We start from the raw sequence: 113,946 nt of genomic DNA on the forward strand, positions 1-113,946 counted from the left end.
CAAAATGGATCAATTGAAAGCCGACACCATGGTTGCTATCCGCATCGCCCAGGGTGCTAGCCTGCGGCAAGCGATTAAACGCGGCGGCGGTTGCAGCCGCTGCAATCTCGTCCGAGAACGCGCGGTCATCTGCCAGAATGGCGTATCGCTTCAACTGCCATCCTGCGGAGTGTTCGAGGTCCAATGGCAACACAGTCCGCGCACGAAACGGATCAAGATGATGCACGATCAGTGCCCGTGTCGGGGTCGATGCACATGCGCGCTTTGTGCCAGACCGAAGGCCAACATGAGAACCAGCATGGCCGATCCGCCATAGCTGACAAGCGGCAGCGGCACACCCACGACCGGGGCCAAGCCCATGACCATCGACATGTTGACGGCAAAGAACAGGAAAAAGTTCAGCGCGATTCCCAGGGTCAACAACGACGAAAACCGGTCCTTGTTTGCGAGGGCCGAGGCCACGCAGAACAGGATGATCAGGGCGTAAAGGACCAGCAGCGAAAACGCCCCGATGAACCCAAACTCTTCGGCCAGAGTGGTAAAGATGAAGTCGGTGTGCTTTTCCGGCAGGAAGTTCAGCCGCGACTGCGTGCCCTGCATGAAACCCCGGCCTGTCCAACCGCCCGATCCCAGCGCGATCTTGGACTGTGTGATGTGGTAACCTGCCCCTAGCGGGTCCGAGGCTGGATCAAGGAACGTATCGATCCGCCTGTACTGATAGTCCTTCAGCAACTGCCATTCGGTGCCACGGAACTGGAAGACGGCTGTAATCAGACCTACGCCCGCGCCGATCACGGCTGCGAAATAGGCCCAGTGAACACCGGCGACAAACATCATCCCGCCCCCGGCGGCCAGCAGCAGGATCGACGTGCCCAGATCAGGTTGACGCAGCACCATCGCCACAGGCAGCAGGATCAGCACAACAGGGATGAGCACCCAGAACGGACGCGATTTCTTGTGGCTGGGCAACCAGTCGTAATAGGCAGCCAGGATCATCACCAGCGTGACCTTGGCCAATTCCGAGGGCTGCAACCGCATGAAACCCAGATCAATCCATCGCTGCGCGCCCTTACCCACGGACCCGAACAATTCAACGCCCAAAAGCAACAGCAATGTCCCGGCAAACGCGACACCAGCCATGTTGCGCCAGAACCAGATCGGCACCATCGCCACGATCAGCATCAGCACAAAGCCCATGGCAAAGCGTTTCATTTGCGGCTCGGCCCATGGGCTGAATGATCCGCCGGCAACCGAATACAGCATGAGGAACCCAACGCCCGCCACAGCGGCCAGCAGCAGGGCGAGGGGCCAGTTCAGGAACAGGATCTTGCGTGGCCCCGTGGGGACATGTTTGACCGTGTATTCAAGATAACTCATGCCTGATCGCTTCCCGCGATGTTGGCGACTGGTTGCATACCGCGCAGCATCTGCTGCTGCGTTTCGATGCGGCCACGATCCTTGGTCGGGTAGGCCTCGAGCGGGGGCTCACCTTCGTAGAGCGCTTGTAATGTTATGTCCCGGGCAATTGGGGCCGCGACCTTGGCCCCGCCACCACCATGTTCAACCACGACAGCAACGGCAATTGTTGGATTGTCGTAGGGCGCAAAGTTCACGAACAACGCATGATCCCGCCGTTCCCATGGCAGGTCTTCGTTCCTGATAACCCCTGCGCGTCTTTCAGCGGCGCTGATGTTGCGCACCTGAGTGGTTCCGGTCTTGCCCGCCATGCGCATCGCGTCTTCGATGATGCGGCTGCCATACGCTGTCCCGCGCCGATCATTGACCACGGCGTACATGGCGCGGCGCATCTTGCGCAGGTTGTTTTCGTTCATCCCCATGTCTGTACCCGCATCAGAGGGCTGCTCAATCCCGTCAATTGTCTTAATTAGACGTGGCTTGACGGCTTTACCTGATGCCAAACGCGCCGTCATCACCGCCAGTTGCAGGGGGGATGCAAGTAGGAAGCCCTGGCCGATCGAGGCATTCACGGTGTCGCCCACGACCCAGCTTTGATCATGTACACGTCGCTTCCAGTCCTTGGTCGGCGTTAGACCTTTGGCCACCGCTGACATTGGGATGTCGTGGCGTTCGCCTAGTCCAAAACGATTGGCCATGGCGGTGATCTTTTCAATCCCTACTTTGACCGCAAGATCATAGTAGTAAACGTCGCAGGATCGTTTGAGCGATGTTTCCAGATCAACCCATCCATGCCCCGCACTTTTCCAACAGTGAAAGCGGCGACCGGCCACTTCCATATGGCCGGGGCAATAGACGGTCTCATCCGGGCCAATCAGCCCATCCTCAAGCGCGGCCATGGCCGTGATCATCTTGAAGGTCGAACCGGGCGGATAGGTACCCTGCACGGATTTCGAGGCGAGAGGGCGATACTTGTTTTCCGTCAGTGCCTTGTAATCCCGGCTGGAAATTCCGCGCACAAAAAGGTTCGGGTCAAAAGTGGGGGCCGAGGCGATGGCCAGCAGGTCGCCTGACTGCACATCCATCACGATGGCGCTGGCGCTTTCCCCGTTCAACCGGGCCTGCACGTAGCTTTGCAGCTTGGCATCAATGGTCAGCTGCATATCCGAACCGGGGATGCCATTTTGCCGATCGAGTTCCCGCATGACGCGGCCTGCCGCGTTAACCTCGACCCGGCGCGCGCCTGCCTTGCCCCGCAAGGTTTCCTCAATCTTGGCTTCGACACCGACCTTGCCGATCTGGAACCGGGGGATGCGCAGCAGCTGGTCCGGATCCTCGATCCGCTCGAGATCGTAGTCGCTGACCGGCCCGACATAACCCAATACGTGGGCATAGTCCGACCCCAGCGGATACACGCGGCTTAGGCCCACTTCCGGCGTCACGCCGGGCAGGGCCGGGGCGTTCACGCTGACGCGGCTCAGGTCTTCCCAGCTGACTTCCTCTGCAAAGGTGATGGGCAGGAAAGGTGCCGAGCGTTTCATCTCTGCCATTGCCCGTTCGACCTCGTCAGGGTCGAGTGAAACGAGTTTGCTGAGGTTCTGCACCACATCCTCGACCTCGCCGGCGTCTTCGCGGACGATGACAATGCGGTAGCTGGGGACGTTGCGCGCCAACGGCACGCCATTGCGATCAAAGATTTCGCCACGTGACGGAGGGATAAGCCGAATGTTGATCCGGTTTTCCTCGGCCAAGAGGCGGAATTGATCGGCCTGATCGACCTGCAGAAATTGCATTCGGGCACCGAGTGCACCGACAAAAGCCAATTGCACACCGCCAAGGATTGCGGCCCGCCGAGTGACCAGGCGGTGGTTTGCCTCAGTATCAACGCGAGGTCGCTTCATGACCGCACTCCCTTGCCATCAATGTCACCGGGTGTTGGTTTGCGCACGCCCATCAGCAGATGGGTCACGGCTACGACCGCAGGGTATGCAACCGCTGTCATCACGATCTGGATCAGGGCAGGACCGAGCTGAGGGACTTCGACCAGGAAAATGGCCAGCGCCAGACGGTACGCAATGCCGATGCCCACGATCCATAGCACGGCTGAGACCAGTTCGGTGGCAAGACTGGCATCGCGCAAGGACCGCGATTGCAACTTCATCTGTTCACAGGCGATCAGGGCAAGCAAAGCCCACAAGCCTGGCGGCCTTTGCAGCAGAAGATCGGCCATCAGAAAGGTCAGGGCCAGCAGCGTGGCTGGAACGTATTCCGGGCGGCGCACGGACCATGCCAGCGCGAAGGCCAACAGAAAGTCTGGCCAGATCAACCCATCGGTCGCCGTTTGCAGGGGCAGCAGGTGGAAGAACAGGATTGTGGTGACCAGAACCATGAACCAAACCCGCATGGCCCAAAGATGAGACGTGGCACTTTCGGTCATTCTGTCACCTCGGTTTCCAGCAGCGCAGCACCGCCAGGGGCTAGCACATTGCTGTCGTCGTTGACCGGTTCCGTGCCGTAGTGGCGCAGCACACGCAGGAATTCGAGCCGCTCGTAGTCGGCGGCCAGCCGGACTCGCAACCGTCCGCCAGGATCAGCGGCAACCTGTCCGATCAGCAGGCCTGCGGGGAACACGCCGCCATCACCGCTGCTGATCACCCGATCTCCTGGGCGGACCAGGTCCGGGTTTTCGAGGAAGTCGATTGGAGGCGCTGCAGAGTTGTCGCCCGCCACAATCGCCTGTTGTCCCGAGGGTTGAATGATCGCGGGCACGCGGCTTGAGGCGTCGGTGACCATGATCACCCGCGCCGTATTCTGTGCGACGCCGGAGATGCGGCCCACAAGACCGATGCCGTCCATGGTCGCCCAACCTTCGACGATGCCATCACGCGCACCCACATTCAGCAGGACGGACTGGCGGAAGGGTGAACCCGAGTCTGCCAATACAACACCGGTGATGTAGGTCAGGCGGGGGTCGAGCCGGACGTTGTTGAGGTCCAGAAGCCGCGCGTTTTCCTGTTCGAGCTGGAGCGCCGCCTCTTTCCACGCCTGCATCTGGCGCAACTCGCGGCGCAGTTCGGTGTTCTGTTCGGCAATGCGGCGGTAGCTTTGGAAATCGCGGAACAGGTTGATCGTTCCCGTGACCGGCGCCATGGCCCAATCCATGTTGGGCACAACCCGGTCCGTCACCTGCGCCCGGAACCGTTCGACGCGCGGGCTGTCAATACGCCAGAGCAGGAACGTGCCCGCCAGAACCAGCACCAGCACAGCCAGAACCAGCCGCCGCAGCGGGCCGCCGTAGTCTACCTGTGCGCGGTCCTTGGCCAAGGCGGTATCACCTCAAGATCTGGTCCGTTCCCCGAATGGTCCGACATTTACCACAACGTGGCAAGCGGCCAAAATCTGTCCCCGCGGGGACACTTCACTTTTCCCGAACCTTATCAGAGACTTAGGTTTGAGTAAAAGTTAATTTGCGTTAACTGTCATAGTCGATGGCGTGACGCAGTTGTTTTTCATATTCCAGCGCCTTGCCCGTGCCAAGCGCCACGCAGTTCAAGCTTTCGTCAGCGATGGACACGGCGAGGCCGGTCTGTTCGCGCAGCGCGAGGTCCAGATCACCCAGCAGCGCGCCGCCGCCGGTCAGCATCACACCCCGATCCACAATGTCGGCGGCAAGGTCTGGCGGCGTGGTTTCGAGCGCGGTCATCACCGCTTCGCAGATTTGCTGGACGGGTTCGGCCAGCGCCTCGGCAATCTGGGCCTGTGTGACTTCGATTTCCTTCGGCACACCGTTCAGAAGGTCGCGGCCCCGGATTTGCATCGACGTGCCGCGCCCGTCATCGGGCATACGGGCGGTGCCGATGCTGGTCTTGATCCGTTCGGCGGTCGTTTCACCCACCAGAAGGTTCTGCTGGCGACGCAGGTAGGAGATGATCGCCTCATCCATACGGTCACCACCGACGCGGACCGAGCGGGCGTAGACGATGTCGCCAAGCGACAGAACAGCCACTTCAGTCGTACCACCGCCGATGTCGACGACCATGTTGCCGGTTGGGTCGGTGATGGGCATGCCTGCACCGATGGCGGCGGCGATGGGTTCTGCAATCAGGCCCGCGCGGCGGGCGCCAGCGGACAGCACCGATTGACGGATTGCGCGCTTTTCAACAGGGGTTGCGCCGTGAGGGACGCAAACAATGATTTTTGGCTTCGAGAAGGTTGAGCGTTTGTGCACCTTACGAATGAAGTGCTTGATCATCTCTTCGGCGGTGTCGAAGTCGGCGATCACACCCTCGCGCATCGGCCGAATGGCTTCGATACTGCCGGGTGTCCGGCCCAGCATCAGCTTGGCGTCTTCGCCCACGGCCAGCACTTTTTTCACACCGTCCTTGACGTGGTAGGCCACCACCGAGGGCTCGGACAGGATCACGCCGCGCCCTTTGACATAGACCAATGTGTTGGCGGTGCCGAGGTCAATCGCCATGTCGGACGAAAACAGCCCACCCAGATTTCCGAATACTGACATGCCCCGTGCCCCTTGCCTTTGCGTGGCCCCAATGATGTTGGGTCCGCGACTCAGGACGAGGCGCGGACCGACCGCTTTATACGGGCGCGGGCATTGGGACGAAAGGGCCGAAAACAAGGGGCAATCGGCAAGGTCCTGCCAAGCCGTCGCCGTGCCATGAAAATTTTTTCCCGGACGCAGTGAATAATCATGGTGTGTGCGGTGTTGTTGTATGAACCGGGCGCATCTGCCTGGATCATTATTCAATTCGGGAGGACAACATGTTTTCACTTCGCACGGCCGCGCTGGGCCTTGGATTGGCACTGGCCGCGACCACGGTGCACGCCGACAGCTGGACGCTGGACGGTGGCGCATCGAAGCTGGCATTCGGGTCGATCAAGTTCAACGACACGGGCGAGGTGCACAGCTTTTCGTCGATCGACGGCACGGTTGCCGAAGATGGCAGCGTGACGCTTGGTATCGACTTGTCCTCGGTTGAAACGAATATCGACATTCGGAATGAGCGGATGGTCGAGCACGTCTTCAAGAACGCACCCCGCGCGTCGATTTCGGCCCAGATCGATATGGCTGCGATGGAAGCGGTCGCCGTGGGCGACAGCACCGTGATGGAGGTTGAGGGCAACCTTGATCTGCTGGGTGTCGAGGTGCCGATGTATGGCGACATGTTCGTGATGCGCCTGACGGAAAACAAGGTGATGGTCACGACGGACAGCATGATGTTCCTGTCCACCGCCGATGCCGAAATTGATCCTGCTGTAGACAAGCTGATGGAGCTGGCCAGTCTGCCGAACATCGTTCGTGCGGTGCCGGTAACCCTGCGCCTGATGTTCGATGCCGATGGGGCAAGCGGCTAAGCGCTGCCGACGATTTGGCTTAACCATGTAACGAGTGCGTCCTGCTGCCCCGGTGGCAAGACATGTGACACGTACTGATCGGGGCGCACGAGAACGAGCGCCCCGATTTCACGGTCTATCGCGCGCATGTCGAAGATGTTGGAACCGGGGTCCGGGCAGAAGAGTTTTTCCCTGTCTTGCAGGTGAAATTGTCCCTTTGCGGGCATGTGCGCCGCAGTTGCCTGAGCCTCGCGGTGCGGGGTTTGTACGATGGTGCGCAAGTCGATGATGGCGTCAGGTTCTGCGCCTTTGGGCGCGTGTTGCGCGATGATGCTGGCCAGCGTTTCTGTGTGGTCCGTATTGCCCGCAAAGTGGAAGAGCCGCCAGCGGCCATCGGCGAGGATCGTGTGGCCCAACTGCATCTTATGGGCGTCGGCCCAGCGGATCACAGGGGCGGAGTGGAACCGCTTGCCAATGGGGTAGCCTGTGGCGAGGTGTTGGTGTGTGTCGGCGGCTGTAAGTGGTCCGGGTTTGTAGTGCGTTTCGATCCCCGCAGTATAGCGGGCGTGCTTCTGAAAGTGGTTTTGGAAGGTTTGCGGATCCTGTCCCCGCGCGGCAAAGGCACGGGCAAATTCACGGTCGAAGTCGATCAGCTCCTGTGCGATAGCCCGCCGTTCGGCGGAGTATGTGTGCAAGAGGTCGTGCGAAGCCCGCCCATCAAGTACTGATTGCAGTTTCCAACCGAGGTTGAACGCGTCCTGCATCGATACGTTCATGCCTTGCCCTGCCTTGGGGCTGTGGGTGTGGCATGCGTCGCCCGCGATGAAGACCCTTGGAGGTATGTCGTCATTGGGGCCTGTGTCGGCGAACTGGTCGGTCACCCGCTGCCCGATTTCGTAGACGGACCACCAGACGATGTCTTTGACGTAGAGCGTGTAGGGCGCGAGGATGAGTTTTGCGGCTGCGATCAGGTCGTCGGGTGTCAGGTCACGGTCTGCCACCCGTTCATTGGGGTTGAGTTTGGCCAGTTCGATATAGAAGCGGACCATATACCCGCCTTCGCGCGGGATGATCAGGAGGCTGCCCTGGTTCTTTGACTGGATGGCTGTCTTGAGCCGGATGTCGGGGAAGTCGGTGGTGGCGAGGATATCCATGACCCCCCATGCGGCGTTTTCGGCCTCACCCTTGAGCGGGATGTCGAGTGCTCGGCGCACCGCACTGCGGGCGCCGTCGCAGCCGACGACGTAGTGTGCCTGGATCGTGCCGTGGTTCGTTTCGACCGAAACAGGGCCTTCGTCAGGGATGGTCAGGCCCGTGACCTGGGTGCCGTACTCGGGTTCGAGGCGCGTCGGGGCGTTGCGCATCAGGTCGAGGTAGAAGTCGTGCACCCGCGCTTGGCTTAGGATCACGTGCGGCATCTCTGACAGCCCGGCTTCGACGTCATCGATGCGGCCTGTGCGGGTGATCGTGCCCGTGTTGTCGGGGTTCCAGAAGGTGGTTTCGTTCACGTGGTAGGCTTCGCGGTCGACGAGGTGGGCAAAGCCGAATGCCTCGAACATCTCCATCGTGCGGCAGGCGATGCCGTCGGCTTGCCCCATGACCAGCGGGCCGTCGCGTTGCTCGACGATCCGGGTGCGGATGTGGGAGAATTGCGCGAGGTAGGCGGCGAGGGTGAGCCCTGCGGGCCCAGTGCCGACGATCAGGACGTCGGTGTCTGTTTTGGTGTTCTGGGTGGCTGGCTGGCGTTTGGGATCGCCCGGGCGGAAGCCGTTGAGGTGGTATTGCATGCGACCAATATAGAAGAAAGAAAGGCGGACGACACGTCCGCCTTACAGGGTGTGGGCAGCGAAGGAGTTGTAAGGCGGGCGTGTCGCCCGCCCAAGCGTTAGCTGACGTCCTTATAGCTGATCTCGGCCTTGTCCTTGCCGCCCTTTTCGCGCCGCACCAGCAAGCGGTTGAGGGCGTGGACGTAGGCTTTGGCGCTGGCGACGACCGTATCGGTGTCGGCGGACTGGCCGGTGACGATGCGGCCGGCTTCTTCCATGCGGACCGAGACCGTGGCTTGCGCATCTGTGCCCTCGGTCACGGCGTGGACTTGGTAGAGCTGCAGCTTTGCCTCATGCGGGAACAGCGCCTTGACCGCGTTGAACGTCGCATCGACCGGGCCGTCGCCGGTTTGGGTCGTCATGTGCCGCTCGCCGTCGATCTCCATCACCAGGTCGGCCACTTGCGGGCCTTCGGTGCCGCAGCGGACAGCCAGTTTCTCGATCTTGAGCCGTTCGTCTTCGGGGTCAGAGGACGTGCGCATGAGTGCGATCAGGTCGTCATCGAAGATTTCCTTTTTCCGGTCGGCAAGTGCCTTGAACCGGACGAAGACGTCCTTGAGCTGGTTGTCACCCACTTCAAAGCCCAGTTGTTCAAGCTTGTCGCGCAGGGCTGCTCTCCCTGAGTGCTTGCCCATGACAAGGTTGGTTTCGCTGAGGCCCACGTCCTCGGGGCGCATGATCTCGAACGTTTCGGCGTTTTTCAGCATTCCGTCCTGGTGGATGCCGGATTCGTGGGCGAAGGCGTTCTTGCCGACGATGGCCTTATTGAACTGGACAGGGAAGCCCGAGACGGCGGCCACGCGGCGGGAGATGTTCATGATCTTGGTCGAGTCGATGCCCGTCTGGAAGGGCATGATGTCGTTGCGGACCTTGAGGGCCATCACGACCTCCTCCAGTGCGGTGTTGCCCGCCCGTTCGCCCAGACCGTTGATTGTGCATTCGATCTGGCGGGCGCCCGCCTCGACGGCAGCGAGGCTGTTGGCCGTCGCCATGCCAAGGTCGTTGTGGCAGTGGGTGGCGAAGATGATCTCGTCCGCACCGGGCACGTTTTCGATCAGTTTGCGGATCAGGTCGGCGCTTTCGCGCGGGGCGGTGTAGCCGACCGTGTCGGGGATGTTGATCGTGGTCGCCCCCGCTTTGATCGCAATCTCAACCACGCGGTAGAGGTAGTCGAGTTCGGTCCGCGTGGCGTCCATGGGCGACCACTGCACGTTGTCGCAGAGGTTGCGGGCATGGGTCACGGTCTGTTCGATCCGTTCGGCCATTTCGTCCCGTGTCAGGTTTGGAATGGCCCGGTGCAGCGGCGAGGTGCCGATGAACGTGTGGATGCGGGGTTGCTTGGCGTGTTTCACGGCCTCCCAGCACCGATCGATGTCGCCGATCTGGGCGCGGGCGAGGCCGCAGATCACTGAAGTTTCGGCGTTCTTGGCGATCTCGGAGACGGCGTTGAAATCGCCCTCGGAGGCGATCGGGAAGCCCGCTTCGATGATGTCGACGCCCATGTCGTCCAGCAGGCCTGCAATCTCCAGCTTTTCGGCGTGTGTCATGGTGGCGCCGGGGGATTGTTCGCCGTCGCGGAGGGTTGTGTCAAAGATGACAACCCGATCCTGAGTTTTCGTGTCTTGGGTCATTTGAATTCTCTTTTTCTGTCCTAAAGCCTTGGCGCGAGAGGCATCCTCTGAGCGGTCGCGCCGATGGGCACGCTCAGAGGCGGATTAGGAGCAGGAGGCCACGCAGAGACGCGCCAGGATGGCGAGCAGTCGGGATATGCGTGGCGTGTGTCATGGTCGTATTTATACCGCGCTTTTGGTGAATGGGAAGTGGGGAATTCCGGATGTTGTGCCTGTTGCGGATCGGCCCTTCGGGGAGAGTTTATTTTGCAAGATGAAGTTGATAGATCGAGTTGGGCGGCTAGCTCTGCGTCCATGGATAAGGTTTTGATATTGGGTGCGTCTGGCGGGATCGGGTCTGCACTGGCTGACGGGTTTGCAGCACGCGGGGCCATGGTGGATCGGTTGTCGCGGTCGGTGGATGGTTTCGATGTGACAGACGCAGCATCCGTGGAGCGGCATCTGGCGGGGCGGGGTTCCTATGATCGGATCGTTGTAGCGACGGGCGCGTTGGAGATTGATGGGGCGGAGCCCGAAAAAACCATCAAGGGTCTGGATGCAGCTGCGATGCTGGATCAGTTTGCGCTGAATGCCGTTGGCCCGGCCCTTGTTCTGAGCCACGCGCACCGGCTTATGGTGCGCGACGCGCCATCGGTCTTGGCCGTCTTGTCGGCCCGGGTCGGGTCGATTGGCGACAACAGGATTGGTGGCTGGATTTCCTATCGGGCGGCGAAGGCGGCGGTGAACCAGATTGTGCGGACGGCATCGATTGAGTTGGCGCGGACGCACAAGCGAGCTGCTTTGGTGGCGTTGCATCCGGGGACTGTGGCGACAGCGTTTACACAAAAGTATGTCGGGCGGCATCCGTCTGTGCTGCCTGCGCAGGCGGCAGCTGAGTTAATTGCCGTCATGGACGGGTTGGGGCCAGAGCAGACGGGCAAGTTCTTTGACTATTCGGGGACAGAGGTGCCGTGGTGAGCCGGTTGGTTTTGGTGTTGGGAGATCAGTTGACCGAGAGCGTCGCGGCGTTGCGGGAGGCGGACAAGTCGCGCGATGTGGTCGTGATGGCCGAGGTGGCGGAGGAGGGGTCTTATGTGCCCCACCACCCCAAGAAGATAGCGCTGATTCTGGCTGCCATGCGCAAGTTTGCGGCGCGGTTGCGGGAAGATGGGTGGACCGTTGCCTATTCCGAGCTGGATGACACCGAGAACAGCCAGTCCATCCCGGGTGAGCTGTTGCGGCGGGCCGAGCAGCATGGCGTGTCCGACGTAATCGCCACGCGGCCCGGGGAGCATCGATTGATCGCCGCGCTTGAGGATTGTCCGCTGAAGATCACGCTGCTGGAGGATGATCGTTTCATCGCCTCGCACAAGGAATTCGAGGAGTGGGCCGAAGGGCGCAAGGCGTTGCGGATGGAGTACTTCTATCGCGAGATGCGGCGCAAGACGGGCTTGTTGATGGAGGGGGATAAACCTGCAGGGGGCAAGTGGAATTACGACCACGAGAACCGCAAGCCCGCGCCAGAGGATGTCGCGTTCAGCGGGCCGCTTCAGTTCACACCCGATGCTGTGGTTGAGGAGGTGCTGGACCTGGTGGAGCGCCGCTTTGGCAATCATTTCGGTAATCTGCGCCTGTTTTGGTTTGCCACTGACCCTGAACAGGCGCAGCGGGCGCTGACCCACTTCGTCACCTATGCCTTGCCCCGCTTTGGGGACTTTCAGGATGCGATGCTGGCGGACAACCGGTTTCTCTATCACGCACTGGTGGCGCCCTACATCAACATCGGGCTGTTGGACCCGTTGGAGGTTTGTCGGGCGGTTGAACAGGCATGGAAGGAGCGGCACGCGCCCATCAACGCGGCCGAGGGTTTCATTCGTCAGATCATCGGGTGGCGGGAATATGTGCGCGGCATCTATTTCCTAGAAGGGCCGGATTATCCACGCCGCAATGGGCTAAACCATCAGCGTAAGCTGCCTGATTTCTATTGGGGTGCGGAGACGCGGATGCGCTGTGTGTCCAAGGCCGTTGAGCAGACCAAGGCCGAAGCCTATGCCCATCATATCCAGCGGTTGATGGTGACCGGGAACTTTGCGCTTTTGGCGGGGTTGGACCCGGCCGAGGTGTCGGAGTGGTATCTGGCTGTTTATGCCGATGCGTTTGAATGGGTCGAGGCACCGAATGTGGTGGGCATGTCGTTGTTTGCCGATGGCGGTGTGATCGCGTCAAAGCCCTACGTGTCGTCGGGGGCCTACATCAATCGGATGTCGGATTACTGCAAAGGGTGTCATTACAAGGTGAGCGTCAAGACTGGCGACGGGGCGTGTCCGTTCAACCTGCTGTACTGGCATTTTCTGGATCGGCACCGGGATCGTTTTTCAAACAATGCGCGGATGGGCAACATGTACAGGACTTGGGACCGTATGGATGCGACGCGGCGCGAAACCGTGCTGCGCGAGGCAGACGCTTTTCTGGATCGGATGTCAGCGGGTGAGGTTGTTTGATTGCCGGACGTGTTTGGCAAACCGTTTGCGGATGGATAGATGGCCGGACACTGTACGCTTCCCCCCAATACAATACACAGGTGGGTTCCGGCCATTTCGGGCCACCTGGGAAAAACGGTGGCCCGAAACTGGGTTTAATGAATTTCACGACCGTTTCTGGGACGCCTTTGGGGCTTGGTCGTGGAAGAATGACTTGCTAAAATTGGGGTGTCGCGCAGCCGCTGCAAACGCGTAAATTGCGTTGCGGCATGTGGCTGCGCCACGTTACTTGAGGTCTTCCTGATGCACGCGATCTGACAGCTCAATGAGCCAGTAGAGTGCTTCGGCCTGATCCTGGGACAGGTCGAGAAGCCCATGAATCGACTTGGCTACAGGACGGAATTCGTCCCAGCGCAGGTGGAAATCGATGACGTCGCGCGCCGTCAATGGTCCTTGCGGCGCCTCCACTTCCGGTATGAACTTGGGTTTGATCGTCATCGCGTTTCTCCCATACGTTGAAAGCCACGGGTGCGGCCCTGTGTTCTGACACAAATATGGCAGGTTCCGAGCCGTGCCGCGCGTGAATAAAGCGTGAAGTCGCTTTTTCGCGTTACGGAGTTCCGCTAGGGTTGGTGTGTGGTGCTGGGGGCGTATCCGTGGACGGAAAAGTGCTGGAGATCAATCTGTTCGGGCCTTGTGTCGTCCGCAAAGCGGGCGCCGACGGTTATGAGATCACAGGAACCAAACACAAGGCATTGTTTGCTTTGCTTGCGACGGCTCCGTTTGGGCGCCGCACGCGTAGCTTCCTACAAGACACTTTGTGGGGCAGGTCAACTTTTGACAGCGGACGGCAGAGTTTGAGGCGCGCTGTCTCGGATATCAAATCGCACTTGGGCGACGATTTTGACCAGTTCCTAACCACAACGCATTCCGAACTGGCCCTGAACCTGCAGCATGTCCGTTTCCTGGGTCGACCCGGTGGCGCCACCTTTCTTGAAGGTTTGGACATTCGGGAACAGGGGTTCGAAGAATGGCTGGAGAATATTCGGCAGAACCCAAGTCAGATCTATGGCCTCTTCAGCACGTCTCACCAGCCCCCGCCGCCGTCGATTTTGCCCACGGTTGCCGTGGTCCCTTTTCGGCTTGTGTCTGGCGACCCCAGCCTGAGTGCAATGGGCGACTTCGTTGCCGAAGAGGTTTGCAGGTCACTCTCCAAGTCGAGCTTGATGTCGGTGATCTCGCACATGTCGGCGCGCCAGCTGAGCCAGCAACAGATCGATATGCAGACAGTTCACGACACGCTTGGTGCGCACTACTGTCTGACCGGATCACTGCGTGCGCAGGATATGAATGTGTCGCTGAACGCAGACTTCATCGATACCTCAACAGGCCGTATTCTTTGGACGCGATCTTTCACGGCTCCCGTCGGAGAGTTCTTGTCGTCTGAAAGCGACGCCATTGCAGAACTGACAACCGCAGTAGGCCGCATGATTGCGTCCGACACGGTGCGCTATGCGCGCGGGCGGCACATTGCTGATCTGGATGATCATCGTCTGCTATTGGCTGGCGTGGGCATGATGCACGAATTGAAGCTGGCCAATTTCGCGCGCGCGCGCCAATTGATCGAGGAATCTGTGGCCCGCGCCCCTTATGCACCCGAGCCTTTGGCCTGGCTGGGCGACTGGTACATCATGTCCATTTGGAATGGCTGGAGCTCGGACCCGAAGTCTGACGCACTACAGGCGTCTGAGCTAACGCAGCGTGCGCTCGACATCGATCCTGACAATTCACTGTGTCTTGCTGTGGATGGTGTTGTGCACTCGGCGCTCAACAACAGGCAAGGTGTGGCTGAGAAACGGTTCGCAAAAGCACTTGAAGTTAACCCCAATGACTCAATGTCGTGGTTGTTCAGCGGTGTCATGCATGCCTTCAGAGACAGCTCGGAGAAAGCGGTTGAATATGTCGAGAAAGCGCACCGCCTGTCACCCATAGACCCGTTGGGGTATCTGTTTCATTCATTTGCGGCCTTCGCACATGTGTCGGCTGGAGATTATCAAAGGGCCGTTGAGTTGGCCGACCTGTCGCTGGATTTGAACGCTCGCCATGTGTCGACCCTGAGAACAAAGCTATGTGCCCACTATCATCTGGGACAGGACGAGCTTGTTGCGCAGACTGGTGAACGTCTGCGCCGCCAGCTTCCCTATTTTGATTTGGAAGAGTATCGCCGATCGCATCCAGCTGCGGAATTCGACGTAGGCGGCCGCATGGTTACTGCATTGAAGGCGGCCGGTTTCTAGTTTTTACAAAGTTATTTGGAACACAAAGGGAGAGGTAAATGTCGTTATTTGGACCATTCCACGCTGGGCATGCGGGTCACGCCGGGCACGCGGGTCACGCCGGGCATGCGGGTCACGCTGGGCACGCGGGTCATGCCGGGCATGCGGGTCATGCCGGGCATGCGGGTCACGCCGGACATGCGGGCCACGCCGGATATGCCGGTCACGCTGGGCATGCCGGCGCATCTGGCGTCTATGCCGCGGGTGGGGCGGTACAATCCAGCACAATGGCGGTTGTTCACCTTGCAGGCACTGATGACTTCCCGGTGTTTGGCGGTGGGACACTGACCCCAAACGCCACCGATCACATGGATCGTTATGGGCAGGACGTCCGGTCAATGTTGTTGACCATGGAGTTTCTCGAAAGCTTCAAAGCTGCATATACCCCGGATCCCGATGCTGGCCGCGCAGCCTTGTCCTGGGCCGGCACCGATTTTGCCACTTTTGTACCAGCGTCCGCCGAAACGCTGGCCACCCAGGTCAACCTTGTGCGCTATTACATGGATCAGCGAGGCGACCGCGCCGCTGAAATCGTAGCCCAGACAGGTGGCGTGACCGAGTTTTTTGCGCCTATCATTGCCTTGCCCGCCGCCCGGTCGAAGCATCTCATTGAATTGCTGCAGTTTGTTCAGCATCTGGCGGGCCTGTGTTCGATGCCGGTCAAGCATGCCCTTGCCTGTCGTCGCCCGGACGAGCTGGACAGCCGTTTGGTTCCGCTGATCCCGACACCGTCCCACGGCAGTCTGCCAAGCGGTCATGCAACGCAGGCTGCGGCCCTTTCCACCGTGCTGGTGGCACTCCTTGAGGCGGCGGACACGGGTATCAGTCATGTGGCTGAGCGCCGTGACATGATCCATGCTACAGGGCATCGTATTGCCGTGAACCGGACCGTTGCGGGTGTGCACTATCCCATCGACAGTGCCGCGGGTTTCACAATTGGCATCAATGTGGGTCGCATTGTCGCCGCCTTGGGTCAGAACGCTGATGCAGAGCTGCTGAAGTTTTCTTTTGATCCAAACGACACGGCTGCGCAGGGTTCCGACTTTCTCCTGCGCGATGCGAAGGCTTTGTTTGATCCGACATCAGCCACGCCAATTGCGGGTGTCAGCATGGAACGGGCGACGGTCGCGGCACCATCGGCGGACAGCAAGTTCGCCTGGCTTTGGAGCCGCGCGCTGGACGACATCAACCACTTGCGCGCGACGGCATGACCCCCGCTGCAGCGCATGTGGAATGCGCAGATGGCCCTTACGAGGCGTGGGTGTACGGCACGGGCAAAGGGTACAAACACCCGGGCCTGGACCGCGCCTCGGATGCGTTGACTTGTGTCTTTGAGGCGTCCGAGCCGGTTGAGATGTCTGACATTCCCAGCCGTTGGAGCACCGACACGGGCGAGGTTCTGATCCCCGCCCTTTGGACGGCGCGGGGGTTCAAGTCGCGCTTTGCACCCGCTCTGTTTTATCAAAACGAGGACGCGCGCGAAGGCACAACCGCTGCCCGTTTGCAGGGCTTTCAAGCGTGTGTGGGTCAGACCGCCATTTCGACCCTCACAAGCCTGGCGCCCGGGCCGCGGATTTTCAGCCATGTGAACTACCCCGTGCGGGAGCAAACCGTGTTCCGCGATTGGGCAGACAGTGCTGAGCCGGACCCGGCCACTGATCCTGAAAGCATTGTCATTGTAGCGATTGTCGATGATGGGATTCCCTTCTGCCATCGCAACTTTGTCGATGCAGCGGGGCAGGGAACCCGCATCGACTATTGCTGGTCCCAATCTGCAACGCAGGCCGGACACCCGATGTTGTTTGGCCGGGAATATGACAAGGCCACCATTGATGCGCTTTATCACCAATGCGCGGGTGATGAGGGGGCGATTTATCGTGCCGCCGGTTTGGCCGGTGGGGGGGATCCGGATGTCCGCAATCCGCTGGATCAAGCGTTCTCGCACGGGGCCCATGTTCTGGACAGCCTTGCGGGGCAGACACCCGGCAACGGTGACTCCAAGCAGGACCGTGTCCATATCATAGCGGTGGACCTGCCCGCGATGGCGAGTGCTGAGACGTCCGGCTTTGGCAAGGACATGTTCGTGCTGTCGGCCATGCACTACATTTTTGACCGGGCCGAGCGTATTGCGGCGGCACATGCCAAACCGGGTGCACGGGTCCCGTTGATCGTGAACCTCAGCTACGGTCATTCATCGGGACCACATGATGGCAACGGCGTGATCGAAGCGGCCTTTGACGAGATGATTGCCGCCCGCCGTGCGCATCATCCGACGGCTGTTATTCTGCCTTCGGGCAACATGTTCATGCAAAGCATCCATGCGGTGATGACCGAAGAACACTTTGCAGAGGCTGATGGCGTGGCGACATTGGACTGGTTTCTACCGCCTGATGATCGCACGTCGAGCTTTCTTGAGATCTGGTTCCCGGATGGCCTGACCCCGGATGATCTGAGGGTGGAGTTGGTGCCGCCAGCGCACGGGCGGCTTGATGCAGGGGACTATGGTTTTCCCAGTGCAGATACGGTGGCACATTCCCCTATCACGAAAGGGGCGCAGCCCGTTGGGCAGCTTTCAACTCAGCACTATCGTGATGGCCGATGGCGGCATGTGATTGCCTTGGCGCCGACAGATGTCTTGTCGGATCAGGTGCCCGCGCCTGCGGGACGCTGGACCGTTCGGGTGACCAAGACCATGGCCGGTCCTGTTCCGGGATACACCGAAGACCCTGACGGGCAATCCGTGGCCGGCGGGCTGCAACTCTGGGTTCAACGAGATGAGGATTTTGGCGGTGCGCGGACCGGAGCGCGCCAGAGCTATTTCATTGATCCGAGGAACGCGCTGTATGCCGACGACGGACGGCTGGCAGAGACTGACAGCCAAAGCGCAATGGTGCGCCGGTTTGGCACCATGAGCGGCATGGCGACCGGGCAGCACGTGTTGCGCGTTGGCGGATATGACGAATCCACGCTGCGCGCCGCGCGCTACAGCTGTGCAGGCGCACTTCGGACCAAAGGTGATGATATGCTCCCGGCAGGTGCGCAGGTACAGCTTTCGGCTGCATCTGAGCGGTCCTTTACGCAGCCCGGCATCGTTAGTGCAGGCACGCGAAGTGGCACATACATCGCACAAAGCGGGACGTCTTCGGCGGCCCCGCAGGTTGCGCGTGCCCTTGCAGACGCCTTTCTGGACACACCCGACGGCGAGATGAAGACGGTTGCCGACTATCTGGAGAAGCTGGACCTGAAGACCGGCACAGGTGATCCCAAAGGGCCTGATCGGCTGGGTCTGTTTGTGTTGCGCGACCCGCGGATGTCCGGTGCCGATGATGAGCGCGCGCGGATTGCGCAGTTGGTGCAGGCGCGATCAGAACCGCATCAAGCAGAGGTCTAGAGGTCGCGGACTAGTCTTCGGCTGCAACGCAGCTGTCGAAGCCGTCAATGTCGCGGTCTTTGCTGATTTTGTCCGAGCAGGCTGTGACCTTCTGCACGCAGGTCACATCCAGTTTCGGGAACTGGCATGTGGTCATTGCGGCCAGCAGTGCCTGGGCAGCTGCATCGTCCCATTCATCCCCGGCCGAGGCGCCTTCGATGGTGATGCCTATGGCTTGGGCAATGGGCGTGCCGGAGGCGGCCATGGACCATGTTGCCGCATGCTCACCGCCGTCCTTCAGTGTGAAGGTTGCACTGATGCTGGGCGCTTCGATCATGTCGTGCAGGGTGCCGAACGCGGGGGCTGTTCCTTCGCCATGCCACAGGCGGTTGCGCAAAGCGCGACCCGTGCTGGCCGCAAACTCGACCACGCGGCCCTGTTCTGTGCGCGCTTCGATCACCTTGGTATCGAAGCCTTCGGGTGTGAGTGTCGCCACTTGTCCTTCATCGGCGATGTCACCTTTGTCCTCGGGCAGGGTGAAAAGCGCGTAAACCCGTCCGGCCGGGTTCCGATACAGATGCAGGGTGGTGCCGTCGTCTGCAGTTGAGACAGCCGCCTTGGTGTCAAATCCGTTGATGGGGTCGGTCCACGTCTCAACGAAAGTCCAGTCTGCCGCGGCGGGCGCGCCCAGCAGGCAAAGGGTGATGCAGCCAGCCTTAGCTGTCTTCATTCAGTGCACCACTTTCCCAATCGCCCGTTGCTTCTTCACCAGTGGCGTAGCGCATGGTGCCGGTGCCTTGCCGCTTGCCATCCTTGAACGTGCCTTCGTACACGTCACCGCTGGCGTAGGTGGCAACGCCCTGACCGTTGATTTCGCCCTGTTGCCATTCGCCTTCATAGGTAAAACCCGAGGCCATCACGATCTTGCCCGTGCCGTGGCGTTGGCCATCCAGAAACTGGCCGGTATAGACCGTGCCATCGGGATAGGTGGCCGTGCCTGTGCCCTGACGCTTGCCGTCGACCCACGCGCCTTCATAGCGGTAACCATCGGCATAGGTCATCACGCCCGCGCCATGGTTGCGCGCATTCTTGAAGCCGCCTTCATAGGTGATGCCATTGGCATAGGTGATCTTGCCCTGACCTTCGATCACTCCGGCGATCCAGTCGCCTTCGAACACCGAGCCGTCGGTGTAACTGATCTTGCCTTTGCCCTGCGGGAGATCATCTACGAATTGTCCTTCGTAGACGGAGCCATCCGGGTAAGTGACCCGCCCTTTGCCTTCAATCTGCCCCTCGGCCCATTGGCCGATATAGGTATAGCCATCGTTGCCAATGAACGTGCCCTGACCGTGGCGGCGGTCATCGCTGAACTGGCCTTCATAGACATCGCCATTGGCATATGTCACGCGGCCCTTGCCAGCGCGTTTGCCCGACACAAGGTCCCCTTCGTAGACATCGCCATTGGGTTGGGTCAGCGTTCCGGCGCCATCAATTTGCCCCTCGGCCCAAAGGCCAACATAGACCAGGCCATCTGGCGTCGTCAGTTTGCCCTCGCCCTGGCGTTTGCCCGCTTCAATCTGACCATCATAGACCGATCCATCGGGGTAGGTAATCACGCCCATCCCTTGCTTGATCCCGTCGATCCAGTCGCCTTTGTATTCATAGCCACCGGGTGATTGCATGACGCCCTTGCCGTGGTGTTTGGCGTTGCGGAACTGGCCCTCGTACCGGACGCCATTGGCGTAGAGGGCCACGCCGTCGCCAACAATTGCGCCAGTTTGCCATTCACCCTCATAGGTGCCGCCATCAGCAAAAGTAATTTTGCCGAAGCCTTCAGGTTTGCCCTTGGCAAATGTGCCTTCGTAGATCGAGCCATTGGGGAAACGTGCGGTACCTTCGCCCTTGATCTCTCCATCCACCCATTCACCGGAATACTCATATCCGTTGGGCAGCCTGTAGGTGCCTTGGCCATGCTGGAGGCCGCCGCGGAATGTACCCTCGTACACGCCGCCGTCGTCATATTGCTTGGTCAGTACCGTGCCTGATTGGGCCAGCACGGTGCCGGGCAAAAGACATAAGCAGAAGATCAGACCGCGTACGGGCGTGGACATGGCTCACCTCTCAGATTCGTTGGCCTGCCTCGTGAGCAGCAAGCGCCGTGAGGGTAAGACAGGGGCGCGCAAGGGGCAATGGGCTTAAGGCTCTGCGTCGCGTGCTTCGCGCGCAGAGAGAAAATTCTGCGAATTTTCTTGGCCGTCTCGTCGCGATGTCGCGGGTGGGTTCCTTCGGTCATGCTTTCTGATACATCAGCCAAGACGTTGAAGGAGCGCCAAGATGGCCGAGACATTCCGTATCACCCTGGGGCAGTTAAATCCGATTGTCGGGGACATTCCGGGCAATGCAGCCAAGGCCCGCGCCGTATGGGAAGCAGGCCGTGATGCCGGTGCCGATTTGGTTGCCCTGCCCGAGATGTTCATCACCGGTTACAACGCGCAGGATCTTGTAATGAAGCCCGTCTTTCACACGGCGGCAATGGCGGCGGTCGAAGCACTGGCCGTGGATTGCGCTGATGGGCCGACCCTCGCTATTGGGTGCCCTTGGACAGAAGGGACAGAGCTGTACAACGCCTATCTCATCTGTCGAGGCGGCAAGATCGTCAGCCGTTTGCTCAAGCACAACCTGCCGAATGAAACCGTCTTTGACGAGGTGCGTATTTTCGATGCCGGGCCTTTGGGTGGCCCCTATTCCGTCGGAAACACTCGTGTCGGCAGCCCGATCTGCGAGGATGCCTGGCACCCGGAAGTATCCGAAACATTGCAGGAGACGGGTGCCGAGTTTCTACTGGTGCCGAATGGATCGCCTTACTATCGCGGCAAGTACGAGACCCGGCTGAACCACATGGTGTCGCGTGTGGTCGAAACGGGCTTGCCGCTGATCTACCTCAACATGGTGGGGGGGCAGGATGATCAGGTGTTCGATGGCGGCAGCTTTGCTTTGAACCCTGGCGGTGCGCTGGCCGTGCAGCTTCCTGTATATGACGAGATGGTTGCGCATGTTGACCTTGAGCGCGGCCCAGAAGGCTGGCGTGTTCAGACAGGTGAAATTGCCGCCCACCCGGATGAGTGGGAGCAGGATTACCGGGTCATGGTCACATCTCTGCGGGACTATTGCGGCAAGACCGGGTTCAAGAAGGTGTTGCTGGGCCTGTCGGGTGGCGTGGATTCGGCGTTGGTGGCCACCATTGCCGCGGATGCTTTGGGGCCAGAGAATGTGCGGTGTGTGATGCTGCCGTCGGAATACACGTCGTCGCATAGTCTTGAGGATGCGGAAGCCTGCGCCAAGGCCTTGGGATGCCACTATGACTACGTACCGATCACGGAGACCCGTGCTGCCGTGACGTCTACCGTTGCCCCCTTGTTTGAAGGGCTTGAGGAGGGATTGACGGAGGAAAACATCCAGAGCCGCATTCGGGGTCTGCTGCTCATGGCCCTGTCGAACAAATTTGGCGAAATGCTGTTGACCACCGGCAACAAATCCGAGGTGGCCGTGGGTTATGCCACGATCTATGGCGACATGGCGGGCGGCTACAATCCGATCAAGGATCTGTATAAAACCCGCGTGTTCGAGACGTGCCGCTGGCGCAATGCCAACCACCGGGACTGGATGATGGGGAACGCTGGTGAGGTGATCCCAGGTCGTATCATCACGAAACCACCAAGCGCCGAATTGCGCGAGGATCAAAAGGACAGCGACAGCCTGCCGGACTATCCGGATCTGGATCGGCTGTTGGACATTCTGGTGGATCAGGACGGATCGATTGCGGATTGCGTGGCGGCGGGTTTCAACGCGGATGTTGCGCGCAAGGTCGAGCGGTTGATTTACCTGAGCGAATACAAACGCTTCCAATCCGCGCCCGGCGCGCGCCTGACAAAGCGGGCGTTTTGGCTGGATCGCCGTTACCCGATTGTGAACGGCTGGCGCGATCCCAGCTGATTTTGCGCAAATTGTTGGCGGATTTCGCTTTGAAAGGTTGCTGGGTTTAACGTGACCGAAGCACCACATGCGCTTTGGTGCGCGCGAAAGGATCGCGCGCGATGTCGTTTACGTTTTATGCCGAAGACAATGAATTTGCGGCTTCAACCGGCAGCAATGTCAATGCTGGCACAACCACAAGCACGTTTGATCACCCGCCGTCATCGACCACAAATCTTGTGGTTACGTCGCATGCGGATGACGAGGATCCGCGCCTTTTCGAAGTGGGTGAAACATATTCACTGAGCTTTGATGGCAATGGCGGTACAACACTTGAAGACGCAACCGTTATCCGCAGTGACACGTTATACAGCAACAAGGGTGCTGTTGTATTCGAAGGGACAAATTCTGATGGCGAATTGGTCCAGATTGTCTGGTCCCCCAATTTCGATCTTGGCCAATGGTACGACAACGCGTCTTCGTCCGGTGGATCACCGGGCTTTTACACCTATGACCGCGCTGACGGCGACTACAGCTTTGCCTGCTTTGCCAGCGGGACGCTGATCGACACCACAACAGGCCCAAAACCTGTGGAACAGGTTGTCCCCGGTGACTTGGTGCCAACCAGGGATGGTGACGCACAACCGGTCTTGTGGACAGCCCGGTCGACGGTGCCGGGATTGGGCCGCGCCGCGCCAGTAACCCTGGATGAGGGTGTTTTGGGCGCGCGGTCACCGGTCGTGGTGTCGCCGCAGCACCGCATACTGATCAGTGATCCACGCTGCGAGGCGCATTTTGGCGTGCCCGAGGTCTTTGTCGCGGCCGGTCATCTTGTGGATGGACAGCGTGTGCGCAGGCAAAGCCGCAAGTTGGTGACCTATCACCATCTGCTGTTCGAAGCGCACGAGGTGATCTGTTCAGATGGTCTGCACAGTGAAAGCCTGCTGTTGGGGGACGATATGCGCGGTGTGATGTCCGATTCTGCGCACAGGCAGTTTCAAGCCGACTTCGGTGGTCGCTTCCCCAGACGTCGGGCGCAAGTCATGGCACGGCTCGTGCTGCGGAAGCGTGATGCGCCTTTGATACGGCAGTGGCTTGGCCTGCAACCAAGTGACTCAACGGCCCAACCGCCCAGTTTTTTCTATGCAGCCTGAACTTGCCGACACGCGCATGTGAATTGTGCAATCGGTCTGGCTTGCCATTGTGGCGATGACAGTTCACCGCCTGGAGTATTTGCAGTGTTTTATCGGCTTTCGGTCTTGTTTCTCGCGTTGCTGGGCGTATCCCCGGCATTGGCCTGTGGTCCTGATACGGATTGCCTTTTGGGCGACCGGTATTACCGCATCGCGATGCCCGAGGATCATGATGGCGCGACACAAGTGGGCGCCATCATCTTTGCCCATGGGTATCGCGGGTCTGCGCAAGGTGTCATGCGCAATATGAACCTGCGCCGCATGGTGTCTGACATGGGTCTCGCTCTGATCGCGGTGAAGTCGGCTGGACCGGATTGGGACATCCCCGGCGTCCCCAGTGCCATGGACAGCACGGGCGAGGCCGAGATGGCCTATTTCGACGATGTGGTGGCAGATGTGACTGCGCGTTTTGCCATTGATGGGCAGCGCATCATGATGTCCGGATTCTCTGCCGGCGGCATGGTGACGTGGGAACTGGCCTGCAACCGTCCTGATTTGTTTGCTGGCTTCGCCCCGGTGTCAGGGACGTTCTGGCAGGGGCCGCCTGAAAGCTGCGCAGCACCCGCAAGCGTGATCCACATCCACGGGACTGAAGACCGAACCGTGCCCTTGTCCGGGCGTGAGATTGCCGAGACAAAGCAGGGGGACGTGGCTGAAGTCCTGTCAATGTATCGCGCCGAAGGCGCGTTTGGCACCATCGAGACTGGGCGCGCGATGGACGATCTGAGCTGTGAACGCCAGTCCAACACCGGTGGCGACGTGTTGGAGTTCTGTACCTTTCCCGGAGGGCATTCGTTTCGCCGGAGTTTTCTGAGCTATGCGTGGAATCGCCTGAGCGCTGCCGGAAAAGTGTAAGGCGGACCTGCCGGTCCGCCTCTAACTGGCAAAACCGTAAGGCGGAGGTGTCCTCCGCCTGGCTGGTCAGAGCATCAGCTGGTAGCTGTGTGCCTCGTAGCGGTAGCCACCTTCGCCATTGCGGACCACATAGCCGATGCCGGGCCACGGCATATGATAGCCGATGAACGCTGTGCGGTCCGTCGCCATCATGTCCAGAAGCTGCTTGCGTGTGGCTGCTGCTGCTTCCTTGTCCATGTCGAACCGGACTTCCCAATCGGGATGTGCCAGTGACCAGACATAGTGGTTGGCAAAGTCAGCACCGATGACCAGCTGCGTGCCGCCATCTTCGACCATGTAGACCATGTGACCGGGCGTATGCCCAAAGGCGGCCATTGCCGTGATGCCGGATGCAGCCGATCCACCATCATCCAGCATGGTAATCTGCTCGGCCAGCGGTGCGACCTTGCCATCAAAATTTTCGTTTCCGGTGCCTGACCAGGCGTCGAATTCTGTCGCCCCAGTCATATAGGCTGCATTGGCAAAGGTTGGTGTGCCGTCCGTCGAAAGACCACCGATATGGTCGCCGTGCATGTGTGTGATGACCACCTTGTCGACCTGGTCGGCGGTGTAACCTGCCGCCTCAATCGCAGCGACCGTGCCCGCGCCGGAAAGGCCCGTGTCGAACAAGACCAATTCAGATCCGTTGTTGACGAGTGTTGGTGTGAAAAAGAACTGCGCGGCATCGGTCGATAGTCCTGCTTCGGCGGAGACACCGTTGAATGTTTCCTCATCAACGTTCAGGCCAAAAATCTGGTGCGGGCCTTCAACCGAACGGGTGCCGGCAAGAAGTGTAGTAACCTCGAAACTGCCGACTTTCACGCGGCGAAACGGGGCTTGACCAACGCCCAGCATGGGGGCTGCAGCGCGCACTTGCGTTGCGGTCGCTGCGGCCAAAGGCACGGCTGCTGCGCCCATCAAGGCAGTACGGCGGTTGAATTTGGGGGATTGGGACATGGGTGCTATCCTTCCTGTCAGATACATCTAACATAGAGCGTGTCCCGCATAGTCACGCGTCACAACGCAGAATGGTCTGTTCATTTTTGCGAGAGGTGCCATGGCCGAAGCAAAAACCAAGCTTCTGAATGTCGATTTTCCCAATTGGGTGACAGAGGTTGAACCCGAGGTCCGACAGGCCGAGGCCCTGCAGTTGGACGACCTGTTTCGCCGCGTCACGGGTTTTGAGCCGCAAATTTGGACCGGTGGGATCGTCGGCTACGGGGCCTATGACTACACCTATGCATCGGGCCGGTCAGGGACGTGGATGGCCACGGGATTTGCACCACGCAAGGCCAAGCTCAGCATATACATCATGCCGGGTTATGCGGACTTTGGACCAATCCTTGAACGCCTTGGCCCGCACTCCAAAGGCAAGTCCTGTTTGTACATCACGCGATTGGAACGTGTTGACATGGATGTGTTGGGGGAGCTGATCGCAGCGGGGCTGCGTGATCTTGCAACCCATTGGCCAGTGCGGGCAAGGGCGGAACTGGACAACGCGCGGCCCCTGTGACAAGGCAAGCGTCAAGAGTCCGGAGAGCACCATGACCACCACCCGTTTTGCCCCGTCCCCCACCGGTTACCTGCATATTGGCAACTTGCGGACGGCCCTGATGAACTACCTGATTGCCCGCAAGGCGGGTGGAAAGTTCATCCTGCGTATCGACGACACCGACCCGGAGCGGTCGAAAGAAGAATATGTCGATGGCATTAAGCAGGACATGGAATGGTTGGGTCTGCATTGGGACCGGATTGAACGCCAGTCCGACCGTCTGGATCGCTATGCCGCTGCCGCTGACAAGCTGCGCGAGATTGGTCGCTTCTACGAGGCGTTCGAGACGCCGACCGAGTTGGACCTGAAGCGCAAGAAACAACTGAACATGGGTAAGCCGCCAGTCTATGACCGTGCAGCTCTGGCCTTGAGTGACGATGAAAAGGCCGCCTTGCGTGCCGAGCGTGGTCAGGGCGTATGGCGCTTCAAGCTGGATCACGAGCGCATCGAATGGACCGACGGGATCATTGGCGACGTCAGCATTGATGCAGCCAGTGTCTCTGACCCGGTTCTGATCCGTGGTGACGGGCAGGTCTTGTACACCATCGCCTCGGTTGTGGATGACACGGAAATGGGCGTGACCGACGTGGTGCGCGGATCGGATCACGTGACCAACACGGCCACGCAAATCCAGATCATCGAAGCGCTGGGCGGCACTGCACCGCGCTTCGCCCACCATTCGCTGTTGACGGGGCCGCAAGGCGAGGCGCTGTCGAAGCGTTTGGGCACGTTGGCCTTACGCGATCTGCGCAGCACTGGTGTCGAACCGATGGCAGTGCTGAGCCTTTTGGCCCGTCTCGGGTCCTCTGATCCGGTCGAGTTGCGCACGGAAATGGAAAGCCTGGTTGAAGGGTTTGATGTCAGCCGCTTTGGCACCGCGCCGACAAAGTTCGACGTTGCCGATATTGACCCGCTGACCAGCCGTTACTTGCAGACCCTTTCCGTTGAAGCCGTGCAAGGTGATTTAGATGCCGCGGGCGTGCCCGCCGATCAGCAGGATGCCTTCTGGTCCGTGATCTGTGAAAACATTGCCACGCGCGCTGATATCGCCACGTGGTGGGCGTTGTGCCGCGATGGGGCCAACCCGGTGATCGAAGACGAAGACAAGGATTTCGTGGCCGAGGCGATGACCCTGCTGCCCGACGGCCCGTTTGACGGTGACACTTGGGGCGCGTGGACTGGTGCAGTCAAGGCTGCCACGGGCCGGAAAGGGCGCGGCCTGTTCATGCCATTGCGTCTGGCCCTGACCGGGCAGCGGCACGGGCCCGAGATGGGATCGCTTATGCCGCTTTTGCAGGTTGTGAAGGCCCGCGCATGATCCTGGCGGAGGGCGCTTTTAGGCAGCGGCCCTCCGGGGGGAGTTTACCTGGCAAGATGAAGCGAGTGGCCAGTGGCTGAGGCGCAGGCAAAGTTCCTGTCCGGGTCGCTTCTGCGCCACGTGACGGTGATGTCGCTGACCGCGACCATCGGGTTGATGGCGGTGTTTCTGGTCGACTTCATCGACATGGTTTTCATCTCGATGCTGGGCAAGGCCGAGTTGGCGGCAGCCGTAGGCTATGCCGGATCGATCCTGTTCTTTACCACCTCGTTTTCAATTGGCATGGCGATTGCAGTGGGTGCGCTTGTCGCCCGCGATCTCGGGGCGGGAGACGAAGCCCGTGCGCGCGCTCGCAGTGCCCATGGACTGGCCTATGGTATTGGCTTTGGTGTTCTTTTTTCGGCCTTTGTCTGGTGGAACATACCGACATTCGTGTCGTGGATCGGGGCCGAGGGTGAGACGGCGGAGCTGGCTCAGGGCTACCTCCAGATCATTGTTCCGTCGCTGCCCTTTCTTGTGGTGGGCATGATGGGCAGCGGTATTCTGCGTGCGCATGGGGATGCGCGCCGCGCCATGATGGCAACTATCTGGGGTGGCGGTGTGAATGCAGTTCTGGACCCAATCCTGATTTTCGGGCTGGGGCTGGACCTGACCGGAGCTGCACTGGCATCAGTTGCCGCACGCATCGCGATTGGCACAGCGGCCCTGCTGCCGATCTTGCGCTATCATGGTGGTCTGCCGCGCCCCGATCTGCGCGGGATGCTCGGCGATCTGCGCCCCTTGGTCACCATTGGGTTCCCGGCGATCCTGACACAATTTGCAACGCCCGTCGGTCAGGCCATCGTGACGCGATCCATGGCGCAGTACGGGTTGGAGGCTGTGGCCGGCATGGCCATCGTGGGCCGGTTGATGCCGCTTTCCTTCGCCGTGATTTTTGCCTTGTCGGGGGCCGTTGGTCCCATTCTTGGCCAGAACTTTGGCGCAGGACGACATGATCGGGTGCGATCTGGTTTCAACGCAGCGCTGATCTTTGCTGGGGTCGTGATCTTTGTGATTGCTGGCGCACTGTTTGTGTTGCGTGGGCCGATCGCCAATCTTTTTGCCGCGACTGGTGTAACCCGCGATCTGGTGTTCCTGTTTTGCGGCCCGCTTGCACTGCTGTTCTTTTTCAACGGGGTGCTGTTCGTCGCCAATGCTGCGTTCAACAATCTGGGCCACCCGTTCTATTCCACATGGATGAACTGGGGGCGCAACACGGTTGCCATGATCCCGCTGGTCTGGATTGGCGCGTACTTTTTCGGAGCGCCCGGCGTGTTGATCGGGCAGGCGCTGGCGGGCGTCGTCTTTGGCAGCATCGCATGGGTCCTGGCACTGCGCGTGATTGCGGCGGACGGTGGTGCAGTGACGCGCGACAGCTTTGCACGCGAGGGGCGGCTTCTGTCCCTATTGAACCTGCGCAAGTAGCCGGTCTGTTAGGGCGCGTTCCGCTTTCGTAAGCTGTTGCGCGCGCGGATAGAGCGGTGTCGCCCGGTCATCATACACCGGCGTGTTCCAGCCATCGGTCGTGGCAAAGAAATGCTCTGCCCCAGCTTCTCCGAATTCGCGGTGGAAACCTTGCACCACGACGTCCAGGTAGCTGAGCAGGATGTGATGCTCTCCGTCTTCGCGTTGGCTGTCGGCTGGCACCTGGTACACGGCAATGTCGCTTGCCCCCGCATGATGCTGAACGGAATGGGTCGCGTCGACCCGGTCATACCCGCTTTCACGCAGATCCAGCGCCGCCCAGTCTGCGCCCGGAACGGAAGCGATCAGCCCGTTGATGCTGTGGCCCTCTGCCGGGCGCACGGACAGAAAGACAACGTCGCGCAGCGCCGTCCGCACCCAGACACGGCGCCAGCCGTTGAGTGTCGCGTGCTGGGCTTGCGGGTAGTCGTGCGTGGCGCGATTGACGAGGCTGCCGTACCCAAAGAACCACGGCGTCATGTGTCAGACATCAGGTCGGCAATATGTGCAGCCACAGCGCTCCACACTTCCGGTGATGATGCGGCCAGCAAGTATCCCGACTTGACGGTTGCGCTGTAGTCCGATCCGTCCAGCATGGCCGCTTTGCCGCCTGCTTGCTGGCAGATCAAAACGCCTGCGGCATGGTCCCAGCTATTAAGGTGGCCCGACAAGACAAAATCGACGGCGCCCGTTGCCAAAAGACGGTATTCGTGGGCGGAACAGCGCAAGCTGCCGACAAAGGCCAGCGCGCCCACCTTGGTCCACATCAGCGCGCGATCTGCCGGCGGCATCAGGCGAATATGCGCATAGCCTGCAAGTTGATCCAATGGTTTGGTCTTGGACGTATGGATTGCCCGCAGGCGACCGGTTTGTGTCTGCCATTGCGCGGGGGTGGTATTGTCCGCCATCACCAGATCGTCGCCTACCGGATCATAGATCAGGCCAAAGACGGGTTGGCCGAACCGACACACGGACACCATCGTCCCAAACAGCGGCATCCCTTTGGCAAAATTCCAGGTGCCGTCGACCGGGTCGATGATAAAGCACAACTCGGCCTCGCCCACACCGTCCAGCAATTCGGGCTTGGTCGACACCGCCTCTTCCCCGATGACAAGCGCATGTGGAAACGCCATTTGCAGGCCCCGTGTGATCATGGCCTCTGCCGCCGTGTCGGCTTGGGTCACAAGATCGGTCTCGTCCCGTTTGGTCTCGATCTCGCCCGCGTCAAGGCGGCGGAAGCGCGGCATGATCTCGGCCCGGGCGGCGCGTCGGATCAGATTGATGATCTGTGTTTTCTGAGCCTGTGACAGGGGGGCGGTCACGGGCATTGGCAATTGGTCGGTCATGACAACTTCCTTGATTCCAATATTTGACCCGGGTGTGCCACGCTTCGCCGCAGCGCCGCAACGCGACTTATTCCCGGCCCCTGAGCACCTGTGCAGGGCGCGCGGCCAAAGGCCCCCAGGCAAAGGCAAGACCTGCAAGCAGCGTGGCAGAAACCCCGCCGATCACGATTGCAAAGGCCGAGGGCCAGATCACGGTGAAATCCGTTTCCATCACATAGGTGCTGACCGCCCATCCCCCTGCGATCCCTGCGGCCAACGCCACTGCGCCTGCGCCCAGCCCCAAAAGCGCTGCCCGAGTGGCAAAGCTGACCAGGATGCGTTGGCGTGTCGCGCCCAATGTCTTCAGCACAGCTGCTTCATAGGTACGCGCCTGCGTGCCTGCCGCCGCCGCACCGATCAAGACCAGAAAGCCGGTCAGAAGCGTCGCTGCCGCACCGTAGGACGTTGCTGCAGCGAGGCCCGAGAGCACCTCGCTCACCCGGTCGATGGCGTCGCGGACGCGGATGGCGGTCACGTTGGGGTAGGCGTTCGCGATGTCGCGCAGGATCTGGGTTTCCGCCTGATCCTCGGCATAGACGGTCGAGATGAATGTGTGGGGTGCGCCCTGTAAGGCCGCCGGATTCATCGACAGGATGAAGCCAATGCCCGCGGTGGAAAAGTCGACCTCGCGGAACGATGTGACGGTGCCCGTGATATCGCGGCCCAGAATGTTGATTGTCATGCTGTCACCAATGGACAGCCCCATTTCCTCTGCTTCTTCGGCGGCAAAGCTGATCTGGGGTGTGCCCGTGTATCCCTCGGGCCACCATTCACCGTCGGTGATCCGCGTGTTTTCCGCAGGTGTTTCGGAGTAGGTGATGCCCCGGTCCCCCGAGAGAACCCAGTGGTCGCCTGCGACGTCTGCCGCGCGCTGACCGTTGATCTGAGTGATGATCCCCCGCAGCATCGGAGCGCTTTCGATGCGGCTGACGGCAGGGTCATTCTCCAGCCGTTCGGTGTAGCCCGGCATCTGGTCGCGCTGGATGTCGACAAAGAAGTAGCTGGGTGCGATGTCTGGCAGGTTACCGGTAATGGCGTTGCGCAGATTGCCGTCGATCTGCCCCACGGCGGCAAGGACCGAAAGGCCAAGGCCAAGGGACAACACAACCGATGCGGCCCCTTCGCGCGTCCCCGAGATGGCGCCGAGCGCCCACCGCAACGCTGGGCGTCCTTTGGCCCGCGGCGCGATCTTACGCGACAGCCAGCGGATCAATGTCGCGGCCAGCGCCAGCAGGCCAAGCGCAAATGCGATCCCGCCTGCGGTCCACAAGGTCAGCCACCATGTGCCGGAAAAGACGCCGGCGATGCCGAGCAGCGCGCCAAGCCCAAGACCGATCCACAGCAGATAGCTTGGGCGGGGAAGCATGCGCGCCTTGTCCAACGCGTCGCGAAACAGGGTGGCGGCCCGCACGTCTTCGGCCCGGGCCAGCGGCCACAAGGTAAAGACAAAGGCGGTCAGCAACCCGTAAATTGCCGCTTCGAACAATGGAGCGGGATAGATCGTGAAACTGGCCGGGATCGGCAAGCGCGCTTCAATGATTGGGGCGAGGGCGATAGGGACTATGGCACCCAGGGCAAGGCCAATGACGATGCCCAGCAGGGACAACACACCAATTTGTAGGAAATAGGTTTGAAAAATTACCCGACGCTCGGCCCCAAGCGTGCGCAGGGTCGCGATGACTGATGTCTTGCCCGCGAGATAGGCGCGCACTGCGGCTGACACACCGACCCCGCCCACGGCGAGGCCGGACAGGCCGACCAGCACAAGGAAAGCGCCCAAGCGATCTACGAATTCGGCGACACCGGGCGCGCCATTGCGCGCGTCGGTCCATCGCATGCCGGTGGCTTCGAACTGATCCCGTGACAGCGCCTCCAATGCTGCAAGGTCGGTGCCATCCGGCAGGTCCAGCCGGTATTTGGAATTGAACAACGTACCCGGTGCCAGCAGTTGCGCGTTCTCAAGCGCGCTGCGCAGGACGATGGTGCGCGGGCCAAGGCCAAAACCACCCGCCGCGCTGTCGGGTTCACGCGCCAGTGTCGCCATCAGCACGAAGTCCTGCGTACCTAGGCGGAATGTGTCGCCGACGCCCAACCCCAGCCGGTCAATCAGTGCGCGTTCCATCACCGCACCGGGCAGGCCATCCGCACCCGCAAGCGCGTCGGGTAGAGGCATTTCGGGGGAGAGCTCCACAAAACCGACAAGCGGATAGGCGGCATCGACGGCCTTGATCTGAGTCAGCCCACGCTCGGTCTCTCCGTTTCGGTCAACCACCGCCATGGAGCGGAAATCGGCAATCTCGGACACCGTGTCCGCGACCTCATCCATCCATGCGCGCTCGGTCTCGGTGGCAAAACGGTAGGTGAAATCCAGCTCTGCATCGCCGCCCAGCAATGCGGCACCCTCGCGCTCCAACCCGGCCTCGATGGCCGAGCGCACCGAACCGACGGCAGCGATGGCGGCCACGCCAAGGGCCAGACAGGCCAGAAAGATGCGAAACCCGCGCAAGCCGCCGCGCAGTTCTCGGCGGGCAAAGCGGGCAGAGGTTGCGATGCTCATTCGGCTGCGTCCTTCACCGGCCCCGCAATCCAACCGTCGGCAAGCTCAATCACACGGTCACAACGCGCGGCCAGATCGGGCGCATGTGTCACAAGCACAAGTGTTGCGCCGTGCCGGTCGCGCAGGGCAAAGAGCAGGTCCATGATCGCTTGCCCGTTGGCGCCGTCCAGGTTGCCTGTCGGTTCATCCGCCAGCAAAATCTCGGGCCGTGTGACAAGCGCGCGGGCCAATGCAACCCGTTGTTGCTCGCCCCCGGACATCTGGCTTGGGTAGTGGCCGCTGCGGTGGGCAAGGCCCACGGCGTCCAACTCTGCCTCGGCCCGGTCGAATGCGTCGCGCGCGCCCGCCAATTCCAAAGGCGTTGCCACGTTTTCAAGGGCGGTCATCGTTGGGATCAGGTGAAAGCTCTGGAACACGACGCCCATGTGACCACGGCGAAAGCGGGCGAGCGCGTCTTCGTTCATGTTGGTCAGATCCTGGCCAAGCGCGGTGATGCTGCCGCCTGTTGCACGTTCCAACCCGCCCATCACCATAAGCAAGGACGACTTGCCAGATCCCGAAGGCCCCACCAATCCAACCGTTTCGCCCTTAGCAACATCCAGGGTGATCCCATGCAGGATATCCACCCGTCCGGCATTGCCATCCAGACTAAGTGCTGCATTTTTGAGTGATAGGGCTGGATCGGGCATGCTCGGTGGCCTTTATATCGTCTACGGGGTCATATGGAGATCGGATCAACATGAGCAAGGTGGCAGGTGCAATTGTCATTGGTCTTTGGGCGGGGACAGCTTGGGCCGAAACAGTAACAATTGCAGCGTTGGGCGACAGTCTGACTCACGGCTACGGCCTTCCCGTCGAACAGGGGTTCGTACCCCAGCTTGAGGCGTGGTTGGAAGACGCCGGTCATGATGTCGACATCATCAATGCGGGTGTGTCCGGGGACACGACGCAAGGCGGCTTGAGCCGGGTGGACTGGACCCTGACACCCGAGGTGGACGCGATGATCGTGACGCTGGGCGGCAATGACCTTTTACGTGGAATTGATCCGGATGTGAGCCGTCAGAACCTTGAAGGCATTGTACAGGCGGGCCTGGACGCGGATGTCGAGGTGCTTTTGGTCGGGATGCGCGCACCGCTGAACTACGGACCTGATTACAAACAGGCATTTGACGCGATGTTTCCCGCAATTGCGTCCAGCTACGGCACGCTTCACTTCGAGGATTTCTTCATAGGCCTGGGTGGATCGGAAAGCGATCCCGCCGATGTGCAGGCGTTCATGCAACCGGATGGCATTCACCCGAATGCACTTGGTATTGAACGGATCGTTGAAAAGGTGGGCCCCAGCGTTGAGGCGCTGATTGCCCAAATCGAGTAACGATGCCGGGGCGGTTTTTCTTTACCGACCCTCTGTCGGAATTGACCGATGCCCTCGGTGTCCCCGCGGGGACAGTCGGCAATGAGCCTGCGCGATACAACATTTCGCCAGGCCAGGAGATCGTCGTGTTTGACGGCGCATTGAAACGCATGCGGTGGGGCATCGTGCCGGTCGGGCGCGTAAATTCGCGGGGCCGCCCGGTGATGGAGCAGATCATCAATGCCCGGTCCGAAACCGTGTTCGACAAGTCGGCTTTTGATGGTGTGGGTCGCGCCGTGATCCCGGTCAACGGTTGGTACGAATGGACCGGTGAAAAACGGAAGAAGACGGCGTGGCGGATTGCGCCTGAAGGGGGCGGGTTCTTGTACTTCGCGGCCATCACGGATGTCTGGACCGCTCCGGGTGGTTTGCAGGTGCCACAGGCCGCGGCCGTGACCTGCGCGCCAAATGCGGATGTTGCCCCTATTCATCACCGCATGGGTGTGTTGCTGGCGCGCGATGATATCCAGGTATGGATCGGGGATGATCTTGAGGCCGCCAAGGCCTTGATGGTGCCCTGGCCGGACGGTCGGCTTTTCATTGAAGAAGCGGCGGATGTCGATTGGACCGGCCCGTGATCCGATAGACGCTGCGCGACGCCATTATTTTGGGGGCTCTGCCCTGTCGCTGCCGCGACTCCCCGTGGTATTTTCAGTCAGAAGAAAGAGACTGATGCGCAGATTTGATGCAAGGCGCCGTGATCTGTTCTCATCAAAAGAAAAGGCGGCGCACATCAATGTGCACCGCCTGAAAATCTTGTGAAGCCTCAGGCCAATCAGGCCAGAGCGATATTCACAGCGCTTTCGCGACCATCACGGCCGGATTCCAGGTCGAAAGTGACCTTCTGGTTGTCGGCCAGGCCGGTGAGGCCCGAACGCTCGACAGCCGAAATGTGTACAAAGATATCTTTGCCGCCATCTTCGGGTGCAATAAAGCCGTAGCCTTTGGTTGTGTTGAACCATTTGACGGTGCCGTTGGCCATCGTCGTTACTCCTGTGTGGTGCTGCCCGCAACATGCGGCAGCCTTGGCGTCGTCAATAGATCGAATGACTGAGCCGTAAGGAGCAGTGGGTCGATAGATGAGGTAGCACGGCGACATATGGCACCGTTTGGCGGCATTGCAAGGCTTTCCGCTGTGCTTTTCGCAATCCGGCAAGGTGCCGCTTATTTGTGCACCTACCGCAAATCCATTGGGGCTTCACTTTTTTACCAGTTGATAAAATTTTGAACCTGTGAGACCGTTTCAAGCGAACGAATGTTGCGATGGAGCGGACATGACGCAATCTCCTTTCTCACCTGGTGTGGCGGCGGGCCGTCTGGATGATGCGGCCTATTCCGAGAATTTTTCTGACCTACATCCGGCTCTGGACCCGCATGAAGCGCTTGTCGCGGCGGACAGGTGTTACTTCTGCCACGATGCCCCCTGCATCACGGCGTGCCCAACGGATATCGACATCCCACTGTTCATTCGCCAGATCGCGACCGGTACCCCGGACGCAGCAGCAAAGACGATTCTGAGCCAGAACATCATGGGCGGTATGTGCGCCCGTGTGTGCCCGACCGAGACGCTCTGCGAAGAAGCCTGTGTACGCGAGATGGCAGAGGGCAAGCCGGTCAAGATCGGGCAGCTACAGCGTTATGCCACGGATCATTTGCAGGAGCAGGGTATTCATCCGTTCTCCCGTGCTGCGGTCACCGGCAAGACGGTGGCCGTGGTGGGGGCGGGACCTGCGGGTCTGTCCTGTGCCCATCGGTTGGCGATGCTGGGTCACGATGTGACTGCTTATGATGCGCGGGCCAAGGCCGGCGGGCTGAACGAATATGGCATCGCCGCCTACAAGACGCCCGAAGGGTTTGCGCAGGCCGAGGTGGATTGGTTGCTTCAGATTGGGGGCATCACGCTTGAGCATGGCAAAGCGCTGGGTGCGGATGTCAGCCTTGATCAGTTGAAATCCGAGTTCGACGCCGTCTTTCTCGGGATGGGCCTTGGCGGTGTGAATGCCTTGAACGTAGAGGGCGGCGACAAGGCTGGAGTGTCGGATGCCGTTGATTTTATCGCCGACCTGCGACAGGCATCTGATCTGGGTGCGCTGCCTGTTGGTCGTGATGTCGTCGTGATTGGCGGTGGTATGACAGCCGTGGATGCTGCTGTACAATCCAAGCTGTTGGGCGCCTTGAACGTGACACTGGCCTATAGACGCGGGCGGGACCGCATGAACGCAAGCGTGTTTGAACAGGATCTTGCCGCCTCAAAAGGGGTGCGCATCATGACGAATGTGGTGCCCAAGGCGCTGCACGGAAACGGTGCGGTACAGGAGATCGAGTTTGAGTACGTCACCGACGATATGACCGGTACAGGTGAAACTGTCCGGATCCCTGCGGATCAGGTTTTGCGCGCGATTGGTCAGACGTTGAAAGGCGATGGGTTGCCCGACCTGGAAGGCGGCAAGATCGCCGTAGCCGGCGCTGGTCGTACATCAGTGACCGGGGTCTGGGCCGGGGGCGACTGTGCCTCGGGTGGCGATGACCTGACCGTAACGGCCGTGGCCGAGGGGCGCGATGCGGCGATGGATATTCATGCAAGCCTGATGGGCTGAGCGGAGGAGAGACAGATGGCAAACCTTCAAAGCAACTTCATCGGGATCAAGTCACCCAACCCGTTCTGGCTGGCGTCGGCCCCGCCCACGGATAAGGAATACAACGTGCGTCGTGCGTTCGAGGCCGGATGGGGCGGTGTTGTCTGGAAGACACTGGGCGAAGCAGGCCCTCCCGTCGTTAACGTCAATGGCCCGCGTTATGGCGCGATCTATGGTGCCGACCGACGCCTGTTGGGCCTGAACAACATCGAGTTGATCACGGACCGACCTCTTGAGGTGAACCTGCAAGAGATCAAGGCGGTCAAGCGGGACTACCCTGATCGTGCGATGGTCGTGTCTTTAATGGTGCCTTGCGAGGAAGATCCATGGGCCCGTATTCTGCCTTTAGTCGAGGAGACAGGTGCCGATGGGGTTGAGCTGAATTTCGGCTGCCCGCACGGGATGTCCGAGCGCGGTATGGGGTCCGCTGTTGGGCAGGTGCCTGAGTACATTGAGATGGTCACGCGTTGGGTCAAAAAGCACACGCGCATGCCTGTGATCGTAAAGCTGACACCAAATATTACCGACGTTCGCAAACCGGCCGCTGCCGCCAAAGCGGGTGGCGCTGATGCGGTGTCGCTGATCAACACGATCAACTCGATCACGTCGGTGGATCTGGACCTGTTCTCGCCGGAACCGACGATTGACGGGAAGGGTGCGCATGGCGGCTATTGTGGCCCGGCGGTCAAACCCATTGCCCTTAATATGGTGGCTGAGATTGCGCGAGATCCGTCTCTGCGCGATGTACCCATCAGCGGCATTGGCGGGGTGACCACCTGGAAGGATGCGGCGGAGTTCCTCGCCCTCGGGGCTGGCAATGTCCAGGTCTGCACAGCGGCCATGACCTATGGTTTCAAAATTGTGCAAGAGATGATTTCGGGCCTGTCCGACTACATGGATGACAAGGGCCTCGCGTCGGTGGATGAGCTTGTGGGTCGCGCTGTGCCAAACGTGACGGACTGGCAGTATCTGAACCTGAACTACGTGAGCAAGGCGAAGATCAATCAGGATCTCTGCATCTCTTGCGGTCGTTGCTATGCGGCGTGCGAGGACACGTCACACCAGGCCATCTCGATGTCCGATGATCGTGTGTTCGAAGTCATCGACGATGAATGCGTGGCGTGCAACCTGTGCGTTAACGTCTGCCCAGTGGAAAACTGCATCACGATGGAGGCGATGGAGCCTGGCCTGATCGACCCGCGAACAGGAAAGGTCGTCGAGCCCGACTATGCCAATTGGACCACGCATCCGAACAACCCATCGGCGACGGCAGCGGAATAGATTTTTCGAACGAAAAATCTTGGGCATGAGAAAATTCTGCGAATTTTCTCAGAACAGAAGACGGATCGGTCCGTTGTGGCAAACAACGACCAGTTGATCTGCGGTTTCAATCAAATGGTAGCCGCGCCTGCGGACCTCCATTTCGAATTGCGTGCGACCAACTTCGCGGTGGACCCAGGCAATGGAACGTCGAACAACGGCACCTTTGCGCGCGGCTTTCGACGAAAAAAGTTGTTCTACCCAAGTCTCATTCGGGGGTGCGGTTCGGCTGCTATACATGGCAGAACCGTCACAGAAACGGGTTAACAAGTCCTCAAGGGGCGAGCAGGCTGCGGTACATCTGATCGAGAAACCGGGCTGCGCTGTCATGTGGATCATCGTCCAAAAGCGTGCGCACTTGCGTGTCGAAATCAGCGTAGTGTTGGGTTGTGGCCCAGATTGAAAAAACAAGGTGGCGCGGATCGACTTGCGCCAGCTTTCCCTCATTCATCCACGCCTGGATAATCGCACATTTCTCGTCGAACAGCGGTTTCAGATCGGCGCGCAAATGCGGAAGCATGCGTGGGGCGCCCTGCAGGATTTCGCCGGCGAACAAGCGGCTTTCGCGGGGCAGATCGCGGGACATGTCGAGCTTGCGTTGCACATAGTCCAGCAATTCTGTCATCGGATCGCCCGAAGCATCCATTTCGACCAGCGGGTCCAGCCACGTCTCCATCAACTGGTTCAGCAATGTGACGTGTATTTCTTCTTTGCCGGCAAAATAGTAGAGAATGTTGGGCTTCGACAGTCCGGCTGCTTCTGCAATCTGATCAAGTGTCGCGCCGCGATAGCCATGGGCCGAGAAGACATCAAGAGCCGCATCCAGGATCAGGCTGCGATTGCGCATCTGAATGCGGCTGGGTTTTTTCGATGTACCGTCGGCCATAGACGATCCTCATGTCCGGGTCTGCTGCAAGTCTAGGCAGATGAGGGTTGCTTGGGCAATTCTCTTCAAAGCAGTTCTTGACAGAAATGCATCGGCTGGCAATCGTAGCTTTACCAATTGGTCAAAAAGTGAACGACCATCGGCAAAAGGGGACATCACATGGCGGCACCGGGCGAAAATCTTCGGATCAACGGAGAGCGGCTGTGGGATAGCCTGATGGAAATGGCCAAGATCGGTCCCGGCGTGGCCGGTGGCAACAATCGCCAAACCCTGACCGACGAAGATGCCGAAGGGCGCGCACTGTTTCAAAGCTGGTGCGAGGCGGCGGGCTGCACGATGGGTGTGGACCAGATGGGTAACATGTTCGCGCGGCGTGAGGGTACGGACCCCGATGCGCTGCCGGTCTATGTGGGTAGCCACCTTGATACACAGCCGACTGGCGGCAAATATGACGGCGTGCTGGGCGTGCTGGGTGGCCTGGAGATCATCCGCACACTCAACGATCTGGATGTGAAAACGAAGCACCCGATCGTCGTGACGAACTTCACCAACGAGGAAGGCACGCGCTACGCCCCCGCAATGCTGTCGTCCGGCGTGTTCGCTGGCATCCATACGCAAGACTGGGCCTATGACCGCGAGGACGCGGAAGGCAAAAAATTTGGCGACGAGTTGAAGCGCATCGGCTGGCGTGGAGACGAAGAGGTTGGCGCCCGCAAGATGCACGCGTTTTTCGAGCTGCACATCGAACAAGGGCCCATTCTGGAGTCGGAAAACAAGGACATTGGCGTTGTCACCCATGGCCAGGGGCTGAGCTGGACCGAGGTCACGATCACCGGCAAGGACAGCCACACCGGCTCAACGCCAATGCCGATGCGTAGGAATGCGGGGCTCGGCATGGCGCGCGTGCTGGAGAAGGTTGATGAGATCGCTTGGTCGCACAAACCCCATGCGGTTGGCGCCGCGGGGCATATCGACGTCTACCCGAACTCGCGCAACGTGATCCCAGGCAAGGTTGTGTTCACCGTCGATTTCCGTTCTCCCGAGCTTGAGGTGATCGAGGATATGGAGACGCGGCTGCGCCTCGAAGGCAAGAGGATTGCGGCCGAGATGGGACTCGAGATTACCTTTGAGAAGGTCGGTGGCTTCGATCCCGTGGCCTTTGACGATGGCTGTGTGACTGCCGTGCGGTCTGCCGCGGAACGGTTGGGTTACTCTCATCAGAACATCATTTCGGGGGCCGGGCATGATGCGTGCTGGATCAATCAGGTGGCACCCACGGCCATGGTGATGTGCCCTTGCGTGGATGGGCTCAGCCACAATGAAGCTGAAGAAATTTCAAAAGAGTGGGCCTCGGCCGGTGCGGATGTTCTGATGCATGCGGTTGTGGAAACGGCGGAGATCGTCGGGTGATTGACCCGGACCTCAGCCTGGCCGACCGCATCGCCGACCTGGTGGCTGCAGAAGCACTGGATGCGCCGCGCGGATCAGAGGCGGAGCGAACGCTTGTCCAGGCCTTTGAAGACGCTTTGGTGCAGCCTTTTGAGACAAGTGTGAATTTCAGTGGGGGCATCACGCAGCGGTGCTGGACCGTGACACGCAGCGATGGCGCCTATCGCGTGGTATTCTTGCCCCGCGCAGGGTACTTTTCGCTGTGTGTGGAGAGTGATTTCGGGCCTTTGGACATCGGTGTGCATGGGCCAGCGTTGGGGTGTTTTGCATCCGTTTGACTGGGGCTCTGCCCCAGACCCCGTGGTATTTTTCGTCAGAAGAAACAGCTGACAGAGGAGAGATGACATGACCAAGGTGATCAAGGGCGGGCTGGTTTGCACCGCCGACCGGACGTGGAAGGCCGATGTCCTGATTGAGGGCGAGACCATCAAGCAGATTGGTGAGGACTTGGTCGGTGATGAGTATATCGACGCCGAAGGTGCCTACGTCATTCCCGGCGGGATCGACCCGCACACCCACCTGGAAATGCCCTTCATGGGCACCACCGCGGCCGAGACGTTTGAGTCCGGCACATGGGCTGCGGCTGTCGGTGGGACGACTATGATCGTGGACTTCTGCCTGCCCGGTGCGGATGGGTCGATCAAGAACGCCATAAACGAATGGCATCGCAAGTCCGCGCCGCAGATTTGCTCGGACGTTGGCTATCACATGGCCATCACCGGCTGGGACGAGAGCATCTTCAACGAGATGAAAGATGCCGTCGATATGGGCGTCAATTCCTTCAAGCATTTCATGGCCTACAAAGGCGCGCTGATGATCGAGGATGACGAGATGTTCGCATCCTTCAAGCGTTGCGCCGAGTTGGGCGCGCTGCCCATGGTTCATGCCGAAAACGGCGACCTGGTTGCCGAGATGCAGCAGAAATACTTCGAGCAAGGAATCACTGGGCCCGAAGGTCATGCCTATTCCCGCCCGCCAGAGTTCGAGGGCGAAGCGGCGAACCGGGCCATTACAATTGCCGATGCGGCGGGTGTTCCGCTCTATATCGTGCATGTGTCCTGCGAGCAGGCGCACGAGGCCATCCGACGCGCGCGTCAGAAAGGGATGCGGGTCTATGGCGAGCCGCTCATCCAGTTTCTGACACTGGATGAGAGTGAATATTTCAACACCGATTGGGACCATGCGGCACGGCGGGTGATGTCGCCACCTTTCCGGTCGAAGGACCATCAGGATTCGCTCTGGGCAGGTCTGCAGGCCGGGTCGTTGCAGGTGGTGGCGACGGACCATGCGGCCTTCAACACAGAACAGAAGCGTGCGGGTCGTGATGACTTCCGGATCATTCCCAACGGGTCGAACGGGCTAGAGGAGCGTCTGGCCGTGCTGTGGACCGAAGGGGTTGAGACGGGGCGCCTGACACCCAACGAGTTTGTGGCGACGACGTCCACCAATGTGGCGAAGATCCTGAACATTTATCCCAAGAAGGGTGCGATTGTTGAGGGCTCTGATGCGGACATCGTGGTGTGGGATCCGAAGATCACCAAAACGATTTCGCCCACTAATCACCACTCCGTACTCGACTACAACGTGTTCGAAGGGTTCGAGGTGAAGGCACAGTCGCGCTATACGCTCAGCCGGGGTGAGGTGATCTGGGCGTGGGGGCAGAACTCGCAACCGCAGCCGGGGCGGGGCAAGTTCGTGCCGCGTCCGGCGTTCCCGAGCGCATCGGTGGCACTGTCGAAGTGGAAGGCGCTCACGGCGCCCAAGATGATCGAACGCGATCCGTTGAATATTCCGGCAGGGATTTGATGAGCGCAAACTGGACCACTCATATCGCGGATGCACGCGGGCGGCTCAAACCGTGGCGCGGTTCGATCGAGGCGGCGATTGCGCGCACGCATCAGCGGGTGAACGACCGTGTGGCCATCGAACAGTTGGACATCGTCGTGCAGGATAGCGCGCGGGTCATTCCTGAACGTGGGCACGTGGGTTTTGCTCCTAATGGTTGGATCGTCTACCTGTCGTTCGATCCGGATGCAGAGGCGTTTGAGAGCAATCTGGGCGCGCCGCTGGAACGGACACTTGCACATGAGATCAACCACATCCTGCGCTGGCGGGGGCCTGGATACGGCGCGACCTTGGGCGAAGCATTGATCAGTGAGGGATTGGCTGGTGTCTTTGTGCGTGATCTTTATGCTTCTCCGCCCGAACCTTGGGAGCAGGCTGTGGATGACACAGGCGATTTCGCCGATCAGGTGATGGCGGGGTGGGACCAAGCCTATGATCACGCGGAGTGGTTTTTCGGGACTGGGCAATATCCGGTTTGGGCGGGTTACACGCTTGGCTACCAGATTGTGGCCCACCACGTGGACCATGCGACAGAGGATATCGTTGGGCTGACCACGCGCCCCGCATCGGATTTTAAGACATCGGCAAGACTGGCCCTGCAGTGACGACACAGAACGTAATTCAAGCCAAATCGCTAGATTTGACGTTTCAAACCAACGATGGCCCTGTGCACGCGCTCAAGGGCGTGTCGCTGGATATCGCAAAGGGTGACTTCGTGTCCTTCATTGGTCCATCGGGTTGTGGCAAGACCACATTCCTGCGCTGCATGGCCGATCTGGAGCAGCCGACAGGAGGGACCATCACTGTCAATGGCACGACGCCGGAAGAGGCGCGCAAGGCGCGGGCCTATGGCTATGTGTTCCAGGCGGCGGGGCTGTACCCATGGCGAACGATCGGGCGGAATATCTCGCTGCCGCTGGAGATCATGGGTTATTCCAAGTCTGAGCAGGCCGAACGCGTCGCACGAACGTTGGAACTGGTCGAACTGTCGGGGTTCGAGAAGAAGTTTCCGTGGCAACTGTCCGGCGGTATGCAGCAGCGCGCGTCGATCGCGCGGGCGCTGGCTTTTGACGCTGACATCTTGCTGATGGATGAACCCTTTGGCGCGCTGGATGAGATTGTACGGGATCACCTGAACGAGCAGCTCTTGCAGCTTTGGGCCCGGACGGAGAAGACCATCGCCTTTGTCACCCACTCGATCCCGGAGGCGGTGTATCTGTCGACCAAAATCGTGGTGATGTCGCCCCGACCGGGTCGGATCACGGATGTGATCGAAAGCACGCTGCCAAAGGAACGGCCGCTCGACATTCGCGAAACGCCGGAGTTTTTGGAGATTGCGCACCGGGTGAGGGATGGGCTGCGGGCGGGTCATGCCTATGACTGATCTGGGATCCTTGGCAAAACGACCCTCCCCTTACGGCGGCAAAGCCGCCTATCGGGCAATGGGGCGCGGTTTATCTGGCGAAATGAAGCAGGGGATGGCTTGATGCGGTCCGTGCTCCCTGTCCTGACCGTTTTGGCCGTCATCGTGGGCATTTGGTATCTGGCCGTGGCGCCCATGAACGTCCGCGTGGCCTTGGATCAGGCCGAGCGGGCGGGCGAAGTGATTGTACCCGAGGGGTCCGTGCCAAGGCGCGAGGTATCCGTCTGGCGGCTGATGCTGAGCAATTCCGACCATGTCGGGTTAGGTTACGCGCTTGAACGTCCGCGCCTTCCGACACCTGCGCAGGTGGGACAGGAATTGTGGAAGACCACCGGTGCTATGGTTGCCAAAGGTCGGCCATGGTCCAAGCGTGGCTTGATCTATCATGGCTGGATCACCCTGCAGTCAACGCTTTGGGGGTTTGCCCTCGGGACGCTTCTGGGCATCGTGGGGGCGGTGGCCATTGTCTATTCCCGCACGGCACAGCTGAGCCTGATGCCATGGGCCATCATCAGCCAGACCATTCCCATCGTGGCGCTGGCGCCCATGATCATCGTGCTGTCGAGCCAGGTGGGGATTGAGGGGCGTGGTGTGCCCAAGGCCATCATCTCGGCATACTTGTGTTTCTTCCCGGTGCTTGTGGGCATGGTGAAGGGGCTGCGCGCGCCGGAAACGTCTCAGCTGGACCTGCTTCGGACCTACAACGCCAGCGGCTTGCAGAGTTTTCTATGTCTGCGCTTACCCGCGTCGGTGCCTTACCTGTTCACTTCGCTCAAGGTTGGTATTGCGGCTGCGTTGGTCGGCACCATTGTGGGTGAGCTACCGACCGGGGCGATCAGTGGCCTGGGTGCGCGCATCCTGATCGGTGACCAATTCGGTACGCCGCTCGCCATCTGGTCAGCGCTGTTTGCCGCTGCAGTTCTGGCTGGGGCGCTGGTGACGCTGCTTGACCTGATCCAGCGCATCACGCTGAAACGCATGGGGATGGCGACATGAGTTGGCTGATCCTGGCACTGCTGATCTGGCTGGGTGGCTGGGCGCTGAACAGCTGGCTGGCCCATCGTAGCAACAGCCGAGCGGTTCGGATCGTGATCCCTGTGATCTTTGGTTTGACGCTGCTGGTTGTATGGGAGGCGCTGGTGCGCGGCTTCGGCATCTCGCCCGTGATCTTGCCAGCACCCTCGACCGTGGCACAGACCTTTGCCGCCTCTACCGATATCCTTTGGGTCGACTTCCATCAAACTGTGGTCAAGGGTGCGCTGCGCGGTTTTGCGATCGGGGCCATCGCGGCTTTTGTCGCCGCAATTCTGATCGACCGTTCCGCGTTTTTGACGCGGGGCCTGCTGCCCATCGGCAACTTCGTGGCGGCGCTGCCCATTGTTGGCATCGCGCCCATCATGGTGAACTGGTTCGGCTTCGACTGGCAGTCCAAGGCGGCGGTTGTGGTGGTCATGGTGTTCTTCCCCATTCTTGTGAATACCGTGCAGGGATTGAACGAAGCCTCGGCCATGCAACGCGACCTGATGCGGACCTATGCCGCCGGATATTGGCAAACGCTGGTCCGTCTGCGTCTGCCCGCCGCCATGCCGTTCATCTTCAACGGCCTCAAGATCGCCACCACTCTGGCGCTTATCGGAGCCATCGTTGCCGAATATTTCGGCTCTCCCACGCGCGGCATGGGTTTCCGCATCTCGACCGGCGTGGGAAGCTTGAGCATCGACCTTGTCTGGGCTGAAATTGCGGTCGCTGCCTTGGCGGGCACGGCATTCTACGGCATCGTGGCCTGGATCGAAAAGCGGGTGACCTTCTGGCACCCGTCACAACGCGGATAAAAAACTGCAATCACCTTGGAGGGTATCATGAAGATCAAAGCAACATTCGGAGCCGCAGCACTCTCGCTCGTCGCCGGTGCAGCCATGGCGGCGGATGACGTCACGCTGCAACTGAAATGGGTCACGCAAGCCCAGTTCGCAGGCTACTACGTGGCGCTGGAAAAAGGGTTCTACGGTGAGGAAGACCTGAACGTCACGATCAAGCCCGGCGGCCCGGACATCGCGCCGACACAGGTGTTGGCCGGTGGTGGCGCCGACGTGACGGTCGAATGGATGCCTGCCGCTCTGGCTGCCCGGGAAAAGGGCCTGCCGATGGTCAACATCGCGCAACCCTTCAAGTCATCCGGCATGATGCTGACCTGCCGCAAGGACGCAGGGGTCGAGACCACTGAAGACTTCCCCGGCAAGACACTGGGTGTCTGGTTCTTTGGCAACGAATTCCCGTTCCTGTCCTGGATGAGCCAGCTTGAGATTCCGACCGATGGATCGGATGCGGGTGTCGAAGTGCTGAAACAGGGCTTTAACGTCGACCCGATCCTGAACGGGCAGGCGGCGTGCGTGTCTACCATGACGTACAATGAATACTGGCAGGTGATCGACGCGGGTCTGTCACCTGACGATCTGACCGTGTTCAAGTACGAGGACAACGGCGTCGCAACGCTCGAAGACGGGCTCTATGTGCTGGAAGAGAACCTCACTGACCCGGCGTTCGAGGACAAGATGGTCCGCTTTGTCCGTGCCTCGATGAAAGGCTGGAAATACGCCGAAGAGAACCCGGACGAGGCTGCCGAGATCGTGCTGGAATTCGACGAGACCGGCGCACAGACCGAAAAGCACCAAAAGCGGATGATGGGTGAGGTTGCCAAGCTGACAGCTGGCTCCAACGGTGCACTGGCACCAGCGGATTACGAGCGCACGGTGCAATCACTGCTGTCCGGCGGGTCGGACCCTGTGATCTCCAAGGCGCCGGAGGGGGCCTGGACTCACCAGATTACGGACAAAGCGCTGAACTAAGCTGCGTTCCCATCTTGTGACCAAAGGCCAGCCTTCGGGCTGGCCTTTTTTGTCGCACAATGTGGACTTGTTTTGTGTGCGTTCCATCTCGTGTCTCGACCAAGGGAGTACGCAGAACATGACGCACAAGGAAAACTGGCAGTCAGGCCAAAGTGAACAAGACCGTCAAGACGCCCGGTTCAACGCGGCAATGGCGTCGATCAACCGGACCAAGATGGACCGGGAACGCCAAGGATATGTCGTGATGGCTGCGGCGATGACCTATGGCGAAGGTGCATTTGGCAACGGTCGGTTTGCCAAGATCCATCACGCGGCCAAGCTGTTCATGATTGCCTTCACCTGCGCTTTGCCAGTGATCTTTGTGTGGGCATATTTGCTGTAATCAACGGTGCCGAAGGGTTGGGTGTTCGCCGTTCTCTTGATGACCCGCACATCACCAAAATGGGTTCAAGGATGAAAAAACCCCGGCGCTTACGCACCGGGGCAGTCACATAACCGAGGGAGGTTGGTTAATTCTTACCAGTCTGCCGGGCCCTTTTCGGCAAAGGCATGAACCAGGAAATCGATGAAGGCGCGGACCTTGGGCTGCGTGAAGCGACCGGGCGGGTAAACCGCATAAATGCCTTGCGTTTCCATCGGTAATTCAGGGATCGCATCCATGACCAGACCCTGTTCCAGCGCGTCGGCATAGAGGAAGCTGGGCAGATACGCGATGCCAAGGCCTGAAATGGCGGCGTTCAGCAGCGATTGACCATCATTCACGCTCAGCCAGCCTGCGGTGCGTACCTGACGCTTTTCACCTGACGGGGCGGTCAGCTTCCACACGTTGCCGGAGGATTGGTTGGAATAGTGCAGCAGCTTGTGTTCGTTCAGATCGTCGATCTTTTCCGGGCGGCCATACTGTTCGAAATACTTGGGGCTTGCGATCATACGCTTGGTTGTTTCGGTCAGCTTGCGGGCCCGCAGGGTGCTGTCTTCCAGCTCTCCAATACGGATGGCCATATCGAACCCTTCGGAAATCAGTTCAACATAGCGGTTGTTAAGAACCATGTTCACCGTAATGTCCGGGAAATCCGCCAGGAATTCGGACAGGCGCGGCGACAGGTGATTGACCCCAAAATCTGTCGCGACCGAGATACGCAGCAGACCAGAGGGGGCGGATTGCATGGATGTAACAAGGGAATCCGCCTCACCGGCATCATTCAGAACGCGGCGGGCACGGTCATAATAGGCCAGACCAATCTCGGTCGGGCTGACGCGCCGTGTGGTGCGGTTCAACAGTCGGGCGCCAAGCCGAGCCTCCAGCGACGACACGTGCTTTGAGACGGCGGATTTCGAAATCCCCATCTTCTTTGCCGCGTCGGTAAAGCCGCCCTGGTCCACGACCGTGGCGAATGCTTCCATCTCTGTAAGGCGATCCATGCCTGCTGCCTCTCAATCCATGCGTTGTTGAGGTTCAGGTATGGTTGCGAATAAAGGCACGATCTTGGCGAGGGTTGGATAATATCAGGGAGATTGCAGGGATCGTTTATGGCATGGAAACGATCTGTTAACCCTCAGGTGGCGATATCCGCGCTCCAGTTTTGGAAGGTTTCCGCCTCTTGCTGCAGCGGGGCATTGTCCGTTCCACCGATCAGAAGAAAGCCATAGCCGGGCGTGTTCCAGCGGGCCAGTTCCAGACCCTCGGCCTGCCCCATGTTCACTGGTTTCGCATCTGGACCGGCCGGAATGATGCATAGGGCGACCGGCGTGCCGTCATCGCGGGTAAAGGCAATCTGGATCAAAGGTTTATCATTGAAACCAAGAACTTGTGCGCGTTTGAAGGTCAGGCCCTTGGCCTGTGGCAAACCGCTCAGGTCCACGCCCAACGCGTCCGATACACTCGCCAATTGCAAGGATGCGTCGGATGCCGAAGGATCGGCAAGGGCCAGCGTGTCTTCCGTATACAGCGCTTGATAAGAAGCAACAAAACTCACCCAGCCCTTGGGCGTGGGTTCCGGGGTGCCAAATCCGGTAAACATGGCCACGGCCAGTCCGGCGGCCAACCCCGTCGCGAAGGTGCCCATACCCCATGCCCAACGTCCCCGCGGGGCGGGCGCCGGTGCGACGACAGGTTCAGGCAGGGCAGGCATTGGGGGTGCGTCCTGCAACAGCGCTTCGTAGGCTTCGGCAATCGGTGCCAGCGGCACATCAAGTGCGGCAAGCTGCTCGCCCAAAGCCGCGTCGTGCTCAAGTGCTGCTTCGATCTCGGCGTGCAGGGCATCATCCGCTTCCCCATCCAGGAAAGCGGTCAACTCCTCGTCCGAAAAGGCTCGCACGTCCGTCATTGCACCTTCGCCTTGTCTTCGGCCATCTCGGAATTCAGCCGCTTGCGCGCGGCTGCCAACCGGCTCATCACTGTGCCGATCGGAATCTCCATTATTTCAGCCGCTTCCTTGTAGGCGTACCCTTCAACATAAACCAGAACCACCGCCTGGCGCTGTGCCTCGGGCAGTCCGTTCACCCTATTCAACACGTCACGCGCCAGAATATTCGTTTCTGCTTCAGGTTTTTTATCAGGAAGATCGATTTCTTCCACCGGGACCAATCCGCCCCCGGTCCTGACTTTGCGCGAGCGCAGCTCGTTCAGCCACACACGCTGCGCCATCCGGAACATCCAGCGATCCAGATGCGTGCCCGGTTCGAATTGATCCGCCTTGTCGAGCGCGCGCAGGCAGGTGGTCTGCACCAGATCATCCGCCCAATCCCGCCGGCCGGTCAGTGCAACGGCATAACGCCACAGCCGCGGATAGACAGCTGGAATACCGTTCCGAACGATGCTGACAGAATTTTCAGACGAGGTGTGAATGGAAATTGTCCCGACGTGCTACACTTGATGTCTACCCACCATGCCTCGGAGGAGAATAGAAATGAACTCATTTGTCAAAGTCGTGACATTTGCAACACTGCTTGCCGCGCCTGTCTTCGCACAGGACACGCCTGCACCCGCAGATGCCAAAGTCTATTTCGTCAACATATCCGATGGTGACACGCTATCGTCTCCGGTCACTGTGATCTTTGGACTGGAAGGTATGGGCGTGGCTCCGGCCGGGACGGAAAAGGAAAACACAGGCCATCACCACTTGCTACTGAACCGTCCACCGCTGGGCGAAGGACCGGAAGGCGCTGATGAGCTGACCTATGGCCTGCCAGCCGATGACAATCACATTCACTTTGGCGGCGGCCAAACGCAGGTGACGCTTGATTTGCCCGCAGGTCAGCACACGATGCAGCTGGTGATGGGCGATCTGAACCATGTGCCGCATACCACGCCTGTCGCAAGCGACGTGATCACGATCACGGTCGAATAACACCGTGCCGACCGGCGGACGACACGTCCGCCTTACCCCGTAAGGCGCGGGTGTCCCGCGCCTTTTCCAAAGCTGCTTTGGACCTAGAACGACGTCGACACTGCCGGACCCACAAGTTTTAAGACCTCTGGCTGAAACACGACGACATGCGAAAGCTCAGGGCGCGACCGCGACGAATACAGCATGGCTTGCGCCCCCACGTTTCGAGCCTTGTCAGAGTATACCCATGTCGGAGACGGCGCCCCCTTGGCGCGTATGTCTTGCCAAACAATCGATGCATCGCGATTGTTACGCTCGTCCGCGACCCGCGCTGCGTTCATCCACATTGGCACAAGCATTCGGACAACGCCGTCCTCGACATACCGCCTGATCGCAACGTGGGCGCCTTCGGCGCTTAGTGATGCATAGGCCGCCACCTGCCCCGAATGATGAAAGCGGCCTTCCGGTGCTTGCGCTGGTGTCGCCGGTGTCGTGACCAGTGCCTCAGGCAACAGCCGCCAGACCGGACCATCGAAGGATTTCAGTTGCATCTTTCAGACATCAGTCAAGACCTTGCACCACCATCACCATGATGGCGGGAATGCCGTGTGCAAGCCACGACAAAATCGCAGGTCACACAGTTTCGGCTCAGCATGTGCGCGCCAGCACGTAAGGCGGATCTTGATCCGCCTTACAGCGTTGCGGCCAGCCTTGTGCCTTGATCAATCGCGCGCTTGGCGTCCAGTTCGGCTGCTACATCGGCACCGCCGATCACGTGGCAGGTGATGCCCTCGGCCTCCAGCGCATCGGCCAGTGAGCGTTCAGGAACCTGGCCCGCGCACAGGATGATGTCGTCAGCCTCGATCAGCGTGGGGTTCTCGCGCGCGTCGCCAAAGGAGACGTGCAGGCCCTGATCGTCGATGCGTTCGTAGTTCACGCCGCCGACAAACTCGACATCCTTCATCTTGAGTGCCGCGCGATGAATCCATCCGGTTGTCTTACCCAGCCGCTTGCCGTGCTTTTCCGCCTTGCGTTGCAGCAGTGTGACCGCGCGGGCCGGGGCGTGGGGCTGTGGTCCCTGCGGGGACAATCCGCTGCGGTGTTCTTCGGTGTCTGCAACACCCCATTCTTTCATCCACTCGGGCAGGTTCTCGGTCGGGCTTTCGCCTTCGTTAACGAGGTATTCGGACACGTCGAAGCCGATGCCACCGGCCCCGATGACAGCAACCTTTTTGCCCGTGTCTACCTTGTGACGCAGCAGGTCGATATAGGAGTGCACGTTGTCACCATCCTGCCCGGAGATTTCCGGATCGCGCGGCAGAACGCCGGTGGCAATGATGACCTCGTCATAGCCTTTCAGAGTGTCGACGGTCGCCTCGGTGTTCAGGTGCACGGTGATCCCGGCCTCGGCCACCATGGTGCGGTACCAGTCGACAAAGCCCCAGAATTCTTCCTTGCCCGGCACCTGCTTGGCCATGTTGAGCTGGCCGCCGATCTCGCTCGCGCGGTCAAAGATCGTCACCTCATGTCCGCGCTCGACGGCGGTTAGGGCGGTCGACAGGCCCGCCGGGCCAGAACCGACGATCGCGATGGATTTCTTTGTCTCTGCCGGGGCCACGACCAGTTCGGTTTCATAGCAGGCGCGCGGGTTCACGAGGCAAGAACTGATCTTGCCCGAGAAGGTGTGGTCTAGGCATGCCTGGTTGCACGCGATGCAGGGGGCGATCTGTGCGGCCTTGTCCTGCATCGCCTTCTTCACGAAGTGCGGGTCGGCGAGCATGGGGCGGGCCATCGACACCATGTCGGCACAGCCGGTGCTCAGCACCTCTTCGGCCACTTCGGGGGTGTTGATGCGGTTGGAGGTGATGACGGGGATGCTCACCTTGCCCATAAGCTTCTTCGTCACCCATGCGAATGCCGCGCGGGGGACGGAGGTTGCGATGGTTGGAATGCGCGCCTCGTGCCAGCCGATGCCGGTGTTGATGATCGTGGCGCCCGCTTTTTCGATTTCCTGAGCGAGCTGCACCACCTCGTCATAGGTCGAGCCGTTGGGCACAAGGTCGATCATCGACAGGCGGTAGATGATGATGAAGTCGGTACCCACGGCTTCGCGTGTGCGGCGCACAACCTCGACCGGCAGGCGCATCCGGTTTTCGTAGGACCCACCCCATCGGTCCTCGCGTTTGTTGGTGTGGGTGACGAGGAACTGGTTGAGGAAATAACCCTCGGAGCCCATGATCTCGACCCCGTCATATCCAGCTTCCTTGGCGCGGGCCGCGGTGGCAACGATGTCGCTGATCTGCTTTTCGATGCCGTCCTCGTCCAGTTCCGCAGGGGGAAAGGGAGAGATCGGGGATTTCAAAGGGGATGGGGCGACACACATGGGTCCATAGGCGTACCGGCCTGCGTGCAGGATCTGCATCGCGATCTTGCCGCCATTTTCGTGCACCCGGTCGGTGACGATCTTGTGGTTGGCGACCTCTTCTTCGGTGGACAGCATCGCGGCACCCGGCAGCACGGACCCTTCGAGGTTGGGGCCGATGCCACCCGTGACCATGAGGCCCACTTCGCCCCGCGCGCGTTCGGCGTAGAACTCGGCGACACGGTTCCAGTCCTTGGTCTCTTCCAGCCCGGTGTGCATGGAGCCCATGAGCACGCGGTTTTTCAGGGTTGTGAACCCGAGGTCCAGCGGTGCGAGCATGTGTGGATAGGCTGTCATGGTGTCCTCCCGAGCGTGTGTCCTCTTGGTTTCAGACATAGTTCGTGTGATGTCACGCGCAACGCGGCGTCAAGACGGGCGCGCATCTGTCCCCGCGGGGACAGGTTTGTGCGGATTTTTGCCATTGCCACAGCCTGTTGGCGTTTGGCGCAGATGTGGGACGCGAAGGGGTCCTGTGTCTTGCCATGGGCATAACGGAACGGACGGTGACAGGGTGGACGAGGCAACGGATATGCACCTGCGCGGGATGATTGCGGGTGAGGCGGATGCGCTGGGGCGTGTGATGTTTCGGGCGGTGCGCGAGGGGCCAAGCGCCTACACCGAGGCGCAGAGGAATGCGTGGTGCGCCACGCCGCCCGCAGGCGACGGCTGGGCCGCGAAACTGGCGGCGCAAGAGGTTCGTGTGGTCGAAGCGCTGGGCGCGCCCGTGGGATTCATCACCCGAGACGGTGCCTATGTCGATCTGGCATTTGTCCTGCCTGGGTGGCAGGGGCGGGGCGTGTTTGCGATGCTGTATGACAGAACAGAAGCGGACGCCCGTGCGGCGGGGCTGCGTCGTTTGTGGGTACACGCGTCGCTGATGGCCCAGCCTGCATTTGCAGCGAAGGGGTTTGCCGTTGTCCGGCACGAAACGGTTGCGCGCCGCGGGGAAACATTGGACCGGGCGGAGATGGAGAAAGTGTTGGTTTAGCCGACTTGGAGCTGAAGGAGGGCGATCAGCGTCGCCCGCATCAGTAGGCTTGCTAGAACCAAGTACGAGATGACTTCAATCTTTGTCTCAAACGCTGACTGCAAAGTGAATGACCGCTCGTCTCTTGGACGCGGCGGTCGTCTGTTTCGACTCCAACCCAACCATTTAGGAAAATTGCCACTATCGGACTTTCTGTTGATGCACCCCGCCCATTGCCCCATAGAGACAGGGCGCAGAGTGCTTGTCGGGCCTCGCGCCCAGAGGGCAGGCGGCAAAAGCGCCACGAAGAACTCTCGTGAACATCCCCCGGCAGACAGCACATGCGACGGGGAGCCATGTCACTTCAACCTTCGAACGGGCGGGCCGCACCAACGGCCACGGATCCCGCTGGCCTGCGCGTCATGAAACGCGCTGTGCTGTTTCTGCTGGGCCCCTTTTATTTCCTCTATATCGCCTTTGTGCCCCTGCTTTGTGGTAGGCGGCAGGGTTTTCGTGGCTGGTACTGGCCACTGGTCAAACGTGCCTGTTCGCGGCTTTTGTGGCTGCTGAGCATCCGGACAGAGATGACAGAGGCTGATAGGGCTGCGCTGGCCGCTGATACTGATAGCATCATCGTAATCAACCATCGCAGCCATCTGGATGGGTTCGCCTTGATGGACGTGATGCCTGATGCCAAGTGGATCACTTTTGCTGCCAAAAAGGAATTGTGCGACGCGGCCCTTCTGCGCAACGGCTTCAGGGGCGCAGGGTTGGTAGAGATTGATCGCAAGAGCGGCGCGGTTGCACTTGAGACGCTCAACTCTGCTGTCCACGCAATGCCCGCCCGCCGTTCTGTTGTGCTTTTCCCCGAGGGCACGCGCACCGGGTCCGAAAGTGTTGGCGCGTTCAAGGCAGGCGCAGTCCTTGTCGCCCGCGCCACGGGCAGGACAATACGGCCCATCGTCATTCATGCCTCCGACCGCCTATTGCCACGCGGCAAACACCTGCCCAAAAGTGGAACGATCCGCATCGAGGTATTGCCGTCATTCGAATGCGATCTGTCCGCATCAGTGGACGACGACGTTGCGCGCCTGAGAGGTGCCATGATGGCCGTTTTCGATGATGGGGTGGATCGGTGAGTCCCCGGGACAGATATCGCGCCACGCATGGAGATGGACTGGATCGATGCCCCTTTTTGTCCGCACACCCGACTATGTTGCAGTCGTGGAAGCGAAACACCTTCTTCACATCGCGCGGAGAATAGTATTTTCCGAATTCGGAACTACCGGAGACGCCCAAGATGACCCCTGAAGAGATCGAGAAGCTGCCCTATCGCAAGAATGTGGGCGTCATGGTGGTGAATGCCGATGGCCTGGTGTGGGTTGGGCAGCGCCGCGACCGATACCAGGATGCGTGGCAGATGCCCCAAGGCGGTGTCGACAAGGGCGAGGATGCGCGGACGGCGGCCTTGCGGGAGTTGGAGGAGGAAACCTCGATCTCAGCCGCTTTGGTCGATGTGGTGGCCGAGACTGCCGATTGGCTGCCCTATGAACTGCCCCATGACCTTATCCCGCAGCTGTGGAAGGGCAAGTACCGGGGGCAGAAGCAGAAGTGGTTTTTGCTGCGCTTCAACGGCTCGGATGACCAGATTGACCTTGAGACCGCGCATCCGGAGTTTTCAACGTGGAAGTGGATGACCCCGGCAGAGCTGCCGGAGGCCATCGTGCCGTTCAAGCGCGATGTCTATGTGCGGGTTCTGGCGGAATTTGCGCAGCATTTGTGAGTGCTATTGCATAACAGGCGGCGGCGTCCCCATGATCGACATCATGGTTTCGATGAAAGGTCTGCCCATGCTGCGTGTTCTGAGTGTTGTTCTGGCTTGTGCCCCGCTGCCAGCCCTTGCCCTGTCTTGCATGCCGCATGGTGTGACCAATGCCTATCAGGAGGCGGCAGCCGCTGAAGAAGGGTATGTGCCTGTGCTGGGCACGCTCGAATTCGACACCGAGCTGTTGCCCGAGATGGACCTGTCTGGCCAGAGCGACGTACCACCGCTGACCCTGATCCCTGCGACCTTCAAGGGCGATGCCCTGACTGTACGGGGGGTGAACCAGCCCTTTAAGGCGGAGGTGGTGCTGGAGGTGCAGTGTTTTGGTCCGTGGTGTCCGCGGCCGCAGCCAGGTGAGATGCTTGGGTTCCTGCGTCAGACCAGCCACAGCTATGTGCTGCACACCGATGCCTGTGGTGGGTTCCTGTTTGGTCGTCCGACCAAGGAGCAGGTCGAGCAGGTTAAGGATTGCCTTGCCGGGCGGTCCTGCGACGCGCGCAAGCTGCCCTAGGGGTCGATGATCGGAATGTGAGGGGCTAGATCGCGGTCGTAGCCGTGGGCCACGCGTGGATCGTCCGCGATTTCGATCCTGCGCCCGATGGGCGTGAATCCTGAGCGCTGGTAGAACCCAAGTGCTTGTGGGCTGTCGAGCGTGCAGGTGTGCAGGTGGAACCGCTTGATGCCCCGCTCAAAGGCCTTTTCGATGGCTCTGTCCATCAAGAATGCACCGGCGCCCGTGCCGATCAGTGCGGGTGTCAGCCCGAAATAGTCAAGCTCGCACTGGCCTTCCACGCTGAAGTCGAGTTCCAGCAGCGCTTCGGGCTTTCCGTCCTTTTCAAGTGTGAAGAGGCCGGTGTCTTTGTCCTTCAGAATGTCCGCCAGCTCTTGTTCGGGCATGATCGTGCGCCCGAACCAAAGCCACGGCGCGCCCACCCGCCGAAAGAGTTCAAGATAGGCTGTCGTGTCAGGTGACCACCTAATGAAGCTCAATCCTTCAGGGCAGTGCACGCCGCGGTATTGCGGTGTGGTCATCTCGAGATCGGTGACGACCATGGCCACCTTGCCCCTTGGCACGTCATGGCAGCCATTCGCCAGCATCAGAGCAGGCCGGCAGACGCAAACTGCTGCTTCATGTCGATCTGCGGGCGGGGGCCGATATGGCTGATCACTTCGGCGGCGCAGAGGTTGCCCATGCGTCCGCAGACATGCAGGTCCTTGCCCGTCGCCATGCCATAGATGAACCCGGCGGCGAATTGGTCGCCTGCGCCTGTGGCGTCCACGGGGGTGATCTTTTCGACCGGGATGTCGTGTCGCTCGCCGCCCCCGATGATCGTGACACCGTCGCCCGAGCGTGTGCAAACCATCAGGTCGATCATGTTGGCCGTTTTGTTCAGCGCTGCTTCAAGGTCGTCTGTTTCGTAGAGCGATTTGATTTCGTGTTCGTTGCCGATGACGAAGTCCAGCTCGTTCCCGATCATGTCGAGGAAGTCCGGGCGGTGGCGGTCGACGCAGAAGGGATCGGAGATGGCGATGCCGGCCTTGCCGCCTGCTGCGCGGGTCAGGCGGGAGGCTTGGCGGAACGCTTCTTTGCCCTTGTCCTTGTCGAAAAGGTAGCCTTCGAGGAACATGATTTCGGCTGCGGATGCGACGTTTTCGGGCACATCATCGGGGCCAAGCTCCGTTGAGATACCGAGATAGGTGTTCAGCGAACGCTCTCCGTCTGGGGTGACAAATATCATGCAGCGGGATGTGGGCAACTCGCCATCAGGGACAGGTGCGTTGACGAAATCGGTGCCGCTTTCGGCCATCGATTGCGCATAGAAACGCCCAAGTGCGTCGTCGTGTACCCGACCGATAAAGGCGGTGGGCAGGCCAAGCGCGCCGACGCCTGCGATTGTGTTCGCGACCGCCCCACCCGGCGTTTGCAGCCGTTCGGTCATGGAGGCGTAGAGCACCTCGCCCCGGTCCTGTTCGATCAACTGCATGATTCCCTTCTCGATCCCCATCAGGTCGAGAAAGCTGTCATCGGCATGGGTGATCACATCGACAACGGCGTTGCCGATGCCAGCGAGTGTGTATTTGGTCATTCGGTTTTGTCCTCAAACGGGCAGAGATCTTTGATGATACAGGTTGGGCATTGCGGCTTGCGCGCTTTGCAATGGTAACGCCCATGCAGGATCATCCAGTGGTGGGCGTGGAGTTGAAAATCAGCCGGGATGTTGTCTTCGATGGCGCGTTCGACCGCGTCGACCGTTTTGCCGGGTGCGATGCCAGTGCGGTTGCCAAGGCGGAAGATGTGGGTGTCGACAGCTTGGGCCGGGTGGCTCCACCACATGTTCAGGACCACGTTGGCTGTCTTACGCCCGACGCCAGGCAGCGATTGCAGGGCGGCGCGAGAATTGGGGATCTCACCGCCGTAGTCATCGACTAGGATCTGCGACAGTTTCATCACGTTCTTGGCCTTCTGGCGGAAGAGACCGATGGTCTTGATGTGGTCCGTGAGGCCGTCGATCCCGAGGTCCAGCATCTTTTGCGGAGTGTCTGCGATCTGGAAAAGCGCCTTGGTCGCCTTGTTCACGCCTGCATCGGTGGCCTGCGCCGACAGCGCCACGGCCACGACGAGTGTATAGACGTTGACGTGCTCCAGCTCGCCCTTGGGTTCGGGGTCCGCTTCCTGGAAGCGGGTGAAGATCTGCCGGATCGTATGGTAGTCGAGCTGCTTTGCCATGGCGCGGGGTTATGGGGGAGATTCGAGGAGTGGGCAAGCCGTGGTTGTCAGGGCCGCATCGTCTTGCCGGTGCGGCCGCTGTTTCGTTGTCTTGCTGCTTGCTCCCGCGACGTGTGCAGCCAGATCAGCCGACGATCAGTTGCTTGAGTTGCAACGCTTCGTGCTCCAGTTCGTTCAGGCGGAAGTTGATCACGTCACCAATGGTGATCATGCCCATCAGCTTGCCGCCCTTGACCACAGGCATGTGCCGGAAGTGCCCTTCGGACATTTGCCGCAGCACCTTGATCAACGTGTCATCGGGTTCGCATGTGACGACGTCGCGCGTCATGTTCTCGGCCACGGTCTGTGGCAGCGTCTGACCCGGTGTCTCGGCGAGTTTCCGCACAATGTCGCGTTCCGACAGGATGCCGGCAAGGGCTTGATTGGAGTCCACGACAATCAGCGCCCCGATGCGCTTGTCACGCAGAATGCCGACGGCGGTGGCAATCGTGTCGGTTTCGACGATGGCGATGGCATCCCGCCCTTTGTTTTGCAGTAGATGGTCGACCCGAGCCGTTTCTGTCGTCATGTTGGATGACACGGACTGGCTTGCATGTTTGTCCTTGGCTTTGTCGCCAACCATAGGGGCCTGATATGATGCGGGCATGTCTGAACGTCCTCCTTACTGACAGTGGAACTCGAGCTTGTTTTTGTACGGTAACAAAAATGCGAGGCGGGGCCGAATGAAATTCGCGCTTTGGTAGATCATTGCCGGAAGTGGCGTGCCGATTGCAGGATTTGCTACTTGTTTGAGATGGACACGCGCCACCACGACGGGCGACCGGTCCGGTAGGAATGCGCGGTGGGCGCCAGATCCTTGCGACCGGTGTCGTCGAATGTGCCAACCAACAAAGCGATCACCGGGTCGTCGTCGATCGCACCCAGCGTGCTGCCGCAGGTGGGGCAGAATGCACGGCTGGAATAGTCGGATGAGCGGTAGGTGGACGGTGCACCACCCGGGCCGGTCCACGACACGTTGTCCGCAGAAAACTCTACCCAGACTGTTGTGAGCGCGCCGCTGTGCCGCTGGCAAATCTTGCACGAACAGGTGTGGGGTTTGAGGGCTGGGCCTGTCGCCTCGAACCGGATGGCACCGCAGAGGCATCCGCCCGTGTGAACGGTTTTGTCTGACATGATCTACCCCTTGAGCTGCGTACCGTTGGTGCATGGATCATATTTGGGAGCGGAGCGGCACAGGTCCAAGGCAAGAACGTTGTTTTCATTGTGCAGACATGTCCAAGCTGGCCTGATTTGCACAGGAAACGGGTCGCATACGATGTGCCCATCGCCTAGATTTCCGATATGGAACAGACACAGCATACTGAGGCCGAATCCGGCTACCACTTCAATGTCATGCGGCGCGCCATCGAGCTGATCGACAGCGCCGACGGGCCGCTGAGCCTGGATGCGCTGGCGGCCGAGATGGGCATGAGCCCTGCGCATTTCCAGCGCATCTTTTCGCGCTGGGTTGGCGTGTCGCCCAAGCGGTTTCAGCAATATCTGGCGCTGGGCCACGCCAAGGCGCTGTTGAATGAACGTTTCACCACGCTGGAGACGGCCCATGCCACGGGTCTGAGCGGGTCGGGTCGTCTGCATGACCTGTTCCTGCGGTGGGAGGCGATGAGCCCGGGCGACTATGCCAAGGGTGGCAAAGGGCTGACCATCTATTGGGGGTGGTTCGACAGCCCCTTTGGCCTTGCGTTGGTTATGGGGACAGACAAGGGGATTTGCGGTCTGGGGTTCGCTGCCGAGATGGGCGAGGACTGGGCGATGGAGGACCTTGTGCGCCGCTGGCCCAAGGCGGCCTTTGTCGAGGATCCGATGCGTTTGCGCCCTTGGGTTCTGGCCGCGTTCGGGGCCGAGGATGCAGAGTTGAAGGAGGCACCGTTGTACCTGATTGGCGCGCCGTTCCAGATCAAGGTGTGGGAGGCGTTGCTTCAGATCCCGTCGGGACATGTCACCACCTATTCCGAAATTGCCGAGAGCATTGGCAATCCGCGCGCGGTGCGGGCCGTGGGAACGGCGGTGGGCCGCAACCCGGTCAGCTGGCTGATCCCCTGTCACAGGGCGCTTCGCAAGTCCGGAGGGCTTGGGGGCTATCATTGGGGATTGCCGGTCAAACGGGCTTTGCTGGCCTATGAATCTGCACGGGTTGAGGCCTGATGTTCCGGTAACCCGTTGATCACAATGATGGGCAGGATGCTGCTCACTGCATTTTCCCCCTATTTATAGCGGCCATACGCACCTATCTTGCTGTCCCATAAAGGGTCATGCCCGAACATGACCTTGTTTTGGAAGGCAGTAGGACAAGAGATATGCTTAAATTCCCCACCGTCATCGCCATGAGCGCCGTCGTCGCGCTGGGCGCGTGTACTGATCCCGGTGCATTGGGCACCGTTGGACCCAGTGGCGAACCGATCAATCAGAAACGCAACACTGGTGCCGCGATTGGTGCCGCGTCCGGCGCTGTGCTGGGTGCTGTGCTGGGCGACCGCAAGACCGCTGTGGCCGGAGCCGTTGCTGGCGGCTTGATCGGCGGCGCCATCGGCTATGACCTTGATCAGCAAGAGGCCGAACTGCGCCGTGAGTTGGCCAGTGGTGTGACCATCACGAACACGGGCGACCGTTTGATCGTGTCGTTCCCCGAAGCGATCCTGTTTGCGACAGACAGCTTTACCGTGCGTCCGGGTCTGAACTCCGACATGGCGGCGTTGGCGCGCAGCCTTGATCGGTATCCGGCGTCCACGGTTCAGATTGTCGGTCACACCGACAGCGATGGCGACGCTGCCTATAACCAGCAACTGTCCGAGCGCCGCGCCAATGCCGTCGCCGATGTGCTGTTGAACCAGGGCGTGCCCTTCAACCGCATCCAGACCTTTGGCCGGGGTGAAAGCCAGCCTATCGCGACGAACCTGACGCCCGAGGGCAAGCAGCAGAACCGCCGCGTTGAGATCGTGATCCTGCCCACAGCGCAGTAGTCACACCGCACAGATTGTAGGCAGGGGCCTCGGCAAATTGCCGGGGCCCCTTGCGTTGTGGGGCAATCGGGTCATGTTACCGGCAACAAAGACATGAGGGACGGATTATGACGACGCCAACACTGCTCGGCATTTCGGGATCGATGCGCAAGGCATCCACCAACACCAAGCTGGTGCGCGAAGCGGCGCGATTGTTTGGCGATTGCACCTATGTTGAGGCGGATTTGCAGATGCCGCTATACGACGGTGATCTGGAAACGGCCGAAGGTGTGCCGGAAGCAGCGCAGGTGCTGGCCCGTCAGATTGCCGAGGCGGATGCGGTCGTGATCTCGACCCCGGAATACAACAAGGCGCCCCCCGGTGTTCTGAAGAACGCGCTGGATTGGGCCAGCCGGGTTGAGGGGAAGCCCTGGGCCGACAAACCGGTTGCGGTGATGTCTGCGGCCGCCGGCCGGGCCGGGGGCGAGCGCGCGCAGATGGTGTTGCGCGGATACATGGTGCCGTTTCGTCCGCGTATCTTGCAGGGGCCGGAGATTCATCTGGCGGCATCGTCCAGCCAGTTTGATGACGATGGCCGTCTGACGGGTGAGATTTACGTGCGGGAACTGACCCAACTTATGCAATCCCTGAGGTCCGAGATTGGTCGCTAGGCCGGTGTGCTGACCTCGATCAGGTTGCCATCCGGATCGCGGATGTAGAGCGACAGGATAGGGAATTGCGCGCCGGAGCGTGGAACAGGGCCGTCTTCGATGGGCGTGCCAGTGGCTTTGAAATGAGCCTGCCAGTGGTCGATTGGTGTGTCCGTGAGAAAGCAGAGGTCAGCGCTTCCCATGGTTGGATGCGTAGCCTTGGGATCAAAGGTGTTGTCGGCCTGATGCAGGTTGATCTTTTGAGCGCCAAAGGCCAGCGCGTGCCGTGTTGATCCGTCTGCCACTTCGAACGGCATATGCGTCATACCAAGGATCGTGGTGTAGAAAGCGACGGTTGTGTCGATGTCCTTGACCGTCAGGACGAGGTGATCGAGCGCCTTAAGTTTCGGTTGTTCCATTTTCCCGCTCCCTGTCCCATGGTCCCGACATGGAGCATGACCCCGACAGAACCGTTCGTCAAAGCGATGTGATGGACCCCGCCCGCGCCCGTGCCATGCAGGTGGCCTTGGGGCAGATGCCGAACCTTGTGGCGGGTGTGCCGCTGCCGCCATTCTTTCATCAGCTGTACTTTTGGTCGCCTGAGCCGCCGGATCGTCTGGGTCGGGATGGGCACCCCAAGGTGGGAGGTGTTATCCCCGACATGGGGTTGCCCCGCCGCATGTGGGCCGGGGGGCGGTTGCAGTTTCATGCGCCGCTGCTGCTTGGCGTGAGCGCGGAGAAGGCAACGGTGTGCGAAAGTGCGACGCGCAAGGAGGGACGCACTGGACCTTTGGCCTTTGTCACTTTGCGGCACGAGATTTGGCAGGAGAGCGCATTGTGTGTGACCGAGTGGCAGGACCTTGTGTATCGTCACGACCCCGATCCGAGCGCGCCGCGTCCCGTGCCACCAGTTGCCGCGACAGATGAGGATGTCACGCACGAGCACAGTTTTGATGCGACGCTGCTGTTTCGATATTCCGCGCTGACCTTCAATGGTCATCGCATCCACTATGATCAGCCCTATGCCCGCGATGTTGAGGGGTATGACGGGTTGGTTGTGCATGGTCCGCTGCTCGCACAGCATTTGATGCTATTGGCCGAGGCAGGCTTGGGGCCGCTTGAGCAGTTCCGATTTCGGGCGACCTCGCCTCTGATGCATCACGAGGTGGGGACGTTTTGCCGGAAGGGGCGAACGCTATGGGTGCGCGGCCCGGACGGGCGGCAGTGCATGGAGGCGGAGGCCTAGAGATACGCCGATGCGGTGATAAACGCGTTTCGTTCCAAGCACCCGCCTGACGGGCACCGTCAGGCCGCGCCGACCCGCCCCATGGGGCGGCGCGATTGCGCCACACCTCGGTTCGGCGCGTGAACTTCCGTCGAGCGTAAGCATATGGTTCGATTGCTAAAACGAAGCTGCCACCTCAAACCCCTGCGGAATCGTGTCGATCCCATCAAGGATCAGGTCGGCCATGGTGTGCGCGACCTTGGGCGCCATGCCGAAGCCGATTTTGAACCCTCCGTTCGCGATGAAGTGCCCGGGTATGTCGGGCCACGGGCCGAGCATCGGGGCACGGCTGCGGCTGCGGGGGCGCAGGCCTGCCCAGCGCGCGAGCACCTTTGCATTCTGGAGCGCCGGGATGGCGGCGCGGGCACGGGTCAGGATGTCATCCAATTGCGTGTCTGTGTCGATGGGGCTGTTGTAGTCCCGTTCCGTTGTCGACCCGATGGCGGTTGTTCCGTCGGCATGGGGGATGATGTGCAGCGTGTCGGCGAAGAGTTGGGGGGCGTCCGGGGCGGCGAAGTCCAGAAGGGCCGCTTGCCCCTTGATCCCGGCGCCGACCATGCGAGTGTGCCCCGCGTTCAACTCCTCCAGCCCTGCGACGCCGGTGGCGTGGACGGTGATGTCGGTCTCGGGTGCGTCTCCCTTGATGTGAACACCATGGGTTTCGAGGGCTGCAGCAAGGGCTGCACACGCCTGCCGCGGGTGCATGCGGGCACTAAGCGTGTCGAAGATTTCCATGCCGGTCGGGCTGTGCGCCGCCCAGTTGGGGTTCGCGATGGGCCGGACGGTCCAGGTGGCGGCGTCGCCCCAGAGGGTTTTGGCTGTTTCGCCGCGCTGATGGGCGAGCGCCAGCGCTGCATCATCAGCGATGGGTTGGCAACGACCTGTGCGGGCGTAGCCGGGGGACATGCCGCTGGTTGCCTCAACCTCAGCCCAGAAACTTTCGGCCATCAGTAGGCTTTCCAGTTGGAACTGTTTTTTCGGGTTCCAGTTTTCCGGCACATGTGGGGCCAGGGCACCCACGATCCCGCCTGATGCGCCTGCGCCGAGGCCGTTTGGATCAACCACCTGCACCCGCGCGCCGCGCTGGGCGAGGACCCATGCAATCGACAGGCCAAAGATGCCCGCACCGCGCACGGTGATGTCTGCCGTTGCCATTCGTCATGCCTTTCGCCAAGGTCGCCGCGATACCTTCTACAGGGGCGGATGATGCAGGACCAGCGGGCAGAGCTTGAGTGGCGCGACGGGGCGGTGCCGGTGTCCACGCGCTTTGACGATCCGTATTTTTCGCTCGACAACGGGCTGGCCGAGACGCGGCATGTGTTTCTGGATGGGAACGACCTGCCGGCCCGGTTTCGGAATGGGTTTCACATTGCAGAACTGGGGTTTGGCACCGGGCTGAACTTTCTGACCGCTTGGGCTGCATGGCGGGCGGCGGGCATTGAAGGGCGCTTGTACTTCACCAGTTTCGAGGCGTTTCCGATGGCGCAGGCTGCGATGGAGAAGGCCTTGGCTGCCTTTCCCGAAGTGGCGGATTTGGCCGCGCGGCTTGTGGCGGTAGGTGGTGGGTCGGCTGAATTCGAGGATGCAACGCTGACCGTGATCCAAGGGGACGCGCGTGAGACGCTGCCCAAGTGGGATGGCAAGGCGGATGCGTGGTTTCTGGACGGGTTTTCGCCCGCCAAGAACCCCGAGCTGTGGGGCGCGAACCTGATGGAGGAGGTGGGGCGTCACACTGTCCCCGCGGGGACAGCGGCCACCTACACGGCCGCGGGTTTCGTGCGCCGCGGGTTGGAGGCGGCGGGATTTGCCGTCACCCGAACACCCGGCTTTGGCCGTAAGCGACATATGACGCGGGGCGTTTTGGAGTGAGCCAAGGCAACAACACGCGGTTGGGCATTGCGCTGATGATCGCGGTGTCGGTGGTGTTTGCCAGCCAGGATGGCATCTCTCGCCACCTGGCGGGCGAATACAACGTCTTCATGGTGGTGATGATCCGGTATTGGTTCTTTGCTGCCTTTGTCATCACGATTGCGGCGCGTAAAGCGGGCGGTGTGCGGGCGGCAGCACAGACGCGCCAGCCTGTGGTTCAGGGGCTGCGCGGCCTGCTCTTGGCTGCCGAGATTTGCGTGATGGTCACCGCCTTTACCGTGTTGGGGTTGGTGGAAAGCCATGCGGTCTTTGCCGCCTATCCGCTGTTGGTTGCTGCCCTGTCGGGGCCGATCTTGGGCGAGCATGTGGGTTGGCGGCGCTGGGCGGCCATCGGGGTTGGGTTCATTGGTGTGCTGTTCATCCTGAAGCCGGGCCTGGGTGTCTTTGATCCTGCAGCGGTGATCCCGTTGGCCTCGGCCATCATGTTTGCCGTCTATGGCCTGTTGACCCGCTATGTTGCGCGGGATGACAGCACCGCGACCAGCTTTTTCTGGACCGGGACCACGGGGGCTGTTGCCATGACCTGTGTCGGTGTCTGGTTCTGGGAACCGATGACCGGCGCGGATTGGGGTTGGATGGGCGCGTTGTGTCTGACGGGGGCCTTGGGCCACTGGCTGCTGATCCGCACTTATGAGGTGGCGGAGGCCAGCGCGGTACAGCCCTTTGCCTATTTCCAGATGGTCTTTGCCGCCCTGGTGGGCATCACCGTCTTTGGCGAGGTGCTGGAGATCAACGTTATCGTGGGGGCTGCCATCATCGTGGCGGCGGGCCTATTCACCCTTTGGCGCGAACGACAGCAGGGTTGAGCCGACAAGTTCCTCGCTGAACGGGATCGGTAGGGGTTCTTTGCCCAGCCGTGCGCGGTAGATCGGCAGGCTTTCGGTCACGCGCATGACGTAGTTGCGGGTTTCGCGGAAGGGGATGTGTTCAATCCAGTCGATGACGTCGAAATCGTCACGTGCCGCGCGCGGATTGCCATAGCGCAGCATCCATTGGTTGGGGCGTGAGGGACCCGCATTGTAGGCGGCGGACATCAGAACAACGTTGCCGTCAAAGCGCCGTGCCAGTTGGCTGAGATATGTGGCCCCCAGCTTTGCGTTATAGGCGGGGTCCGAGATCATGCGGCCTGTCGAGTGATCGTCAGACAAGCCAAGGCTGGCCGCCACCTCTCGCCCTGTGCCGGGCATGACTTGCATTAGCCCGCGCGCACCGACGCTGGATTGCACAACCGGGTCGAATTCGGATTCGCGTCGTGCGATGGCAAGCGACATTTCGGGGGCCATAGGCAGGTTTGCATCCGCGAGGGGGTGCAGCGGGTAGTAGGGCGCGTGGATCGTGATGCCGCGCCGTGCAACGCGTTTGCCGATCATCACAGCGAGATGGGGCTGGCCTGCGGCGATTGCGACATGGCCGAGGTATCCTGCCGCATCACGGTCGAGGCGTTCGGCGAAGTGGGTCCAAAAGCGCTCAGCCAGGCTGAGCTCGCCCGAGGCTTGCAGCAGCAGGCCCGCTTCGTAGAGGTCATTTTCGGTGAGAGGGGTGTCCTGCCCCGGGGAGAAGGCTTCTGATCCGTCAAGACCGGGGTCGATGGGGAGACCGCCCCTTTCGGCGGCGAGCAGTCCATAGAATGAGGTCTGGTATCGCGCGCCTTCGGTATAGGCGCCTTTGGCTTCTTCGGTGTTGCCCATCGCTTCGTGCGCCCGACCGATCCAATAGCCTGCGCGCCCGCGCGAGATGGGGGAACGGGTGGCGTTACGGTGGTTCTGGAAATGGCCAAGTGCGACCTCGGGATCCTTGAGCAAGCGCAGGGCGATGTAGCCGGACAGCCACTCCAGATCGGCGAAAGCGGACCCTTCGGTCAGGAAGTGGCGGGAGGCAAGCTGGTAGGCACGGGCGGCGTCGCCGTCCCGCATCTCGTCCCGGGCAAGGGCGCGGCGGCGGTTGGACCATTCGTCGGGCCGCCCGAGGGCTTCGATAGAGCGGGAGCGATCCATAAGCAGCGCCTTGGCATCGTCCCAGCGCCCCTTGCGCAGCCGCCATTCAAAGCGGGCGTGGGCGAGGCCGGGATCATCCTGCAAGGTGTCTGGAACGGCTTCGATCAGGGCGTCTACATTGTCTGCCAGTGCGCGCAGACCGATGCGGGCCTGGGCGAGGGCGCTTTGGCCCTTGTCCACGAGGGCGAACATGCGACGGGCGCTGGTGAAGTCCCCGGACCAGAGCAGGGCGTCGAGGCGCGCGGCATGGTGGGGTTTGAGAAGATCGGAGTGCGCAGCGAGGTAGCGTGATTGGGTAGTATCCGCCATCGGCATCGTGCGCCATGCCAGCACGAGGCTCGCCTCTGCCTCGCCCGTGCGGTCGGCGCGGATCAGGGCGGTGGCGTGGGCAAGGACACCCTCGGGCGTTTGAGGGCCGACATTTTCGAAGAACGACAGGATGTCGGCGTCGGGTTGATCGGCTACAACCTCTTCGGACCGTTCGCGCAGCAGGGGTTCACCGGGCCAATCGGGGCGCCGCTCAAGGAAGGCCACGATGTCGGCATAGGTGCCCCGTGCGGCACGCAGGCGTTGCCATTCGATGACATCTGCGGCGACGGCACCATCGCGGGCGGCCAGTGCTGCCGCGCTGTCCCAATTGCCTGCACGCAGCGCCTCCATCGCCCAGCCGAGGGGGCGGGGTCGTTCGGCCAAAGCCGCCACAGACAGTGTAAAAAACAGGGTCAAGGCAAGGGCAATCCGGGTCATGTCTTGCAATTCCTGTCTTCGCGTGGCTAGAGCCTAGAGCATATGTTCTGGGCGTGCCGTTTCAACTCACGTTTCCGGACATATGCGAAAATCATCCCAGGCCCTCTGCCTGCCACACGTAAAAAAAGGAGCGTGAGAATGTTTAAAGGTTCTATGCCTGCCCTCGTCACGCCGTTTCGTAACGGCGCTTTGGATCTGGAAACCCTCAAGAAGCTGGTCGAGTGGCATGTCGGCGAAGGATCGCACGGGCTGGTGCCTGTTGGCACCACCGGCGAAAGCCCGACCCTGACCCATGAAGAGCATGAGCTGGTCATCGAAACCGTGGTCAAAGCCTCGGCCGGGCGCATTCCTGTCATCGCAGGTGCCGGGTCGAACAACACGGTCGAGGCGATGCGCTTTGTCGAGTGCGCAGCCAAGGTCGGCGCAGATGCGGCGCTGGTTGTGACGCCTTATTACAACAAGCCGACCCAGCGGGGCCTGATCGCTCATTTCACAGCACTTCATGATTGTGCTGATGTTCCGATCATCATCTACAACATCCCCGGTCGGTCGGTGATCGACATGACGCCCGAGACGATGGGTGAGTTGGCCAAACTCCCCCGTATTGTCGGCGTCAAGGATGCGACCGGCGATCTGGCCCGTGTCTGTGATCAGCGTATGACCTGTGGTCCCGACTTTATCCAGTTGTCTGGTGAGGATGCGACAGCGCATGGGTTTAACGCCCAAGGCGGAGTTGGTTGTATTTCCGTTACCGCGAATGCGGCGCCCAAGTTGCTGAGCCAGATGCAGGAAGCCTGCCTGGCCGGTGACTATGCGAAAGCGCTGGAGATTCAGGACAAGGTGATGCCGCTGCACAAGGCGATCTTTACCGAGCCTGGGCTGGTTGGCGCGAAGTACGCCATGTCGAAGCTGGGCCTGTGTTCGGACGAGGTGCGGTTGCCGTTGACCGGTCTGTCGGATGAGACCAAGGCCAAGGTTGATGCGGCCCTCGTGCACGCCGGGCTTCTCTGAAAATGAAAAGGCGGGCCTGAGTGCCCGCCTTGTTTTTACCGTTTGCCGTAGTAGAGGCCAACCACGTGTTCGGCCTCTGCGAAGAACAGCCATCGTGAGGCGAGCGCGCCAGCGACGTGGCTGATGACTGCGAGCAGGGCGACCCAGTGCGAGAACGGGGCCGCCAGCAGCAGGACCGGAAGCCCCACCATCAGGATCAGGGAAATCACACGCAGCTTGAAGCTATGCTTGCGCCCGACGACATAGGCGAATTCCTTGAGCAGGTAATTGGTGCCGGTGTGGGGCGGTTCGAACGCGCGGACGCTGCCGTTTGTCCCAAGCCCTGTTGCCGTGGCAAGGTTGGTGCCGGATCCGGCCAATGCACCGTCACCCTGCATCCATAGCACGACCTGAATGACCCCTGCGATCAGCAGCAGCGCCATCGCCCATGTCACCTGTCCGGCCAGCAATGCGCCGCCCGCAAGACTGTAGCTAAGGAACATTACCGGGGTCAGCGGTGAGTTCCAGCGTGGGATGGTTTTGAGTTGGGTGTAGATCATCGACGTGGTGAAGACCGTCAGCAGTGAGAAGATCGCACCGATCAGGCCCAGCAGGCTCCAGCGTTGACCGAAGAACACCAGCCCGGCGCCGTAGAGGCCCATGACCACCAGCGCCACTACGGCGCAGACGCCTTCGCGGCTGAGCCATGAGCTGCGCCATTGTGTGAACGCTTTCATGGCCCGTTCGGGGTGACCGAGGTGGAAGGTGGACGAAATCAGGCCGCCCACCGCGCAGAGATAGGCGATGACGAAGAAGGCAAAGGCGCTCCACCCCGTGACCGCCGGGTAGCCGAGGCCAAGGAATATCAGGAGGCCGAAACCGATGCCGGAGAAGACCGTGAAAAAGATGACGGATGGTGCTGGATGCATCAGAGTTTCTCCAACGTCTTGTCGAGCCAGCCGAGGAAGCCGGTGGCTTCCTGCGCGACGGGTTCGAGGTAGGGGGCGAGGATGTCGATGTCGCCTGCGCCTTCGGACAGCGTGTCTTTGGGGCGGGGTGGCAGGTATTTGTTGACCGGCTTGGTGCCCTGTTCCGGCATCAGGTCCATGCCGCCGCGTTCAGCGGTCAGTTTGGACACGTTACTTTCGGGGTCAGCGAAGTCCCCGAAGTGCCGTGCGCCTGCCGGGCATGTGCGCACGCAGGCCGGTTCCCGGTCTTCCTCGGGCAGGTTTTCGTTGTAGATCCGGTCAACGCAGAGGGTGCATTTCTTCATCACCCTCTCGACCTGGTCCATTTCACGGGCGCCGTAGGGGCAGGCCCAGGCGCACAAGCCGCAGCCGATGCAGTCGCTTTCGTTGACCAGCACGATGCCGTCCTCGACTCGCTTATAGCTGGCCCCGGTGGGGCAGACTGTGACGCAGGGCGCGTCCTCGCAATGCAGGCAGGATTTGGGGAAGTGGATGAGTTGCGCTTCGCCTTGTTCCGGCTGCACCTCGAAGCTGTGCACGCGGTTGAGGAAGGTGCCCGATGGGTCGGCGCCATATGCATCCGTGTCCGAGAGGGGCGCACCGTAGTTTTCGGTGTTCCAGCCTTTGCACGAGATCACGCAGGCGTGGCAGCCGACGCAGGTGTCGAGGTCAATGACGAGGCCGAGTTTGCGGTCAGTGGATTGGGGTAGGGTGGTCATGCGGTTGTCCTCACTGAGAGGGCAGGACTGGGGCTCTGCCCCAGACCCCGGAGTTTATTTGGCAAGATGAAGGGGGATCTTTCTCTCAGCACGCCGATGGGCTCGGCCTTGGAGGCGTCCCAATTGGCGATGAAGTAGATGAAGGTGCCGACAGCGACTGCGATGAACGCGGCGATGGCGAGGAGGGTGCGTTGGATCGGTGTCATTTGCCCACCTTCCATGCCAGTTGCTTTGGCCCTTTGCCCACGGGTGATTTGATCGGACCCATTGCTGGTTGGGATTCCGCAGGTACTGGCGCTTTTTCAATGCGCACCTTGAGGTCGAACCACGCGGCCTGCCCTGTGATTGGGTCGGAGTTGGCCCAACGAAGGCCGTCGCCCTTGGGTGGCAGCAGCTCGTGGATCAGATGGTTCAGCAGGAAGCCTTTTGTTGCTTCGGGGGCGTTTTCATCGAGTGCCCATGCGCCTTTACGTTTGCCAATGGCGTTCCACGTCCAGACGGTGTTTTCGTTGAGCGCAGCCATTTCGAGCACGGGCACAGTGATTTCGCCGTGTGGCGAGGTTACTTTGGCCCAATCGCCATCGCTTAGGCCGTTTTCGCGCATCAGCTTGGTCGGCAGGTAGAGCGGGTTGTGGCCATGCAACTGCCGCAGCCATGCGTTCTGGCTGCCCCAGGAGTGGTACATGGCCATGGGGCGCTGGGTCAGCGCAGTGATCGGGTATTGATCGCCGTGGTTGTCGGGCGACGGGTCGTACCAGATCGGCAGTGGATCCATCGTGGCCTTGATCCGCTCGCGCAGATGATCCGGGGGCTGGCGGTCGCCATGCCCTTCGGCTGCGAGTTGGAAACGTCGCATCGGTTCCACGTAGAGCGTGAACAGGTAGGGTTGCGGGCTGTCGAAGAGGCCCATGCCCACGGCCCAATCCTGGTAGGCGCTGTTCCATGGTTTGTAGTAGAGCGCTTCGTCGGGGATGTGTTCGACGAAAAATCCGCCGTTCTCGATGTAGCGGTCGAGCTGGTCCGGGTTCACGTCGCCCCGTCCCGTGTCGTTGCCATCCCCGCGGAAACCTGCAAGCGGGCCGATGCCGGGCTTGCGTTCGTGGTTGACGATGTAGTCGCCGTAGTCGGCGTATTTCTGGCTGCCGTCCTCGTTGGTGAAGCCTGGCAGGCCCAGTTTCGCGCCCAGTTCGCACAATACCGACTGGAACCCGCGCACGTCGCGGTCGGGTTCTATGACCGGCCAGCGGATTGCGTCGGCTGCTGCGTCCGCTTCGCAAATGGGGCGGTCGAGCAGCGAGATGCAGTCGTGCCGTTCGAGATAGGTCGTGTCGGGTAAAACGAGGTCGGCATAGGCGACCATTTCCGAGCTATACGCATCCGAATAGATGAGACGCGGGATCACGTAGTCGCCGTTTTCATCCTTGTCCGTCAGCATGTCGATCACGCCACGCGTGTTCATGGACGAGTTCCACGACATGTTCGCCATGTACATGAACAGCGTGTCGATCTTGTAGGGATCGCCTGCGTAAGCGTTCGAGATCACCATATGCATCAGCCCATGCGCAGACATCGGGTTTTCCCACGAGAACGCCTTGTCGATGCGGGCGGGAGTGCCGTCTTCTTTCAACGCCAGATCATCGGGGCCGTGCACGAAGCCCAAATGGGGGCCGTCGAGTGGTTTGTCGGGCGTGGTGCCGCTATGCGGTTTGGGGTGGGCCGTGGCTGGTTTCGGGTAGGGCGGTTTGAAGCGGAAACCGCCTGGCACTTCGACCGTGCCCAAGAGGATTTGCAGGACGTGCAGGGCACGGCAGGTCTGGAACCCGTTGGCGTGGGCCGAGATGCCGCGCATGGAGTGGAAGGAGACCGGGCGACCCTGCATCGTTTTGTGCGTCTCGCCCCGGAAGTCGGTCCATTCCTGGTCCAGCTCGAATGCCTCTTCAAAGGCGACACGGGCAATCTCGGCGGCCAGTGTGCGGATGCGCTTGGCCGAAATGCCGACGCGGTCGGCCACAGCCTCTGGCGCGTATTCGTTGCTCAGATAGCGTTCGGCCATGTGCTGCATGACCGTGCGGTGGCTGATGCCCGCGTGACGGTGGGTCGCGGTGAGGTCGGGTTTGACGCCTTTCTGGTCGAAGGGTGTCAGCTTGCCCGTCGCGCGGTCGATGACCAGTTCCTTGCCATCATCGTCGCGCAGCAGCAGGCCGTGTTCCGGCGATTTTTCATCGCCGTTGATCAGGCAGGGCGCATTGGTGAATTGGGCGAGGTAGTTCACGTCGATCTTGCCAGCCTTCATCAAGCAGTGGACAAGCGACAGAATGAACAGGCCATCGGTGCCGGGGGTGATACCGACCCAATCGTCGGCAACGGCGTTGTAGCCCGTGCGGATCGGGTTCACGCCGATGACGCGTGCGCCGCGGGCTTTGATCTTGCCGATGCCCATCTTGATCGGGTTGCTGTCATGGTCTTCGGCCACGCCGAACAGCATGAACAGCTTGGTGTGATCCCAGTCGGGTTGACCGAACTCCCAGAACGCGCCGCCCATCGTGTAGATGCCTGCCGCCGCCATGTTGACCGAACAGAAGCCACCATGGGCCGCGTAGTTGGGCGTGCCGAAGTTCTGGGCAAAGAAGCTGGTGAAGCTTTGCGACTGGTCTCTGCCGGTGAAGAAGGCGAGCTTCGAGGGATCGTCCTTGCGAATCGGGGCCAGCCAATCTGTGGCGATTTGCAGGGCCTCGTCCCATTCGATTTCCTGGAATTCGCCGGAGCCGCGTTCACCCACGCGTTTGAGCGGCTTGCGCAGGCGCGACGGGGCGTTGACCTGCATGATGCCGGCCGAGCCTTTGGCGCAGAGCACACCCTGGTTCACCGGGTGGTCGCGGTTGCCTTCGATATAGGCGACTTTGCCGTCCTTCATGTGCACGTTGATGCCGCACCGGCAGGCGCACATATAGCACGTCGTCTTGCGCACCTCGTCCGAAACATGCGGCGACGTGTTGATCTTAGGTTGCTGGAACGTCATCTGGCCTCCCCTTCGCCTGATGCTCAGGCTAAATAGTAAATCCCCGCAAGTATCAGCGCTGCGATAAACAGGGTTTCGGTGACAAGCAGGGCAATGGCGGCTCCTCCGACCGCCAGTACCCGCTTGAGGTTTGTTTTCATGCCGACCGCGGCGATGGCGACCAGGAGCATCCAGCGCGAGGCCTGGCTCATCAGGTCGGTGACGGGGGTCGGGATAAGGTGGAATGAATTGAGTGTGGCCAGCGCCAAAAAGCCGATCACGAAGAAGGGCAGGAGCGGTGGGCGTGTGCCGTCTTCGGGCGCTTCGGCAAAGGACCGGATCAAAAGAGCGGCGATCAGCACTACAGGGGCCAGCATCGACACGCGGATCAGCTTGACCAGCGTTGCGGTATCGCCCGCCTCTTCCGAGATGGAGAAACCTGCGCCGACCACCTGTGCCACATCGTGGATGGTGGCACCCAAGAAGATGCCCCCGGCGGTGTCGTCCATGCCCAACTGCGTCACGAGGATCGGATAGGCGATCATGGCGACCGTCGACAGGACGGTCACACCCAGCACGGTAAAGATCAGGCGCTGCTCCGATCGTTCGTCTTTGGGCAGGATCGCACTGATCGCGAGGGCAGCAGATGCGCCGCAAATGGCGACGGAGCCCGCTGTCAGGAAGGCAAAGCGCCAGCCGTGGCCGAAAAAGCGTGCGATCATCAGGCCGAAACCGATGGTGGCTGCGACCCCGCCGATGACGAGCGCGACGAGTTCAAGGCCAAGCCCGGTCATCAGTTCGAAAGATATACGGACACCAAGGAATGCGATGCCCAAGCGTAGGATCGTCCGGGCGGCAAAGGCGATCCCTTCAACTGTTTTGCCCTCGTCCCCGAGGAAGGCCACCGCGATGCCGAGAAGCAGTGCCATCAGCATGGCGGGCGTGTCGTAGTGTTCAGCGAGGAATTGTGCTGTCACGGCGACAAGGATCGCCACCAGAACGCCGGGAAACAGGACGCGCACCCGGTCGGGGAGGTCATGCAGGAAGGAGTTTCCGGTTGCAGTCATGTTGTGAAGTGCTCCTGTTCCGTGCCCTGGCGGAAGACTGGAGCGTTGATCATTTGGTGTGTGCTTGTGCGGTTCACGGCTGCGCCCCTGTCATCAGGGCGCGTGCGTCGGTGGCGATCTGGCGTTCTTCGTCGGCTTTGACGACATGGACCGGCACATCGCCGAACAGCTTGAGGTGGTCCATGATGCGTGTGCGGATGGGTTCTGCGTTTTCACCGATGCCGCCAGTGAAGGCGACGGCGTCGAGACCGCCCATCGCGACGATGGCGGACCCTGCATGACGGGCCGCCCAGTAGCAGAAATGCTCGACGGCCAGTTTCGCGCGCTCCGTGTCGGCACCCAGCAGCAAGCGCATGTCGTTGCTGCCACCTAGACCTTTGAGCCCGCTTTCGTGGTTCAACATATGGGCCGCTTCGTCCGCGCCATAGATCTCGGCCAGCCGCAGAACAGCCATGCCGTCTATGGCACCCGATCGCGTACACATCGTCAGCCCGTCCAGTGGCGAGTAGCCCATGGATGTTGCGACTGAGGTGCCATTGTGGATCGCACAAAGCGACGCGCCGGAGCCGAGATGGAAGGCGAGCAGCCGCTCGGGCAGGGCATCGCCGAATTGCGTGACAATCCAGGCGTAGCTGAGGCCGTGAAAGCCGTAGCGGCGGATGCCCATGGAACGGGGTTCCTTGGGCAAGGCGTAGGTGGTTGCGACCTCGGGCTGGTGCGCATGGAACGCGGTACCGAAGCTGGCATATTGGGGCAGGTTGGGCGCGAGGGTTTGCAGCGCGCGGATGCCCGCGAGGTTCTTAGGGTTGTGCAAGGGCGCGAGCGGAGTTGCCGCTTCAATCCCGGCGATCACGGTGTCATCGATGGCGCAAGGGTCGACCAGTGATGTGCCGCCATGAACCACGCGGTGGGCGGCCGCTGTCAGTTGATCCGGAGTGATCCCCTGTCTGGTTAGGCTGTCGAGGATCGTTGTCAGTGCCGCGTCATGATCGGGTGCGGTGACGTTCTGGTCTTCGTTCCCGAGTGTCAGATGAGCCAATGCGCCGCCAATGCCGCTCACCTGTCCTGCCATCACTTCTGTCAGGTCCGGCTGGAACAGCGCGACCTTGATGGAGGAGGAGCCTGCATTGACGACAAGGATCATGCGGCGGCCATGATGGCCCCAAGGGCCACGGAAGAAAGCCGTGCTGCGGGCGGATCCGCGCGCGACGTCAGCAGGATTGGCACCTTGGCGCCCATGACGATACCGCCCGCACAGCCGCCTGCGAGGTAGACAAAGGATTTGAACAGGCCGTTGCCCGAGACGATGTCGGGCACGATGATTGCGTCGGCTTTGCCAGCAACCGGATCTTCGGTCATCTTCTTGGTCGCTACGGATTTGGGCGACATGATCAGGTCGAAAGCAAGTGGACCGGAGAAATCGGCGTCCGCGATATTCTCGCGCGCCCAATCGCGCAGGGCGCGGCCCTCCATCGAGGACGGTACACTTTCGATGGCGGATTCGGTGGCTGACAGGAAGGCAACCTTGGGTCGGGCATTGCCCAGCTTGTGCAACAGTTTGACCACCTCGCCTGTCGCGTCCTGGCGTGTCGCCAAGTCGGGGCTCACGTTGACGGCGGCGTCGGAGATCGTGATCGACCCGGTGCCGTCGGCGGTGGTGATGTGGAAGATATGGACGAAGCGGCGGCCCGTACGCAGGCCTGCATCGCGCGAAACGGCGGCGCGCATGAACGCATCCGTGTGAAGCTGGCCTTTCATCAGAACATCCGCACGGCCTTCGCCGCAGGCCAGTGCAGCGGCGGCACCGGAGGCCGCTTCGCCCTCGGCTTCGATCAGCTCGAAACCTGAGATGTCCCAATTCAGCTTCTCAGCTTCGGCTTCGATCATGTGACGTTCACCGGTGAAGACCGGGATCATCATGTTGGCTTCGGTTGCTTCCTTGGCTGCCAGCATCGGCAGGGGCGCACCGGCGCGGGCGATGGCCACACGGGGGCTCGCTGCCTTTTGCGCCATTTCGATGATGTGCGCAGGGGCGATTGCGTTGGCGTCGGACAGGAAGGATTGGGGCACGAAACCGCCTTTCAGAAATGAAAAAGAGGGGACGGGCGCCTGCCCATCCCCTCGGGTCTTAGCAGATTACGCAGAGACTTGCGGAACCATATCGTCTTTGGAGATGCCAGCCACTTCGACAGGCTTCTTCATCGCGTCGCGGCGGAACGGGTCGCCCAGTTCTTGGTTGATCATGGCTTCGATCAGCGTGGTGATGCCGTTTTCCATCTGATCTTTGATCGCCTGGTTCAGGGCTGCTGTCAGCTCTTCCTGCGTGCGGGCGACAACACCCTTCAGGCCACAGGCATTTGCGATGCCTGCATAGGACACCTGCTCGTCCAGCTCGGTCCCGACGAAGTTGTCGTCGAACCACAGGGTCGAGTTCCGCTTTTCCGCACCCCACTGGTAGTTGCGGAAGACGATCTGCGTGATGGCAGGCCATTCGCCGCGGCCAATCGCTGTCAGTTCGTTCACTGCGATGCCGAAGGCGCCGTCACCAGCAAAGCCTACAACTGGAACCTCGGGCTGGCCGATTTTCGCGCCCACGATGGCGGGCAGGCCGTAGCCGCAGGGACCGAACAGGCCAGGTGCGAGATACTTCCGACCTTCCTCGAAGGAGGGATAGGCGTTGCCGATGGCGCAGTTGTTACCGATGTCGGAGGAGATGATCGCCTCGACCGGCAGCGCCGATTGGATTGCACGCCACGCCATACGAGGGCTCATCCAATCTGGCTTGGCTGCACGCGCGCGCTCGTTCCAGTTGGTGCCGGGATCGTCCTGCTCTTCGTTCATGGACGTCAGTTCCTGGGCCCATGCCGATTTGGTTTGCGCGATCTTGTCTTTGCGTGCTTCGCGGCCTGCGTCGCCCGCATCATCCGCCAGTTGCGACAGGATGCCGTTGGCCACCTTGGCAGCGTCACCCACGATGCCCACGGTGACTTTCTTGGTCAGGCCGATGCGGTCAGGGTTGATGTCGACCTGGATGATTTTCGCATCCGTGGGCCAGTAGTCGATGCCGTAGCCGGGCAGGGTCGAGAATGGGTTGAGGCGGGTGCCGAGGCACAGAACCACGTCCGCTTCGGAAATCAGCTGCATGCCAGCTTTGGAGCCGTTGTAGCCAAGCGGGCCAGCAAACAGCGGGTGGTTGCCGGGGAAGGCGTCGTTGTGTTGGTAGCCCACGCAAACAGGCGCAGTCAGACGCTCGGCCAGTTCTTGCGACGCGGCTAGGCCACCTTTGGACAGAACAACACCGGCACCGTTCAGGATGACAGGGTTCTTGGCTTCGGACAGGATCGCGGCTGCTTCGGCAACCGAGTTCTGGCCGCCTGGGGACGCTTCGAATTCGATCGGGTCAGGGATTTCGATGTCGATAACCTGAGTCCAGAAGTCACGCGGGATGTTCAGCTGGGCCGGACCGGACAAGCGCTTGGCCTGGCTGATGACACGGGTCAGAACTTCGGCCACGCGGGACGGATCGCGTACTTCTTCTTGATAGGCGACCATGTCTTCGAACAGTTTCATCTGTTCAACTTCCTGGAAGCCACCCTGACCAATTGTCTTGTTTGCTGCCTGTGGTGTCACCAGCAGCAGTGGTGTGTGGTTCCAGTACGCGGTTTTCACAGCTGTCACGAAGTTGGTGATGCCGGGGCCGTTTTGGGCAATCATCATCGACATCTTGCCGGTGGCGCGTGTGAAGCCATCGGACATCATGCCGGCGGACCCTTCGTGGGCGCAGTCCCAGAATTTGATGCCCGCATCGGGGAAGATGTCGGAAATGGGCATCATGGCCGAGCCGATAATGCCAAAGGCATGCTCAATCCCGTGGCGCTGCAGGCACTTCACGAATGCTTCTTCGGTGGTCATCTTCATGGGGCAGTCTCCAATAGAGGCGGGGGCGTCGAATCGCCCCGGAAATGTTCCAACAGACGTTACTGTTGTGGTGGATGCTGGGTTAGGGCCAGTTGTGATCTCCGAATAAGTCCAGGCTAGTTTGGCAGTGTTTGTGCGATCAGTCCAATTCCATCCTTGATCCGATCGACGTGAATTGAGGAATATCCAAGGCGGTAGAAGCCTTTGGGTTGATCATCACCGGAAAAGAATGCGTGACCCGGTTCGATCAGCACACCTGTCTCTTGCAGCCGTTGCGCCAAGTCGCGTGTGTCCACCCCATTTGGTGCGCGCATCCAGTAGGAAGAGCCGCCAAAGGCGCCCTGGCCTGCGATGTCCAGCCCGTGCGCTTCGATGGCGGCCTGCATCGCATCCCGGCGGACGTGCAATGCGGCCCCCATCTTGCGGATTTGTGCATCGTAGTGACCCATCGACAGGAAGTAGGCTGCGGTGCGTTGAATGTGACCCGGCGGGTGGCGCAGAACGGATGTGCGCAGGGCGCGAGCTTCGCGCACAAAGGGCTCTGAACCAACGAGATAGCCCAAGCGCAGCCCCGGGAACAACGACTTGGAAAAGCTGCCAACATAGATCACGCGCCCGTCCGTATCCATGGATTTGAGGGCCGGTGAGGGCGGGTTGAGAAAAGACATCTCAAACTCGTAATCATCTTCGACAATCAGGGCATCCAGTTCCCGTGCGCGGTCCAGCAATGCTTGCCGCCGTGCTATGGGCATTGTGGATGTCGTTGGGCATTGGTGGCTGGGCGTGGAAAAGATCACGTCCGTATCCGGGGGGATGCCATCCGGGGGCAGCCCGTCCCGGTCCACGCGCACAGGCGCGAGGTGGCAGCGGGACTGGTTCAGAATCTCGCGCAGCGCGGGGTAGCAAGGGTCTTCGAACGCGGCGGTTCGGCGTTGCGTGAGCAGGATCTGCGCGGCCAACCACAGCGCGTTCTGCGCACCGAGCGTGATGAGAATCTGGTCTGCGTTTGCCGAGATGCCGCGGCGGGGCAGCGTGTTGCGCTGTATGAACTCGATAAGCTGTGGGTCGTCCTGATCAAAATAGTCGGATGTCAGGGCTGCGAAATCCCTTTGACCTAGGGCCTGCAGCGCACATTGACGCCAGTTTGCATGATCAAAGAGCTGTGGGTCTGTTTGCCCATAGATGAACGGGTATTTGAATCGTGCCCAATCCTGCGGTTTGCTGAGTGTGTGCCCGCCTGAGAAGCGCTGTCCGATGGCGCGTGTCCAGTCCACCGCATCGCCGGATGCGGGTTGTGGCTGGTAGCTTGGCGGGACGGGTGCATTTGCTGACACGTAGTAGCCCGACCGCCCGCGTGCGGTCAGATAGTCCGAGGCGACGAGTTCAGTATACGCCAGCGTGACCGTGATGCGACTGATGCCCAGATGCGCGGCCAGTTTGCGGGTGGAGGGCAGTTTTTCACCCGATCCAAAGCGCCCCGACAGGATGCCATGCGCGATCATCTGCTGCACTTGGCTTTGCAGCGTGCCCTGATGTCCCGGCTGTAAGAAGAAGGTTTCGACTGGAAGTGCCATGCCTTCAGGATATTCTGGACTTAGTCAGAAATCAATCTGGCATTAAAGTGCAGCGAAAAGAAAAGTGACTGCGTGGACCATGATTACAGGGGTCTCAATTAATGAGATGATTTGTATCATTATTGCTTTGTGACCGCAAGGTGCTTTGCGCAAACCGCAGTACGCTTTGCGGATGTTACCACTCCAATAAAAGGTAAGGCCTTGGAAAACAGCCGAGGTTTCTGTTTTTGGCTTCAACAGCTGTTATGTGTTTTTAAGCGTGCGCGCTGTCCAACAGTGATGCGAGGGCATCCGTTCGCGCGGCCAGTGCGCCTTGTCGCAAGGTTGCCAATACAAGAACCCTGCGCAGCGGCTTGGGCAAAGGTATCTTTTGTACTGACCCGGTTCGATATCGGTCCACATCCGGTTCAGGAAGCAATGTGAAGCCAAGCCCGCTGGTGACGCACTCCATGATGGCTTCGAGATTATCCAGAACAACCGTATTGGTGGCTGTTTGGCGATCATGCTGCGCCATTTCGTTGGCGATGAGCTTTCCGATTCCGGTGTCTGGCATGAAATGGAAGAACGGGTGCTTGGCAAAGAGCCCGCGCATACCATCCGCCATCAACGTCGAATGCGCAGCAAAGACGAACGGCTCTTCGCGAATGACAGTCGCTGACAATGCGTCGGGCAGGCCATCTGCATCTGTCAGCACGGCAGCGTCGATCTGACCGGCAAGAACCTTGTCCTGCAGGGGTCTTGAGAGGCCCGTCTCGAATTCGAATGTCGCGCCGGGTGCATTCTTTCGTGCATTCTCCAGGAAACCCGGCAGCAACCGTACAGCGGCTGTTGTGATGAAGCCCAGCCGGAACCGTCCAACCAAGGAATCGCTCGGACGGCACAGTTCAACCAGGCCGTCTTCTTTCTGTAGCAGCGCGGCGGCCTCCTGAACGACGGAGCGTCCAATTGGCGTCAGGCGAGGGGGGCGCACGGAGCGGTCGAACAGATCAACTGCCAACTCGCTTTCTAACGCTTTCATCTGCATGGAGAGCGCTGGGAGCGTCATGTTCAATTGGCCCGCTGCCTTGGCGAATGACCCAACTGTCGAAATCTTGACCAGGCTTCTCAGTGCACGTGTCTGCATAACTTCAGGGCTTCTGAATATGGTATTCAATCTTATTCGATTGCTCTGAATTTTGGCAAGCGTAACTTAGTGCTAAAACCGAGGGACTCTTCCATGACACATCCTCTTGTTGACGTCGCAAGGGAACTCGCACCGGGTTTTGATAGGCGTGCCGCCCATTGGGATACAACCTGCAGCTACTGCTGGCAGAATGTGAAAGAGCTTGCAGATGTCGGGATCATGGGCATGTCCATCCCGCAAGAGTTCGGTGGGCGCGGCGCGGATTTCCTTGATGTGGCAATGGTTGTCGAAGAGATTGCCAAGGCTTGTACCCTCACAGCCCGCATCGTCGTCGAGGCAAACATGGGCGGGATCAGTGCTGTCATGGCCTATGGTACGGAGGCCCAGAAAGCCTTTTGCGCGCCGCATGTGCTGGCCGGGGACAAGCCTGCCATCTGCATTACCGAGCCGGAAGCTGGAAGTGCAGCCACGGAAATGCGCACAACGGCGCGTAAGCGCGGTTCGTCATACATCCTGAATGGAACGAAGCATTGGATTACCGGGGGCGGCGTGTCGAAGCTTCATCTTGTTTTTGCACGGGTGTTGGACGAGGCCGGGAGCGACCTTGGTATTGGCGGCTTCATTGTATTTGCTGATCAGTCGGCAGGGGATGTACCGGACGGTTTCCATGTCGTTGGGCGCGAACGCACGATGGGATTGTGCGGGATGCCGGAGGCAGAGCTGCGTTTTGAGGATGTTGAGGTCGATAAGAAATGGCTTCTTGTCCCGCCGTCCGGCTTGCGACGCGGGTTTGCGGATCTGATGAACGCCTACAACTCGCAACGTGTGGGGGCGGGCACGATTGCGATGGGGGTCGCGGCAGGGGCGCTGGGCCATGCGCAACGTTACTTGCTGGAGCGCGAGCAGTTTGGTCGCCCCCTGGCTGAATTCCAGGGGCTGCAATGGATGCTTGCAGACATGGACACACAGGTCCATGCCGCGCGTTTGCTGTTGCATGATGCGGCCCGGTCTCGCGGACCCGGTGGCAGTCTCTTTCCAGACATGACAGCGGCAGCGCGGGCCAAGCTCTTTGCGTCTGAGATGGCAATCAAAGTCGTCAATGATGCGCTTCAGATGTTCGGTGCGCGCGGCTACAGCGAGCGCGAGCCGCTGGAGCGGATGTATCGTGATGTGCGGATGTTCACTATTGGTGGGGGCACGGCGCAAATTTTGCGCACCCAGATCGCCGGGAACGTCCTTGGCATCAAAACCCCGCAGATGCGCGGTGGGTATGTTCAAACCCCGAGCGTTCCGCGGTTTGTTGCGGAGTAGGTGTCTCCCCGCAACCTCAGGCCGTTTTCCGGCTGATCTGCAATCCGCGGAACAGCAATGTGCCACCAATGGCGATGCCGATCAGGTCGGTTTGCCAGGACCCTGAGATCATGCACAGCGCACCGGCTAGAAGGATCAGACGGATCACTGGTCCGGCCGGTCCAATGAACCAGCCCTGCACGGATCCCGCCAGCATGTAGACCCCAACCAGGGCCGTCACCATGTTGCGCAAGATGATGTACCACGGTGCCTCCATCAGCAGGCCGGGGCTGTAGAAGAACATGAACGGCACGATGAAGGCGGCGAGGCCGACCTTGAAGCTGGTGACCGAGGTGCGCATCGGCTCGGACCCCGCAATGGCAGCACCTGCATAGGCAGCCAGCGCAACAGGCGGCGTGATGGCAGAGACCACCGCGAAATAGAAAACGAAGAAATGCGCGACCAGCGGTTTGATCCCGATCTCGATCAGCCCTGGGGCGACGACAGAGGCGGCAACGGCGTAGGCCGCCGTCGTCGGCATGCCCATACCAAGGATGATGGCGATCATCATCGCAAAGATCAGTGCGAGCAACGTGCTTTGTTGTGCAAGATCGAACAGCAGGTTGGAAAAGCGCGCGCCGACGCCGGTCAGAGAGATAACCCCAACGATCAGACCGGCACAGGCACATACCGTGATAATCTGAATGCACATGCGCCCACCAAGGCCAAGCGCTTCGTAAATCTGGCGCGGGCCCATTCGGTAGGGTGTCAACCAGCTGACCACCGCGGCACTGGCGATGGCGAGGGTGCCCGCGCGGATCACGGAATAGCCCGCAAAGAGCGCCCCGATCAGGATCACGATGGGCAGGAACAGATACACCTGACGTATCAGGTCCTTTAGCCTGGGCAATTCGTCCGCCCGCATGCCGCGCATACCTGTCCGGCTCGCCTCAAAATCCACCATCAGGTAGATCGAAGCGAAGTAGAGGATGGCGGGTATTAGGGCTGCGACGACCAATTCCGTGTACGGAATGCCGGTGATCTCGGCCATGATGAAGGCGCCTGCGCCCATAATCGGTGGCATGATCTGCCCGCCGGTGGAGGCGGCCGCTTCGATTGCGCCAGCTGATTGAGGGCGGTAGCCCACCTTCTTCATCAGCGGAATGGTCAGTGAGCCGGTGGACACCACGTTGCCTGCCGACGTGCCGTTGATCATGCCCATGAGGCCGGAGGCCAGAACCGATACTTTGGCCGGGCCACCGCGCGCACGTCCTGCTACGGCGAAAGAGAAGTTCACGAAATAATCGCCCACCTTGGAGCTTTGCAGGAAGGCGGCAAAGACGATGAACAGAATGATGTAGGTAGATGACACTGCGGTCGTTGGCCCTAACACGCCGTTGTCCGTAAAGACATAGGTGAAGAAGCGCTTGGCGTCATAGCCGCGATGTTCAAGGAAACCCGGCATCCACGGGCCCATGAATGCATAGGCAATAAACACAAGCGCGATCACGACGAGAGCCATGCCAGCCACACGCCGTGTCATCTCGGCAATGAGGACAACGATGGCGAAAGCCGCCCAGCCATTGTTCGGGTCAGCAAAAGGCGTTCCCGCCCGCAGGCGCAGGGACAGAGTATCGAGGCTGAAAAGGACGAAGCCGAAGCTCGCCAACGTGGCGATGATCAGTGCAATATCGGAGATAGGGAGTTGGTTCTGGCGTGCGGGATACACCCAGCCAGTTACCACGGCCAACAGTGTTCCACCCGCCAGTGTCCAGCCGAAAATGGCCAGGGTCCACTCGGGTGGTGCGGATTGCCCAGGTTCAAAGAACCACATGGCAGCAAGAACGGAACCGAGCGCAAGCGTTGTCGCAATCAGCGACAGGACCCCGAGACCGACGGACAGTCGGCTTGATTGACCACTTTCCTGGGCTGGCCGAACGGAGAGTGCAGAGCTTAGGACAAAGCCCAGGATTAACGCCCCGGCAATGTGCATGATCCGAAATGCCCATGTTTCCAGAGGCGCGATGTTCAAGACATAGAGGTGCCAGGCACTGTAGAGGGCGCAGAGCAGAAACCCGACTTTCGCCAACAAAGTTGTGTTTTGTGGATCAGGCGCGCTGTCGACGTCTGTTGGAAGCTTGAGGTCAGGAGCGGCTTGCGTGTCGGTCATTTTCGTATCCCTCGGCACATGCAAAGACGCACCCTGCCATCAGACAGGGTGCGCCTGCGATGTCAATCGGCGTTCAGGCCTTAGCCCTCAAGCTCGTCCGGGATGTCGAACCCGTTTTCTTCGAACCAACGCACGGCGCCGGGGTGCCAGGGAATGAAGGTGTTCTTGTCAAAGTTCTCGGGCAATGTTTCGACCGCCGACTTGTGGATTTCGACCATCTTGGCGTTGTTCGTCATGACCGTTTTGACAACTTCGTAGACCAGGCTTTCCGGCAGATCGGCATTGCCGACTGCGAAATTCCACATGGAGACGCTCAGCTGCTCTTCGGGCAGTGATGGGTAGATGTCGGCCGGGATGGTGAAGGCCGCGACAGGTTGCGAGTCAATGACAGCGGCCTGTTCGTCAGCTGTGAATCCAAAATATGTCACGTCCGTCTGTGCATCCAACTGGCTGAACGCCGGGTAGGGCAGGCCACCGGCCCAGGTCATCACGTCGATCAGACCGTCCTGAAGCTGTCCGGCCAAATCCGATGCCCCGCCGTTTCGGAACTCAACATCCTTGCCCATGCCTGTCAGGATGCGTGGCCAGTATGTCCCGGGTGTGCCACCTGCCGGACCGACGCCAACAACGGCACCGTCTGGGATTTCGGCAAAGCTTGTGATCCCGGAGCTGGACAGGGTTACGGCGTGAAAGCCGGTTTTGTACATTGGGAAAAGCGCGCGCAGCTTGTCATGTTTCAGGCCGGGTGCCAGTGCACTGTTGCCGTTGATGGCGTCAAAGGCTGGTCCCATGGTGACCATTCCCATGTCCAAGTCACCGGTTTGCACGAGTGCCGCGTTTTGCACCGGGCCGCCGGTGACTTCGGTGCCGCCGGGGATACCCAGCGCTTCGGACACCATATTGGCCCATCCTGCACCGTACACGAAATAAGTGCCACCCTGGCTTGCGGTGCCTACAGAGAAGCTATCGGGCCAGTCGCTTTTGTCCTGCGCTGAGGCAAGGGTTGCTGCGCCGCCAAGGACACCGGCAAAGACAAAGGCGGTGATGCCCTTCAGATTAAAGAAAGCAGTCATTAGTTCCTCCAGTTAATGCCGCGCCATGCACTGGCGCTTATTTTTTGTTATCGACTGAAGGTATATCTGCAGTTGTCCAAAACAAGTGGAACGGGAACGGTCCAATCTCTTTCACGCGGTGTTGACTGTGTGTGTTTGGGTTGAGGTGCCGCGTGGGCCGCTTTCAAAGAAAAAAGGCGGGGTTGCCCCCGCCCTTCAACAAGTTTTTTGAATTGATCAGCCAAACACGCGTGTCAGTGCTCCATCCACGGCACCAACGATCTGGTCGATGTCGTCCTTTGTGGCGATCAGGGCAGGCGAGAAGCAAAGCGTGTTGTTCTTGCCCGGCAAGCTGCGGTTGGTTGCGCCGATGATGACGGCCTGTGCCATGCAGTCTTTGACCACCGCCTGAACTTTCGCCTCTTCCGCGGGCTCGCGACTGTCACGATCAGCGACCAATTCGGCACCCAGGAACAGCCCCTTGCCGCGCACATCGCCGACAACGGCGTGCTTGTCTTTGAGTTCCGCCAGCTTGTCGAGCATGTAGTCGCCCATGGCTGTTGTGTTTCCAAGCAGGTCCTCATCCTCGATGATCCGCATATTTTCAAGCGCCGCTGCCGGGCCCGCCGTGCAGCCGCCAAAGGTCGAGATATCGCGGAAGTAGTTGAGGTGGTCGGCCGTGTCGTCCTTGAACATGTCGAAGACTTCGTTCGTGGTCGCAAGGCAAGAGATAGCGGCGTAACCGGAAGCGACACCCTTGGCCATTGTGACCATGTCGGGTTTGATGCCGTAGTGCTGGTACCCGAACCATGTTCCTGTACGTCCCACACCGCAGACGACTTCATCGATGTGTAGAAGGATGTCGTATTTCTTGCAGATTTCCTGGACGCGGTCCCAATACCCCTCGGGCGGCACGATCACGCCGCCACCGGCTGTGACCGGCTCAAGGCACAGTGCACCCACGGTGTCGGGACCTTCGCGCAGGATAACCTCTTCAATCTGGTTCGCTGCCCATTCGCCGTAGTTCGCATCAGGCGCGCCCTCCTGCTCGTGCTTGCGGTACTCAAGGCAGTGAGGGACGCGGATAAAGCCCGGTGTGAAGGGGCCGTATTGCGCGTTGCGTTCGTCCTGACCGCCCGCCGAAAGGCATGCAATGGTCGTGCCGTGGTAGTCACGGTCGCGGTACAGAATCTTGTGCTTCTTGCCCCCATAGCGCTTGTGCGCGATCTGGCGGACCATCTTGAACGCTTTCTCGTTCGCTTCGGAACCGGAATTGGCATAATAGACGCGATCCAGGCCAGGCATCTTTGTCAGTAGCTTCTCTGCAAAGAGCGCGCCGGGGATCGATCCGACGGTACCGCCGAAGAAGTTCATTTTCACAATGGCGTCGCGGACTGCATCACCCATCGACTCGCGGCCATAGCCGACGTTCACGGTCCAGACACCGCCGGAAACCGCGTCGATGTGCTCAGTGCCCTTTTGGTCCCAGACGCGAAGCCCCTTGCCTTCGATAATGATCTTGGGGTCCGCACCGGTAAAAAAGGGTTGGTGTTGAACCAAATGGTGCCAAACATTTGCGCGGTCGGCTTCGATCACGCGGGTCATATCGTTTTCGTTGAACGTTCCGTCCATGGGGTCAACCTTTCGAGAGAGAGTGCGGCCCATGAAACAAAGGGCCAATCAAGCTTGCTGAAGCGCACAATCGCTGAGAATCTGGTCGCAACAGTAGGGCCAGTTTATGATGACAAGTAAAGCCAGTTAAGCGGGGTTTGGGTATGCCAATTCACAAGCGGTCTCCGAAAACCCCATGTTTTCATGGGGCTGTTCGGAATTTGAGAATCCGAAAGACTTGGTTCACCTGCACAAAATTATGACAGAAGCCCGGATTTTACGTTGATCCGGGCGGCATTATCGGCTCGGATCACGCCAGCGACGCGGCAAGCCGCGTGCGACCAGAGGCGGAATACCGCCCGACATGATCCAAAAGCGGACCGGACGGGTTCGTGGAAAACACGGGAGTACTAAGATGACATTCAAGACAAAGCTGATGGGTGCTGTTGCAGCCACTGCAATGCTGGCCGGCGCACAGGGTGCTGTTGCTGCGGGCCATGGCGGTGAAATCACCGTTGCCTACTTCCTGGAATGGCCGATGCCGTTCCAGTTCGCCAAAGAAACCGGCATGTATGAAGAAGCAATGGGCGGCACCAAGATCAACTGGGTGAGCTTTGACACCGGTACCGCGATGTCTGCGGCAATGGCGTCCGGCGACGTTCAGTTGTCCGTAAGCCAAGGTATTCCGCCCTTCGTGGTTGCGACGTCGGCCGGTCAGGACCTACAAGTGCTCGACGTTGCCGTGTCCTATGCTGACAACGACAACTGCGTCGTGCGCGCCGACCTGGAAATCGACAAGGACAGTGCAGGCGAGCTGGCCGGCAAGAAAGTTGCCGTTCCGCTGGGCACCGCGGCCCACTACGGTTTCCTCAAGCAGATGGAGCACTTCAACGTCTCTCTCGACAGCCTTGAGGTCGTCGACATGGCGCCACAGGAAGGTGAAGCTGCGCTGAGCCAGGGTGCTGTTGACATGGCCTGCGGTTGGGGTGGTGCGCTGCGCCGCATGCTGAACTCGGGCAACGTGCTGCTGACTGGTGCGGAAAAAACCGAGCTGGGCATCCTGGTGTTCGACGCGACAACCGGTCCAACATCCTTTGTCGCTCAGGAAGGCGAGCTTGTGTCGCAATTCCTGGCGGTGACAGCAGCTGCCAACGCGATGTGGGCCGATGAAGCAAACCACGCCAAGATGCTTCCAGTGATCGCGAAAGACGCCGGTATGTCTGAAGATGACGCAGCGGCCACGTTGTCCACCTTTGTGTTCCCAACGGTTGATGACCAGTTGAGCAATGCATGGCTGGGTGGCAATGCAGCGACCTTTATGAAGGGTGTTGCAGACGTGTTTGTTTCGGCCGGATCCATAGATGCGGCGAAAGCGTCCTACACTGACAACGTGAACGCAGATCCGCTGGCTTCTGCCAACTAATCACGTCGTTTTTCGGGGGTGGGCGCTGGTGCATAGTGCCCACCCCTTTTCCGCTCTGAAGACAGAGCGTCCCATCTTGGCAAGAGGGGGATCCGGGTGTCTGGACTTCTCATAAATGATATTTCGATGCGCTTTGATCTGCCGAACGGCGGTCATGTGCAGGCGTTGAAGAACGTGACGCTGGACATCAAGTCCGGCGAACTGATGAGCGTGCTTGGCCCCTCGGGTTGTGGCAAGACCACGCTTTTGAACATCGTGGCGGGGTTCTTGGCCCCGACTGAAGGCAACATTCAGCTAAACGAAGAAGTGGTGCATGGCCCCGGTCCTGAGCGTGGCATGGTGTTCCAGCAGGGCGCGTTGTTCGAATGGATGAGCGTGCGGGACAACGTGAGCTTTGGTCCCGACATGAAGGGTATGAGCCGCGCCGAGAGCAAAGAGAAGGTTGAGCATCTTCTGGATGTTGTCGGTTTGCAGGACTTCAAGGAAAAGGCGGTTTACGAGCTGTCAGGCGGTATGCAGCAGCGTGTAGCCTTGGCCCGGTGTCTGGCTAATGACCCGGACGTAATTCTGATGGACGAACCGTTGGGCGCGCTGGATGCGCTAACCCGCGAAAAGATGCAGAGCCTTGTCCTTGATCTGTGGAAGGACACAGGCAAAACGATCATCCTGATCACGCACTCGGTTGAAGAGGCGTTGTTGCTGGGTGAACGTTTGCTGGTTATGGCGCCGCGCCCCGGTCGTGTTCACAAGGAATATCGCTTGCCGTTTGCCGACATGGGAGTTGGCAATGATCTGCGTGAGGTCAAAAAGCACAAAGACTATGCGCCGACGCGGGAAGAGATTCTCGAGATGATCTGGAACATGGAAGAAGAGATTATGGGCCGGACGGAGGAAAACGCATGACTGGGTTACTTGTTCTTGCGCTTTACGTAGGCGCCTTTTTCGGATCGTTCTTCATTGCAAAGGCCGTGTTCAAAAGCGCCTTTGAAAAGAAGGGTTTCAATAAACTGAAAACCGTCACCTTCGGTGATGAAAGCGCGATCACTGCGAACCGGGTGGCGTCCGTCATCTCGGTCATCACGGTGTTCTGGTTGTGGGTGGCCTTCACCAACTCGGCCATTCCGCTGCTGAAGTTCCCCGGACCATTCTCGGGCGATATGACTTTTACCTACACGGCGCAGCTTGAGGACGGCACGACCGACGACGCAACTGTGACGATGCGGGTGTATCGCGAAGACATTCAGCAGACCATTGACGACGAAGGCAACCCGGGCCGCGAGCCTGATCCCGCTGAAGTCGAACTGGGTGACGGTTTTGCCAAGAACGACAGCCTGACTGTTGCGCGCTATTCGTTCAAGGTGGTCAACGTCTGGGCCAATGACGAAGTTTCAAAGCGAGATGGTTCAACTGTTGTTGCCATCAATGGCCAGCCCATTGCACCGGGTGAGTCGATCAGGGTGGATGAGGGGACGATTGGCCTGACAGACAAGGGTACACCGACCTTTGAACCTGCCGTTGGACTCCGTATGGCCCGGCTTTATCTCCCCGCACCCGAAGTCGTGTTTCAGCGCTTCATCTGGCTGAACCAGGAAGGTTATCAGGGCTATACGCTACTGGAGCATACTTGGTTTTCGCTAAAGCGGGTCGTTTTGGGTTTTCTCATCGGTGCAGTTGTTGGTGTTCCGATCGGCTATGCAATGGGTCTGACAGGCTGGGCGCGGGGCTGGTTTGACCCCATCGTCGAGTTCATGCGTCCCATCCCACCCCTTGCCTTGATCCCGCTGATTATCATCTGGTTCGGGATTGGTGAGGTTGGCAAGGTTGTCCTGCTGTTCCTGGCGGCCCTGTGGATCATGATTATCGCGGCGCGGTCTGGTGTGTCCGGTGTGGCCATTTCCAAGGTTCACGCCGCCTATTCCCTGGGCGCGTCGAAATGGCAAATCCTGTCCAAGGTGATTGTCCCGAACTCATTGCCCGACATCTTTACCGGCGCCCGGGTTGCGATGGGTGTCTGCTGGGGAACCGTTGTTGCGGCGGAGCTTGTCGCGGCGAATGTCGGCCTCGGTAAGATGATTGTGACGGCCTCCAAGTTCCAGCTGACTGACATCATCATCGTTGGCATCATCATCATCGGCGTGATTGGTTTTGCTATCGAAGTCGGTATGCGATCGCTGGAAAACTGGTTGATCCCTTGGAAGGGCAAAGTCTGATCCGACTGGAGCCTGAGATACTTGGAAACGGCGCCCGGTGTGGCGCCGTTTTCATTTGAACCTGTCGCTGCGGGAGGCTTTCAGGTCGCCTTTCAAACTGTGAACCGCACACCGCTTGTCATTGTACGAAGAACACGGAATTATTTGGGTTTCAAACTCCTGAAGCCTTCACTACGTTGCCTATGATGATTGCCGTCGATTTGGACACCCCAGCCAACGCTGATGTACAGGCGCTGCTTCTGCGCCATTTCGAGCTGATGCGCGCCTCGTCGCCTGAAGAAAGCTGCCACGTACTGGAGCCCGACAAACTGCTGGAGCGAGACGCAGCCTTGTTCGCGGCACGCGATGGTGGCGCCGTGTTGGGTGTTGGGGCCATAGCCGTCATTGAGCCGGGTCATGGTGAACTGAAATCAATGCACACCGCGGCGGAAGCGCGTGGGCGTGGTGTCGCGCGTGCCATACTCAACGCATTGTTGGATCACGCACGTGACATTGGCCTGAAGCAAGTCAGTCTTGAGACAGGGTCGGCGGAGATGTTCGCGCCCGCGCGCAGGCTCTATGCTGCGCATGATTTCAAGGAGTGCCCACCCTTTGGTGACTACGTATTGGATCCACTAAGTGTTTTCATGACACGGCAACTTTGAAGACTTGCCCTACAGGCCGTGCTGCGGCATGACAACGTCAGCGGTCCCTTAGCTCAACTGGATAGAGCAGCTGACTTCTAATCAGCAGGTTGAGGGTTCGAGTCCTTCAGGGATCGCCATAGCGTCATCGACTGGCGTTCGACATCTAAAGTCCGTTTCGAAATCAAAAAACGGATTTCTGATGGCGACCGGATGTGAATTTGGGTTCGCCTGATACGTTTCGAGGCTTCGTGTGCTTATCGTCAAATCTACTGTTCTGGCCGTTTGGCCAAGGCTTTCTATGTTGGTTTGATTGTAAGTCAACCAAAGCAATTGTGCTGTGCTAACGTGCCGAAATTAAAAAATCGGCGCGTCTTTTTTTAGGAATCGGCGCACCTGACGGATGAAATCAGGTTAGGTTGGGGGCCGGGCCGGTTAAGCGAAAGAGGGCAACGGGCATGATATACTTGGACCTGGGGCTACGCAGCGGCGCCATTACGATGTTGTTGCTCTTTGCCCTTCTGATGTGGCGCGCGCCTGTCGGGTGGGAGGGGCGTTTGTCTGTGGTGGCACTTGCGCTGTGCAAGTCGGCATTTCTCGTAACGCAAGCGGCATTTCATTTTGATTTACCGCCTTCGGTGGAAAGCAATCTGATATTGCTGACGGCTTTGACGCCCGCGGCGATCACGTGGTTCATAGTCAGTATATTTCTCGACGGGCCGCGACTACGGTGGCCTTGGGCTGTCGCTGCTTTGGTGACAGCGGCTACGTTCTACATCGAGTTGGCGGTGCCGGGCGGTTTTCCGTTTTGTGTTGCCTTTGGTGTTGGACTTTATGGGGCGCTTGTCTTGATGGCGCTATGGACTGCGCGGGATGATCTCGTGGAATGTCGGTGCCGAGCCAGGCCAGCCTTCGCCGTCGCCATTGCCGGCTTGGCGTTTGCGCTGACAGGTGGGCAGGCCATCGGGATATTTAATGCAAACTCGATGCTGTTGGCGTTGTTGCAGGCCGCCGGAACGTTTGGTGTATGTGTGGCTTTTGCCCTGTGGCTATTGCGTCCTGAAATGGAACGGTGGCCTGGGAAAACAGATTCCGACACCGAGACAACCACCGCACCTGTGCCGACCAGAGGGGCGGATACGGTTCTGATTGGCCGGATCAAGTCGGCCATGGCAGCTGGTATCTGGCGGGAGGAAGGGCTGACGATCGGTGCCTTGGCGGCAAAGCTGGCCGTTCCCGAACACCGCTTGCGCCAGGCAATCAATCAGGGGTTGGGACACCGCAATTTCTCCAGTTTCATCAATCGAGCTCGGATTGAAGCGGCCTGCCAAGTATTGCAGGACCCCGCACACATGCACACCACCATGCTTGAAGTTGCCTATGATGTCGGTTTCTCCTCGATGGGGCCGTTCAATCGGGCGTTTCGAGCCGAGATCGGGCACAGTCCGACCGAGTATCGCCGGATGGCGCTGTCAGAACGACGCGCCGATTCTGAAAGGTCATCGCCGATACCTGCAAATCTGCACTGATTTTCAAACACGACGCGCATCAAAAGTGTGGTGGATACATGTCTTGGGGCAGACGCATCAGAGAATGGAGATGTCCCATGCGAGAATTCACTTTGGCTCTGGCGATTGCAATGGCCAGTATGGTCCAAGTACAGGCGATGCCTGCGCATATACCTTCCACCTATCCCGAGGATGGAACGTTCTGCGGCTTCATGCAGTTGTGCGCCCCGAAGGCGACCGCACCGCGTCCAAATGATGCCGCTGTGCAAGATCAAGATGAGCGCAGCAAGGAATCGTTGAAAAGGTTCTGACAAACAGCAGCAAGGATCTGCATAGAGACGATCCTTGCTGCAATCACAAACGAAACCTCGAACGTCTGCATGAAAAAGATGCTGCGCCGCAGCTCGGGTTGCAACTGCGACAGACTGCAGTGGAATGTGTCCAATTATGGCCATTCACCTTGGGGCCCAATTGGCCCAAAGACGGTCAGTGTTTTTGGACCAAAATGACGAGGCGTTGCCTAAGACACAGTATCGGGACCACAATCTGAAGCTGTTCAGTTATGTGCCGAGTGATCAACCTCGTCGGATGCCTTGCCGCGAGGCTCGACATGAAACATCACTTCCACCTCGCCTGCTTTCTCAAAAATCAGGGTCGCCGGGATCTTGTCGCCGACCTCAAAAGGATTGCCCCTCAATCCCATGAACATGATATGCTTTGCACCGGGTTCCAGCGCAACGGTTGCGCCAGCAGGTATATCAATGGCATCGACACTGAACATGCTCATGACGCCATCTTCGTTCTTGGTTCCATGCAGTGAAACGCGGGGAAAATCGGCGCGGATACCAATAAGGCGGTCGTCTTCGGTGCCCGTGTTCGTAACCGAGAAATAGCCCGCGCCTGACATGGCCGTCGCCATTGTGGGAAAGGCCATGGGATGATCCACAACCAGTGGTCCAGTCTTGAATTCATGGGCACCAGCGGATGTGGCGCAAAGGGCCAGGGCGGATATGACTAGTAGACGTTTCATTGAATTCTCCTTTTGGTGTTCAGAAAGGTTCTCGAGGTTGCCCGTTTCACTCCGCCGGGACGATTAACGTCCCTTCGAATGCGTTGAGCCGGGTTTGCATTTCACCTGGCAACCGCGCCTCGTTTTCTTGGAGCGCGTCAAACAGTTCGCTTGCAAGACGTGGCGACAGGCCCTGGGCACGCAGACCGGCAGGGCTTAGAAGGCTTCCGCCGGACAGAAGGACCAGCTGCCAGTTTTCATTGCGCTGCCGCAGAAAGGCGCGCCCGGCGTCGTTGCCCAGTGCCCACCCCACCACTGCAGCGGACCCTGCAACAGATGTGGTCAGAATGTCGGTTTCCGCCCCAAGGCGTGCGCGAAGTTGCCTTGCGATGTCTGCTATGGCGGCGTCATCGGGCGGTGTGTCGGTTGGCATTGCCAAAACCGGATCAGCAAGCGTTTCGGGTATGCCTTCAACCCAGAATTCGACGGTCACTTCACCCACCGTTTCGAATACAAGTGTGGCGAGGAACCTGTCTCCGATACGAAGGGGGGTGTCCAAGCCCGCAAAGCGGATTTGCAATTCATCCGGTCCTAGAGGGACTGATTGACCCGGTGAAATCTCAATCGCGTCGGCGACGCGAAGACCACGACCATCATCGCCCGTTGGATCAAAAAATGACACATCGGCAATCCCGCTGCGCACAGCGAGCAAACGCTCCGGTTCTGACCCGCCGTTGAAAAGTTCCATGTATCCGTTGGCGACGTTGATCTCTGGTCCGGTGGGCGGTGTGTGAGGGTGAATGATTGCCAGATTGCCGACCAGGTATTCGTGGGCCATAACCGGCGTCGCGCAGATAATTGCAAAGATAAAAAGCAGGACTCGCCGCATCAGTTCACCTCCTCTGGCATTGCACGGTTTGCCCGCGCGGGATGATCTTCTGGCCACGGATCAGCGTATGCCGGGTTCGTGAGAAATCTCTCATCCGTCAGGCTTTCGAGAAACGCGATCAGGTCATTGACCTCCTGTTCAGTCGCTTTGAAGCCGATGAGGAGCCCACTTTTGTTGGGATGGTCTGCGCCAACGCCCGAAAACGGTCCCTCTGCAATCGTACGCCCGCCCGCCGCATAGTGGTCGATAACTTCACGCAGTGTCTCAATCGAACCGTCATGCATGTAGGGCGCGGTCATGGCGACATTGCGCAACGAGGGTGTTCGGAAACGGCCAATGTCTTCGTCGCGCCCTGTGAACTCGGCCAAGCCTTGTGCGCCCGGAGGATACGCCCCGGTTCCGCCGATATTGTAGAGACCATTATTGTGGAACGCGGTTTCGACGAAGGGCGAGCGTGCTGTTTGCAGGTTGTCGGTGAACATGACGCCAAGATGGCAGTGGTAGCATTCAAACCTGTGATCAAAGAATAATTGTTCACCCCTCAAAGCGGCGGGTGTCATGGCCGAGGCATCACCGCCGTATTTGTATCGATCATAAGGGCTGTCGACCGAGATCATTGACCTTTGGAATGCCCCGAGTGCGCGGGTGATTGTGAACAGGTCAATCGTTCCGTCATGTTCGGGAAAAGCGGTCGCGAAGGCATCCGGGTAATAGTCATCAGCGGTCAACCGTGCAAACAACTCTTGTTCCATCCCTGCCATACCCATCTCGACAGGCTCTGTTCCGAACAGAGGGAACAGTGATTGGAATTCCAAAGTGTCTGCATGTGGATTGGACCATGTCAGCGCGGGGTTATAGCCGACATTCGCAAGGCCGGGGGCATTGCGCGCGGCCTCGGTGTCAAACACGCCGATAGAAAGCGCACGACCATCTGTAAAGGCCTGTTCCTGCACGTGGCAGGAGACGCAGCCAACTGTCCCATCGGCCGATAATCTTGCATCGTAGAATAGGTGCCTGCCGAGCTCGACTTTCTCGATTCTCATCGGGTTGTCATCTGGCACTGGCGGCGGCGCCAACCATGCAGGCATCAACCAGCGGAAGCCCAGATCGTTCAGGTCAGCACTGGCGGTACTTGGTACCGCCAGTGCCAGACCTGCGATCGGCCCAATCAGAGCGTATCGCATCAGCATGATGTCCTACCGCTTTGAGACGAGCAGTTGGTCTTCGGCGCCGAACGCGTTGAAGTCCAGCCCAAGCCGGGGAAGCACTGTGTTGCAGTCAGAATCGTTGGGGAACGACATACAGCCGGGGCTTGTCTCAGGTGTGTTCGTGGCGAGGTCGGCATCGGCAATGACCGGTGCAGGGTCAACGACGACGACGTGACTGGCCGGATCAAAAGCGTCAAAGGCAACCTGCATTACATTGGGATTTGCGCAGGCTTCGCTTGGCGCTTCGGTGCGCGATGGCGCGGCGCACATGGTTGATCCGAGATGCAGGAACCAGCCAGATGAAGCATTGTCGCCATGGCCATGCCCATCGCCCTCGCTATGTGCTGCGGATGCCTTGTTCATGCCGTCGCCTGCGACCGGGCTCGTTTCAAATTTTATGAACTTGTAGCCAGCACGCCAGTTCCAGAACATGGCCGTTAGGTTCAATGGCGATGGTGCAACGGTCGGATCACCGTGGTTCCAATCGAAGGGCACACCAATGGCAAAGCTTAGCCCGGTGTATTCACCGTCAGGTACAGTGCCCCGCAGCGTCATATTGGTTGCACCGGTGCCATTGGTACAGGAGCCGGTGGCGTTTTCGAAATCGAGCAGCGCGACATTCTCAACCTGCCAAGCGCCGTCTTGTTCAAGCGCAATGGGCACGGCAGTGCCATCGGTGGTAATCAGGGCGGGTTCGGACACAAACATTCGATAGTCCAGTACCTGAACCGGTGCGGTGCCCGCGCCGATACCGTCATAGGTTTCAAGGCAAGAGAAAGGTTGACCGCCAAGTTCGGCCGCAAATGTGATTTCGACAGGCTGGTCCGCAAACGCGGGATGCGCTGCGAGAAACACAGCACTCAAAAGAAACCGTTTCATAGGTCCTCCAGAAAAAACGTTACTGCGGCGAAAGCCGCAAAAGATGTCAGTCAGGTTGGGAGCTTATGAAAACGGTGGTGCGCGCGACCGAGGCCGCACGTGATGCGTGTCGCCTGTGACGAGGACTTGCGGTGGCAAAACCGCAATGACCTTTTCCTCGACAACAGGCACGGGGCAAGGGACATGACTTGCCAACTCGAAGATGTCGAGTTCCCGACAAAACGGGCAGTTTGCGTGATTGTGCGCACCGTCGTCGGTCACGCATAGATCGTCCAGGGAGCCACCCATCGCAAGATAGGCGACAAGCTCCGGATCGTGCGTTTCGGCGCGGATCGAATTGCCGGCAAAATGCACGCTTGCAACCACCAAGGTGGTCGCAAGGAGAATCGTAAACCAGATTTTTCGAACCATGGTGATCATCACGCTGACCGTACCATCGACGTCATATTGGGCGCCAGTTTTAGAATGTCGCAGTCTCGGCCGGATCATCATCAGTGTTTGACAAAAGCGTTGAACCCTGCAGTAGGTCGCGAAGTCTGATTGCGGCCATGCCGCTATATCAAGCGCTTCACCCAAATCAGGCTGGCGCACAACAGCAGTGATGGTGTGACAACGAACCCGACCACAATGCCCGTGAGCACATTTTCTGACTGGGTGAGGGTCGTTGACGTTCCTGCGCCTTCAACAAACCCGAAAAGCCCAAGGATGCTTGCCGCAGCGAATCCTCCGGTGGCGGCCGCAATCTTTTCGCTGGCCATCCAAATACCGGTAAAGCCTCCTTCTCTCGCCTCTCCTGATTGCTCTCGGTCGTTTGCAGCGATGTCGGCGAGGATCGAAAAAGGGAACAACTGTAAACCGGCATAGCCGAGACCTGAAACGGCGACGCAAAGGGTCGCCAACAGAATGGTTCCTTCACCAGCTGCCAACAGGAGTATCGTCGGTGCAAGAAAAAGCAGGGTTGATGTCAGGAAGGACCGCCCTTTGCCAAGTCGTTTTCCAATCAACACCCACAAGGGCATGGACAGAAGCGATGGCAACACGAGGCAAAGAAACAGGATGGTGGTTGTCCCTTCTGATCCACCGAGGATGTATTTGCTGAAGAAGGGCAACAGGGCCAGCATGGCACCGATAGCGATGGCCTGCAGGCCGTAGCCAACGAGCAAAATTAGAAACTGCTTGTTGCTACGCGCAACCGCGACAATGGTCCTCAATCCAGGCAAGGATTGAGTGCGCACCACGTTTTGCGTTCCGGCTGTCCCCACGACACAGATGATCATGGCCGCAGCCATGAGTGCGCCCAGCGTCATGCCCATTGCGCGGTACCCGTCAATGCCACCACCGGCTGCCTTGATCACCTCGGGGCCGGCTGCACCGGCCAAGAGGATGCCAAGAACCAACCCTCCCATGCGAAACGACAACACGCGTGTGCGTTCTCTTGGGTCGTCCGTAAACTCGGCTGGCATTGCAATATAGGGGATCGCAAAGACCGTGAAGAAGGTTGCCAACAATGCATAGGCGATCATCACTGCCCAAAAACTGCTCATGGTGTCACCGCTTTGCCCGCCATAGAACACCGCGGCAAAACAAAGGGGGGCGGTGAGTGCGCCGATCGCCATATACGGTCTGCGCCTTCCGAAACGAGACCGGGTTCGGTCACTGAGGATGCCGACCAGTGGGTCGGTGATGACGTCCCAAAGCCGCGGCAGGAAGAATGCAATTCCCGCAAGAAAGGGCGAAATCCCAACATATTCGGTGAGGTAGAAGACCAGAAACAAACCCGGTGCGGTCGAAAAAATCCCAGTTGCAATGGAGCCCACACCATATGAGGTGGCCTGGCGCAGGGAAAGCCGCGATGTCATCTAATCATGCTCAAGTACATTCCGAGTGCCTGATCGCGCATTTCTCCGGGCATCAGGTTCAGGATTGTGTTCAAGGTGGCGGACTTTTCCGGCAAGTCCGGACCGGTCAACCCGGCAAGCGGCAACATGGCACCCATCATTTGCTCCAGCGGCGCGCCTGCCACATTTGCGAATGCCGATTGTATGGCATCCAGATCAACACTGCTTCCGTCCAGTTTGAGCCGATCAGAGCAGCGGCGCAAATCGTCTGCAAAGCGAGGCATCTGGTCGAGCACACCCATATGGACACTCACATGCGCATTGGCGGGGCCGCCTCCGCAGGCGAATTGCGGAGTAAGCACCCAGCCCGCATCGCGCATCTCGTCATCGATTTCAAAGATGTTCACAGTGTCGGACGCCAGAGTGAACATACTCATTTCCGGATCCGCCAGAACACGTATGTCGGGGTTGTCGGAAATGGCGGTGATCGTCTTTGCCGTCGCATTTTGGCACACCTCGGTCATCGCTTCGTATCCGCTGTAGCCAAGATGCTTCATCACTGCCCATGCGGCGGCGATCGGGCCTGCCGTTCGTGTCGATTGCACGGTCGGATTGATCACCGCGTATTCCGTTGTTGTCGAGTTGATGAACCACGCTGCCTTGCGCAAGGCCCGGTGGCGAAACATCACCAGTGACGCGTTCTTTGGCGCGTAGCCATACTTGTGCAAGTCCGCCGAAATAGACGTCACCCCAGGCAGTGAGAAGTCAAAGGGTGTATCATATTGCCCAAGCCTCCGCAGGAACGACAGATAGAGACCACCGACACAACCATCAACGTGGAACAAGATATTCCGTTTGCGGGCCATCTCAGACATGTCTGCAATGGCGTCTACGGTGCCATGGGAATAGTTCGGGGCTGATCCGACCGCGAGAATGCACTGATCATCCAGGGCGGCTTCAAAATCGCTTAGGTCGGCACGGAACCCGGTCGGGTCCACCTTGGTGATGACCAATTCAACGCCAAGATACTGCGCCGCCTTGTGGAATGCGGGGTGCACCGTGATCGGCAGGACCATCTTTGGTGTCTTAATCTCGGGCCGTGTCGCACGGGCATAATCCCGAGCTGCCTTGACCGCAAGAATGATGCTCTCGGTGCCGCCGCTCGATACCATCCCGCAGCAATCGCCGCTGCCTCGCAACAGATCCAGCCCGGTTTCAACCAATGCACGTTCCATCTGAACGACAGAAGGGTAAAGGTTAAAATAGAGAGCGTTCTGGTCCAGAAACTGCATGTAGGCGGTCCTGGCCAGCGCGTTTACCTCGGCCCCGGCGTCATACCGTCCGGATACCAAGGCCACGTCGTCGCCTGACATATCGGTAGCGGCAAGAGCGTTCAGTTGCTCCAAAACGTCTTTTGCCGGAGTGGCCGTATCCAATATTGGTTTGTTACCCATGTTCCCCTCCCAAAACATAAGCATTGATTGTATTTTATGGGTAGCGCTTTTGACAAAGACCCGTCAAGTCATGTGATAAACGGAGGTCACGATGAGCGATGATATCGAGATGCGCAAAGCGCCGTCTCAGGCGCGCAGCAAAGGGCGGCTGGACTCAATTTTGAACGCCGCGTCGAAGCTCATTGTGCAGAAGGGTTTGCCAAATCTTGGTGTGCGGGAGATTGCCCGCCACGCCGACATCAACATAGCGACATTCTATCAGTTTTTTCCAAACAAAGCAGCCCTGATACGTACGCTATCCCTGCGCCACATGGAAGCGGTACAGTCGTTCCTGGATGGCTACGCGCCCACTATTGAAGGGCGCACCGCCGAGGACGTCATCCCGAATGTTCTCGACGCCGTTCTTTCCTACTACATGGACAACCCAGATTACCTTGAGCTGTGGTTCGCAGGTCAGGCGGACCCTGAGTTGCGGGCGCTCAATCTTGAAGATTCAAGAAAAAATGCGGGCGCAATCGCAAAATGGGTTCAACTATGGTTGTCGGAAAATGTGCACCATGACCACGAGGCCCTGAGCATGCACATTGTTCTGAGTACGGGTCAGGTTTTGCGACATGCACAAATAGTCGGCCCTGCAGAGGCGGAACCACTGCTTAACCTGCACAAATCCTACATATTGCGGATGCTCGGCTCCTGACACGATCTCTATCCTGTGAGGAGAGCGAATGAAGGTCGAGCGGCGCGCCGTCCATGTCCCTAGTGGCACATGCAGCTGCTTTAGCGACCGTGTCACCGTTTACTTGTGGGGACCGAAGACGTCGTTAGGTTCAAATAGTGACTATCTATTCAATCTGTTCCGCAACCAGTTCGTCACGCAATGCGGCGAACCGCGTCTCTAGGTGATCGCGCATTGCAATGCGCGCGGCGTCTGCATGGCCTGCTGCAATCGCTTCCACGATTGCAGTGTGTTCGCTGTTTGTGACTTGCAAAGATGTTTCGGTCCGGCTCTTGGCCCGGATACGTACCCAAGAAGGGTTAGACCTGATTTTATCTAGCATTGAATAGGCTGTCAGAAGCGGGCGGTTTCGGGCGCATTGTGCAATCAAGCGATGTAAGGATCCATCCCACAGCTCCATGGCTTGGGCATCGGTCGCTTCCCATTGTCGCTGAGCCAACATGCGCAAACGGGTTACTTCTTCGGGGAGTGCACGTTTTGCACACAATGCGGCCAGCTCTGGTTCGATGCACAGACGCGCTTCCATGACTTCAAGCGCATTGGTTTCACCCGTAATTTTCGCTGCCAGATCGCCCATCGGGTCGGCGGGTTGCCCGGCAAATGTCCCTTTGCCTTGTCTGCGCCAAACAAGACCTTCGGCCTCAAGCCCATCCAACGCTTGTCGAATAAAGCGACGGCCGACACCGAAACGATCCGCCAGCGCGCGTTCCGTTGGGAGCTTGCCTTCGGATCCGAGGTCCCCGGACTTGATCAGATCCAGCAGACGCGTTCGCACCTGTTGTTGCGGGCCTTTGGGCGGCATGACGTTCATTTCGGGTCCCAAGTCTCCTGACGATCACATCGTGCTTTAGCTGGTGCTCCCATTGCTATTCAAGTTCAACCGCATGCGATCGGCTCGGACGTCCGGCGGCGATGCGCTCTGCTTCCGCACGCGCGATGTCTGCGTCAATCCCGTCACGGGTTGGAAAACCCGAGAAGTGTTCGGCGCTAGGCATTCCCTTGGCAAAGTGTACATATCGTTCCTGTGCAACGTCCCAAAGGCGCGCCAGTTCCCCCAGGGGGTCTGCATGATCATCCGCGCGCAGGTCGAGCCAAGGGTGAGCCTGTCCTCGATGGATCATCAGACCAGCGGATTGGCGGCCACGTTTGTCCCCACCAGCCGTTTCACCAGCCCGCATGGCGGCAATCAAGCGCTCCGCAAAGGGGAGGTCGGACCCGTTGGAATACGCTTCCGAGGTGGCAGCAAGCACGTCTGGCCCGACCAGCATATTGCCTGCGACCGAATGATCGCTTTGGATTAGATGACCAGCCCAGTTAACGCATTCCGATCCCGTGTGCGCTGCGAAATTGCCACCGACATCCATCATGTGCGCTTGCCGTATCGCGCGTCCCTCATCCCGTTTCACCAGATCGTTCAGGACAGCCTCGGCCGCTTCACCTGCTATCATTCGTGCGCGCCCTTCGGTTCCCCAGACGGGGTTGCAGAACGCCTGGCTCGCGACTGCGACCTTGTCCGAAACAAAGGGTACCACGGCGCCGCAGGCAAAGAACTTGCTGGCGACAATCAGGCCGATGCTTCCATCGGTGTCTTTGGCAATCAGGGAAAATGTCATCGGCCTACCGCATATGCTTGCATCAATCGGGGGGTGGCGGCCGCGCGCAGTGTGCCATCCGGCTGGCGCATCGCAGCCGTAAGCCGTCCGACCGTCCACGGCTCAGCTACTGTTACCTTGTGTCCGCGCGCGCGCAGGTCATCAATCACGTCTGCGCCGACATTGGGCTCGATCATCATTTCACCTGTCTTGACCTCTCTTGGAAAGAAAGAGCCTTGGAAGTGCATGGAATGGAATAGCGGTTGGTCCATGCATTCCTGCAGGCCCATACCGAAGTGGACAAAGCGTAGGAACCAAATCAACTGCCACTGGTCTTGCTGATCACCACCGGGCGTGCCGAACACCAATTGCATGCCATCCTTCTCGGCGTAGCTGGGGGTCAGCGTGGTTCTCGGACGACTCTTGGGCACCAGCGAGGTCGGCAGGCCCTTCTCCAACCAGTACATCTGCGCCCGTGAGTTGAGTGGGAAGCCGAGGCCCGGTACAACCGGGTTGCTCTGCAACCATCCGCCTGACGGCGTGGCGGCCACCATGTTGCCCAAGCGGTCAATGATATCTAGATGCACCGTATCGCCGCGTTTCTCGGTCAGGTGTGACATCGTCGGTTCTTGTGCTGCAACGTTGCCGACCTTGAAGTCGCGCTGTGCGCGTTCAATGTAGGCATCCGCTTGTGCCTCGAACCCCGACACGCGCCCAGGGCGTTGGATGAGCGACGCATCGGCCCCGATCAGCTTGCGGCGCTCGGCGTTGTATTCCTCGCTCAGCAATACATCCATCGGGATTTCGCTGAAATCCGGGTCGCCGTAATAGGCCTCACGATCTGCATATGCGAGCTTCATCGCCTCAATCACGGTATGTACGAATTCGGCTCCGTTCGGATCCATCGCACCGATGTCGAACCCCTTAAGGATCGCCAGCGTTTGCAACAGCACCGGTCCCTGAGACCAGGCGTGGGTCTTGTACACGGTCCAGCCGTGGTAGTTGCAGTCCAGTGGCACTTCATATGTCGCGCGCCAGTCAGCCATGTCCGAAGGGGCCAGAACGGCACTGTGCTTGGCCTCTGACACGTCCATGACATGCGCATCCTCGAGGTAGTCGAAAATCGCTTTCGCGACAAAACCCTCGCGCCATTCCTGCCGAGCTGCGTCAATCTGAGCCTCTCTTGTGTCGCCTGACACCGAGGCCAGGCGATCATAGGTTGCCGCCAGATCTGGGTTTTTGAACAGCTCGTTTGGTTCTGGCGCGCGGCCACCGGGTGCCCAGACTGCAGCGGAAGTGGGCCATTCCTCTTCAAAGAAAGTTTGCAGTCCCGCAATCGTGTTGGCGACGCGCGGCAAGATAGGATGTCCGTCGCGGGCATAGTCGATGGCTGGTTGCATGACGTCCCGCAGTGTCATCGTCCCGTGGTCGCGCAACATCAGCATCCAGCCGTCAAAGGCACCGGGGACCACGGTTGCCAAAAGCCCTGAGCCCGGGATCAGGGTCAGACCCTGTGTTGTGTAGTGCTCAATTGTTGCGGCTTCGGGTGCTACGCCTTGAGCGCAGAGCACTTCGACCTTGCCGGTTTCGGCAGAATAGAAGATCGCGGGCATGTCGCCAGCGGGGCCATTCAGGTGCGGCTCTACCACTTGCAAAGTTAATGCCATTGCCACGGCGGCATCAAAAGCGTTGCCGCCCTTTTCGAGAATGCTCATCCCAACCGCCGATGCGATCCAATGCGTCGAAGTTGCGACGCCGAAGGTGCCTCTGATCTCGGGGCGGGTTGTGAAGTCGGACATGAAGCCTCCAGTTAGTGTTCGCGTGGGTCAAGCGCATCGCGCAGACCATCACCCAAAAGATTGAACCCCAGCACCACGAAGAAAATCGATAGGCCCGGCCACATGGCCATCCAGGGGGCTTGATTGAGGAAGTTCTTGGCAGTGTTCAACATGGACCCCCAGCTGGGTGCAGGGGGTTGCTGACCAAGGCCGAGAAACGACAGGGATGCCTCAGCGATGATGGCCGTGGCAATTGTGAGCGTTGCCTGCACCAGAATAGGTGGCAGGACATTGGGAAAGATGTAGCGCGACAGGACCTTGGGCGTCGGCAATCCGACTGCGCGCGCGCTTTCGACATAATCCTCTTCCTTGATGCTCAGGACTTGCCCGCGGGCCAGGCGTATGAATATCGGTGTTGCCGATATCCCGATGGCGATCATGGCATTGCTCAGGGATGGCCCTAGGAATGCGGCGAGTGCAATTGCGAGGATCAGGAACGGCACAGCCAGAAGAGCCTCGGTGCAGCGCGAAATGACGGCGTCGGTCCAACCACCGAAATATCCAGCCACGATGCCCAAGGGCACGCCGAAGAGAACGGCGATCCCGACCGAAACGACACCCGCAGCCAAGGATGCCTGCGCACCCCAGATCAACCGTGCCATGACATCACGCCCAATCTCGTCAGTGCCCATCCAATGGTCCCAGCTTGGCGCTTTACGCACCGCGCCCCAATCCGTCGCTGCAGGGTCGGGGATTGGGATTATAGGGGCTGCCAGCGCAATGAGTATGAAGAACACGACCAGCGCACCGCCGACCATCGCGCTCTTGTGGCTGCGGAATTTCTTCCACACGCGGTTCTCGGGGCGGGCCTCCAGAACGGGATCAACGGGCACTGTCGTATTGGTTGCGGTCTGGGTCATGTCACTGCCCCCTGAGACGCGGGTTGAGAACGAAGTACATCGCGTCGGCAAACAGGTTCATGAAGATGAACCCCACGGCGGTGACCAGAACAATGCCCTGCACCACGGCGTAGTCGCGGTTGAACACCGCATCGACGACCAGCTTGCCAAAGCCTGGAATGGTAAATATCTGCTCGGTGAGAACGGCACCGGCCACTAACTCTCCAAACAAAAGCGCGGTCAGTGTGACAATGGGTGTGAGCGCATTGCGCAAGGCATGTTTGAGGATGACGACGCGTTCGGACAACCCTTTGGCGCGCGCCGTGCGCACGTAATCCGCACTGAGCACGCCAATCATCGCCGAGCGGGTGTGCCGCATCAGCGTTGCAGCCAGCGCCGTGCCAAGGACGAAGGACGGCATCAGCATGGTACGGATCGATTGCCAGAGGTCCTCGGACGGCGGTACGTAACCAGACGCGGGCAACAACTGCCACTTCACGGACACCAACAGGATCAGCATGATCCCTAGCCAGAAATTTGGGATGGACAGGCCCGACAGGGCCACGACATTGGCGACGTAATCCGTCGCTGTACCCTTTTTGGCAGCCGACAGGATGCCCGCCGGGATACCGATAACAAGCGCAAAGATCATTGACATCAGGGCGAGTTGAATGGTGACGGGAAGTTTCTGTGCCATGAGCTCCGTCACCGGCTGATTGGTTCGTAGCGAAACGCCCAAGTCCCCTTGCAGCGCATTTCCGACCCACGCCAAGTATTGCAACGGGATCGGGTCGTTCAGACGGTACTTCTCGCGCAGCGCCTCCAACACCGCCGGATCACGCTCTTCCCCTGCCAGCACAAGAAGCGGATCGCCCGGCAAAAGATGTTGCAAACCGAAAACCATGATCGAGATGATCACGATTGTCGGGATTGCAATCAGGATACGTCGCAGCAGGAACGCCAACATGTCAAAGCCTCAGAATCAAAGTGCCCGCACTGTTCGCAGGGACAGTGCGGGCAGTCATGATTACTCTTCCCAGGTCACGTTCTCGAGGCGGATCATGCCGTCGGGATAGGGTGTGAAACCTTTCATGTTACTGTTGTAGGCCCAAATCCAATTGACGTGATACAGGAACACACGGTTTAGATCATCCAGCAGGATTGTCATGGCTTCATCGTAGAGTGCTTTGCGCTCTTCGGTGCTGCCAGCCACGCGAGCGGCGTCCATCAATTCGTCCATCTTCGGATCGGAGTACTTAGAGTCGTTGATCCCGCCATTGGTAGTCACGAACGGGTGGTTGTTCCCGTCCGGGTCAACACGACCCGACCAGCCGATCTGACTTGCCGTATAGTCGCCAGCGGATTGGTCAGCCAACAGTGTTGCGAACTCTTTAGAGGTCAGCTTGATATCGATCCCAGCCTCAGCCGCCATGGCTTGAACCACTTGCATGACGGCAAGCGGTTCGGTGGAATTGGGCACCTGCACTTCGAGTTCCAGACCATCGGCAAAGCCAGCTTCGGCCAGGAGCGCCTTCGATTTCTCAACATCGCGCGCTTCTAGCGGCAATGACTGATTGTACCACGGTGACGTCGAAGGGAACGGCTGGTTACCCGGTGCAAATGCACCCTCGAAGACCACCTGGTTCAGCGCCTCGCGATCAATCGAATAGCTTAGCGCCTGACGCAGACGTTTGTCGTTACCCCAAGGATTGTCTCCACTTGGGCCGTTGTTGATGTTGAAGGTGATGGCCTGGTAGCCGAGCGATACCGCGCTATCGACGATGATGTCGGGATCGTTGTTGGCTTGTGTCAGGTCCGTTGCGTTCAAGCGCTCCAACATGTCGATGTCACTCGCTTGCAGATTCGCAAGGCGCACGGTGGTGTCGGGGATCGGCAGGAAGGTGACGCTGTCAAAGTGGATCGCGTCGGCGTTCCAGTAGTCGGCGAACTTGGTCAGAACGATTTTGTCCTGTGCGACACGTTCGCTGAAGCTGAACGCGCCCGAGCAGACCGGGTTCAACCCGAAATCCACTCCAGCCGCAGCCGCCGCCGTGGGTGAGACCATCATACCTGCGCGGTCAGCCAGTTGCGCCATGAGGGTGGCGTCGGGTCCAGCGAGGTTGAGCACGATTTCATAATCGCCCGTGACTTCGGTCGAGGTGATCGAAGCCAGCTCGGATTTGCGGCGCGACTCGTCCATCGTCTGCGATCGTTCGATATTGGCGGCCACCGCTTCGGCGTTGAATGGCGTGCCATCGTGGAACACCACACCCTCGCGCAGTTGCATTGTAATTGCAGTCCCGTCCTCGGACGTACTCCAGGACGTTGCCAACTGAGGGATGATTTCGAGGTCGGGCGTGATATCTACCAACTTGTCGCATAGCGAGGCGTAGACAATCCGCCCCACAAATGTACGCGATTGGTCCGGGTCCAGCACGTCTGCGTCCGATTGCAATGCGATCCGCAGATCCTTGGCCAGCACCGGGCTGGCCGTAAGTGCGGTTGCGCCAACCAACGCAGTGACAATGGCCTTTTTAATCTGTGGCATCTTCAAATCCTCTCTGTTCATGGTTGATCTTGTTGTGTGTTGTGCGCAATGGTGCCGCCTTCTGTCGCCGCGCGATAAAGCGCGAAACGTGCTTCGGCAGTCTTGGACTTCTGTGTTGCGTTTGATGGTGGGATACGTCGCTGCAAAGCGTCAGCGAAGTGGCAAGCTACCTGGTGGGATGTCTCCTGCGCAGCGCTTAGATGCGGGGTCTGGATTTTGCATAGGTCCTGGGCGTGCGGGCAACGTGTGTGGAACCGGCAGCCTGGTGGTGGGTCTGATGGGCTGGGCATCTCGCCATGAACTGTTGCAGCGTGATCCGCCGTTGGACCGTTCATTGAGGGGATCGCAGCCAAAAGCGCCTGCGTGTAGGGGTGTTTCGGGTCCGAAAACACATCTTCGGTTTTGCCGATTTCAACAATCCGGCCCAGATACATAACGGCCACGCGGTCGCTCATGTGCCGGATCACGCCCAGATCATGTGCGATGATCACGAGGGTCAGCCCAAGGTCGCGGGACAGATCGCCCAGCAGATTGATCACCTGCGCCTGCACCGAGACATCCAACGCCGAGACTGGTTCATCCCCAATGATAAGCCTTGGACCGGATGCCAAAGCGCGCGCGATCCCGATCCGCTGTCGCTGGCCACCACTAAACTCGTGTGGATACCTGTCTGCATGTTCCCTGCGCAGGCCAACCTGTTGCAGCAGCTCAGCTACTTTGGCGCGACGGTCGGAGGCGGATAAGTCGGGTGCGTGGATTTCCAGAGGTTCGCCTACCAACCTGGCCACTGTCATCCGAGGATTGAGGGAGGAGAACGGGTCTTGGAAGATAAACTGCATGTCACGGCGCAGCGCCCGCAGCTCGTCGCCCCGGCTCTTGCTTATCTGTCTTCCGTCAAACAGCACCTCGCCCGAGGTTGGAGTCAAAAGTCGCATCAATAGGCGCGCGAGCGTCGACTTTCCGCAGCCGCTTTCGCCTACAATTGCGAGAGTCTCTCCGCGCCGAACTTGGAGTGAAACCCCGTCGACCGCTTGCACGACCGGCGCTCGAGATGGCCAGCCCGCATCTTTTCCGAAATGCTTGGTGACATCAATGGCTTCAAGGATGGTGTCTGGCATCATTGTGACACCTCGATATGTGCTTCGAGGGGCGCGAAGTGGCAGGCGGTGTCGTGGTGGGGCGCAATCTTCCTCAGTTTCGGGCGCTCTTGACATGTTGATGTGGCGAAGGCGCAGCGGGTCCGGAAACGGCACCCCTTGGGCATATTCGATATGGTTGGAACGGTGCCTGGAATAATGGCCAAACGCTTTCCCTCAAGGCCAAGCCCGGGCATCGCGCTCATGAGACCGATCGTGTAGGGGTGTTGAGGGTTGTCAAAAACGTCTCTCACGGCCCCTTGTTCAACCACCTGCCCAGCGTACATAACTGCAACTCGGTCAGCGATCTCGGCCACGACACCAAGGTCATGGGTAATCATGATCGTGCTCATTCCGGTTTCGTCGCGAAGATCCCGGATCAGGTCGAGAATTTGTGCCTGTATCGTTACGTCCAGCGCGGTTGTCGGTTCATCTGCGATAAGCACCTGAGGATTGTTGGCCAGGGCCATGGCAATCATGACGCGTTGCCGCATACCACCGGACAATTGATGCGGGTATTCACGCAGCCGCTGTGACGGATTGGCGATGCCAACGCGTTGCAGCATCTCTTTGGCGTGGGCGCGCGCATTTGCAGAATTAGTACCAGTGTGTCGAATGATCGTCTCGCAAATCTGGTTTCCAATGCGAAACGCAGGGTTCAAGGATGTCATCGGTTCCTGAAAGATCATCGCGACACGATTGCCACGCGCGGATGGTGGCAGGCTTTCGCGTGTAAGATCGAGGTCAGTGTGGCCAACCGTCAGATGTCCTGAGGAAATAACCGTATTCTGTTGAGGGAGCAGTCCCATGAGAGCCATTGCGGTGACGCTCTTGCCGCAACCAGATTCTCCCACGACGCAGAGTACTTCGCCTGATTTGACAGCAAGCGAAACACGATCGACGACATCAGCCGGTTGTCCGCGGAAGCGCAAGGCTAGGTCAGTCAACGTCATGGTGCAATCTCCAGATTGTTCCAGTACGGGTGCCTGCCGATTGTGCATATGCTGTGACACTTCGAAGCCTGCCAAGCGAAAATGGACCAATTTAGGATTGGTATGGGGCACGGCGAGTGCGCGTGAGTCAATGCCGAATCCAGCAAGAGTTCTTAAACGCGGGGATTTGACAGCCTTCTGTGCAAGTAATAGGCACCAACGGATGCCGCGGGGTTTAGGTTGGGCGTCGCTTCAGTTTGAACCAATATGCGCAATGGTTCATCGCGCAGAGCGATGAGGTGGCATCGCACAGTTGACGCTTGGGCGGACGATCTGTTGTGAAGCTTTGGCGGGTTCAGATGCTATCGCACTGGAAGTCGGGAATGATTTGAGATCTTCTTACAAACGCGCTCACATCTGTGCCGGCAAACAAGCCATGTTCGCGCACCAAAATTGTTTTGGCACCAAATGCACGCCCTCCCAGTATGTCTGTGTGCAGTGTATCCCCGACCATCGCAATACGCTCGGGTTTCACGCCTTCCAGACGGGCAGCGGCATCATCAAACGCGTCGCCGAAGGGTTTGCCATAGAAAGTTGGCAGTAGTCCAAGACGGTCGGCCAGAAGATGCGCATAGTAGCCTGGTTCTTTGCTAAGCCCATTCTCCCGCGGCGCGACAAGGTCGGGATTGGCGACAACCACTGGAATGGGTTTGTTGCGCAAGGCCTTTTCCAATTTAGCGAACAGATCAGGCGACAGAACGGCACTCGACAAGAACACCAGTGCATCGACATCATCCCCGTCCCAATGCCTGATATCTGCATCGATGTCCGCAAAGCAGTCTTCCGGGGTTGCCACAGCGCCCCATCGACCACTGGGCGCAATCTGTGCCAGTCTTTGAATGGTTACATCTCGGCTCGAGACGACCTCCTCTTTGTTGAAGTCAAATCCGAGACGGTGGTACCTCTCAACTGCGTCATCGCGTGTATAGCTGGCAGCGTTCGTCAGGATGATAAGGCGCTTGCCGGCGTCACGGAGGCGGGCGATGCATTGGGTGGCTCCGGGGATGGGGCGGTCGCCCACATTGAGCACACCGAAACTGTCGAGGAGGAAGGCGTCAAACTGGTCGGCAATGTCCGTGAGCCCAGAGCAATCTTTGCTACGATCCGCAAATTCAGCGGTTGGAAACCTTGATCGTACCTCTTCATAGCGCTGGAACGCGCCTTCTGTAGAGAGCGTGTTTTCGTAAGACATCAAATCAGCCCGTACTGTCGCGCTTTGCCCTTCAGAAACGGAAGCCCCTGACCAATCACTTCTTCGGCGCTGTCTGCCACGGGGCGCCATACGGACAGGCCATGCGCGATTTCGGGTGGCATGTTTATGAAACTCTCCATGGCCAGACCACCTTCGAAGCTGACAGCGGCCAGAGTTGCGAAGATTTCATTCCAGTCACAGGTGCCTGCCCCGGGCGTTCCACGATCGGATTCTGAAAGATGGATGTAGCGCAGATGCTCGCGTGCAGCGAGGATGCCGTTTCCCGCCCCCTTTTCTTCGATGTTCATATGGTATGTGTCCAGGTGCAGAAACATGTTGTCTGCCCCGATCCGCTCGATCATGTCGACGCCCTGTTTAGCCGTGTTTATCAAATGGGTTTCGTAACGGTTGACCGGCTCGATCCCGAACAGGAGACCGTGTTGGCCGGCAATTTTGGCGGCGGTCTCGAGCGCGCGGGCGACATTGTCGAGTTCTGAATTGGTTGGCGGTGTGCCGGATCGCTCTCCGATGCCGCCATAAGTTACGCCGGTCAGTGCGGTCGCGCCAAGGGCGGCACAGGTTTCGATGGCGGTGGACAGGAATTCAATCGCAGCTTCTGGGTCGCGTGAAGCCCAGTTTGCCTTTGGCAAGCCCAGTGAACACACAGCTGGTAAACTGGCATTCTCCAAAAGTTGGCGGCCTAGTGTGGGATCGGTGGATGCTGGATCAAGAAGGGCGATTTCTATGAAATCCATCCCGCATGCGGTTGCGGCAGCTATGGCCCGCGCTGCCCCATCGGCATCCCAAGACATCGTCCACATGGACGTATGTACCCCAAAACCGTTCATATGCTGGAATATCCCCCTTCGATCATCATGAGCGCGCCGTTCACAAGCTCCGAAGCTGGAGATGCGAGATAAAGAGCCATGTCGGCAATCTCGATAGGCTCCCCAAAGCGACCAAGCGGTGTAGCGGCGATCATTGGCCCCGACTTCTCGGGAGGGCTCCAGATTTTCTTGCCCATGTCGGTCATGACGACGGTTGGGCAAATGGCGTTCACCTGAATGTTGTGTGGCGCAAGCTCGGTCATGAGCGATTTCGTCAGGGTGTTGAGCCCACCTTTTGAGGAGGCATAGGCCGCGTGGTCAGGCAGTGCGATTACCCCCGTCTGGGACGAGATGTTGATGATCTTGCCCGCCTTTGCCGCAATCATGGCCGGGGCGAGGCCTTTGGCCAGCAAGAAAGGTGCGCGAAGATTGATTGCCATTGTACGGTCCCAGTCTTCGGCGCTGTAGCTCAGCACGGATCCAACCAACGCCACGCCCGCCGAGTTGACCAGAATGTCGATCCGGGGAGACAGGGCCAACGCATTCTTGACCAGTGCATTACACCCTTCTGCCGTCGAAATGTCAGCGACAATGGTTTCGCAACCGGTCGTTGCGGCAACAGCAGTCAGCCGTGTTTGGGATTGACCCGTCGCGATCACGCGCGCTCCGGCGTCTGCAAACACTTTTACGATCTCGGCGCCGATGCCTGATGAGCCACCAGTCACGAGTGCTGTTCTGCCTGCGATCGAGAAACGGTCCGTCCAGTTCATGGTCATTCCAGATTTGTATGGTTGGCGCGCATTTGATCGGGTGAAAGTCCCATCGCGTCGCGTAGGTGCAGGATTAGCAGCTCAAAAAACAGAAACTGCGTTGCTTCGAAAAGCGAACCCATCGGCAGTATCGATGTCGTCATGGTCCTGTCATTTGCCATGGTCTGCGCGGCGAGGTGTACGACGTGATCGACTGTTTGGGGGACTGCCGCCTCAGGTTCTGCCGTAACACACAACGTGGTTGCACCGTCCTGTTTCGCGACGCCGACCAGGCCAGCGACGGTCGAAAAATGCCCTGGCCCAGCACTGATAATCAGCAAATCTCCGGACCCGATGGGCGGCGTTGTCATGTCGCCAACCACATGCACGTCGTGCCCGAGGTGGAACAGCCGCATGGCAAGGGATTTCATCATCAACCCTTCACGACCCACCCCGTAAACAGCAATCCTGTTCGCCTTTTGAATCGGCGTAGCCATCGTTTCGATCTGGTCCGGCAATGCCGAGTTCAGAACACCTTGAACCTCCGAAAGCGCTTGTGCTGCTTTGTCTTGCCAACTCATTCCGTCGCCTCGGTACGCTTGGGCCCAAGAAGGGGCATCACGTGTTTCAGCGCCTGTTCTGTGAGGCCGGTTTCGTGCAGAAGGTCAAAAACGGTATAGCGTCGACGAATATGGGGTGCGGCGCGTAACGTACGCAAAAGATGATCTGGTGATACCCCGATCTGGTGAGCGAATGCAGGTGCGTTTGCTTCCCGTAGCATACCAATCATGTCTTCGGCGCGAAGCAGATGCGAGCACAGGCGCGATCGGATGTCGGGCCAGACTGACACAAGCAGTTCCAGGCGTGCACGGTGATCCACGCGGCCAAGGTGCTTGGCGCGCACCTCTTGCTCGGATTTGGCTGCAACATACGGGTCCGGGATGTCTTTTCGAACAGTCCGTAACCGTGCATCGATATCCGGTGCTGTGGCCAGCGTGGCATCGACGTCAAGCTGTGTCAGATCTTGCTTGATCAGCCAGTCGTAGACGGAAAGAGCGGCCACACACCCAACCGCGACAGCTGCACCATGGCTGACTTTGCGCCCGTTGTGGCTGTGGTCTTCCATTTCCCACATATGAGCGATCTGGTGGTCGGCACCGGAAGCTGGACGGGAAGAGCCGTGGAACTCCATTGCAAATCCAACGGCTGTGAGCCCGATAAACAGCCGCGCGACCGCATCAATGTCTCCTTTGAGGATCCCTGCAGGTCCGGCGAGCCAGCCACGCAGATGATTTTGTACCAATGGCCAAGCGTTGTCGTCGATGGCTTCGATGTTCAACGCATCAGCAATGATCCAATCACCCCCCGCGGGCATTTTGCCGGACAGATCGGCATACCCCCACCCCGTCATCTCTGCCGGTGCAGTGGCCAACACATCAAGATCAGCGATCATCGCAATCGGTGCCCGAGTGGGAATCGTGACTTTGAACCCTTCCTTGGCCAGCGGGGCACCGGCGCTTG

The 113,946-nt window shown here is 59.5% G+C and carries 110 protein-coding genes and 1 tRNA gene (2 of these 111 running past the window's edge); 46 read left to right on the plus strand and 65 right to left on the minus strand.

Going from position 1 to position 113,946, the window contains the following annotated elements:
• The 6 genes from IE087_RS03750 to IE087_RS03775 form a co-directional block, all read right to left on the minus strand.
• Window positions 1-226: the 5' portion of a hypothetical protein gene (locus tag IE087_RS03750; RefSeq protein ID WP_189367796.1), read on the minus strand. It extends 248 nt beyond the left edge of the window; the window shows 226 of its 474 coding nt (coding positions 1-226); the start codon lies at window positions 224-226; its stop codon lies beyond the left edge, outside the window.
• 2 nt (window positions 227-228) lie between these two features.
• Window positions 229-1,377: a rod shape-determining protein RodA gene (rodA, locus tag IE087_RS03755; RefSeq protein ID WP_189367797.1), complete on the minus strand. Its 1,149-nt coding sequence runs from the start codon at window positions 1,375-1,377 to the stop codon at window positions 229-231.
• Window positions 1,374-3,317, minus strand: coding sequence for a penicillin-binding protein 2 (gene mrdA / locus IE087_RS03760; protein WP_189367799.1), 1,944 nt, complete (start codon window positions 3,315-3,317; stop codon window positions 1,374-1,376). The genes rodA and mrdA overlap by 4 nt, the downstream gene beginning before the upstream one ends.
• Window positions 3,314-3,853: a rod shape-determining protein MreD gene (locus IE087_RS03765; protein WP_189367801.1), complete on the minus strand. Its 540-nt coding sequence runs from the start codon at window positions 3,851-3,853 to the stop codon at window positions 3,314-3,316. Before IE087_RS03765 ends, mrdA begins: the two co-directional genes overlap by 4 nt.
• On the minus strand, window positions 3,850-4,740 hold the full coding sequence (gene mreC, locus IE087_RS03770; RefSeq protein WP_189367803.1) for a rod shape-determining protein MreC: 891 nt from the start codon (window positions 4,738-4,740) through the stop codon (window positions 3,850-3,852). Before mreC ends, IE087_RS03765 begins: the two co-directional genes overlap by 4 nt.
• Window positions 4,741-4,888: 148 nt before the next feature.
• Window positions 4,889-5,935, minus strand: a complete 1,047-nt coding sequence (locus tag IE087_RS03775) for a rod shape-determining protein (RefSeq protein ID WP_076629964.1) — start codon at window positions 5,933-5,935, stop codon at window positions 4,889-4,891.
• A gap of 260 nt (window positions 5,936-6,195) precedes the next feature.
• On the opposite strand from IE087_RS03775, the gene IE087_RS03780 reads away from it, so the two are divergent.
• Window positions 6,196-6,789 carry a YceI family protein gene (locus tag IE087_RS03780; RefSeq protein WP_189367804.1) on the plus strand — a complete coding sequence of 198 codons (594 nt, stop codon included), beginning with the start codon at window positions 6,196-6,198 and terminating at the stop codon, window positions 6,787-6,789.
• On the opposite strand, the gene IE087_RS03785 is transcribed toward IE087_RS03780, so the two are convergent.
• Together IE087_RS03785 and IE087_RS03790 are read right to left on the minus strand one after the other, a co-directional pair.
• A complete protein-coding gene (locus IE087_RS03785) occupies window positions 6,786-8,555 on the minus strand; it encodes an FAD-dependent monooxygenase (protein WP_189367805.1) in 1,770 nt (589 codons plus the stop codon). The genes IE087_RS03780 and IE087_RS03785 overlap by 4 nt on opposite strands.
• A 98-nt stretch (window positions 8,556-8,653) precedes the next feature.
• Window positions 8,654-10,225, minus strand: a complete 1,572-nt coding sequence (locus IE087_RS03790) for a 2-isopropylmalate synthase (RefSeq protein WP_189367807.1) — start codon at window positions 10,223-10,225, stop codon at window positions 8,654-8,656.
• Between the two features lie 294 nt (window positions 10,226-10,519).
• Between IE087_RS03790 and IE087_RS03795 the strand changes: the two genes are divergently transcribed.
• Both IE087_RS03795 and IE087_RS03800 read left to right on the plus strand, forming a co-directional pair.
• Window positions 10,520-11,182: an SDR family NAD(P)-dependent oxidoreductase gene (locus tag IE087_RS03795; protein ID WP_189367809.1), complete on the plus strand. Its 663-nt coding sequence runs from the start codon at window positions 10,520-10,522 to the stop codon at window positions 11,180-11,182.
• Complete coding sequence (locus IE087_RS03800) at window positions 11,176-12,705, plus strand: cryptochrome/photolyase family protein (protein ID WP_189367811.1); 1,530 nt, start codon at window positions 11,176-11,178, stop codon at window positions 12,703-12,705. The genes IE087_RS03795 and IE087_RS03800 overlap by 7 nt, the downstream gene beginning before the upstream one ends.
• A 264-nt stretch (window positions 12,706-12,969) precedes the next feature.
• On the opposite strand, the gene IE087_RS03805 is transcribed toward IE087_RS03800, so the two are convergent.
• Window positions 12,970-13,182 carry a hypothetical protein gene (locus IE087_RS03805; protein ID WP_189367813.1) on the minus strand — a complete coding sequence of 71 codons (213 nt, stop codon included), beginning with the start codon at window positions 13,180-13,182 and terminating at the stop codon, window positions 12,970-12,972.
• A gap of 359 nt (window positions 13,183-13,541) precedes the next feature.
• On the opposite strand from IE087_RS03805, the gene IE087_RS03810 reads away from it, so the two are divergent.
• Window positions 13,542-14,981 carry a hypothetical protein gene (locus IE087_RS03810; protein WP_229801251.1) on the plus strand — a complete coding sequence of 480 codons (1,440 nt, stop codon included), beginning with the start codon at window positions 13,542-13,544 and terminating at the stop codon, window positions 14,979-14,981.
• A 44-nt stretch (window positions 14,982-15,025) separates the two neighbouring features.
• On the opposite strand, the gene IE087_RS23480 is transcribed toward IE087_RS03810, so the two are convergent.
• On the minus strand, window positions 15,026-15,196 hold the full coding sequence (locus IE087_RS23480) for a hypothetical protein (RefSeq protein WP_229801252.1): 171 nt from the start codon (window positions 15,194-15,196) through the stop codon (window positions 15,026-15,028).
• A 51-nt stretch (window positions 15,197-15,247) separates the two neighbouring features.
• On the opposite strand from IE087_RS23480, the gene IE087_RS03815 reads away from it, so the two are divergent.
• Complete coding sequence (locus tag IE087_RS03815; RefSeq protein WP_229801253.1) at window positions 15,248-16,231, plus strand: phosphatase PAP2 family protein; 984 nt, start codon at window positions 15,248-15,250, stop codon at window positions 16,229-16,231.
• On the plus strand, window positions 16,228-18,411 hold the full coding sequence (locus tag IE087_RS03820; RefSeq protein WP_189367819.1) for a S8/S53 family peptidase: 2,184 nt from the start codon (window positions 16,228-16,230) through the stop codon (window positions 18,409-18,411). The genes IE087_RS03815 and IE087_RS03820 overlap by 4 nt, the downstream gene beginning before the upstream one ends.
• 10 nt (window positions 18,412-18,421) lie before the next feature.
• On the opposite strand, the gene IE087_RS03825 is transcribed toward IE087_RS03820, so the two are convergent.
• A complete protein-coding gene (locus IE087_RS03825) occupies window positions 18,422-19,120 on the minus strand; it encodes a hypothetical protein (RefSeq protein WP_189367821.1) in 699 nt (232 codons plus the stop codon).
• Window positions 19,107-20,501, minus strand: a complete 1,395-nt coding sequence (locus tag IE087_RS03830) for an MORN repeat-containing protein (protein ID WP_189367824.1) — start codon at window positions 20,499-20,501, stop codon at window positions 19,107-19,109. The genes IE087_RS03825 and IE087_RS03830 overlap by 14 nt, the downstream gene beginning before the upstream one ends.
• Before the next feature lie 223 nt (window positions 20,502-20,724).
• Here IE087_RS03830 and IE087_RS03835 point away from each other — a divergent pair, with 223 nt between their 5' ends.
• The 3 genes from IE087_RS03835 (at window position 20,725) to IE087_RS03845 (ending at window position 24,410) form a co-directional block, all read left to right on the plus strand.
• Window positions 20,725-22,383 carry an NAD+ synthase gene (locus IE087_RS03835; RefSeq protein ID WP_189367826.1) on the plus strand — a complete coding sequence of 553 codons (1,659 nt, stop codon included), beginning with the start codon at window positions 20,725-20,727 and terminating at the stop codon, window positions 22,381-22,383.
• Window positions 22,384-22,484: 101 nt separating this feature from the next.
• Entirely contained in the window at window positions 22,485-23,516 is a 1,032-nt protein-coding gene (locus tag IE087_RS03840; RefSeq protein WP_189367827.1) for a Hint domain-containing protein, read from the plus strand.
• Window positions 23,517-23,600: 84 nt separating this feature from the next.
• Window positions 23,601-24,410 (plus strand): CE1 family esterase, encoded by an 810-nt coding sequence (locus IE087_RS03845; protein WP_229801254.1) that lies wholly within the window; start codon window positions 23,601-23,603, stop codon window positions 24,408-24,410.
• Between the two features lie 66 nt (window positions 24,411-24,476).
• Here the strand turns inward: IE087_RS03845 and IE087_RS03850 are convergent, their stop codons facing one another.
• The gene (locus tag IE087_RS03850; RefSeq protein WP_189367829.1) at window positions 24,477-25,406 is read right to left on the minus strand and encodes an MBL fold metallo-hydrolase; all 930 of its coding nucleotides are present in this window, start codon (window positions 25,404-25,406) and stop codon (window positions 24,477-24,479) included.
• A gap of 100 nt (window positions 25,407-25,506) precedes the next feature.
• On the opposite strand from IE087_RS03850, the gene IE087_RS03855 reads away from it, so the two are divergent.
• The 3 genes from IE087_RS03855 to IE087_RS03865 all read left to right on the plus strand — a co-directional run bounded on the left by IE087_RS03855 (window position 25,507) and on the right by IE087_RS03865 (window position 28,783).
• Window positions 25,507-25,962, plus strand: a complete 456-nt coding sequence (locus tag IE087_RS03855; protein WP_189367831.1) for a DUF1801 domain-containing protein — start codon at window positions 25,507-25,509, stop codon at window positions 25,960-25,962.
• 31 nt (window positions 25,963-25,993) lie between these two features.
• The gene (gene gltX, locus IE087_RS03860; RefSeq protein WP_189367834.1) at window positions 25,994-27,319 is read left to right on the plus strand and encodes a glutamate--tRNA ligase; all 1,326 of its coding nucleotides are present in this window, start codon (window positions 25,994-25,996) and stop codon (window positions 27,317-27,319) included.
• Between the two features lie 72 nt (window positions 27,320-27,391).
• Complete coding sequence (locus IE087_RS03865; protein ID WP_189367835.1) at window positions 27,392-28,783, plus strand: MATE family efflux transporter; 1,392 nt, start codon at window positions 27,392-27,394, stop codon at window positions 28,781-28,783.
• Here the strand turns inward: IE087_RS03865 and IE087_RS03870 are convergent.
• From IE087_RS03870 to IE087_RS03885, 4 genes are all read right to left on the minus strand, one after another.
• Window positions 28,763-29,302, minus strand: a complete 540-nt coding sequence (locus IE087_RS03870; protein WP_189367837.1) for a gamma-glutamylcyclotransferase family protein — start codon at window positions 29,300-29,302, stop codon at window positions 28,763-28,765. The two genes, IE087_RS03865 and IE087_RS03870, sit on opposite strands and share 21 nt — an antisense overlap.
• Complete coding sequence (locus IE087_RS03875; protein ID WP_189367839.1) at window positions 29,299-30,168, minus strand: inositol monophosphatase family protein; 870 nt, start codon at window positions 30,166-30,168, stop codon at window positions 29,299-29,301. Before IE087_RS03875 ends, IE087_RS03870 begins: the two co-directional genes overlap by 4 nt.
• Before the next feature lie 67 nt (window positions 30,169-30,235).
• On the minus strand, window positions 30,236-32,764 hold the full coding sequence (locus IE087_RS03880) for an ABC transporter permease (protein WP_189367841.1): 2,529 nt from the start codon (window positions 32,762-32,764) through the stop codon (window positions 30,236-30,238).
• A complete protein-coding gene (locus IE087_RS03885; RefSeq protein ID WP_189367843.1) occupies window positions 32,761-33,453 on the minus strand; it encodes an ABC transporter ATP-binding protein in 693 nt (230 codons plus the stop codon). Before IE087_RS03885 ends, IE087_RS03880 begins: the two co-directional genes overlap by 4 nt.
• A gap of 50 nt (window positions 33,454-33,503) precedes the next feature.
• Here IE087_RS03885 and IE087_RS03890 point away from each other — a divergent pair, with 50 nt between their 5' ends.
• Together IE087_RS03890 and IE087_RS03895 are read left to right on the plus strand one after the other, a co-directional pair.
• Window positions 33,504-34,139 carry an arylesterase gene (locus tag IE087_RS03890; RefSeq protein WP_189367845.1) on the plus strand — a complete coding sequence of 212 codons (636 nt, stop codon included), beginning with the start codon at window positions 33,504-33,506 and terminating at the stop codon, window positions 34,137-34,139.
• Between the two features lie 2 nt (window positions 34,140-34,141).
• Window positions 34,142-34,756, plus strand: a complete 615-nt coding sequence (locus tag IE087_RS03895; RefSeq protein ID WP_189367846.1) for an SOS response-associated peptidase — start codon at window positions 34,142-34,144, stop codon at window positions 34,754-34,756.
• Between the two features lie 197 nt (window positions 34,757-34,953).
• Here IE087_RS03895 and IE087_RS03900 read toward each other — a convergent pair whose 3' ends face one another.
• Complete coding sequence (locus IE087_RS03900) at window positions 34,954-35,160, minus strand: cold-shock protein (RefSeq protein WP_189367848.1); 207 nt, start codon at window positions 35,158-35,160, stop codon at window positions 34,954-34,956.
• A gap of 292 nt (window positions 35,161-35,452) precedes the next feature.
• Here IE087_RS03900 and IE087_RS03905 point away from each other — a divergent pair, with 292 nt between their 5' ends.
• Window positions 35,453-36,775, plus strand: coding sequence for an NAD(P)-dependent oxidoreductase (locus IE087_RS03905; RefSeq protein ID WP_189367850.1), 1,323 nt, complete (start codon window positions 35,453-35,455; stop codon window positions 36,773-36,775).
• 15 nt (window positions 36,776-36,790) lie between these two features.
• A complete protein-coding gene (gene preA / locus IE087_RS03910) occupies window positions 36,791-38,095 on the plus strand; it encodes an NAD-dependent dihydropyrimidine dehydrogenase subunit PreA (protein ID WP_189367852.1) in 1,305 nt (434 codons plus the stop codon).
• 313 nt (window positions 38,096-38,408) lie between these two features.
• On the opposite strand, the gene IE087_RS03915 is transcribed toward preA, so the two are convergent.
• Window positions 38,409-39,020 carry a TetR family transcriptional regulator C-terminal domain-containing protein gene (locus tag IE087_RS03915; protein WP_189367854.1) on the minus strand — a complete coding sequence of 204 codons (612 nt, stop codon included), beginning with the start codon at window positions 39,018-39,020 and terminating at the stop codon, window positions 38,409-38,411.
• 159 nt (window positions 39,021-39,179) lie between these two features.
• On the opposite strand from IE087_RS03915, the gene IE087_RS03920 reads away from it, so the two are divergent.
• From IE087_RS03920 to IE087_RS03960, 9 genes are all read left to right on the plus strand, one after another.
• Entirely contained in the window at window positions 39,180-40,430 is a 1,251-nt protein-coding gene (locus tag IE087_RS03920; protein ID WP_189367856.1) for a Zn-dependent hydrolase, read from the plus strand.
• Window positions 40,427-40,747: a hypothetical protein gene (locus tag IE087_RS03925; protein ID WP_189367858.1), complete on the plus strand. Its 321-nt coding sequence runs from the start codon at window positions 40,427-40,429 to the stop codon at window positions 40,745-40,747. Before IE087_RS03920 ends, IE087_RS03925 begins: the two co-directional genes overlap by 4 nt.
• 67 nt (window positions 40,748-40,814) lie before the next feature.
• Window positions 40,815-42,275 (plus strand): dihydropyrimidinase, encoded by a 1,461-nt coding sequence (gene hydA, locus IE087_RS03930; RefSeq protein ID WP_189367860.1) that lies wholly within the window; start codon window positions 40,815-40,817, stop codon window positions 42,273-42,275.
• Window positions 42,275-42,919, plus strand: a complete 645-nt coding sequence (locus IE087_RS03935) for a DUF2268 domain-containing putative Zn-dependent protease (protein ID WP_189367862.1) — start codon at window positions 42,275-42,277, stop codon at window positions 42,917-42,919. Before hydA ends, IE087_RS03935 begins: the two co-directional genes overlap by 1 nt.
• On the plus strand, window positions 42,916-43,698 hold the full coding sequence (locus tag IE087_RS03940) for an ABC transporter ATP-binding protein (protein ID WP_189367864.1): 783 nt from the start codon (window positions 42,916-42,918) through the stop codon (window positions 43,696-43,698). Before IE087_RS03935 ends, IE087_RS03940 begins: the two co-directional genes overlap by 4 nt.
• 102 nt (window positions 43,699-43,800) lie before the next feature.
• Window positions 43,801-44,733: an ABC transporter permease gene (locus IE087_RS03945; RefSeq protein ID WP_189367866.1), complete on the plus strand. Its 933-nt coding sequence runs from the start codon at window positions 43,801-43,803 to the stop codon at window positions 44,731-44,733.
• On the plus strand, window positions 44,730-45,569 hold the full coding sequence (locus IE087_RS03950) for an ABC transporter permease (protein ID WP_189367867.1): 840 nt from the start codon (window positions 44,730-44,732) through the stop codon (window positions 45,567-45,569). The genes IE087_RS03945 and IE087_RS03950 overlap by 4 nt, the downstream gene beginning before the upstream one ends.
• Before the next feature lie 27 nt (window positions 45,570-45,596).
• Entirely contained in the window at window positions 45,597-46,583 is a 987-nt protein-coding gene (locus IE087_RS03955) for an ABC transporter substrate-binding protein (protein ID WP_189367869.1), read from the plus strand.
• Window positions 46,584-46,701: 118 nt separating this feature from the next.
• Window positions 46,702-46,965 (plus strand): hypothetical protein, encoded by a 264-nt coding sequence (locus tag IE087_RS03960; RefSeq protein ID WP_189367871.1) that lies wholly within the window; start codon window positions 46,702-46,704, stop codon window positions 46,963-46,965.
• A gap of 134 nt (window positions 46,966-47,099) precedes the next feature.
• Here IE087_RS03960 and IE087_RS03965 read toward each other — a convergent pair whose 3' ends face one another.
• The 3 genes from IE087_RS03965 to IE087_RS03975 form a co-directional block, all read right to left on the minus strand.
• Window positions 47,100-48,005, minus strand: coding sequence for a LysR family transcriptional regulator (locus tag IE087_RS03965; RefSeq protein WP_189367872.1), 906 nt, complete (start codon window positions 48,003-48,005; stop codon window positions 47,100-47,102).
• Window positions 48,006-48,139: 134 nt separating this feature from the next.
• On the minus strand, window positions 48,140-48,910 hold the full coding sequence (locus IE087_RS03970) for an anti-sigma factor family protein (protein ID WP_189367874.1): 771 nt from the start codon (window positions 48,908-48,910) through the stop codon (window positions 48,140-48,142).
• Window positions 48,907-49,437, minus strand: coding sequence for an RNA polymerase sigma factor (locus IE087_RS03975; protein WP_308425433.1), 531 nt, complete (start codon window positions 49,435-49,437; stop codon window positions 48,907-48,909). Before IE087_RS03975 ends, IE087_RS03970 begins: the two co-directional genes overlap by 4 nt.
• Window positions 49,438-49,492: 55 nt before the next feature.
• On the opposite strand from IE087_RS03975, the gene IE087_RS03980 reads away from it, so the two are divergent.
• Window positions 49,493-49,933 carry a DUF4399 domain-containing protein gene (locus tag IE087_RS03980; RefSeq protein ID WP_189367876.1) on the plus strand — a complete coding sequence of 147 codons (441 nt, stop codon included), beginning with the start codon at window positions 49,493-49,495 and terminating at the stop codon, window positions 49,931-49,933.
• An 83-nt stretch (window positions 49,934-50,016) separates the two neighbouring features.
• On the opposite strand, the gene IE087_RS03985 is transcribed toward IE087_RS03980, so the two are convergent.
• The gene (locus tag IE087_RS03985) at window positions 50,017-50,463 is read right to left on the minus strand and encodes an RES family NAD+ phosphorylase (RefSeq protein WP_189367877.1); all 447 of its coding nucleotides are present in this window, start codon (window positions 50,461-50,463) and stop codon (window positions 50,017-50,019) included.
• 140 nt (window positions 50,464-50,603) lie between these two features.
• The gene (locus IE087_RS03990) at window positions 50,604-52,631 is read right to left on the minus strand and encodes an NADPH-dependent 2,4-dienoyl-CoA reductase (protein WP_189367879.1); all 2,028 of its coding nucleotides are present in this window, start codon (window positions 52,629-52,631) and stop codon (window positions 50,604-50,606) included.
• A 214-nt stretch (window positions 52,632-52,845) separates the two neighbouring features.
• On the opposite strand from IE087_RS03990, the gene IE087_RS03995 reads away from it, so the two are divergent.
• From IE087_RS03995 to IE087_RS04010, 4 genes are all read left to right on the plus strand, one after another.
• Window positions 52,846-53,322, plus strand: coding sequence for a GNAT family N-acetyltransferase (locus tag IE087_RS03995; protein WP_189367881.1), 477 nt, complete (start codon window positions 52,846-52,848; stop codon window positions 53,320-53,322).
• A gap of 335 nt (window positions 53,323-53,657) precedes the next feature.
• Complete coding sequence (locus IE087_RS04000; protein WP_189367883.1) at window positions 53,658-54,440, plus strand: lysophospholipid acyltransferase family protein; 783 nt, start codon at window positions 53,658-53,660, stop codon at window positions 54,438-54,440.
• Between the two features lie 161 nt (window positions 54,441-54,601).
• The gene (locus IE087_RS04005; RefSeq protein ID WP_189367885.1) at window positions 54,602-55,084 is read left to right on the plus strand and encodes an RNA pyrophosphohydrolase; all 483 of its coding nucleotides are present in this window, start codon (window positions 54,602-54,604) and stop codon (window positions 55,082-55,084) included.
• Window positions 55,085-55,115: 31 nt separating this feature from the next.
• Window positions 55,116-55,637, plus strand: coding sequence for a hypothetical protein (locus IE087_RS04010; protein ID WP_189367888.1), 522 nt, complete (start codon window positions 55,116-55,118; stop codon window positions 55,635-55,637).
• On the opposite strand, the gene IE087_RS04015 is transcribed toward IE087_RS04010, so the two are convergent.
• The 5 genes from IE087_RS04015 to IE087_RS04035 all read right to left on the minus strand — a co-directional run bounded on the left by IE087_RS04015 (window position 55,634) and on the right by IE087_RS04035 (window position 59,027).
• The gene (locus tag IE087_RS04015; RefSeq protein ID WP_189367890.1) at window positions 55,634-56,224 is read right to left on the minus strand and encodes a GNAT family N-acetyltransferase; all 591 of its coding nucleotides are present in this window, start codon (window positions 56,222-56,224) and stop codon (window positions 55,634-55,636) included. The genes IE087_RS04010 and IE087_RS04015 overlap by 4 nt on opposite strands.
• On the minus strand, window positions 56,224-57,213 hold the full coding sequence (locus IE087_RS04020; protein WP_189367891.1) for an adenosine kinase: 990 nt from the start codon (window positions 57,211-57,213) through the stop codon (window positions 56,224-56,226). The genes IE087_RS04015 and IE087_RS04020 overlap by 1 nt, the downstream gene beginning before the upstream one ends.
• Window positions 57,210-57,854 (minus strand): endonuclease III, encoded by a 645-nt coding sequence (gene nth / locus IE087_RS04025; RefSeq protein WP_189367893.1) that lies wholly within the window; start codon window positions 57,852-57,854, stop codon window positions 57,210-57,212. Before nth ends, IE087_RS04020 begins: the two co-directional genes overlap by 4 nt.
• Window positions 57,855-57,978: 124 nt before the next feature.
• Complete coding sequence (locus tag IE087_RS04030) at window positions 57,979-58,500, minus strand: CBS domain-containing protein (RefSeq protein ID WP_189367895.1); 522 nt, start codon at window positions 58,498-58,500, stop codon at window positions 57,979-57,981.
• Window positions 58,501-58,634: 134 nt separating this feature from the next.
• Window positions 58,635-59,027 (minus strand): GFA family protein, encoded by a 393-nt coding sequence (locus IE087_RS04035; RefSeq protein WP_189367896.1) that lies wholly within the window; start codon window positions 59,025-59,027, stop codon window positions 58,635-58,637.
• 168 nt (window positions 59,028-59,195) lie between these two features.
• Between IE087_RS04035 and IE087_RS04040 the strand changes: the two genes are divergently transcribed.
• From IE087_RS04040 to IE087_RS04050, 3 genes are all read left to right on the plus strand, one after another.
• Window positions 59,196-60,056 carry a methylated-DNA--[protein]-cysteine S-methyltransferase gene (locus IE087_RS04040; protein WP_189367898.1) on the plus strand — a complete coding sequence of 287 codons (861 nt, stop codon included), beginning with the start codon at window positions 59,196-59,198 and terminating at the stop codon, window positions 60,054-60,056.
• Window positions 60,057-60,208: 152 nt separating this feature from the next.
• Window positions 60,209-60,871, plus strand: a complete 663-nt coding sequence (locus IE087_RS04045; protein ID WP_189367899.1) for a YiaD family glycine zipper/OmpA-like lipoprotein — start codon at window positions 60,209-60,211, stop codon at window positions 60,869-60,871.
• A 107-nt stretch (window positions 60,872-60,978) separates the two neighbouring features.
• The gene (locus IE087_RS04050) at window positions 60,979-61,521 is read left to right on the plus strand and encodes an NADPH-dependent FMN reductase (protein ID WP_189367901.1); all 543 of its coding nucleotides are present in this window, start codon (window positions 60,979-60,981) and stop codon (window positions 61,519-61,521) included.
• Here the strand turns inward: IE087_RS04050 and IE087_RS04055 are convergent.
• Window positions 61,518-61,919, minus strand: a complete 402-nt coding sequence (locus IE087_RS04055) for a VOC family protein (RefSeq protein ID WP_189367903.1) — start codon at window positions 61,917-61,919, stop codon at window positions 61,518-61,520. The genes IE087_RS04050 and IE087_RS04055 overlap by 4 nt on opposite strands.
• A gap of 29 nt (window positions 61,920-61,948) precedes the next feature.
• Between IE087_RS04055 and IE087_RS04060 the strand changes: the two genes are divergently transcribed.
• On the plus strand, window positions 61,949-62,746 hold the full coding sequence (locus IE087_RS04060; protein ID WP_189367904.1) for an HTD2 family dehydratase: 798 nt from the start codon (window positions 61,949-61,951) through the stop codon (window positions 62,744-62,746).
• A 156-nt stretch (window positions 62,747-62,902) separates the two neighbouring features.
• Here the strand turns inward: IE087_RS04060 and IE087_RS04065 are convergent, their stop codons facing one another.
• The gene (locus IE087_RS04065) at window positions 62,903-63,940 is read right to left on the minus strand and encodes an NAD(P)/FAD-dependent oxidoreductase (RefSeq protein ID WP_189367906.1); all 1,038 of its coding nucleotides are present in this window, start codon (window positions 63,938-63,940) and stop codon (window positions 62,903-62,905) included.
• A 51-nt stretch (window positions 63,941-63,991) separates the two neighbouring features.
• On the opposite strand from IE087_RS04065, the gene mnmC2 reads away from it, so the two are divergent.
• On the plus strand, window positions 63,992-64,654 hold the full coding sequence (mnmC2, locus tag IE087_RS04070) for a tRNA (5-methylaminomethyl-2-thiouridine)(34)-methyltransferase MnmC2 (protein WP_189368336.1): 663 nt from the start codon (window positions 63,992-63,994) through the stop codon (window positions 64,652-64,654).
• Window positions 64,651-65,520, plus strand: a complete 870-nt coding sequence (locus IE087_RS04075; RefSeq protein WP_268244631.1) for a DMT family transporter — start codon at window positions 64,651-64,653, stop codon at window positions 65,518-65,520. The genes mnmC2 and IE087_RS04075 overlap by 4 nt, the downstream gene beginning before the upstream one ends.
• Here the strand turns inward: IE087_RS04075 and IE087_RS04080 are convergent.
• Window positions 65,485-67,455: a lytic transglycosylase domain-containing protein gene (locus tag IE087_RS04080; protein WP_189367908.1), complete on the minus strand. Its 1,971-nt coding sequence runs from the start codon at window positions 67,453-67,455 to the stop codon at window positions 65,485-65,487. The genes IE087_RS04075 and IE087_RS04080 overlap by 36 nt on opposite strands.
• Window positions 67,456-67,593: 138 nt before the next feature.
• Between IE087_RS04080 and dapA the strand changes: the two genes are divergently transcribed.
• Window positions 67,594-68,466, plus strand: a complete 873-nt coding sequence (gene dapA, locus IE087_RS04085) for a 4-hydroxy-tetrahydrodipicolinate synthase (protein ID WP_189367910.1) — start codon at window positions 67,594-67,596, stop codon at window positions 68,464-68,466.
• A gap of 35 nt (window positions 68,467-68,501) precedes the next feature.
• Here the strand turns inward: dapA and IE087_RS04090 are convergent, their stop codons facing one another.
• The 10 genes from IE087_RS04090 to IE087_RS04135 form a co-directional block, all read right to left on the minus strand.
• Entirely contained in the window at window positions 68,502-69,374 is an 873-nt protein-coding gene (locus tag IE087_RS04090; RefSeq protein WP_189367911.1) for a dimethyl sulfoxide reductase anchor subunit family protein, read from the minus strand.
• Window positions 69,374-70,132 (minus strand): 4Fe-4S dicluster domain-containing protein, encoded by a 759-nt coding sequence (locus IE087_RS04095; RefSeq protein ID WP_189367913.1) that lies wholly within the window; start codon window positions 70,130-70,132, stop codon window positions 69,374-69,376. Before IE087_RS04095 ends, IE087_RS04090 begins: the two co-directional genes overlap by 1 nt.
• Window positions 70,129-70,338: a hypothetical protein gene (locus tag IE087_RS04100; protein ID WP_189367915.1), complete on the minus strand. Its 210-nt coding sequence runs from the start codon at window positions 70,336-70,338 to the stop codon at window positions 70,129-70,131. Before IE087_RS04100 ends, IE087_RS04095 begins: the two co-directional genes overlap by 4 nt.
• A complete protein-coding gene (locus IE087_RS04105) occupies window positions 70,335-73,151 on the minus strand; it encodes a molybdopterin oxidoreductase family protein (RefSeq protein ID WP_189367917.1) in 2,817 nt (938 codons plus the stop codon). The genes IE087_RS04100 and IE087_RS04105 overlap by 4 nt, the downstream gene beginning before the upstream one ends.
• Before the next feature lie 23 nt (window positions 73,152-73,174).
• Window positions 73,175-74,197 carry a YeiH family protein gene (locus IE087_RS04110; RefSeq protein WP_189367919.1) on the minus strand — a complete coding sequence of 341 codons (1,023 nt, stop codon included), beginning with the start codon at window positions 74,195-74,197 and terminating at the stop codon, window positions 73,175-73,177.
• A 73-nt stretch (window positions 74,198-74,270) separates the two neighbouring features.
• Window positions 74,271-75,341 carry an acetate/propionate family kinase gene (locus IE087_RS04115; protein WP_189367921.1) on the minus strand — a complete coding sequence of 357 codons (1,071 nt, stop codon included), beginning with the start codon at window positions 75,339-75,341 and terminating at the stop codon, window positions 74,271-74,273.
• Window positions 75,338-76,267: a phosphate acyltransferase gene (locus IE087_RS04120; RefSeq protein WP_229801255.1), complete on the minus strand. Its 930-nt coding sequence runs from the start codon at window positions 76,265-76,267 to the stop codon at window positions 75,338-75,340. Before IE087_RS04120 ends, IE087_RS04115 begins: the two co-directional genes overlap by 4 nt.
• A 66-nt stretch (window positions 76,268-76,333) precedes the next feature.
• Entirely contained in the window at window positions 76,334-78,115 is a 1,782-nt protein-coding gene (gene xsc, locus IE087_RS04125) for a sulfoacetaldehyde acetyltransferase (RefSeq protein WP_189367923.1), read from the minus strand.
• A 116-nt stretch (window positions 78,116-78,231) separates the two neighbouring features.
• Window positions 78,232-79,689, minus strand: a complete 1,458-nt coding sequence (pdxR, locus tag IE087_RS04130; protein ID WP_189367925.1) for a MocR-like pyridoxine biosynthesis transcription factor PdxR — start codon at window positions 79,687-79,689, stop codon at window positions 78,232-78,234.
• A gap of 253 nt (window positions 79,690-79,942) precedes the next feature.
• Window positions 79,943-80,812, minus strand: coding sequence for a LysR family transcriptional regulator (locus tag IE087_RS04135; protein ID WP_189367927.1), 870 nt, complete (start codon window positions 80,810-80,812; stop codon window positions 79,943-79,945).
• A gap of 93 nt (window positions 80,813-80,905) precedes the next feature.
• Here IE087_RS04135 and acdA point away from each other — a divergent pair, with 93 nt between their 5' ends.
• Entirely contained in the window at window positions 80,906-82,123 is a 1,218-nt protein-coding gene (acdA, locus tag IE087_RS04140) for a 3-sulfinopropanoyl-CoA desulfinase (RefSeq protein ID WP_189367929.1), read from the plus strand.
• 16 nt (window positions 82,124-82,139) lie between these two features.
• On the opposite strand, the gene IE087_RS04145 is transcribed toward acdA, so the two are convergent.
• The 3 genes from IE087_RS04145 to IE087_RS04155 form a co-directional block, all read right to left on the minus strand.
• Complete coding sequence (locus IE087_RS04145; RefSeq protein ID WP_189367931.1) at window positions 82,140-84,272, minus strand: TRAP transporter permease; 2,133 nt, start codon at window positions 84,270-84,272, stop codon at window positions 82,140-82,142.
• 80 nt (window positions 84,273-84,352) lie between these two features.
• A complete protein-coding gene (locus IE087_RS04150) occupies window positions 84,353-85,345 on the minus strand; it encodes a TAXI family TRAP transporter solute-binding subunit (RefSeq protein WP_189367933.1) in 993 nt (330 codons plus the stop codon).
• Between the two features lie 216 nt (window positions 85,346-85,561).
• Entirely contained in the window at window positions 85,562-86,956 is a 1,395-nt protein-coding gene (locus IE087_RS04155) for an aminotransferase family protein (RefSeq protein ID WP_189367934.1), read from the minus strand.
• A gap of 394 nt (window positions 86,957-87,350) precedes the next feature.
• On the opposite strand from IE087_RS04155, the gene IE087_RS04160 reads away from it, so the two are divergent.
• The 7 genes from IE087_RS04160 to IE087_RS04190 all read left to right on the plus strand — a co-directional run bounded on the left by IE087_RS04160 (window position 87,351) and on the right by IE087_RS04190 (window position 93,010).
• Complete coding sequence (locus IE087_RS04160; RefSeq protein ID WP_189367936.1) at window positions 87,351-88,358, plus strand: taurine ABC transporter substrate-binding protein; 1,008 nt, start codon at window positions 87,351-87,353, stop codon at window positions 88,356-88,358.
• A gap of 96 nt (window positions 88,359-88,454) precedes the next feature.
• Window positions 88,455-89,261 (plus strand): ATP-binding cassette domain-containing protein, encoded by an 807-nt coding sequence (locus tag IE087_RS04165; RefSeq protein ID WP_189367938.1) that lies wholly within the window; start codon window positions 88,455-88,457, stop codon window positions 89,259-89,261.
• Window positions 89,258-90,568: an ABC transporter permease gene (locus IE087_RS04170; protein ID WP_189367940.1), complete on the plus strand. Its 1,311-nt coding sequence runs from the start codon at window positions 89,258-89,260 to the stop codon at window positions 90,566-90,568. The genes IE087_RS04165 and IE087_RS04170 overlap by 4 nt, the downstream gene beginning before the upstream one ends.
• Before the next feature lie 182 nt (window positions 90,569-90,750).
• A complete protein-coding gene (locus IE087_RS04175; RefSeq protein WP_229801256.1) occupies window positions 90,751-91,212 on the plus strand; it encodes a GNAT family N-acetyltransferase in 462 nt (153 codons plus the stop codon).
• 42 nt (window positions 91,213-91,254) lie between these two features.
• Window positions 91,255-91,331: transfer RNA gene (locus tag IE087_RS04180), tRNA-Arg, on the plus strand.
• Window positions 91,332-91,649: 318 nt separating this feature from the next.
• Entirely contained in the window at window positions 91,650-92,720 is a 1,071-nt protein-coding gene (locus IE087_RS04185; protein ID WP_189367942.1) for a helix-turn-helix domain-containing protein, read from the plus strand.
• A gap of 77 nt (window positions 92,721-92,797) precedes the next feature.
• Complete coding sequence (locus IE087_RS04190; protein ID WP_189367943.1) at window positions 92,798-93,010, plus strand: hypothetical protein; 213 nt, start codon at window positions 92,798-92,800, stop codon at window positions 93,008-93,010.
• Window positions 93,011-93,255: 245 nt separating this feature from the next.
• Here the strand turns inward: IE087_RS04190 and IE087_RS04195 are convergent, their stop codons facing one another.
• From IE087_RS04195 to IE087_RS04225, 7 genes are all read right to left on the minus strand, one after another.
• Window positions 93,256-93,729: a copper chaperone PCu(A)C gene (locus tag IE087_RS04195; RefSeq protein ID WP_189367945.1), complete on the minus strand. Its 474-nt coding sequence runs from the start codon at window positions 93,727-93,729 to the stop codon at window positions 93,256-93,258.
• A 46-nt stretch (window positions 93,730-93,775) separates the two neighbouring features.
• Window positions 93,776-94,597 carry a copper chaperone PCu(A)C gene (locus IE087_RS04200; protein WP_189367947.1) on the minus strand — a complete coding sequence of 274 codons (822 nt, stop codon included), beginning with the start codon at window positions 94,595-94,597 and terminating at the stop codon, window positions 93,776-93,778.
• Entirely contained in the window at window positions 94,597-95,781 is a 1,185-nt protein-coding gene (locus tag IE087_RS04205) for a methanobactin export MATE transporter MbnM (RefSeq protein ID WP_189367949.1), read from the minus strand. Before IE087_RS04205 ends, IE087_RS04200 begins: the two co-directional genes overlap by 1 nt.
• 12 nt (window positions 95,782-95,793) lie before the next feature.
• Window positions 95,794-96,684, minus strand: a complete 891-nt coding sequence (locus IE087_RS04210; protein WP_189367950.1) for an MbnP family copper-binding protein — start codon at window positions 96,682-96,684, stop codon at window positions 95,794-95,796.
• Between the two features lie 63 nt (window positions 96,685-96,747).
• Window positions 96,748-97,176, minus strand: coding sequence for a hypothetical protein (locus tag IE087_RS04215; protein ID WP_229801257.1), 429 nt, complete (start codon window positions 97,174-97,176; stop codon window positions 96,748-96,750).
• 62 nt (window positions 97,177-97,238) lie between these two features.
• The gene (locus tag IE087_RS04220; protein WP_189367954.1) at window positions 97,239-98,543 is read right to left on the minus strand and encodes an MFS transporter; all 1,305 of its coding nucleotides are present in this window, start codon (window positions 98,541-98,543) and stop codon (window positions 97,239-97,241) included.
• Window positions 98,540-99,976, minus strand: coding sequence for a pyridoxal phosphate-dependent decarboxylase family protein (locus tag IE087_RS04225; RefSeq protein ID WP_189367956.1), 1,437 nt, complete (start codon window positions 99,974-99,976; stop codon window positions 98,540-98,542). Before IE087_RS04225 ends, IE087_RS04220 begins: the two co-directional genes overlap by 4 nt.
• Before the next feature lie 91 nt (window positions 99,977-100,067).
• Between IE087_RS04225 and IE087_RS04230 the strand changes: the two genes are divergently transcribed.
• Window positions 100,068-100,673, plus strand: coding sequence for a TetR/AcrR family transcriptional regulator (locus IE087_RS04230; RefSeq protein WP_189367957.1), 606 nt, complete (start codon window positions 100,068-100,070; stop codon window positions 100,671-100,673).
• A gap of 145 nt (window positions 100,674-100,818) precedes the next feature.
• Here IE087_RS04230 and IE087_RS04235 read toward each other — a convergent pair whose 3' ends face one another.
• The 13 genes from IE087_RS04235 to IE087_RS04295 all read right to left on the minus strand — a co-directional run.
• Window positions 100,819-101,523, minus strand: a complete 705-nt coding sequence (locus IE087_RS04235; RefSeq protein ID WP_189367959.1) for a FadR/GntR family transcriptional regulator — start codon at window positions 101,521-101,523, stop codon at window positions 100,819-100,821.
• Between the two features lie 55 nt (window positions 101,524-101,578).
• Entirely contained in the window at window positions 101,579-102,325 is a 747-nt protein-coding gene (locus IE087_RS04240; protein ID WP_189367961.1) for a DUF1028 domain-containing protein, read from the minus strand.
• The gene (locus IE087_RS04245; RefSeq protein ID WP_189367962.1) at window positions 102,322-104,103 is read right to left on the minus strand and encodes a gamma-glutamyltransferase family protein; all 1,782 of its coding nucleotides are present in this window, start codon (window positions 104,101-104,103) and stop codon (window positions 102,322-102,324) included. Before IE087_RS04245 ends, IE087_RS04240 begins: the two co-directional genes overlap by 4 nt.
• A gap of 11 nt (window positions 104,104-104,114) precedes the next feature.
• A complete protein-coding gene (locus tag IE087_RS04250; RefSeq protein ID WP_189367964.1) occupies window positions 104,115-105,002 on the minus strand; it encodes an ABC transporter permease in 888 nt (295 codons plus the stop codon).
• Between the two features lies 1 nt (window position 105,003).
• Entirely contained in the window at window positions 105,004-105,948 is a 945-nt protein-coding gene (locus tag IE087_RS04255) for an ABC transporter permease (protein ID WP_189367966.1), read from the minus strand.
• Between the two features lie 60 nt (window positions 105,949-106,008).
• Window positions 106,009-107,529: an ABC transporter substrate-binding protein gene (locus tag IE087_RS04260; RefSeq protein ID WP_189367969.1), complete on the minus strand. Its 1,521-nt coding sequence runs from the start codon at window positions 107,527-107,529 to the stop codon at window positions 106,009-106,011.
• Between the two features lie 17 nt (window positions 107,530-107,546).
• Window positions 107,547-108,650, minus strand: coding sequence for an ABC transporter ATP-binding protein (locus IE087_RS04265; protein WP_308425420.1), 1,104 nt, complete (start codon window positions 108,648-108,650; stop codon window positions 107,547-107,549).
• Complete coding sequence (locus IE087_RS04270; protein WP_229801258.1) at window positions 108,647-109,618, minus strand: ABC transporter ATP-binding protein; 972 nt, start codon at window positions 109,616-109,618, stop codon at window positions 108,647-108,649. Before IE087_RS04270 ends, IE087_RS04265 begins: the two co-directional genes overlap by 4 nt.
• A gap of 334 nt (window positions 109,619-109,952) precedes the next feature.
• The gene (locus IE087_RS04275; RefSeq protein ID WP_189367972.1) at window positions 109,953-110,849 is read right to left on the minus strand and encodes an HAD-IIA family hydrolase; all 897 of its coding nucleotides are present in this window, start codon (window positions 110,847-110,849) and stop codon (window positions 109,953-109,955) included.
• Window positions 110,849-111,661: a sugar phosphate isomerase/epimerase family protein gene (locus tag IE087_RS04280; protein WP_229801259.1), complete on the minus strand. Its 813-nt coding sequence runs from the start codon at window positions 111,659-111,661 to the stop codon at window positions 110,849-110,851. Before IE087_RS04280 ends, IE087_RS04275 begins: the two co-directional genes overlap by 1 nt.
• Window positions 111,662-111,693: 32 nt before the next feature.
• Window positions 111,694-112,446, minus strand: a complete 753-nt coding sequence (locus IE087_RS04285; protein WP_189367977.1) for an SDR family NAD(P)-dependent oxidoreductase — start codon at window positions 112,444-112,446, stop codon at window positions 111,694-111,696.
• Between the two features lie 2 nt (window positions 112,447-112,448).
• A complete protein-coding gene (hxlB, locus tag IE087_RS04290) occupies window positions 112,449-113,006 on the minus strand; it encodes a 6-phospho-3-hexuloisomerase (protein ID WP_189367978.1) in 558 nt (185 codons plus the stop codon).
• A protein-coding gene (locus tag IE087_RS04295) for an iron-containing alcohol dehydrogenase (RefSeq protein WP_189367981.1) crosses the window boundary here: on the minus strand, window positions 113,003-113,946 show its 3' portion. Its footprint extends 430 nt past the window's final position; 944 of the gene's 1,374 nt are visible here — the last part of the coding sequence; its start codon lies off the right edge, out of view; the stop codon is at window positions 113,003-113,005. The genes hxlB and IE087_RS04295 overlap by 4 nt, the downstream gene beginning before the upstream one ends.

Origin of the sequence: Tateyamaria omphalii, assembly GCF_014651375.1 — a bacterium.
Classification (GTDB): Bacteria; Pseudomonadota; Alphaproteobacteria; order Rhodobacterales; family Rhodobacteraceae; genus Tateyamaria; species Tateyamaria omphalii.

Coding starts and splice junctions, on each gene's coding strand:
- IE087_RS03900 (WP_189367848.1), bottom strand. CDS start 35,160: ATGGCCAACGGCACCGTCAAATGGTTCAACACAACCAAAGGCTACGGC.
- IE087_RS03880 (WP_189367841.1), bottom strand. CDS start 32,764: ATGAGCATCGCAACCTCTGCCCGCTTTGCCCGCCGAGAACTGCGCGGC.
- IE087_RS03840 (WP_189367827.1), top strand. CDS start 22,485: ATGTCGTTTACGTTTTATGCCGAAGACAATGAATTTGCGGCTTCAACC.
- IE087_RS04285 (WP_189367977.1), bottom strand. CDS start 112,446: ATGAACTGGACGGACCGTTTCTCGATCGCAGGCAGAACAGCACTCGTG.
- mnmC2 (WP_189368336.1), top strand. CDS start 63,992: ATGCAGGACCAGCGGGCAGAGCTTGAGTGGCGCGACGGGGCGGTGCCG.
- mrdA (WP_189367799.1), bottom strand. CDS start 3,317: ATGAAGCGACCTCGCGTTGATACTGAGGCAAACCACCGCCTGGTCACT.
- preA (WP_189367852.1), top strand. CDS start 36,791: ATGGCAAACCTTCAAAGCAACTTCATCGGGATCAAGTCACCCAACCCG.
- IE087_RS03985 (WP_189367877.1), bottom strand. CDS start 50,463: ATGCAACTGAAATCCTTCGATGGTCCGGTCTGGCGGCTGTTGCCTGAG.
- IE087_RS04220 (WP_189367954.1), bottom strand. CDS start 98,543: ATGACATCGCGGCTTTCCCTGCGCCAGGCCACCTCATATGGTGTGGGC.
- IE087_RS04215 (WP_229801257.1), bottom strand. CDS start 97,176: ATGATGATCCGGCCGAGACTGCGACATTCTAAAACTGGCGCCCAATAT.
- IE087_RS04200 (WP_189367947.1), bottom strand. CDS start 94,597: ATGCGGCGAGTCCTGCTTTTTATCTTTGCAATTATCTGCGCGACGCCG.
- IE087_RS04250 (WP_189367964.1), bottom strand. CDS start 105,002: ATGACCCAGACCGCAACCAATACGACAGTGCCCGTTGATCCCGTTCTG.
- acdA (WP_189367929.1), top strand. CDS start 80,906: ATGACACATCCTCTTGTTGACGTCGCAAGGGAACTCGCACCGGGTTTT.
- IE087_RS04245 (WP_189367962.1), bottom strand. CDS start 104,103: ATGTCCGACTTCACAACCCGCCCCGAGATCAGAGGCACCTTCGGCGTC.
- IE087_RS04255 (WP_189367966.1), bottom strand. CDS start 105,948: ATGTTGGCGTTCCTGCTGCGACGTATCCTGATTGCAATCCCGACAATC.
- IE087_RS04160 (WP_189367936.1), top strand. CDS start 87,351: ATGACATTCAAGACAAAGCTGATGGGTGCTGTTGCAGCCACTGCAATG.
- IE087_RS03950 (WP_189367867.1), top strand. CDS start 44,730: ATGAGTTGGCTGATCCTGGCACTGCTGATCTGGCTGGGTGGCTGGGCG.
- IE087_RS03825 (WP_189367821.1), bottom strand. CDS start 19,120: ATGAAGACAGCTAAGGCTGGCTGCATCACCCTTTGCCTGCTGGGCGCG.
- IE087_RS04080 (WP_189367908.1), bottom strand. CDS start 67,455: ATGACCCGGATTGCCCTTGCCTTGACCCTGTTTTTTACACTGTCTGTG.
- IE087_RS03885 (WP_189367843.1), bottom strand. CDS start 33,453: ATGCCCGATCCAGCCCTATCACTCAAAAATGCAGCACTTAGTCTGGAT.
- IE087_RS04260 (WP_189367969.1), bottom strand. CDS start 107,529: ATGCCACAGATTAAAAAGGCCATTGTCACTGCGTTGGTTGGCGCAACC.
- IE087_RS04235 (WP_189367959.1), bottom strand. CDS start 101,523: ATGAACGTCATGCCGCCCAAAGGCCCGCAACAACAGGTGCGAACGCGT.
- IE087_RS04105 (WP_189367917.1), bottom strand. CDS start 73,151: ATGACGTTCCAGCAACCTAAGATCAACACGTCGCCGCATGTTTCGGAC.
- IE087_RS04210 (WP_189367950.1), bottom strand. CDS start 96,684: ATGAAACGGTTTCTTTTGAGTGCTGTGTTTCTCGCAGCGCATCCCGCG.
- IE087_RS03960 (WP_189367871.1), top strand. CDS start 46,702: ATGACGCACAAGGAAAACTGGCAGTCAGGCCAAAGTGAACAAGACCGT.
- nth (WP_189367893.1), bottom strand. CDS start 57,854: ATGGCAAAGCAGCTCGACTACCATACGATCCGGCAGATCTTCACCCGC.
- IE087_RS04000 (WP_189367883.1), top strand. CDS start 53,658: ATGTCACTTCAACCTTCGAACGGGCGGGCCGCACCAACGGCCACGGAT.
- hxlB (WP_189367978.1), bottom strand. CDS start 113,006: ATGAGTTGGCAAGACAAAGCAGCACAAGCGCTTTCGGAGGTTCAAGGT.
- IE087_RS03970 (WP_189367874.1), bottom strand. CDS start 48,910: ATGACGGACGTGCGAGCCTTTTCGGACGAGGAGTTGACCGCTTTCCTG.
- pdxR (WP_189367925.1), bottom strand. CDS start 79,689: ATGGCACTTCCAGTCGAAACCTTCTTCTTACAGCCGGGACATCAGGGC.
- IE087_RS04270 (WP_229801258.1), bottom strand. CDS start 109,618: ATGACGTTGACTGACCTAGCCTTGCGCTTCCGCGGACAACCGGCTGAT.
- IE087_RS04005 (WP_189367885.1), top strand. CDS start 54,602: ATGACCCCTGAAGAGATCGAGAAGCTGCCCTATCGCAAGAATGTGGGC.
- IE087_RS04110 (WP_189367919.1), bottom strand. CDS start 74,197: ATGACTGCAACCGGAAACTCCTTCCTGCATGACCTCCCCGACCGGGTG.
- IE087_RS04280 (WP_229801259.1), bottom strand. CDS start 111,661: ATGTCTTGGGATGCCGATGGGGCAGCGCGGGCCATAGCTGCCGCAACC.
- IE087_RS04155 (WP_189367934.1), bottom strand. CDS start 86,956: ATGGACGGAACGTTCAACGAAAACGATATGACCCGCGTGATCGAAGCC.
- IE087_RS03820 (WP_189367819.1), top strand. CDS start 16,228: ATGACCCCCGCTGCAGCGCATGTGGAATGCGCAGATGGCCCTTACGAG.
- IE087_RS03765 (WP_189367801.1), bottom strand. CDS start 3,853: ATGACCGAAAGTGCCACGTCTCATCTTTGGGCCATGCGGGTTTGGTTC.
- IE087_RS04265 (WP_308425420.1), bottom strand. CDS start 108,650: ATGATGCCAGACACCATCCTTGAAGCCATTGATGTCACCAAGCATTTC.
- IE087_RS04275 (WP_189367972.1), bottom strand. CDS start 110,849: ATGTCTTACGAAAACACGCTCTCTACAGAAGGCGCGTTCCAGCGCTAT.
- IE087_RS03905 (WP_189367850.1), top strand. CDS start 35,453: ATGACGCAATCTCCTTTCTCACCTGGTGTGGCGGCGGGCCGTCTGGAT.
- IE087_RS04030 (WP_189367895.1), bottom strand. CDS start 58,500: ATGCCCGCATCATATCAGGCCCCTATGGTTGGCGACAAAGCCAAGGAC.
- IE087_RS03855 (WP_189367831.1), top strand. CDS start 25,507: ATGGCCGAAGCAAAAACCAAGCTTCTGAATGTCGATTTTCCCAATTGG.
- IE087_RS04150 (WP_189367933.1), bottom strand. CDS start 85,345: ATGACTGCTTTCTTTAATCTGAAGGGCATCACCGCCTTTGTCTTTGCC.
- IE087_RS03955 (WP_189367869.1), top strand. CDS start 45,597: ATGAAGATCAAAGCAACATTCGGAGCCGCAGCACTCTCGCTCGTCGCC.
- IE087_RS03920 (WP_189367856.1), top strand. CDS start 39,180: ATGGCGGCACCGGGCGAAAATCTTCGGATCAACGGAGAGCGGCTGTGG.
- IE087_RS03775 (WP_076629964.1), bottom strand. CDS start 5,935: ATGTCAGTATTCGGAAATCTGGGTGGGCTGTTTTCGTCCGACATGGCG.
- IE087_RS04035 (WP_189367896.1), bottom strand. CDS start 59,027: ATGTCAGACAAAACCGTTCACACGGGCGGATGCCTCTGCGGTGCCATC.
- IE087_RS23480 (WP_229801252.1), bottom strand. CDS start 15,196: ATGCCCAGCGTGACCGGCATATCCGGCGTGGCCCGCATGTCCGGCGTG.
- IE087_RS03870 (WP_189367837.1), bottom strand. CDS start 29,302: ATGACGCCGTGGTTCTTTGGGTACGGCAGCCTCGTCAATCGCGCCACG.
- gltX (WP_189367834.1), top strand. CDS start 25,994: ATGACCACCACCCGTTTTGCCCCGTCCCCCACCGGTTACCTGCATATT.
- IE087_RS03790 (WP_189367807.1), bottom strand. CDS start 10,225: ATGACCCAAGACACGAAAACTCAGGATCGGGTTGTCATCTTTGACACA.
- IE087_RS04065 (WP_189367906.1), bottom strand. CDS start 63,940: ATGGCAACGGCAGACATCACCGTGCGCGGTGCGGGCATCTTTGGCCTG.
- IE087_RS04185 (WP_189367942.1), top strand. CDS start 91,650: ATGATATACTTGGACCTGGGGCTACGCAGCGGCGCCATTACGATGTTG.
- IE087_RS03990 (WP_189367879.1), bottom strand. CDS start 52,631: ATGACAGCCTATCCACACATGCTCGCACCGCTGGACCTCGGGTTCACA.
- IE087_RS03915 (WP_189367854.1), bottom strand. CDS start 39,020: ATGGCCGACGGTACATCGAAAAAACCCAGCCGCATTCAGATGCGCAAT.
- IE087_RS04115 (WP_189367921.1), bottom strand. CDS start 75,341: ATGATCCTTGTCGTCAATGCAGGCTCCTCCTCCATCAAGGTCGCGCTG.
- IE087_RS03835 (WP_189367826.1), top strand. CDS start 20,725: ATGGCCGAGACATTCCGTATCACCCTGGGGCAGTTAAATCCGATTGTC.
- IE087_RS04050 (WP_189367901.1), top strand. CDS start 60,979: ATGACGACGCCAACACTGCTCGGCATTTCGGGATCGATGCGCAAGGCA.
- IE087_RS03805 (WP_189367813.1), bottom strand. CDS start 13,182: ATGACGATCAAACCCAAGTTCATACCGGAAGTGGAGGCGCCGCAAGGA.
- IE087_RS03895 (WP_189367846.1), top strand. CDS start 34,142: ATGCCGGGGCGGTTTTTCTTTACCGACCCTCTGTCGGAATTGACCGAT.
- IE087_RS04240 (WP_189367961.1), bottom strand. CDS start 102,325: ATGACATTTTCCCTGATTGCCAAAGACACCGATGGAAGCATCGGCCTG.
- IE087_RS03935 (WP_189367862.1), top strand. CDS start 42,275: ATGAGCGCAAACTGGACCACTCATATCGCGGATGCACGCGGGCGGCTC.
- IE087_RS03890 (WP_189367845.1), top strand. CDS start 33,504: ATGAGCAAGGTGGCAGGTGCAATTGTCATTGGTCTTTGGGCGGGGACA.
- IE087_RS04015 (WP_189367890.1), bottom strand. CDS start 56,224: ATGCTGGCGAATGGCTGCCATGACGTGCCAAGGGGCAAGGTGGCCATG.
- IE087_RS04225 (WP_189367956.1), bottom strand. CDS start 99,976: ATGGGTAACAAACCAATATTGGATACGGCCACTCCGGCAAAAGACGTT.
- IE087_RS04145 (WP_189367931.1), bottom strand. CDS start 84,272: ATGACCGACACGCAAGCCGCTCCTGACCTCAAGCTTCCAACAGACGTC.
- IE087_RS04230 (WP_189367957.1), top strand. CDS start 100,068: ATGAGCGATGATATCGAGATGCGCAAAGCGCCGTCTCAGGCGCGCAGC.
- IE087_RS04045 (WP_189367899.1), top strand. CDS start 60,209: ATGCTTAAATTCCCCACCGTCATCGCCATGAGCGCCGTCGTCGCGCTG.
- IE087_RS04055 (WP_189367903.1), bottom strand. CDS start 61,919: ATGGAACAACCGAAACTTAAGGCGCTCGATCACCTCGTCCTGACGGTC.
- IE087_RS04040 (WP_189367898.1), top strand. CDS start 59,196: ATGGAACAGACACAGCATACTGAGGCCGAATCCGGCTACCACTTCAAT.
- IE087_RS03780 (WP_189367804.1), top strand. CDS start 6,196: ATGTTTTCACTTCGCACGGCCGCGCTGGGCCTTGGATTGGCACTGGCC.
- IE087_RS04175 (WP_229801256.1), top strand. CDS start 90,751: ATGATGATTGCCGTCGATTTGGACACCCCAGCCAACGCTGATGTACAG.
- IE087_RS03850 (WP_189367829.1), bottom strand. CDS start 25,406: ATGTCCCAATCCCCCAAATTCAACCGCCGTACTGCCTTGATGGGCGCA.
- IE087_RS03965 (WP_189367872.1), bottom strand. CDS start 48,005: ATGGATCGCCTTACAGAGATGGAAGCATTCGCCACGGTCGTGGACCAG.
- hydA (WP_189367860.1), top strand. CDS start 40,815: ATGACCAAGGTGATCAAGGGCGGGCTGGTTTGCACCGCCGACCGGACG.
- rodA (WP_189367797.1), bottom strand. CDS start 1,377: ATGAGTTATCTTGAATACACGGTCAAACATGTCCCCACGGGGCCACGC.
- IE087_RS04170 (WP_189367940.1), top strand. CDS start 89,258: ATGACTGGGTTACTTGTTCTTGCGCTTTACGTAGGCGCCTTTTTCGGA.
- IE087_RS03980 (WP_189367876.1), top strand. CDS start 49,493: ATGAACTCATTTGTCAAAGTCGTGACATTTGCAACACTGCTTGCCGCG.
- xsc (WP_189367923.1), bottom strand. CDS start 78,115: ATGAAGATGACCACCGAAGAAGCATTCGTGAAGTGCCTGCAGCGCCAC.
- IE087_RS04100 (WP_189367915.1), bottom strand. CDS start 70,338: ATGACACCGATCCAACGCACCCTCCTCGCCATCGCCGCGTTCATCGCA.
- dapA (WP_189367910.1), top strand. CDS start 67,594: ATGTTTAAAGGTTCTATGCCTGCCCTCGTCACGCCGTTTCGTAACGGC.
- IE087_RS04190 (WP_189367943.1), top strand. CDS start 92,798: ATGCGAGAATTCACTTTGGCTCTGGCGATTGCAATGGCCAGTATGGTC.
- IE087_RS04205 (WP_189367949.1), bottom strand. CDS start 95,781: ATGCGATACGCTCTGATTGGGCCGATCGCAGGTCTGGCACTGGCGGTA.
- IE087_RS03830 (WP_189367824.1), bottom strand. CDS start 20,501: ATGTCCACGCCCGTACGCGGTCTGATCTTCTGCTTATGTCTTTTGCCC.
- IE087_RS04195 (WP_189367945.1), bottom strand. CDS start 93,729: ATGAAACGTCTACTAGTCATATCCGCCCTGGCCCTTTGCGCCACATCC.
- IE087_RS04090 (WP_189367911.1), bottom strand. CDS start 69,374: ATGCATCCAGCACCATCCGTCATCTTTTTCACGGTCTTCTCCGGCATC.
- IE087_RS03945 (WP_189367866.1), top strand. CDS start 43,801: ATGCGGTCCGTGCTCCCTGTCCTGACCGTTTTGGCCGTCATCGTGGGC.
- IE087_RS04010 (WP_189367888.1), top strand. CDS start 55,116: ATGATCGACATCATGGTTTCGATGAAAGGTCTGCCCATGCTGCGTGTT.
- IE087_RS04020 (WP_189367891.1), bottom strand. CDS start 57,213: ATGACCAAATACACACTCGCTGGCATCGGCAACGCCGTTGTCGATGTG.
- IE087_RS03875 (WP_189367839.1), bottom strand. CDS start 30,168: ATGACCGACCAATTGCCAATGCCCGTGACCGCCCCCCTGTCACAGGCT.
- IE087_RS04135 (WP_189367927.1), bottom strand. CDS start 80,812: ATGCAGACACGTGCACTGAGAAGCCTGGTCAAGATTTCGACAGTTGGG.
- IE087_RS03785 (WP_189367805.1), bottom strand. CDS start 8,555: ATGCAATACCACCTCAACGGCTTCCGCCCGGGCGATCCCAAACGCCAG.
- IE087_RS03815 (WP_229801253.1), top strand. CDS start 15,248: ATGGCGGTTGTTCACCTTGCAGGCACTGATGACTTCCCGGTGTTTGGC.
- IE087_RS04095 (WP_189367913.1), bottom strand. CDS start 70,132: ATGACCACCCTACCCCAATCCACTGACCGCAAACTCGGCCTCGTCATT.
- IE087_RS03795 (WP_189367809.1), top strand. CDS start 10,520: ATGGATAAGGTTTTGATATTGGGTGCGTCTGGCGGGATCGGGTCTGCA.
- IE087_RS04060 (WP_189367904.1), top strand. CDS start 61,949: ATGGAGCATGACCCCGACAGAACCGTTCGTCAAAGCGATGTGATGGAC.